The organism is Nitrospirillum iridis, assembly GCF_014205765.1.
Classification (GTDB): Bacteria; Pseudomonadota; Alphaproteobacteria; order Azospirillales; family Azospirillaceae; genus Nitrospirillum; species Nitrospirillum iridis.
On sequence record NZ_JACIIZ010000005.1, the window covers coordinates 227,017 to 341,802 of the forward strand.

Below are 114,786 nucleotides of genomic sequence, written 5' to 3' on the forward strand. Positions count from 1 at the left end.
GCTGCGCCTGGCGTGCATCGGCCTGATCGTGGCCGGCATCGCGGGGCTGAAGCTGGCCGCGGCGTGAAGCCGATCGCGGTCAGATCCACCTTTGGGCGATCTGCCCTAGATCACCCAGGTGACCACCATGGCGGTATCCACCAGCGCCATCGCCGCCATGCAGGCCCACCCCAGGATCCGCAGGCCCGGGGACAGGATGAAGCCGCCCATGATGTCCCGTCGGCTGGCCATGCGCATCATCATGACGATGACGGGCACGGCGACCAGTCCGTTGATGACCGCGCTCCAGAACAAGGCCTTCACCGGGTCGATATCCACCACGTTCATGGCGGCGCCAACGGCCATGGCCAGCAGGATGGCGCCATAAAAGGCCTTGGCCTGCATGGGGGGGCGGGCCAGGCCCACGGGCCAGCGCCGCGCCTCACCCAGGGCATAGGCGGCGGAGCCCGCCAGCACCGGCAGGGCCAGCAGGCCGGTGCCGATGATGCCCAGGGCGAAGACGGCGAAGGCGAAGGTGCCGGCGATGGGCCGCAACGCCTCCGCCGCCTGTGCCGACGTCTGGATGTCGGTGACGCCGTGGGCGTGCAGCGTCGCCGCCGTGGTGATGATGATGAACAGCGCCACGCCATTGGACAGAAGCATGCCGATATAGGTGTCCAGGCGAATGCGCCGCAGTTCCTCCGGCGCCTGGCCCGGCGCCTTTTTCAGGGGCTGGGCGCGGGGGTCGCCCTTCTCCTCCTCCACCTCCTGATCCGCCTGCCAGAAGAACAGGTAGGGACTGATGGTGGTGCCGAAGACGGCCACCACCGCCACCAGATAGTCGGCGTTCAGCGACAGGGGCGGGTGGACGATGGCATGGCCCAGTTCGCCCCAGGGGATGGGAATGGCGAACACCGTCGCCACGTAGGCGAACAGCGACAGCGTCAGCCATTTCAGGATGGAGACATAGCGGCGATAGGGGATGAAGATTTGCAGGGCGGCCGACCCGGCGCCGAACAGCAGAACGTACAGCCACTGCGGGCCACCGATGAGCAGCCCCAGGGCCGCCGCCATGGCCCCCAGGTCCGCGCCGATGTTGACCACATTAGCCGCCACCAGCAGCAGGACGATGGTGTTGATGGTCAGCGGCGGATAGTGGCGCCTCAGGTTGCCGGCGATGCCATGGCCCGTCACCCGGCCGATGATGGCGCTGATCTCCTGGATCGCCGCCATCAGGGGATAGGTCAGGATCAGGGTCCAGGCCAGGCCATAGCCGAATTGCGCCCCCGCCTGGGAATAGGTGGCGATGCCGCTGGGATCATCATCGGAGGCGCCGGTCACCAGGCCGGGCCCCAGGCATTGCCACACCGTACGCGGCTTGCGTTTTGCGGGAGGGGGCGGCGAACCAACGGCAGGGCCCCCGTCGCTGTCCGCCAAGGGGGCACCGCGCGCCGGCGGGATTTCAGACGGGGTTGCGGACGGCGTCGACGCCGTCTCCCAGGTATCCACGGCGACCCTCCCCGCTTCGTCTTTAAAACGGGGATGGGTGCTTATCGGCCCACCCCCGTTTCCCTAAAGACGCCGGAAGGACATCTGGTTCCTGTCGCCCGGGAATTCAGCCCACCCGAAGATCATGCGTCCGGCATGGTCGGCGGGTCGCACTCGTCACACGCCTCCTTCAGCGCCGGTGCCGCGAGGCGCTCCAGGATCTGCTTCAGGGTGGCGAGATCGGTGGCGCATCCCTGGGCCAGCGGATTTTAACTCTTATGACGGAATTGACATAGCGCACGTGACAGGGTGGCGCGCTTTCCGGTAATTTCACTACAAACGAGAGGAAGCCGCGACCGCGCGCGATCCGGGGACCATGCCCCCCGGCCGGGACTTTGGCGGGTTTCATCGGCAACGGTATCGGCGGGTCGGGGGTTACCTCATGCTGGGTCGCATACGCGGAATGATGGACGGTCTACGTCCATCGGAACGCAAGATCGCGGAAATAGTCTTGAAACGGCCGCACGCCGTCGTCACCGCCTCGGTGGCGGAGGTGGCGCGCGACGCGGACGTCAGCCAACCAACGGTGGTGCGCTTCTGCCGCTCCATCGGCTGCAGCGGCTATCAGGATTTCAAGCTGCGCTTGGCGCAGGACCTGGCGACCGGCACCCCCTTCGTCGATGCCGACCTCATGCCCGACGACCCGGTGGCGGAGGTGGCGGCCAAAGTCATTGGCCGGGCCATCAGCGCCTTTTCCCGCATGCGCAACCAGCTGAACACGGAGAATTTGAGCCGGGCCGTGGACCTGCTGGCTGCCGCCCGGCGCATCGAGCTGTACGGCTTCGGCGCCTCGGGCGTGGTGGCGCAGGACGGGCAGAACAAGTTCTTCCGCCTGGGCGTGCCCGTCATCGCCCATACCGACGTGCATGTACAGGCCATGGCGGCCAGCATCCTGGGACCCGATGGCGCCGTCATCGCCATCTCCCACACGGGGCGCACGCGCGAACTGCTGCGCTCGGTCGACCTGGCGCTGGACGGCGGCGCGCCGGTGGTGGCCATCACCTCGGGCGGGTCGCCGCTGGCGGAGCGGGCGACCGTGCCCCTGCTGGTGGACGTGGATGAGGATACCAGCATCTACACCCCGCGCACCTCCCGCCTGTCGCACCTGGCGGTCATCGACGTGCTGCAGGTGGCGGTGGCCCTGCGCCAGGGCACGGCGCTGGGCGAGAACCTGGCCCGGGTGAAGCGCCCCTTGCGCGAACGGCGCCTGACCGAGAAGGTCTAGGCGCCATGGCCCGCCGACTTGCGGTGATGGTGACCTTGGCGGCGGGGATCTCCTGTCTGGCCGCCGCCGTCCCCCGCACGGCCCACGCCGGCATGTGGCTGAGCAGCCCGGATCTGGCCGCCGATGGCACCCTGACCGCCCCCCAGGCCTGGGACCGCGACGGCTGCGGCGGCAAGAACATCTCCCCCGCCCTGCGCTGGGGTGGCGAGGCGCCGACCGCCAAAAGCTTCGCCCTGATCATCATGGACGCCGACGTGAAGAAGGGCTTCCGGCACTGGATGGTGTTCAACATCCCGGCCGGGGTGCATGCCCTGCCAGCCGGCGCCGGGGCGGCGGATGGCAAGGGCCTGCCCAAGGGCGCCGTCCAGGCGATGAACGATTTCGGCCCCAAGGGCTATGGCGGTCCCTGCCCGCCCGCCGGCCAGACCCACCGCTACGTCTTCACCGTCTACGCCCTGAACAAGGACACGCTGGAGCTGAGCCCGGACCAGCCGGCCGGCGCCCTGGAATCGCTGGTCCTGTCCCACGCGCTGGACAAGGGCCGGCTGCTGGCCCGTTCCCCCCGCTTCGACGCCCCGGCCGCTTCACCGGACAAGGTGCCGGAAAAGGCCAGCCAGCCAGAGGCGAAGACAGCGGAGAAGCAGCCCGCGGCGAAGTCGGTGGGAAATAAGCCGGAGGCGAAGCCGATTGGGAAACAGCCCGAGGCGAAGCCGGTGGGGAAACAGCCCGAGGCGAAGCCGGTGCCCGAGGCACGACCGCCCGAGGCCGCCGCTCCCCCACCAGACAAGCCCCCCGACAAGACGCCGGAGTGACCGGGATGCGCATCCTGGGCCTGATCCTGGCCGGCGGCCTGGCCCGGCGCTTCGGCGGCAGCGAGGCCCGAACGGTGGACAAGGCGCTGCTGTCCCTGGCCGGCCGGCCCCTGCTGGCCCATGTGCGCGGGCGCCTGGCGCCACAGGTGGCGGCCCTGGCGCTGAACGCCAATGGCGACCCCGCCCGCTACCGCGACCAGGGCCTGCCCATCCTGGCCGACACGGTGGCAGGCCACCCCGGCCCCCTGGCCGGCGTGCTGGCGGGACTGGAGTTCGCCCGCGCGGAGGGGGGTTATACCCATGTGTTGAGCGCACCCGCCGACTGCCCCTTCCTGCCGCCGGACTTGGCGGCGCGCCTGACGGCGGCGATATCCCCGGATGGGGTCGCCTGCGCCACGTCGGCCGGGCAGCGGCATCCGGTGGTGGCGCTGTGGCCCATTATCCTGGCCGCCCCCCTGCGCCACGCCCTGGCGGAAGAGGAAGTGCGCAAGGTCGGCGCCTTCCTGGCGCGCCAGCCGCTGGCGCAGGTCGACTTTCCGGCCCGGCCGCTGGACCCGTTCTTCAACATCAACACGCCGGACGATCTGGCCATGGCGGAGCGCCAGTTTCCCGGGTCATGCGGGGATATGTCCTAGGGGGCTATTCCGGCGACGGTCGCACGGTGACACGCTTGGCGCCCTGACCCCAGCGCTGAGAGGCCCGCCCCCATGTGCCAGCACGACGGTTGCCCCCCGCATGTCTGCTTCATCATCCCGCCCCACATGATGGAACATGTAGCGACGCACAGCCCGGACCCGACCATGCGTCGGCGGGCCATGCGCAACCTCTATCACCAAGGCCGCATCCGGGGCATGCGCGAGAGCATGAACCAGTTCGCCTTCGCCGGCCTGGCCACCGGCACCAAGCGGCGCACCATCTATGACGCCAAGCATGGCGGCGACCTGCCGGGAACCCTGGTGCGGTCCGAAGGACAGGCGGCGGGCAAGGACGTGGCCGTCAACGAGGCCTACGACTATGCCGGCAAGACCTACGATTTCTATATGCAAGTGCTGAAGCGCAATTCCGTGGACAACAAGGGCATGCGCCTGGACTCAACGGTGCATTACAGCACGGACTATGACAACGCCTTCTGGAACGGCCAGCAGATGGTCTATGGCGATGGCGACGGCCACCTTTTCGACCGCTTCACCAAGTGCCTGGACGTCATCGGCCATGAACTGACCCACGGCGTCACCCAGTTCACCGCCGGGCTGGACTATTCCAGCCAGTCCGGCGCCTTGAACGAATCCTTTTCCGATGTCTTCGGCTCACTGATCAAACAGCAGGCCGCCGGCGACACGGCGGCCAAGGCCGACTGGCTGATCGGCGAGGGCCTGCTGATCCCCAAGGCCGGCACCAACCGCACCGCGCTGCGGTCGCTGAAGGCGCCGGGCACAGCCTATGACGACCCGGATCTGGGCAAGGACCCGCAGCCGGCCACGATGAAGGATTACTACAGCGGGTCGGACGACAACTATGGCGTCCACATCAACTCCGGCATCCCCAACCACGCCTTCTATCTGGCCGCCACCAAGATCGGCGGCAAGGCGTGGGAGGTGGCGGGCGCCATCTGGTATGAGGTGCTGACCACCCGCCTGCAACTGTGGTCGGAATTCAAGGACGCCGCCGCCGCCACGCGTGAGGTGGCCCAAAAGCATGGCGCCGCCGCCGGCACCGCCGTGGATGACGCCTGGAAAGCGGTGGGCCTTTGATCGACCAAACCGCCCCGCCCATCATCGTGGAGTGCCAACGGCAAGGCGGAATCGCCTTCCCCATGCGCCGGCCCAAGATCACGCTGGACGTGGCGGGCCTACCGGCGGAGGAACGCGCGACGCTGCAGCACCTGGTACAGGCCGCCGACATGGCTGGGCAGCCGGCGGACTACCCGGGGCCCGGCTATCCCGACGCCTTGGAAACCCAGCTGACCGTGATCTGGCCCAGCCACAGCGCCACCGTGCGCTTCCGCGACGGCGACGGGCACCCCGCCCCACTGGATGAGCTGGCGGGCTGGGTGCTGCGACATAATCGACCTGAACAGGAGAAGAAATAGCTGAAACGCACGCGATAGGTTGCACCCAACTCCTCGTTAACCATACCCTGCCCACAACCAAGGGAAGCGGGGGGGCTGGGCATGGGACGGTGGAGACGCTTGGGAATTCTGGCGGCCGCTTGGGCCGCGGGTATTTTGCCGGCAATGGCACAGGAGTCAGCATCGCCGGCAAGCGCCAGGACCGCCGTTGAACTGCCATTCGACCGGGCCGATCGCCTCGCCGCTGGCGACTTCGTCGGCGAAATCCATGTCTACGAGGCCGCCGCCGCACAGGAGAAGGAATCCGGCGCCATGAGCCAGAGCCTGGCAACGCAATTTGCCAGGCTGGGTCGGCCCGATTTGGCATGGATCGCCTGGAAGCGACGGGGCCGCAAAGACTGTGAGGAGGCCGCCCGTGGAGCCGCCGCCGATCCGTTGGAGACTCTGTTGGCCCTGGCGCGGGACCGCCGGGTGGTGATGATCAACGAAAACCATATCGCTCCCGCGTCACGCGCCTTCTGGCTGGCGGCCCTGCCCCGCCTGCGCCAAATGGGCTTCACCCATGTGGCCATGGAAGCGCTCTTTATGGACGGGGGCGATTGGAAAGCCAGCGAGGTGCGCGAGCACTGGATCCTTGAAGGGAAGCCCACCATCACCCCCTATCTCAGCGAACCGACTTTCGCCGCCGTCATGCGCAAGGCCATGGCCCTGGGCTTCGATCTCGTTCCTTATGACGATGTCGGCGTCACGAGCGGCGACCCTGATTTGGCGACGGCATCGCGGGAGCGGGTGGAGGCCCTCCGTCTGGCGGAGGTCCTGGCCCGCATGCCGGCGGACGGCAAGCTGTTGGTGCTGGCCGGCTGGGCCCATGTCGACAAAGGCTTGCACCCGACAGTGCCCTGGATGGCGGAGGCGTTCAAGCAACGCACCGGCATCGACCCGCTGACCGTCGATACCACCGCCTGCCTGCGCGCTGACGCCCTGGCCCCCGCCGCCGCCTATCTGAACCCGGACGGCAGTGCCCGCATCACATCGTCACATACCGGCCGCGTCGATCTGCAGGTCCACATGCCCCAGGCGGTGGGCGCCGATCCGGTGGCCGCCGCCGGTATCTCGCGCCATTGGCTGGGCCAGCCCGTGGCCATCCCGGCGGCGCTGCTGCCCAAGGACGGCGACGGGGTGGTGGAGGCGCGCAAGCCGGGGCAACCCGCCGACACCGTGCCCTATGACCGCTTGTTCCTGCGAACGGGCGAGGTACTGCCCCTGTATCTCCCGCCTGGGCGGTATGAGTTGACCCTGCGCGGCGAAGGCGGTGACATCAAGGGCCGCGCCATCGTCACGGTTCGCGAGCCCGGCAAAGAGGCCCGTCCATAGGCCCCATCCTCTCAACATCAAAGGAGAGACTGGTCCCCTCAGAACAGGCCGTGCAGGGGGATGACCGTCAGCGGGTCGCCGGGACGCAGGCCGTCGCGTGCGTCCTCCACCTCCGCCACGGCGTCGGCCTGGACCAGGGAAGAAAGGGCGGCGCTGCCGCCGGCACCCACCTGATGGGCCACGGTCTCCCGTCCCTGCGGCCGTAGCACCACGCGCAGATATTCCCGCTTGCCCGGGGCGCGGGCATGGCTGAAACCGCAGCGCACGGTGATGCGCGGCGGGTCGGTGACACTCTCACCGGCCAGGTGCTGCACCAGGGGACGGCCCAGCACCAGAAAGGCGACGAAGGCCGCGAAGGGATTGCCGGGCAGGCCCAGGAAAGGCGTGGCGCCGCCATGGGCACCCCTGATGTGGCCGTCCCTGAGATACCCGAAAGCCAGCGGCTTGCCCGGCTTCAGCGCCAGGCGCCAGAAGTCGATGCCACCCAGGTCGGCCACCACCGCCTTGACGTGATCCTCCTCCCCGGCGGAAACGCCCCCGCTGCTCAGGATGAGGTCGGCCTTGAGACCGGACAGGGTGGCCCTGAGGGCATCGCGGTTGTCGCCCACGATGCCCGCCCGCACCACGCGGCACCCCAGGCGGCGCAACATCGCGGCCAGCAGGGGGCCATTGGCGTCATGGATGGCGCCGGGGGGAAGGGGCGCGCCGGCGGGCCGTACCTCGTTGCCCGTCGACAGCAAGGCCACCGTCAGGGGGGCACGCACCGCCAGGGTCCGCTCCCCCAAGGCGGCGGCCAGGGCCACCGCCGCCGGCGACAGGCGCCGCCCGGCGGCCAAGGCCACCACGCCCGCCGCGATATCCTCCCCCACCGCCCGGCAATGGCGCCCGGGAGCGAGATCGGCAGGGGCCAGCAGCACGTCGCCATCCAGCGCGGCATCCTCCTGCATCAGCACGGTATCCGCCCCCTCTGGCAGGGGGGCGCCGGTGAAGATGCGGACGGCGGTACCGGGCGCCAGGGGGACCGGCGCGTCGCCCGCCGCCACCCGGCCCGACAGCGGGAGGCGCACAGGCGCCACGGCGCCCACCACGGCGTGATGGTCCAGGGCATAGCCGTCCATGGCGGCCTGGGCGAAGGGGGGCAGGCTGTGCGCCGCCACCACGTCCTGGGCCAGGACGCGGCCATCGGCGGCGTCCAGCGCCACCGCTTCCACCCCCGTGACCGGGCGGACGGCATCCAGCAGGCGCGCGCGCGCCTGGTCAACGCTGAGCAGGGTGTCGGAGGGGTAGCAGTCGTCGGCGCCTGGCATGAACGGGCCCGGGATCAGGAGGCGTGCGGAGGCAGGCCGACATGGCCCAGGATGAAGGTGGCGATGTCGGCCACGGCGCCCAGGGGGAAACGCCGCAGCCCTGCCGGCGGATCCTGCGGCAAAACATCGTCGGCCGCCAGCGCGACGATGGTGGGATCGTCGGGAAACAGCGGCGCCTTGCCATTCTCCGCCCGCCAGATCTCCAGCTTGGGCAGGGGGTCGCGCTTGAAGCCTTCCACCAGAACGAGGTCCACGGGTGACAGCTTGGCCACCAGGTCGGCCAAGGTCGGCTCAGGCGAATCGCGCAGTTCATGCATCAGGGCCCAGCGCCGGCTGGATGCCACCAGCACCTCGCTGGCGCCGGCCACACGGTGGCGATGGCTGTCCTTGCCCGGCTGGTCCACGTCAAAATCGTGGTGGGCATGCTTCAGGGTGGAGACGCGGTAGCCACGCCCCGTCAGTTCCGGGATCAGCTGGACCAGCAAGGTGGTCTTGCCCGAGCCGCTCCACCCGGCGAGGCCGAACAGCTTCATCTGGCGCTCCCTTCCTAAGGCGCGAACCGGCCTGCTACTGCGGCGGCTCGCGCAAGTCACGCACGTAGGCCAGCACCTCGCCATCGCGCTCGATCCGCACGATGTCCTGGCCCGCCGGGACTTCCTTGCAGGCCCACCGGGTGAAGGCAAGGTAGAAATCCACCGGGCCGGTGTTGCGGCGCGTCGGCTTCCACGCCGGCGGCAGGTAGTGGAACACCGTGGTGGGGGGGCCGCAAACGCGGATGCGGTAGGGCTGGGTCAACGCCTGGGGACCTTCCAGCTTCACCATGGTGTCGGTCAGGCGCTTGGCCGCTTCCGACAGTGAACTGCCCCAATAGTCCAGCTCGAACCGGGGGCCGGCACCGTGCACGCCACCGGCGAAGCGGTTGAACCAGATGGTCTCATACGGATGCAGGTGGGCCATGAACCCCACCTGGATGCCGGCGCAGGCCACCAGCAGGGCGGCCATGAAGGGGCGTAACCAATAATTCGCCGGCCAGCGCCGGGGCAGGCGCGTCAGCAGACCGTTGATCCCCAGGCCGGCGGCGGCGGCCAGCGGTGGCATGAGGAACAGCATGTGCCGGATGCCGTCATACAGCACGGCGTCCGTCGCCACCACGGCGGCGGGGGGCAGCAGCACGGCGGTGGTCAGGGCCACCCCGTCCAGGCGCACCCCCACCGGAAAGGGGCGCCGGACCGCCGCCATGCCGGCGAAGGCGGCCGCCGACGCCAGGCCCAGCAGTTCCACCTCCGGCAGCTTCACGCCGAAGCCCACGGGCAGATACCACCAGGGCAGGTCGGTGGTCCGCACCTGCACGCCGGCGAAGGTGAAGATGAAATCCATGGGGAACTTGGAAAATTCGGCCAGCGCTTCCAGGGGGTGGCGCAGCGGGTTGACCTGCGCCCAGGGCCAAGCCGCGATCATGACGACATAGGCGATGGGGGCGGCGATCCACAGCCGGCGTACCAGGCGCCAGAAGGTGGCGCCGGTCTGGCGCGGACCCGCGCCGGCCAGCACGCCCTTGGCGACATGGGCCAGGGCGACCAGCACGATGGGCCCCGCCAGCAGCACGCCCCCGACGCGGATGCCCAGCGCCATGCCGAAGCACAGGCCCAGCATGACCACGCTGCCCCGCGACGGTCCTTGATCGGGGGCGGCATCCAGGCCGCGCGCCACCCGCACCAGCCAGGACAGCGTCCAGGCGGCGGCCACGGCGAAGGGCACGTCCTTGGGGTTGGCGAAGGAATGCCCCCACCAGTCGGGGATCAGCAGCAGGCAGAGCCCGGCGATGAGCCCGGCGCGCGCGCCCGTCTCCGCACCCGCGATGTCGCGGGCGATGCGGCGCACCGCCAGCACGCCCAGCAGACCCGTCAGCCCGCCGACCAGCCGGCGGGTGGCGTAGACATCGAAGGGCAGCAGGTTTTCCGCCAGCGCCTCGACGGTGTCGAACAGGGCGCCGTAAAGATAGAGGTTCTGGAATTCCAGAACGGCGCGGTCCCGGCCCAGCGACGCGTACCATTCCAGCGCCCGCTGCCCATACTCGACATGCAGCGGCTCATCGAAGGTGATGCCGAAATCGGGAAAGGTGACCGCGACGACGATGACCGCCGCCGCCAGCACCAGCCAGAAGGCAACGTCCCACGACGCCGCGCGGTGCCAGAAGGGGCCGTTCCCGCGCGCACCGACCGGCGCCGCGCGGCCACGGGCGGGCGCGAGGGTGTCTGCCTGGGGATCAGGGGTGCGGACGAAGGTCATGGAACTCAGGGATGCCCCCCGCGCCCGCCGCCGGACGACCGGTCGGCCGGTGGCGCGTCATCGAAGCCCACCTTCTCATTCACCAGATACATGGGCCGCCCCTTCACCTCGGTGAAGACGCGGCCGAGATAGTCGCCCAGCACACCCAGGCCGATCAGTTGCAGGCCGCCCAGGAACAGCACCGCCACCATGAGCGAGGCATAGCCCGGCGTGTCGCGACCGAACATGATGGTCTTGGTGATGATGACCACGCCATAAAAGAACGAGGGCACGGACAGGGCGATGCCCAGCCAGGACCAGACGCGCAACGGCACATTGCTGAACGAGGCGACACCATCCAGGCCGAAGCGCAGCAGGCGCCAGAAATTGAAGGTGGAGGCGCCGGCATGGCGCTGCGCCACCTCGAACGGCACGGCCACCTGGCGGAAGCCCACCCAGCTGAACAGCCCCTTCATGAAACGGTTGCGCTCCGGCATCGCGTTCAGGGCATCGACCACGCTGCGGTCCAGCAAGCGGAAATCGCCGGCCCCCCGGGGCAGCGTCACCTCGGACATATTATCCAGCAGGCGGTAGTAGACCTTGGTCAGGAAGCGGCGCATCCACGGGTCGGTCAGGCGGCTGGCGCGCACGCCGTAGACCATCTGCATGCCCTGGCGCCACTGCTCCACGAAAGTGATGATGATTTCCGGCGGGTGCTGCAAGTCGCCGTCCATCAGGATCACGGCGTCGCCACTGGCATGCCGCAGGCCGGCGGACATCGCCGCCTCCTTCCCGAAATTGCGCGACAGGCGCAGCAGTTTCAGCCGGGGCTCGCGCGCCTGGTGGAAAGCAAGGGCGGCGAAGGTGCCGTCGCGGGAGCCGTCGTCGACACAAATGATCTCGAACGGCAGTCCGATGTCTTCCAGCACCGGGATCAGCCGCAGGAACAAGGCGGCGAGGTTCGCCTCCTCATTATGCATGGGAATGACGACCGACAGGCTTTTGCCCGCCGGCGTCGTCGCCTGATGCGCTTGGGATCCGGACGCGGCCGAGAGGGGTGTCAACATGGGAGCGGTATCTGACTCAGGTTCTGACAACGTGATCATGCAGCGGCGTCCGCCTCACGAAACTCTATCGCATCATCCGCGACGATGCGGAAGGTATCCTGGACAAGAAATGACCCGAAACGCCCCCTTGGATTTGTGCCCGGCGCACCGCGCGCCGATTCCCAACCCGCAGAGGGGTCACACGGGGCGGTCACCGCCGTCGTGACAATCATAGGGGAAGAAGGTTAACACCCCGTCACCAATCCGGGGATCATGGGCGCTTGTGCCGGGTACCACCCAGGACCAGGAGGCCTGGGCGACGGAACGCGTTGTCGCATGCCCTCTGGGCAAAAATGTGACGAGGCGCAGAAATCGTTATGAGCGGCATCCTTGTCAGGATGCGGTCAGCTTGGCGTGGCACTGTCCCGTTGTCGCCAGCCGATGGAGACGGCAACAGCCAAATGCGGGAGCCCCAACCCCCCGCCCAAGGCGCCGGCTCCTTGGCTGGTGGCACCGGCGCCCCGCTTTCTAGACCAAGCGGATCCTCCCGCCCTCTCTGCCCCAACCGATGGGGGCGGGAGCGGCGCCGGCGAGTGCCCCGGGCTGGGGTTCTAGACCACCCTTCCCGGCGGATGTTCCCCGTACCTGCGGTGATCGGATGCGGCGTTCCTGACCTGTCCGGTCGCGATAGTGGATCTACCCAAGCCATGACGGTTGCTGCCGTCCTGTCTTGAATTCCTTCCAAGCCTACTGGGTCGGTGGTGTCATGCCACCGACCTTTTCCTTTTTGGGGCGCGCCGCCTTGGGCGGTGGGCTCAGTCCCTTATACGCCCACTTGGGTGAAACCCGTCGCCGGTTCAGCCGTTCGGTTCGGTGAACCCCAGGCGCTGGAAGGTGGCAACCATGTGGGGTGGCAGGGGGGCCGTGGCCGACAGCGGTGGATCGGCTGGTGGCCCCCACGGCAGGGCCACCCAGCGGGCGTGCAGATGCAGCGGCGTCACCGGCGCCGGATCGCGCCCACCCTCCAGCCGCCAGTCACGGCCATAGATGGGATCGCCCAGGATGGGCCAGCCCATGGCCTCGCAATGGACACGCAGCTGGTGCATGCGCCCGGTATGCGGCGTCAGTTCCAACCAGGATAGCGCCTGGCCGTCCGACCCAACGGCGCTGGCCCTGACGCGCCATTCGGTGACGGCCTGCTTACCCCCATCCTCCACCATCATGCGGGAACAGCCGGGCACCTGCCGCTTGACCAGGGGCAGGTCGATGCGCCCCTCATCAGCATCCGGGCGCCCCTTCACCACCGCCCAATAGCGCTTGGCGACCCGTCCCGCCAGGAACAGCTTGCCCAGCCGCGTGGATGCCGCCTCGTTCAGGCCCAGCACCAGACAGCCGGTGGTGTCCTTGTCCAGCCGGTGGGCCAGGCGTGGCGCGGGGGCGTCGTCCGCCACCAGCCAGGGCAGATAGCGTTCCAGATGATCGGTGGACTTGGTGCCGTAATGCACCGGCAGGCCATAGGGCTTGTCGACAACCAGCACATCGCCGTCCTGGAACAGGACACGGGCCCGCATTTCTGCGGGCGTGTAGGCGGGCGGCGCCAGGGGAAGCATGATGGCCATGGGCAGGCGCGGCCCCGGGGGGCACCCTCGACAAGTGGAACGGAAGCGGCGTTCCTATCCCTTTAGCCCCCGCACCGCATGAAAAAAACTTAATCCTGGCTCCATAGGCTGGAAAGTCGGTCCAGACCATGATCATCCTCGTTGCGGCCGACACCGATCGCCCCATGTTAGTTCAGTGGCATTCCGCCACGCCTTTGTGAGCAAAGCAGTCGAGGAAAGACCATGACCCCCAAGGACCGCGAAGATTTGACAGCCCTGCTGGCGCGTGTGTCCCGACTGGACGGCATGCCCCGCGACCCTGAATCGGACCGCCTGGTGGGTGAGGCGCTGACCCGCCAGCCCAGCCTGCCCTACATCATGGCCCAGGCCCTGCTGGCCCAGCAGGAAGCCTTGGTCGACGCCCAGCGCCGACTGGCGGACCTGCAGCAGAGCCCTGGCGCCGGCCGCCCCGCCTCCGGCCCGCCCCCGTTCACCGGCGCGGCCCAGTCGGGCAACCAGCCCTTCAACCAGCCGCCGCCCAGCCAGCCGGCGGGGCCCTGGGGCCAGTCCTCCTACCCCGCGCAGCCTTATCAGTCCCAGCAGCCGTACGGCCAATCCTATGGGGCGCCCCAGCCCGTCTATGGCCAGCCGGCGTACGGCGCGCCGCCGGTCTACGCCCAGCCGCGCAGCTTCATGCGTGGCATGTTCGAGACCATGGCCGGCGTGGCCGGCGGCGTGCTGGCGGCCAACGCGGTCGAATCCCTGTTCCGGGGTAGCGGCATCGGGGGCGGTGGCCCCTGGGGTGGCGGCTACGGCGGTGAACGGGTGGAAGAGACCGTGATCAACAACACCACCGTGAATGAAACCATCGTCAACGAGGGGGGCGACCGCTTCGACCCCGGCCGCCAGGACGGCGGTTACAGCGACAGCGCCTACCGCGACAGCGGCTTTCAGAACGCCGATTATGACACGGACAGTTCCGACAGCGGCTTCGACGACGGTACCATCGATACCTGACCCCTCGGATCCTCGGCGGCCAGCCCCCGATCCGGCCCCGTTTTCGACCTGACACCGCGGCATCCCGCCAGACGACGCGGCCCTAAAAGCAGACAAAAAGATCATCCGTGAAAGCGAGCTTGAGACCATGACCCTCCTGTCCACCATCAAGACCCCTGCCAAGCGCTTTCCCCGCCTCGCCGTGACGGCGCTGGCCATCGGCCTGATGACCGGCACCGCCCTGGTGGCCCCGCCCGCCGCCACCACCGCCCACGCCGCCAGCCCGGCATCCCTGCCCAGCTTCGCCGACCTGGTGGAGAAGGTGGCGCCGGCGGTGGTGACCATCACCGCCGCCCATAAGGTCACCACGCCGCAGGTGCCGCAGGAACTGCAGGAGATGATGCGCCATTTCGGCCTGCCCGATGAGGCGCTGCCGGGTGGCCGGGGCGGCAACGGCCGCCCGCGCATCGAATCGGCCCTGGGCTCCGGCTTCGTCATCGACCCCAGCGGCTATATCGTCACCAACCGCCACGTCATCGAGGGCGCCGACGAGGTGAAGGTCCACTTCCAGGACCAGACCGACGACGTGCCGGCCAAGATCGTGGGCCAGGACGAACGCTCCGACCTGGCGCTGCTGAAGGTCGAGACCAAGAAGCCGCTGCAGGCGCTGGCCTTCGGTGACAGCGACAAGATGCGGCCCGGCGACTGGGTCGTGGCCGTGGGCAACCCCTTCGGCCTGGGCGGCACCGTCACCGCCGGCATCGTCTCCGCCCGCGGCCGTGACATCGACGCCGCCAACCTGAACGACTTCCTGCAGATCGACGCCTCGATCAACAAGGGCAATTCCGGCGGCCCGACCTTCAACGCCAATGGCGAGGTCATCGGCATCAACACCGCCATCTTCTCGCCCACCGGCGGGTCCGTCGGCATCGGCTTCGCCATCCCGTCCAACGTCGCCAAGCCGGTGATCGAGAAGCTGAAGACCACCGGCCACGTGCAGCGCGGCTATCTGGGCGTCACCCTGCAGGCCGTGACCCCGGAAATCGCCGACAGCCTGGGCCTGAAGGAGCCCAAGGGCGCCATCATCAACGCCGTCTCGCCCAAGAGCCCGGCGGAGAAGGGCGGCCTGAAGCAAGGCGACGTGGTGCAGAGCATCAACGGCAAGGCGATCGACAACCAGCGCGACCTGGCCCGCAACGTCGCCGGCATGGACCCGGGCAAGAGTGTCGACCTGGGCGTGCTGCGCGCCGGCAAGCCGATCACCGTCTCCGTCAAGCTGGGTGAGGCGCCCAGCGCCGACAAGGACGGCAACCCGGCCGCCACCTCGCCGGACGGCAAGGGTGACAACACCAGCGTGGCCGGCCTGAAACTGGGCAAGCTGGACGACCGCACCCGCGAGCGTCTGGGCCTGGACGAGGGCACCCAGGGCGTCGTCATCGTCGACCCGGGCAAGGACGATCTGGGCCTGCGCCCCGGCGACATCATCGCCAGCGTGAACAATGAGGCGGTGAAGGCCCCGGCCGACGTCACAAGCCAGGTGGAAAAGGCCAAGAAGGATGGCCGCAAGTCCGTCCTGCTGCTGGTCCGCCGCGGCGACCAGCAGATGTTCCTGCCCCTGCCCGTCACGCCCAAGGGCTGACGCCGGCCCCGGCCCCCGGGCCGGGATTGTGAAAGACCTGACGGGGCCGGGCGGAACCATCACCGCCCGGCCCTTTGTCTGGACGCCTCCCCTTCCCAAGGTACCGCCCCCATGAAGATCCTAGTCATCGAGGACGACGCCCAGGCCGCCGCCTACATGCTGAAAGGCCTGAAGGAGGCGGGGCACGCCGTGGACCACGCGCCGGACGGCACCCAGGGGCTGTACCTGGCGGGGGCGGAGCACTACGACGCCCTGGTGGTGGACCGCATGTTGCCCGGTCGCGACGGCCTGTCGCTGGTCAGCCTGCTGCGCGCCGCCGGCAACGACACCCCCGTCCTGGTGTTGAGCGCCCTGGGCAGCGTGGAGGACAGGGTGACCGGCCTGCGTGCCGGCGGTGACGACTATCTGACCAAGCCCTACGCCTTTTCCGAACTGTTGGCCCGGCTGGAAAGCCTGGGCCGCCGCCGTGCCGCCCCCCAGACCCAGGCCACCAAGCTGGCGGCGGGCGATCTGGAGATGGACCTGCTGGCCCGCACCGTGCGGCGGGCGGGCAAGACCATCGACCTGCTGCCCCGCGAATTCCAGCTGCTGGAATGCCTGATGCGCAACGCCGGCAGCGTGGTGACCCGCACCATGCTGCTGGAACAGGTGTGGGACTATCACTTCGACCCGCAGACCAATGTCATCGACGTGCACATCGCGCGCCTGCGCCAGAAGGTGGACAAGGGCTTCGACCAGCCGCTGATCCAGACCGTGCGGGGGGCCGGATATTGCTTGCGTCCCTGAAGCGCCGCTCCCAGGCCCCTGGCGGCGACGAAGCGGCCCTGGACACGGCCAAGAATGACCCGGCGGCCGACCGCCACCGCCATGCCGATCGCCATTTGGGCCGCCTGCTGCGCACCACCACCTTCCGCTTCGCCCTGATCTATCTGGGGCTGTTCGTCGGCTCCGTCCTGCTGGTGCTGTGGCTGATCTACTGGTCCACCGCCGGGTTCCTGACCGGCCAGGCCGACACCGCCATCCGCGAGGACATGCAGGCCCTGGCCGACCGCTACCGCGCCGGCGGCATGGCGGGCCTGGCCGAGGCGGTGAACGAGCGCGGCATGGGCAACGCCTCCTCCATCTACATCCTCTCCTCCGCCACCGGGTCCACGCTGGCCGGCAATCAGTTCTGGCCCAAGGGGATTAATGACGCCGGCTGGGCCAACCTGCCGGTGAAGGATCCCAGCACGGGACTGGTGCGCCCCGGCGACGTGCGCGCCCTGATCGCGGCACTGCCCGGCGGCTATCGCGTGCTGGTGGGCCGCGATTTGGGCGAGGTGCGGGTGTTGCGCGAACGGCTGGAGCGCGTCATCGGCTGGAGCATGGGCCTGACCCTGGTGCTGGGCCTGATCGGCGGCCTGGCCATGAGCCGCGTCTGGCTGCGCCGCCTGGATGGCGTCACCCGCACGGCGGAGGCCATCCGCGAGGGCATGCTGGTCAGCCGCGTGCCCCTGACCGGCAGCGGCGACGAGTTCGACCAGCTGGCCCATACGCTGAACGCCATGCTGGACCGTATCGAGGCGCTGGTGGCCGGCATCCGCCATGTCAGCCAGGGTATCGCCCACGATCTGCGCACCCCCCTCACCCGCCTGCGCACCCGGCTGGAACTGGCCTTGATGCACGACACGGTGGAAAACCCGCGCGAAGTGCTGGAAGCCGCCATCGAGGAGGTGGACCATCTGCTGGCCACCTTCCGCGCCCTGCTGGCCATCGCCGAGGTGGAATCGGGCGGCAACCTGCCCATCGCCCCGGTGCAGTTGGACCAGCTGGCCCTCAACACCGGCGAGCTGTATGACGCCGTGGCGGAGGACCAGGGCATCAGCTTCACCATGGCGGTGGACGCGACGGGCCCGGCCGCCATGGTCCAGGGCAACCGCCAGCTGCTGGGCCAGGCCCTGGCCAACCTGCTGGACAACGCCCTGAAATACACGCCCGAGGGCGGCCGCGTGAGCCTGACGGTCAGCCCCGTCCCCGCCGCCAACGGCGGGCCGGCCCGCGTGCGGGTGACGGTGGCCGACAACGGCCCCGGCATCCCGGCGGAGGACCGGGAGCGTGTGCGCGAGCGCTTTTTCCGGCTGGAGCGCGACCAGGCCCGCCCCGGCAGCGGCCTGGGCCTCAGCCTGGTGGACGCCGTGGCCCAGCGCCATGGCGGCACCCTGGTGCTGGACGACAATGGGCCGGGACTGAAGGCCCAACTGTTGCTGCCGGCGGGATGACCCACCCTGGCCCGGCCCTATACTTCAGATCTGGCGGAGGGTGGGCCCCATTAGGCTTATGTCAACGCATTGACAGGCAAGTTGGCGGCTGGACCATCGAGGAACCGCCTTGCCATGTTGAACAATCTGAAGATAGGGACGCGGCTCACCATTCTGGTGGGCTGCCTGGTACTGGTCGGCGCCATAGCCGGCGCCATGGGTTTGTGGGGGGCATGGACCACCAATCAGGACCTCAAGAGCGTCTATGAGGACCGCACGGTCGCCTTGGCCGACCTGACCGCCGTCCAGGACAATCTCTATCAGCTGCGTGCCGCCCGCAGCGCGGGAACCACCGCCGCGACCGCCGAGGCGGGCATGGAGGCGGCATGGTCGCATTACATGTCGACATATCTCACGCCGGAGGAGGCTGGGCTGGCCCAAGCGTTTGAGCCCCTGTATACGGCGTACCGCAAGCAGGCGGGCGGAGGGCCCCAGGATCGGGAAGCCTTCAACGCCGTGATGAAAGCCCTGGCGCCCCTGATCACCCTGCAGGTCGACGAGGCGAAACGGATTTACGACGCCTCCATGGCGCGTTTCGGCCGCATGATGGTCCAGACCCTGGGCATCGGGGCCCTGGGCATCGCCGTCGGTGTCCTCCTGGCCGTCATTGTCGTCCGGTCCATCACCGGCGGCATCAACGGCACCATCACCGTCATGGCCCGGCTGTCGGCGGGCGACACCGCCGTGGAGGTCCAGGGACTGGGCCGGCGGGACGAGATCGGCAACCTGGCCCAAGCCGCGGAGGCCTTCAAGCAAAGCACCCTGCGGGTGCGCGCCATGGAAGAGGAGGCCACACAGGAAAAGGCCCGGGCGGAAGCCCAACGCAAGGCGGCCCTGCTCGGCATGGCGGCCCGCTTTGAAGAGTCGGTCAAGGGCGTGGTCGACGCCGTGGCCAGCGCCGCCACGGAGATGCAGGCGGCGGCGCAGGCCATGGCCGCGACCGCCGAGGAAACCAGCCGCCAGTCGCAAACCGTGGCCGGTGCCGCCGACATCGCCGCCGCCAACGTCAACACCGTGGCCAGCGCGACGGAGGAACTGTCGTCGTCGATCAGCGAGATCGGCCGCCAGGTGGCCCGATCCTCATCCGTCGCCTCGGAGGCCGTGGCCACCACGGACGAGACGGTGGGCGCGGTGACCGCCCTGAAAGGCTCCGCCGCCGATATCAGCGACGTGGTCGCCCTGATCAGCCAGATCGCCAGCCAAACCAATCTGCTGGCGCTGAACGCCACCATCGAGGCCGCGCGGGCGGGCGAGGCGGGCAAAGGCTTCGCCGTCGTGGCGGGCGAGGTCAAGGCGCTGGCCAACCAGACGGCGAAGGCGACGGAAGAGGTGGCGCTGCGGGTCAATGAGATCCAGCAGGCGTCAGACGCCGCCAGCCAATCGATGACCACCGTCGCCGGCACCATCGGTGAGATCAACCGCATCGCCGCCGCCATCTCCGCCGCCGTGGAACAACAGAGCGCCGCCGCCGGCGACATCGCCAACAGCGTCTCCCAGGCCGCCGCCGGGACCAGCGAGGTGTCCAGCACCATCGTCAGCGTCACGCAGGCCGCCGGCGAGACGGGAAGCGCCGCGACGCAGGTGCTGGCCGCCGCCAGCAGCCTGTCGTCCGAGTCCGAACATTTGCGCCGGGAGGTGGCGGAGTTCCTGGCGACGGTCCGCGCCGCCTGAGCGCGTTCGCCCCCTTGCGCCGGCACCGCGCCGGGCCTATCGCTTTGGCTATCGTGGCGGGGTGTGCCGCCGGCGCGGGAGGGCGGGACGCCATGGACGACGACGCGAACCGGATCATCGGCCTCTACCAGCGCCACGGCCTGGCCTGGGAGGCCGACCGCCAGGCCGGGCTTCGCCGCCATCCGGAGATGGAACGTCCCTGGCTGGATCGCTTCCTGGCCCTGGCCTCACCCGGCCCGATGCTGGATCTGGGCTGCGGCGGCGGCCAGCCCATGGCGGCCTACCTTGTGGCCCAGGGCCGCGCCGTCACCGGCATCGACACCGCCCCCGCCCTGGTCGCCCTGGCCCAAAGCCGCCTGCCGGACCAGGAGTGGCGGGTGGCCGACATGCGCGGGCTGGATCTCGGCCGGCGGTATGCCGGCATCCTGGCCTGGGACAGCTTCTTCCACCTGGATTTCGCCGACCAGCGGGCGATGTTCCCCGTGTTCCAGCGCCACGCCCTGCCCAGCGCCGCGCTGATATTCACCAGCGGACCGAAGCACGGCGTGGCCATGGGCGGCTACGCCGGCGAGCCGCTGTACCACGCCAGCCTGGACCCGGCCGACTATCGCGCCCTGCTGGACGAGCACGGCTTCGAGGTCATGGACTTCCGCGCGGAGGATCCGGACTGCGGCGGACGCACGGTGTGGCTGGCGCGGGGACGTTAGCCGTAAAGCACAGCGCGGTGACACCGCTTGCCGAAATATACAAATTCTTGTATAAATAAATCCATGAGCGCTTCTGGAACCACTCGGCCCGGCGATCCCAAAGACGTGGAATTTCTGGGGGACTCACTGGAGGCACTGCGGGGCTTCCCCCTGGCCGCCAAAAGAGAAGCCGGCCACCAGATCGATAATATTCAGCACGGGAGATTGCCGGACGACTGGAAGCCCATGAAGACGGTTGGCCCCGGGGTCCAGGAAATCAGGATCAATAATCAATCCGGCATCTATCGTGTGATCTACGTGGCGAAATTCGAGGACGCGGTTTATGTGCTGCACTGCTTCCAGAAAAAATCCCGGAAGACGGATCCTGCGGATATTGGGATAGCGAAGGACCGCTACGGCACCCTTGTCGAGCGGCTGAAACGCCACAAGGCCGACGAAAGGAAAGGCAAACCGAAATGACCGACAAGCGATTCTCCAGTGTCTGGGATGCCCTGGAGGACACACCAGCGGACGCTGAAAACATGAAGCTTCGCTCGAAACTAGCGATGACCTTGAAGGACCACATCACCCGCCAGGGCATGACACAGGCTGAAGCGGCCAAGGCATTTGGCGTGACTCAGCCGCGCATCTCAGATCTGGTGCGGGGCAAGATCGACCTTTTTGGACTCGATGCCCTGGTCAATATGGCCAGCGCCGCCGGCCTTCGTATTGAAATGACCATCCTGGAAGCGGCCTGAGCCCTTGCCGGTTGTTGAGCGAACCGCCCCCATCGCTCACCCCTCCGCATGCGCCTTGGCATATCGCGCGCTGACCGGCACGGCGATCAGGCCGCAGAGCGCCGCGGCCGACAGCCATAGGCCCGGCATGGCGGCAGTGCCGCCGTGCTTCACCAGGTAGGTGCTGATGAACGGGGTGAAGCCGCCGGCTGCGGTGGCCAGGCTGTAGGCCAGCGAGAAGCCCGCCGTGCGCACGGCGGCGGGCACAATCTCCGTCAGATAGACGACCATGGCGCCGTTATAGCTGGCGTAGAGGAAGGACAGCCACAGCTCCACGCCCAGCAAGCGGCCGAAGCTGGGCGCGTCCGCCAGCCAGCTCAGCGCCGGATAGGCCGTGGCCAGCGCCAGCACGGTGCAGACCACCAGGATGGGACGGCGGCCGATGCGGTCGGACAGGGCCCCCGACAGCGGCAGCCACAAGAGGTTGCTGGCGCCCACCGCCAGGGTGACCAACAGGCTGTCCATGTCGCTGAGGTGCAGCGCCTCGCGCCCGAAGGTGGGGGTGTAGGCGGTGATGAAATAGAAGGACACGGTGGTCATCATCACCAGGCCCACGCCCGTCAGCACCACGCCCCGGTTGGCCACCAGCGAGGCCATGATCTCCCCCACCGTGGGCCGGTGCTTGCGCGCCAGGAAAACCTCCGTCTCGGTCAGCGAGCGGCGAATCTGGAACAGGAAGGGGACGATCAGGCAGCCCACCACCAGAGGGATGCGCCAACCCCAGGCCTGCATCGTCTCCGGCGTCAGGGAGAAGGTCAGGGCGACGCCGATCAGGGCGGCCACCATCACCGCCACCTGCTGGCTGGCCGACTGCCAGCTGACATAGAAGCCCTTGCGGCCCGGCGTGGCGATTTCCGACAGGTAGACGGAGACGCCGCCCAGTTCCACCCCCGCCGACAGGCCCTGCACCAGCCGGCCCAGCAGCACCAGCAGAGGCGACAACAGGCCGATGGTGGCGTAGCCCGGCATCAGCGCGATGGTGATGGTGCCGACCGACATGAGGCCCAGGGTCAGCAGCAAGCCATCGCGCCGGCCATGGCGGTCGATATAGGCGCCCAGCGCCAGGGCGCCGATGGGCCGCATGAGGAAGCCGGCGCCAAAGGTGGCGAAGGTCAGGAGCAGGCTGGCCGTGCCGCTGCCCTGCGGGAAATAGGCGCGGCTGATGGCGCCGGCGAAATAGCCGAACACCATGAAGTCATACATTTCCAGGAAATTGCCGCTGGCGACCCGCACCACGGTCATCACCTGGTGCCACCGGCCCCGCCCAACGGACCCCGGCATCCCATGCCCAGTCATCGCACACCACCGATCATTAACCCTTACCCCACCCTGCCATGCCCGGCCCTGGATCGCCAGGGCGCCGACGTCGCGGGCGGACGGAGCTGTCCGTTTTCGGGCACTGTCCGCCCGCGGACAGGGAACTCCATCGCATAGGGCATAAGAAACAATGGGTTAGTCCTGGCGCGCTTATTGCCTATCCTGCGCGCAAAACGCCATCCGCAACACCTGGAAAAGCGGCGGGACAGTAAAGGGGGTTGTTGGTGGGACATTATCTGACGGTGGCCCTGCGGGTCATGGCCCGGCACAAGCTGTACGCGGCGCTGAACGTGCTGGGCCTGGGCATCGGCCTGGCGGCGGCCATCCTGATCCTGTTGTTCGTGCGCCACGAAACATCCTTCGACGCCTTTTTCCCATCGGCCGACCGCATCTACCAGATCGACACCGAAGTCCACGATCTGGGCCAGGCCCCCCGCCGGATCGCGAAAACCGGGCGCGCCATCGGACCCGCCTTCGCCCAGGACCGCCCGGCGGTGGAGGCGATCACGCGCATGACGGGCGAGCGGGTGGCGGTGCGTCAGGGCGACCGGCTGTTCCAGGAGATCGTCAACGTCGTCGACGCCGATTTCCTGGCGGTGTTCCCGCGCGTGGTGCTGGCCGGCGATGCCGGGACGGCGCTGGCCGACCCCGCCGCCATCGTGCTGACGCGGGAAGGGGCGCGCCGCTATTTCGGCGACTGGCCCGCCCTTGGCCAGATCTTGGCGGTGGATGGCCACGCCCTGACGGTCCGCGCCGTGGTCGCCGACCTGCCGGAGAACACCCACTTCCGCCCCTCCCTGATGATGGTGCCCACCAACTCCATCATCCTCCCCACGCCGGAGCCGGAGGGGGACTGGTTCGGCCTGAGTTGGCGCACCTACATCCGCCTGGCCCCAGGGGCTAACGCGGCTGCGGTGGAGCGGGACTTGGCCGCCTGGCACCGCCGCGCAGCGCCCGACGCCCAGACGCCGCAAGGCCCCCTGCGGCTGGCGGAACTGTATGCGCCCCATCTGCGCCCCCTGCGCGCCATCCATACCGACCCCATCGAGGATGACGCCAAGCCGGGCACCGCCGCAGGCACGCTGTCCCTGTTGTCCCTGGTGGCGGTGCTGATCCTGGGGGTCGCCGCCATCAACTTCACCAACCTGGCCACCGCGCGCGCCTCGCTGCGGGCACGGGAGGTGGGGGTGCGCAAGACGGTGGGCGCCAGCCGGGGTCGCCTCATGGTCCAGTTCATGGGGGAGGCGCTGCTGCTGACCCTCATCGGCATGGTCCTGGCCGTCGCCTTGGCCGAGGTCGCCCTGCCCTTCTATTCCCGCCTGGTGGCCACGCCCCTGCGGCTGGATTATGGCGACCCGGCGCTGATGGGGCTGCTGGCCGGCATGGGGTTGCTCACCGGCATCGCCAGCGGCGCCTATCCTGCCTTCGTGCTGTCCGGCGTCGCCCCGATTCCGGCCCTGCGGGGTGCCACCGCCGCCAGCGGCGCCGGGCGGCTGCGCACCCTGCTGGTGGTGTTCCAGTTCGCCGTGTCCATCGGACTGCTGGCCGCCGCCGCCGTGGTGCACAGCCAATACCTTTATGCCCAGCACAAGCCCCTGGGCTTTCAGCGCGACAACATGGTCATGGTCGATATCGACGACACGCTGGGCGCGCCGGGCAAATGGGCCGGCTTCATGGACATGTTGCGGCGCAGCCCCGGCATCGCGGACGTGGCGGCCAGCACCATCTACCTGGGCAGCCCGAACGAGGGCGACGATGAACTGGTGCGCCGGCCCGGGGATGCGGCACCCGTCACCATGCGGGGCGAGGGCGTCAGCTTCGGCTACATCCAGACCATGGGCCTGCGCCTGATCGCCGGGCGGACCTTCGATCCCGACCGGCCCGCCGACAAGGTGCACCGGCCGGAGTGGATGCTGGTCGGCAAGCCACCGCCGCCGGGGGTGACATCGCTGGAGTTGCCGGCGGCGGTGGTGCTGAACCGCTCCGGCGTCCGGCGCCTGGGCTTCGCCAGCCCGGATGCCGCCATCGGGCAGGTGGTGCTGAAGACTGTGGGCTCGGTCGGTTCCGCCCTGACCATCCGGGGCACTGTCATCGGCGTGGTGGAGGATTTCCACTTCCGCTCCATCCACCGGCCGGTGTCGCCCGCCATCTTCCATGTCGGCGATGGCTTTGACGTCCTGATGGTGCGCCTGAAGGCCGGCGAGATGGTGGCGGGTTTGGCCGCCATCGACCGCATCTGGGCGACCCTGGTGCCGGGCCAGCCCATCCGCCGCTGGTTCCTGGCGGACCGTTACCAGCACCTGTATGACCAGGAGCGGAGGACGGGCGGGATCTTCGCCCTGTTCTCAGGCCTGGCCGTCTTCATCGCCTGCCTGGGCCTCTATGGCCTGGTGTCCTTCACCGCCGAACGGCGCACCAAGGAGATCGGCATCCGCAAGATCATGGGCGCCACCCTGCCGCAGCTCCTGCGCCTGCTGCTGTGGCAGTTCTTCAAGCCGGTGGGCCTGGCCTGCCTGATCGCCTGGCCCGTCACCTGGTGGGCCCTGCGGCGATGGCTCGACGGCTACGCCTACCGCATCGCCATCGACCCGCTGTGGTTCCTGGCGGCCGGCGCCCTGTCGCTCGCCCTGGCCTGGGTGACGGTGGCGGGCCAGTTGGCGCGCCTCGCCCGGGAAAGGCCGGTGCGGGCGTTGCGGTCTGAATGAACCGCAACGCCCACGCCGTCTCAATTGGCCGCCGGCGCCTTGACGTCCGGGGCTTTGGCCGCGTCCTCGTCGCGCGCGCGGGGGGCGAACACGGGCCGGCCGACATTGGTGAAGAACACCTTGCCCTGGCTGTTGGCGACGTAGATGCGGTGGGTCTTGGCGAAATCGGCGCCCAGGAACATGCCGATGGCGTTGACCCGGTCCGGGTCGCCGAACAGGGCGAAGTCGCCCACGTTCAGGCGCACGCGGCGCACCGTCTCCTCACCGATGGTGAAGGTGGCGAAGGTGGCGATCCAGGTGGGCACCCGCTTCTTGCCGATGCCGTGGAATTCGCTGCCCGCCGCCACGTCCGCCCCCTCCTCATGCACATTCGCCAGATGGGCGGTGCGCAGCAAGACCGAACTGTGGGTGAAGCCGGTGTCCAGCAGGGCCCAGGTCTCGCGCTCATTCAATGAGACGCGGACCTGGATGTCGCGGTGCCCCAGTGGCAGGGTGGGCCGCAGCGCCGCCTCGGCATAATCCTGCGCCCAGTAGGCGAGCGGCACGCCGTCGCAGCCCTTGGGCTCGAAAAAGCGGACGGCGCCGTTGGCGAAATCCAGTTCGACATCGTATTGGGCGAAGATGTCCTGGCCCAGGATCATCTCCACATCCGGGCCGAAATTGTCGTTCTGCACCACATGCACCAGGGGCGCGTCGGCCCACCAGTCACCGGCCACCAGCTTGTTCAGCTTCACCTGCCCCATGGGCGCGGCGCCGCCGATACCCACCAGCCGGCGCTGACTGCTGACCTCCAGGCCCAGGCGGGCCGCCCCGGCTTGCGAGATGGCGGTGACCTCGGCGCCCGTGTCCAGCAGGGCGCGGATGGGGGTGCCGTTGACACTGGCCACCACGATGGGCTGGTTGCGTTCCAGCGTCACCGGCACCTCCGCCACCTTGTTCAGGTGGCAATTGGCGGCGTCGGCCAGCGCCAGGCCCGGCAGAGCGAGCACGCCGGCCACGGCGAGCGACAAGATCCGCCGGACATGGACGCCCCGGCCCAAACCCTTATCCCGCATCGAAAACCCCCGTCTTTCCGGCCGGCGTCCCGCCGGCCGCGCTTACGCCCCCGGCGCCCCGAACACCGGTTTGGCGACATTGGTGAAGTAGATCTTGTCCTGGCTGTTGGCGATGAAGATGCGATGGGTGCGGATGAAATCCATGCCCAGCACCATGGCCAGGCTGCCGTCGCGCTCCACGCCCAGATTGTAATAGTCGCCCACCGACAGGCGGGCGTTGCGGATGACCTCATCCCCGATGGCCAGGGTGTCGAAGGTGCCGATCCAGGTGGGCACCGGCGTGCGGCCGATGTCACGCCGCTCCGGCCCCGGCTGGGAACCGGGGCTGTCCTCGCGCACGTTGGCGCGGTGGGCCAGACGGGTCAGCACCGTGCTGGTGCGCACGCCGGTGTCCAGCCGCGCCCAGAACTCCTGACCATTCAATTGCACCACCACCCGGCTGACGGAGTAGCTGCCGAAGCCACGCGACCGCAGCGTCGCCTGGGCGTAGGTCTGCGCCCAATAGGCCAGCGGCGTGTCATCGCACTCCGCCGGCCGGAAGAAACGGATGACGTTGTGCGCCATATCCAATTCGATGTCGGACTGCACGAACAGGTCCTGGCCCAGCACCATGTCGACATTGGCGCCAAAATCGCCGGCCTCCACCAACTGCAGGCGATAACCAGTGCCCTGCCAGGGACCGAAGCTGAGCGTGTCGGCCATCATCGTGCCGGCCTTGCGCCAATCCCCCTGCCCCAGGTTCACGCCGCGCGCGTGATGTTCCTGGAAATCCAGCCCCAGCCGGCGCGCCGCCTGCACCGACACCAAATGCCGCGTGCTGCCGGTATCGACCAGGGCCCGCACCGGCTTGCCGTCCAGCAGACCATCGGCGATGGGTAGGCCGTTTTCCAGGTGGATGGGCAGTTCCCCCACCGGGTTCAGCCGGCAATCGCTCGTGTCAGCCAGGGCGGGGGCGCCCAAGACCGGGACAGCGAGCAGGGAGAGCGCGAGAGCCAGGGGGGTGAAGCGGCGCATGGCGACGGTGTCCTTCGTGTCGCGGACGGCCGGCTCAGGGATTGGCGGCCGTCTTTTCGCCCGGGGCGGTCTGGGGCGCAGGTGTCTGGGGCGGGGGCGTCTGGAGCGCAGGGGATTGGGTATCGAAAACAGGCCGGGAGACGTTGGTAAAATAGAGCTTGTCCTGGCTGTTGGCGATGTAGATGCGGTGCGACCTAATGAAGTCCATGCCCAGGATCAGTCCCCACACCTGCCGCCCCACGTCGGAGATGAAGTCCGGGTTGAAGCGGGTGAAGCGCAGCTTCACATTGCTGACGGTTTCGTCACCAATAGTGAAACTATCGAAAGTACCGACGGACAGGGGGTACTTCTCATGATCAGATGGCCCCACCATGCCCAGGGTGGTGACGCCGGGGTTGCCCTCATAAACCCCCGCCTGATGGGCGATGGTGTCGCTAAGCGTGCTGTAGACCGTACCGGTGGACAGGCGAGCCAGAAATTCATGGCCGTTCAGCCGCACGGGGACGCGGTTGCTGAAGCGCCGCCGCTCATTCTGCGCGTACTGCATGGTGGCTTCGGCGTAGGTGTCCGCCCAATAGGCCAGTGGAACGTCGTCACAGCCCTGCGGGTGGAAGAAGCGGATGGTGTCGTGAGCCAAATCCAGCTCCACATCCGCCTGGGAGAAGATATCCTGGCCCAGGCTCAGATCCACATCTTTGCCGAAATGGATGGGAACGACCTCCATGGTCAGGTTTTCCGCCTGCCAGCCACCAATGGACAGGCTTTGCACGGGAGCCGAACCGATTTCGCGCACGCCCCGTCCCGGCGTGATCACGTGGTGGGCCATGGGTAGGGGCGTGACCTCCAGTCCCAGGCGCCTTGCCGCCGCTTCGGACAGGATGGTCTTGTAGCTGCCGGTGCTGACCGCCACGCGAATGGGCTGGCCGTTCAAGGTGCCTTCGACGACCGGACGGCCGCCATCAAGCCGCACCGCCAATTCGGCCACCTTTGTGAGGTGGCAGTCGGACGGCGCGGCGGACACCGCCCCCGCCGTCAGGAACGCGGAAAAAGCGAACGCGGCGAGGCGGATGGGGCGCATGAAGGGACAAACCCCGTCAGTTGAAATTCCCCTCTATATTGCAAATTCGCCTTTGTGCAACAAGCACGCCGCGTCCGGAACACCGTGCGCGACTCCAGCGGAGCGGGCGATTGCGACACCGCGCCGCAGCCCTCAGGCCAGGCTGGCCCACAGATGGGCGGTGGCCAAGCTGCGCCAAGGGGCGTGGGGCCGCATCAGCGTTCCCTGTTCCTCCGCCGTGGGGCGGCGGTCCAGCCCGTGGAAGCGCTGCAGGGCGGCCGCCAGGCCGGCATCGCCCACCGGCACCCGGTCGGGCAGGCCGCAGCCGCGCATCAGCACGTAGTTGGCGGTCCATGGCCCGATGCCGCGCAGGGCCAGCAGCGCCACCTCCGCCGCCGCCTCGCCCGTGGGGTCGGTGTCCAGCCGTTCCAGGGCATCCAAATCCAGCCGGCCGTCCACCGCCGCCTGGGCGGCATCGATCAGGTAGCGGGCTTTGGAGCGGGAGAAACGCCGCTCGGTCAACAGCGCCGGGTCCATGGCCGCCACCGCCGCCGCGTCCGGATGGGCGATCATGCCCGAGGGGTGGCGCCGCCCGGCCAACAGGATCAGCTGGCGGCGCAGATCCGAGGCGAAGGTCAGGTTGATCTGCTGGCCGATGATGGCCCAGGCCAGCGCCTCGAACACCGTGGCGGACAGAGGGGGACGGTAGCCCCGGCGGCTGCCCACCAGGCGCGCCGTCTCCGCATCCGTGTCCGCCCGTGCCTCCAGCCCAGCGGCGGCATCGGCCAGGGCCGGCGTCAGGCCCAGCATGCGCAGGGCCACGCGCTGGGCGTGCGCCAGGATCAGGGGATCGTCGCTGTCCACACCCATGACCAGGACCCCACCGGCGGCCGGGGCCGTCAGGGTCAGGAGATAGGCCCGGCCGTCGATATCCAGCGCCTTGGTCAGGGCCGGCCCGGCCACCCGCTCCGCCGGGGCGTCGCGATCGCGGTACCAGTCGCGCCCATGGTAGCGCCACGCCGCATCCGGGTCGAAACCCGGCGGCAGGTCGAGGCGCAGCTGGCTCACGTTTCCACCAGCACGCCGTCCCGCAGTTCGATCACCCGGTCCATGCGGGCCGCCAGATCAAGGTTATGGGTGGCGACCAGGGCGCCAAAGCCGTCTTTGCGCCCCCCCGGGCCCGTGCCACTGCCCCGAACCAGGTCGGTCAGCAGGGCGAAGACGTCGTCGGCCGTGTGGTGGTCCAGGTTGCCGGTGGGTTCATCCGCGATCAGCAGGCTGGGCCGGTTGGCCAGCGCACGGGCGATGGCCACGCGCTGCTGCTCGCCGCCCGACAGGCGGGCCGGGCGATGGCTGGCACGGGCGGCCAGGCCCACCAGGGACAGCAGTTCCTTGGCCCGCTCCCGCGCCGCCGCCTTGGGAACGCCGGCGATCATCTGCGGCAGGACGATGTTCTCCTCCGCGCTGAATTCCGGCAGCAGGTGGTGGAACTGGTAGACGAAGCCGATGGTCTCCCGCCGCAGGGCCGTCCGCCCAGCATCGTCCAAGGTGGCGGCGTCGCGGCCGGCGATGCGGATCACGCCGCCATCGGCATGTTCCAGCAAACCGGCGATATGCAGCAGGGTGGACTTGCCGGCGCCGCTGGGCCCCACCAGGGCCACGATCTCCCCCCGGCGGACGGCGCAGGCGGCACCGCGCAGCACCTCCAGCACGTTGCCGGCCTGCTGGAAGCGGCGGATGACCCCCGACAGTTCCAGGACGGTTTCGCCCACCACGGGACGGGAGTTGGGGACATCCATCACGGGCAGGTCACTCATAGCGCAGGGCCTCCACCGGATCGAGGCGGGCGGCCCGCCAGGACGGGTAGATGGTGGCGGCGAAGGACAGGAACAGGGCCATGATGCCCACCTGCGTCACCTCCATCCAGTCCAGCTTGGCCGGGATTTGGGTGAAGAAGTAAATCTCGGCGTTGAACAGGTCGCGGCCGATGATGGACTGGATGAACTGGCGGATGGCTTCGATGTTCTTGGTGAACAGCACCCCCAGCACCACGCCGAACACGGTGCCGGTCAGGCCGATGCTGGCGCCCGTCAGGAAGAAGATGCGCAGGATCATGCCCCGGCTGGCCCCCATGGTGCGCAGGATGGCGATGTCGCGCCCCTTGTCCTTGACCAGCATGATCATGCTGGAAATGACATTGAACGCCGCCACCAGGATGATCAGCGACAGGATCAGGAACATGACGTTGCGTTCCACGTCGATGGCGCTGACGAAGGCGGCGCTGCGCTGGCGCCAGTCATAGAGGCGGTATTCCTGGCCCGCCGCCTGGGCGGCCGCCTTCAGATAGGGATCGATGTGGGTGGGGTCCTGGACGAAGACCTCCAGCGAGGTATAGCCGTTGGCGACACCGAAGAAGGTTTGCGCCGCCGCCAGCGGCATGAACACCAGGCCGTTGTCGACATCGTACATGCCGACGTCGAAGATGGCGGCGATGGGGTAAGTCCGGGCGCGGGGGATGGAGCCGAAGGCCGTCTGGTTGAAGCGGGGGCTGACCAGGCGCAGTTGATCACCCACATGCAGGTTCAAGCGGCGGGCCATGCGGCTGCCGATGGCGATGCCGTCGCCCAGGTTGGCCTCGTCACCGGTGGCGCCGGTCGCGGCACCGAACGCCTCGGCCGCCCCCTCGACGATGTGGGTGGAGACGATGGGCCGGCGGCGGAAATCCGCCGGGGTGATGCCATGGACATAGGCCGCGCTGGCGGTGCCGTCCTGGGTGATCAGCGCCTGGCCCTCCACCGTCGGCATGACGGCGGTGACGCCGGGCACCGTCAGCAGGCGCTGGCCCACGGCGTCGTTCTCCGGCAGGGGGCCCAGCAGGGACTGCACCTCGATATGGGCGTACAGCCCCAGCACGCGCCCCAGCAATTCCGTGCGGAAGCCGCTCATCACCGACATGACGATGATAAGGGTGGCCACGCCCAGGCCGATGCCCAGCAGGGAAAAGCCGGCGATGACGGAGATGAACCCCTCCTGCCGGCGCGCCCGGAGGTAGCGCATCGCGACCATGCGTTCGAAGGCGGAAAAGATCATGAGGACCCGGCCGTCAGGGTGGAAAGGTGTGGAGGCAATGCGCGCGATTCTGGGCGGAAAAAAGGCACCCGCCCCCTAGCACGTGCCAAAAGGGCGGGCGTCCCGTTTCTTGGCAGCAGATCAGGCCTTGATCAGCTCGGCCAACGCCTGGTCCACCGGCAGCTCACGCTTCTCGCCGGTGGCGCGGCGCTTCAATTCCACCACGCCCGCCTTCAGGCCGCGCGGGCCCACGGTCAGCTGCCAGGGCAGGCCGATCAGGTCCATGTCGGCGAACTTGGCGCCCGGCCGCTCGTTGCGGTCGTCGTAGAGCGTTTCCACGCCGGCGGCGTTCAGCTTGGCGTACAGCTCATCGCACAGGGTGGCGCAGGCGACATCGTCAGCCTTCAGGTTGATCAGGCCGACCTGGAAGGGGGCCACCGCCTCCGGCCAGATGATGCCGTTCTCGTCATGGCTGGACTCGATGATGGCGCCCATCAGGCGCGACACGCCGATGCCGTAGCTGCCCATCTCCACCGCCACCGGCTCGCCATCCGGGCCGGCGACCACGGCACCCATGGGCTTGGAATATTTGGTGCCGAAATAGAAGATGTGCCCCACCTCGATGCCGCGGGCGGAAACCAGCTGGTCCTCCGGCACCTCGCAGGTGGCGGCGTCGTGCTTCTCATCCGTGGCGGCATAGATGCTGGTGTACTTGGCGAAGAAGTCCTTCAGGTCGCTGCCGGCCTCCGGCGCATTCTGCAGCACGTCCAGTTCCAGCCAGTCCTTGTGGCAGAACACGCCGCTTTCACCCGTCTCCGCCAGGATGATGAACTCATGGCTGAGGTCGCCGCCGATGGGGCCGGTGTCGGCGCGCATGGGAATGGCCTTCAGGCCCATGCGGGCGAAGGTGCGCAGGTAGGCCAGGAACATCTTGCGATAGGACAGCTTGGCCCCTTCGGCGTCCAGGTCGAAGGAGTAATTGTCCTTCATCAAGAACTCGCGGCCGCGCATGATGCCGAAACGGGGGCGGATCTCGTCCCGGAACTTCCACTGGATGTGGTACAGGTTCTTGGGTAGATCCTTGTAGCTGCGCACGAAGGTCTTGAAGATGTCGGTGATCATCTCCTCGTTCGTGGGACCGTACAGCAGCTCGCGGTCATGGCGGTCGGTGATGCGCAGCATCTCCTTGCCGTAGTCGTCATAGCGGCCCGACTGGCGCCACAGCTCCGCCGACTGGATGGTGGGCATCAGCAGTTCCTGGGCGCCGGCGGCGTCCTGCTCCTCCCGCACGATCTGCGAGATCTTGCGCAGGACCTTCCAGCCCAGCGGCAACCAGGCGTAGATGCCGGCGCTGGTCTGCCGGATCATGCCGGCGCGCAACATCAGCCGGTGCGAGGCGATCTGCGCCTCCGCCGGGGTTTCCTTCAAGGTGGGCAGGAAAAACTGGGAGGAGCGCATGTGCGGGAACCCGTCGCCTTAGTGAACTTGAGTGCGGAAAATCGAGCCGCGACTTTAGGCAATGACGGCACCCCTGTCCATGGCGGCGGGAAAGCGTGACGGTGATGGGACGCCATCCCGGCCTCATCCCTGGCGACCCCATGGTTAGCCCTCGGACGGGACTATAAAGACGCTTTCCGCAGGATAGGTGCGCCTAATTACGCTACGCTCTGACGCTTCAGCGGCGCCATTCAAATAACGGCGGCGAAAGTGTTGAATCGCGAAGGTCATTTTCGCAACTTTCCCCTTGCCGCTGGAAAGAATATTTCCGAGAAGGCTTTGGTAGTCTTAAAATTATAGCTGCCCCGCAATATACGCTGGGCGGTGGGGGGTTGACCTCCAAATTTGGCCCATGATCTTTACGGCGCCTTAACCAATCACTGTTATCTCAGCGGGACCGCCCGCCGTGACAAGGACCGCCATCATGCTGGCCAACGCCAAGATCATCACCAAGATAAACCTTGTCATCCTCGTGATGGCGTTGGCGGCCGTCGCCATCGGTGTCGCCGGCTATGTCGGCATGTCCAAGCTGGCGCTCGCCGCCCATCGCCTGGACGTGATGGGCGCCAACCTGCACCAGGCGTCGAAGCTGAACGTGAATGTCGTCTTTATGAACCGGGGCGAATACCGCATCGCTGCCAGCCCCGCGGACGCCGACGAGGTGGCCAAGAATGTGGCGGGCCGCATCGATGAGTTTTCGAAAAACATGACCGCGTTGGAACAGCAGGCGGAAGCGAAGTACCTTCCGAATCTGGCTGAAATCAAGGTGGCGTTCGATGCGTACAAAAAGGAATTTGACGGCACGCTGGCCATGGGCCGCAAGCACGCGGACCTGAAGAATGACGCGGCCCGCCAGGAAATCTTGACCGAGGTGGCGCAGTCGCGCACCGCCTCCACCGCCCTTTCAGCAAAAATCAAAACGCTGCAGGATGCCCTCGACGACGACGGCACCACCGTCGCCCAGGACGCGCAGACCGTCGCCCGCGACCTGACCTGGATGATCCTGATCGTCGCCGTCGTCGGCATCGCCGTCGGCATCGTCGTCGGCATGCTGATCGCCCGTCGCGGCCTGGTGGCCCCCATCGGGCATATCGTCCACAACCTGCAGGACCTGGCCCACGGCCGCCTGGACATCGAGGTCTTCGGCACCGAGCGTGGGGACGAGGTGGGCGATATCGCCAAGACGGCCCTGGTGTTCCGCGACAACGCCCGCGAGACCGAACGCCTGCGCGCCGAACAGGAGAAGGAGCAGGCCGCCCGCGTCGCCCGCGCCGCCGCCTTGGAGACCCTGACCCGCACCTTCGACGTCAAGGCCGGTGACGTCATCGGCGCCGTGGCCTCGGCCGCGACCGAGATGCAGGCCACCGCCAGCTCGCTGTCCGCCTCGGCCGAGCAGACCACCCGCCAGTCCGCCACCGTGGCCGCCGCCGCCGTCGAAGCCTCGGCCAACGTGCAGACCGTGGCCGCCGCCGCCGAGGAACTCAGCTCCTCCATCGGGGAGATCAGTCGCCAGGTGGCCCAGTCGGCCACCGTGGCCGGCGACGCCGTCCGCCAGGCGACGCACACCGGCGCCATCGTCGCCGGGCTGGAGCAGACCACCCAGAAGATCGGCGAGATCGTCGGCCTGATCACCAACATCGCCAGCCAGACCAACCTGCTGGCCCTGAACGCCACCATTGAGGCCGCCCGCGCCGGTGAGGCCGGCAAGGGCTTCGCCGTGGTGGCGAGCGAGGTCAAGAGCCTGGCCAACCAGACCTCGAAGGCCACCGAAGAGATCAGCACCCAGATCGCCTCGGTCCAGGAGGCGACGCGCGAGGCGGTGGCCGCCATCGGCGCCATCTCCGGCACCATCGAAAACATCAACAGCATCGCCACCACCATCGCCTCGGCGGTGGAGGAGCAGGGCGCCGCGACCCAGGAGATCGCCCGCAACGTCCAGCAGGCGGCCGAAGGTGCTGACAGCGTCACCCAGAACATCCAGGGCGTGTCGACCGCCGCGGACGACACCGGCCATTCCGCCCATGACGTCCTGACGGCCGCCACCTCCATGGCCCGCGAGGCCGAGAAGATGCGCGGCCTGGTGGAGAACTTCCTGGCGGAAGCCCGCGCCGCCTGACAGCACACGCGGCATCATCCGGTTGCACAACAACAACCCGGGAAGTTCGCTTCCCGGGTTGTTCCTTCTTATGCACGCGCAAGTGAGAATTTGTGCGCTCGCAAAGCAACCAGACAAAAAACAATCCCGCAACGCGAATTTCTTAAGAGGTAACCTGGAAGAAATTAACAGATAAAATCCAGGAGAGTCAAAATGGCGCCACCATTTCTCGCGCCCAAACAGAGTTCTTCTTTCACGACGGGAGATTTGAGGTTCGACGAGGCAAAGTCATTCTGGCGCAGGAAAATACAATCTCTGCGGCCAGGACTTCACATTGAATTCCCAATACAGACCGATTTCACTGCATCAGCATCATTTACACCGCTCGGGCCAGCATATTTATTTTCAATAAATGTTGGAATACACTCCATATCAAGACAAAAGCGCTTTCTGGGCCATGAGCATATCGATGACTTTTTCCTGCTATACGTGGCAAAGGGCGCAGCGTCCATATCCAGCGAGCGGGCCTCAACAAATATCACGCTGAATTCCGGCCAATGGATCCTGGTGGAGACTGCGGCAGGATATCTGTTGCGCTATGATTCGATAACGCAGGCCAAGATCCTTACGCTACCAAGGGCATGGCTGACCGCCCGGACACCCTTCCCGGAAGAGCTGGCGCTAAAACCCATTTGCGACAGCAACGGCTGGGGGCGGGCCCTTTCCTGTGTCCTGGCGGAGCTTTCACCTGAAGCCGTCCCCCACCTGCCGCTGGCCCCCGGCGACATCGCCGACCAGATCGCCGCACTTCTTGTTCTGGCGGCGGGCCAAGCCCCTCCCCCTTTGAGAACGGGACAGAAGGCGACCATGGACCGCCTGCGCCAAGCCATGCGGGAGCGTCTTCACGACCAGACCCTGACCCCCACCACCTTTGCCGACCAGCAGGGCATTTCAAAGCGCACCCTGCATGCCCTCTTCGCCGCGGCGGGAACGAGCTTCAGCAAGGAACTGATGGCGATGCGTCTGGAATTCGCCCGATCCCTTCTCGGCAATCCCAACTTCCGTAACAAATCGATCGCCGAAATCAGCAACCTGTCCGGATTCACCAATCCTGGTCATTTCGGAAAACGTTTCGTGGACGCGTTCGGACGCCCTCCTTCCGTGTATCGGCATCCTCACGGCGGGCGCGCACGCCCCCATCATCCCCGGCCTTACCCCTGCGGCGTCTGACCGCGACCGATTTCTGACCGCGACCGATTAAGGCCCCTTACACCAGGTGAACGCCCCGGAGCCCGCCGTCACCGACGCCACCGACGCCACCGGCAGCACATCAGAATCCGTTGCCGGTGGTATGGGGCCGACGCTCCGCAAGACTACAACCCCATGTGCAAACATTATTTCTACCAAGCGGAATGTGAATATTGTAAATAATGCGCTGCAATGGACATCTCGCCGGTTTTTCCATTTTAGTCTGCGGCCAGCGGCCTACAGATCACATGAATGCGGACATGTTTCTGGACAGAGCTCTTCAACGATTCGGTCATCAATCCCATCCGGCTTGATCTTTCAGGGACCGATCGCCCCAGGAAACACCATCAGCGCATAAAATCTGGGCTGTCAGCGCAGCCCCCCGCTAATGAGTCCACTTATCGAAAAGTCCACACTATACACAAGTTGCGTTTCCGATCCTGAAGTGTATTTGCACGATATTTAAATAATTATTACGGACGATCATTTATTTATCGCGAATTGACAGCGGCAGTCCCGCCTTTTTTGCGGGAATGCGCTTTAAATCACACAAATCACCGAAGAAAAGAGAGCGCCGTGCTACAGAATTCAAAAATTATCATCAAAATCAGTTTGGTGATTATGGTGATGACGGCTGTCGCCGTCACTATCGCCATCGCCGGCTATGTCGGTATGTCCAAGTTGTCGATCGCGACCCATCGCCTGGACGTGATGGGCACGAACCTGAACCAGGCATCCAAGCTGAACACCAACATCATCCTCATGAACCGGGGCGAATACCGCCTGGCCGCCAATCCGCAGGATTTCGCCGAAGTGGTGAAGAGCCAGGATGGCCGTGTGGCCGAGTTCATTCAGAACGTCAGCCTTCTGGAGCAGCAAGCGGAGGAGAAATACCGTCCAATCCTGGGCGAGATAAAAACCTCCTTCGATGCCTACAAAAAGGAGTTGGACAGCACACTGGCCATGGGCGGCAAGCACGTGGACCTGAAGAATGACGCGGCCCGCCAGGAAATCCTGACCGAGGTGGCACAGTCGCGCGCAGTCGCCACCGCCCTGTCAAACAAGATCAAAACATTGCAGGACGCCTTGGACCAAGATGGCACCGCCCTCGCCAAAGAGGCGCAGACCGTCGCCCGCGAACTGACCTGGATGATCGTGATCGTCGCCGTCGTCGGCATCGCCATCGGCATCGTCGTCGGCATGCTGATCGCCCACCGCGGCCTGGTGACCCCCATTGGCCACATCGTCCGCAACCTGCAGGACCTGGCCCATGGCCGCCTGGACATCGAGGTCTTCGGCAGCGAGCGCGGTGACGAGGTGGGCGATATCGCCAAGACGGCCCTGGTGTTCCGCGACAACGCCCGCGAAACCGAACGCCTGCGCGCCGAACAGGAAAAGGAGCAGGCCGCCCGCGTCGCCCGCGCCGCCGCCTTGGAGACCCTGACCCGCACCTTCGACGTCAAGGCCGGCGACGTCATCGGCGCCGTGGCCTCGGCCGCGACCGAGATGCAGGCCACCGCCAGCTCGCTGTCCGCCTCGGCCGAGCAGACCACCCGCCAGTCCGCCACCGTGGCGGCCGCCGCCGTCGAAGCCTCGGCCAACGTGCAGACCGTGGCCGCCGCCGCCGAGGAACTCAGCTCCTCCATCGGGGAGATCAGTCGCCAGGTGGCCCAGTCGGCCACCGTGGCCGGCGACGCCGTCCGCCAGGCGACGCACACCGGCGCCATCGTCGCCGGGCTGGAGCAGACCACCCAGAAGATCGGCGAGATCGTCGGCCTGATCACCAACATCGCCAGCCAGACCAACCTGCTGGCCCTGAACGCCACCATCGAGGCGGCCCGCGCCGGTGAGGCCGGCAAGGGCTTCGCCGTGGTGGCGAGCGAGGTCAAGAGCCTGGCCAACCAGACCTCGAAAGCCACCGAGGAGATCAGCACCCAGATCGCCTCCGTCCAGGAAGCGACGCGCGAGGCGGTGGCCGCCATCGGCGCCATCTCCGGCACCATCGAAAACATCAACAGCATCGCCACCACCATCGCCTCGGCGGTGGAGGAGCAGGGGGCCGCGACCCAGGAGATCGCCCGCAACGTCCAGCAGGCGGCAGCGGGCGCCGACAGCGTCACCCAGAACATCCAGGGCGTGTCGACCGCCGCGGACGACACCGGCCATTCCGCCCATGACGTCCTGACGGCCGCCACCTCCATGGCCCGCGAGGCCGAGAAGATGCGCGGCCTGGTGGAGAACTTCCTGGCGGAAGCCCGCGCCGCCTGACAGCACACGCGGCATCATCCGGTTGCACAACGACAACCCGGGAGGTTCGCTTCCCGGGTTGTTTCCTTTGGGTGCCTCAGTCGACCTTCAGCATGCCGCCGCTGGCCAGCTTATAAATGCCTTTCAGCGTCGTGCCCGGTCCCGCCGCGGCGGTGATGGTGATCCCGGAAGGGGCGTCGATGCCGTCCACGGCGATGGCGTCCAACAGGGTCACCGTGGAGTCCGCCGTGGCGGTCCAGCGCGCGCCGGCCCCCAGCTTCACACGCGCGGCCAGGATGCGGCCTTTCAGGACGGTGTCCTGCAACTCCAGCACCATGGGCCGGTCCTTGTCCTGGTGCAGGACGTCGCCCGTCACGATCATGTGGGCGAAGCGGGCGACGATGCCGGGGGCCGCCTGACCGTTGACCTTGGTGGCGAAGGGGTCGTCGCTGATTACGGACCGCAGCAGCACGCCGTTCCAGGGCTTCACCGTAGCGCCCTCCAGATCCAGCGCCAGGTTGGCGCTGCGCACCAGAATGGCGTCGCCCCCCGTTTCCAGCGTCCCATCCTTGATGCTCAAGGTTGCCACCTCGGCGGGAGTGCCCATCACATTGTGCACCATGACGCCGTTGCCCTCGGACCTGGCCGTCACGTCCGTCCAGGCCAGCGTCGACACGCCGGCCATGATGGCGTCGAAGGTCTGGGCGGTGATGCTGGTGTGGTTCAGCACCACTTGGCAGCGGCTGTCGGCATAAACGCCATAACCCGGCCCTTGGACCTGGATGATGCTGTGGTCGGCTTCGACATAGACTTTGGCATCGGCGGCGTCGGTCGACAGGGCGCCCCAGCCGTTGGCGATGATGGTGCTGCGGTAGAAATAGCTTTGGCCATTGCCCACGGTCAGCGCGGCGCGCGCCGTGCCACCGATGTGCAGGCCGGCCGGCGGTTCGGCCATGCCGGGGCCAATGCGGGGCTTGTAGTCCGGTGGCAGGATGCCGCCGTTGGCGCGCAAGGTGCTGTCATAGACCTTCAGCACGCCGTGGTCGGCCGCCATGGTCGCCGGGCGGATCAGGCCATCGGTGGTGATGTCGACCTTGCGCAACACCAGCGTGCCGCCACCGTCGATCATGGCGCCGGCGCCCAAGCCCACGAAGTCGTCGCTGCCGTTGCCGCTGAGGGTGATGTGGCTGTCGGCGACGGTGTAGTCCGATCCCCGCACAAAAACGCCGTTGAGATCCGTGGTATCGGACTTCACGGTGATGCCCGTGGCGTTACCGCCATCGGCATCGCCACCGGATACGGCCGCCGGGGTGGAACGGGCCTTCACCACCTGGCCGTCCAGGATATAGAGGGCGGCGGTGTAGCTGGTGTCCGCCGTCTTGGGGAAAGCCGGTGGAGTCGCCGCCTGGGCCTGGGCGCCCGTGGGCGGGAAAGACAAGGTCAGCAGCAGGAGCGCCGCTGCGCACGGTGACAATCGCACGGGCATGGGGGGGCTCACGGGATTGGGACGCCCCCCTTTCACGCGTGGCGGATGCCGAATGGTTGGCGGCGAAAAGGCGCACCGGCAATGTCGCGGGTGCGCCCCATTCACCGGCGGACGCCGGGGCTCAGCCCCGCTTAACCCGGGCGATGTAGTCCCCCATCATGGTCTGCAGCACGTCCAGCGGCACGGCGCCGGAGTTCAGGCCCACCTGATGGAAGTCCTTGATGTCGAACTTGGCGCCCAGCGCGGCCTTGGCCTCGTCACGCAGCCGGTTCCACATCGTGTGCCCAATCTTGTAGCTGCAGGCCTGGCCGGGCCAGGCGCAATAGCGGTCGACCTCACGCGTCATGGCGGTGGGGGCGTCACCCGTCAGGTTGACCATGTAGTCGACGGCCTGCTCGCGGGTCCACCGCTTGTGGTGCATGCCGGTGTCGATGACGCAGCGGCCGGCCCGGAACAGCAGGAACTTCAGGTAGCCGATGCGGCCCAGCGGGTCGGCGTCGTACATGCCCAGCTCATCCGCCAGTTGCTCGGCATACAGCGCCCAGCCCTCGCCATAGCCGGAGAAGAACATGTTGGCGCGGTAGAGGGGGATGCCCGGGGTTTCCTGGGCGAGGCAGCCTTGCAGGTGATGGCCGGGGATCCCCTCATGATAGAGGGTGGAGGGCAGCGACCATTTCGGCCATTCCGCCGTGTCGTGCAGGTTGAAGTAGATGGTGCCCACCCGGTCGCCTTCCAGCGGCGGGGATTCGTAGTAGGCCAAAGGGGCGCCAGCCTCGATGGCCGTCGGCACGCGCTGCACCCGCGCCTTGGCCTTGGGCAGGTCGCGGAACATGCGCGGCAGGCGCGACACCATGTCGTCCAGCTTGACTTGCAGATCGGCCACCAGCTGAGCCTTGCCGGCATCGGTGTTGGGATAGGTGCTCTCCGGCCGGGCGCGCAGGGCCTTGATCCGCTCCGCCACCGTGCCCTGGCTCAGGCCTTGCGCTTTCAGCAGCGTGTCCAGGCGCGCGCCGATCTCCCGCGCCTGGTCCAGCCCGATCTGGTGCACCTCGTCCGGGGATAGGGTGGTGGTGGTGCTGGATTTCAGGCCCTGGGCGTACCAGGCGGCACCGTCCTTGATATGCCAGACGCCGGCGTCGTGCGTGGCCTTGGCCCGGCCCGCCGCCACCGCCGCGATCTGCCGGTCCAGCGCCGGCCCCACCTTGTCGGTGTAGACCTTGGCCGCCTCGGCGCCGTAGGCGTCGCCCAAGCCCTTGGCCGCCGCCCGCTTGGCCAGCGATGACACCAGCCCGGACTGGGCGACGTCAACCCGGAGTGCCCGCAGCTGGGTCAGCGTGGTGTCCAGCATGAAGTCGGCGGCCAGGATGCCCTCTGCGGCGTCGCGCTTGAACTGCGCCGTCTCGGTATCCAGGGCACTGGCGAAAGCCTCAAGGCGCGCCAGATAGGCGTCGGCGTCGGCCTTGCCCTCGACCGGGTGGTGGACATCCAGGAAGTTGGGGATGGACTGGTAAGCGCCCGCCAACTGGCACAGCACATAGGGGGAGCCGCCAGAGCCGAAGGGGAACCTGGTGGCGGTTTCCATCGCGTCGGTCAGGACATAGTCCACACTGTCGTAATTCACGGCGTCGATGCCCGTCAGCGCCTTGCGGTCGATGCCACGCAGCCGGCGCAACTGGTCCGCCGTCGCCGCGTCGTTGGCCTTGCGCCCCGCGTCGCTGCGGTCGTCCAGCTTGCCCCGCAGGCCCGCCAGGGTGCCGGTATCCATGCCGGCCATGGTGGCGCCTTCAGGGCTGCGCCGAAGATCCTCCTGGAAGAACACGTCCAGCAGGTGATTCAGGTCCGCGGCGGCCTTGCCCCCCGCTGGCGTTTGGGCTGACGCGTCGGCGGCGAGGCCGGGACCGGCCGCGGCCAGGGCGACGGAGGCGGCGCTGGCGGCCAGGAAGGCACGGCGATTGAACATGAAGTCCCCATTATCGGTTTGGAGCGTCGAGACTAGCTTTCCCGGCAAGGGGGCAAAAGGACAGGCCTGTAACGGAATGGTTACAGACTGACGGCCGAAGCGATGTGTCCGTCAGTGATACACTTTTTACGATTGTGAAAGGGGTGGTTTGGGCTATTTTTAGGTCGGCGATAGACGGCGATGTGCCCCCGATGCGGGCAAGACCCCAGCCCGGAAATGACCGAACAAGCACGGCCCGCCTGACCGCCCGAACCAGGGGGGTGCCTGCGCCGCCGCCCGTTTCAAGCCTTGGCGCCGACGTCTCAGACCACCCCATACAGGGGGGCACCCCTTCTTTTCATCCGGAGGGATCCATGACCATAGACGCTTTGAAACAAGCGGCCTTGCAGACGGGACCGACGAACCCGTTCGCCGTGAGCTATCTGCAGCTGTGCCAGCTGTCCTACTTGGCCCCGGACACAATCCCCACGGCGGTGGCTCAACTGCCGACCCTGAATGCCGGCGGCAGCTGGCAATGCGGCTGGGGACCGGCGCAGACCAGCGATCAGTCCAATCTGGCCTTCGTCGCCAACTACTTTTACGGCGCGGGGCTGCCGGTGTTCACCGCCGTGGTCGTCCGCGGCACGGACGTGAACATCGACAATGGCTGGGGCATCCTGGAGCAGGTGTGGGAGGATCTGGACGTCACCAGCCAGGTACCCCTGCCCTGGACCGCCCCCGGCAACGCGCTGGTCGCCAAGGGAACACTGGACGGGCTGAGTGCCATCCAAGGCCTGTTATCCGGTGGGCAGACCCTGCTGGACTATGTGGCGGGCTATGTCGGTGATCCACAGAACAACACACCCGTCTTGGTGGTCACCGGCCACAGCCTGGGCGCCTGCCTGACCACGGTGGTGGCGCCATGGCTGAAGGTCACGCTGGGCCAGCGGGGCCTGACCGGTCCCATCGTCCCGGCCACCTTCGCCGGGCCCACGGCCGGCAACAGCGGATTTGCCCAGTATTTCTCGGACTCATTCCCGTATTTTCTTCGGTATTTCAATACACTGGATATCATTCCCCGGGCCTGGGCAGACCTGCCTGGCATCGAAACCATCTACGACGCCTACGGTCTGCAGATCCCGGATCTGGCTGAAATCGCCCTGATCGGGTTTGAAACGCTGATCCAGCAATACGGCGTCAGCTATGCCCAGCCCCCGACCAACAACGCGCCGCTGACGGGCGCTTTCCAGCTCATAGACACCTGGTACCAGGAGGCGGCCTGGCAACATCACACCACCACCTACATGACACTGCTGGGCGGCCAGTCCGTCGTGGTGGCGCCGCCGCGCCCCGCCCTGCGTCCTCAGCACGGCCGGGCGAAGATCCGCGCCCAGCTGGGTGCGGCCAGCACGGTGGTGAGGGGCGGCCGTCTCCTCGATCGGGGGGCCGCTTGATCTGACCCTCTGGACTCCCCGCCCCGGTGGATCATCGGGGTGGGGACGCTCCTCCTCCATGGCGGTGAGGGCCCGCCGATACGGTCCCCCTATTGTCCCGACACCCCCTGTTGCCGGCAGAGGGCGGCCAGTTCCTCCTCCGCCGGGTCGGTCAGGGGCTGGCCATTGAACAGCACCTGATCCCCCTCCACCGTCAGCACGCCCAGATAGGCGTCGGCCCGGGGCCGGGCCACGCCGGCAACCTGGGGCAAGGTGCTGGCCAAGCGGGCCGTCAGGGGAATGTCGATCCGCTGCGGCACTTGCAGGCGGGGGCCCCCCTCCAGATCGGCCGGCACCACCGGATCGCCATTCACGTCGACCCCCGGTTGATAGGCCACGTCGGGCGCCGGCTCATGCCGCACGGCCCATTGGCACGCCGCTGGATCAACCGCGATGGTGGGCCCCTTCCCAGCACTGGGCGGCGGGTTGGCCTTCTGCGCCGTGCCCTGGCCCCAGGCGGCATCCACCGCCGTCAGGACCAGCAGGCCGCTCATGAAAACAGCGATCCGCCGCATCTGGCTTTATCCTTGCGTGACTGGGGCGCCGCGCTGACCATGGGCGGCAGGGCACATGCAAGAATAACCCTGGGGGCTTCCATTGCTTGATCGTTTTTTCGGGCTGACGCCGCACGGCACCACCGTCCGCACCGAGGTTTTGGCGGGCATCACCACCTTCCTGACCATGGCCTACATCATCTTCGTGAATCCCCAGGTGCTGGGCAAGGCGGGCATGGACCCGGGGGCGGTGTTCGTCGCCACCTGCACGGCATCCGCCCTAGGCTGCTTCATCATGGGGCTCTACGCCAACTATCCCATAGCACTGGCCCCGGGCATGGGACTGAACGCCTACTTCGCCTATTCGGTGGTGGGCGGCATGGGCTATCCCTGGCAAGTGGCCCTGGGCGCCGTCTTCCTGTCGGGCGTGGGCTTCACCATCCTGAGCCTGCTGCCGGTGCGCGAGGCCATCGTCAACGCCATCCCGGCCGGCCTGAAGCATGCCATATCCGCCGGCATCGGCCTGTTCCTGGGCCTGATCGCCCTGCAGAACGCCGGCATCGTCGCGGCCCACCCGGCCACCATGGTGACGCTGGGCGCCCTGGGCAAGCCACCGGCCCTGCTGGCTTGCGCCGGCTTCCTGGCGCTGGTGGTGCTGGTGGCGCGGGGCGTCACCGGGGCGGTGGTCATCGCCATCATCGGCACGGCCCTGGCCGGCATGGCGCTGGGCGTCACGCCGCTGATCGGCAGCCCGGTCGCCCTGCCGCCCAATCCGGCACCCACCTTGTTGCAGATGGATGTGGCCGGCGCCTTCAAAATGGGGCTGACCGCCATCATCTTCGCCTTCCTGTTCGTCGACCTGTTCGATACCGCCGGCACATTGGTGGGCGTATCCCACCGCGCGGGGTTGCTGGACGCCCAGGGCCGCCTGCCCCGCCTGAAACGCGCCCTGCTGGCCGACAGCTTGGCCACCACCGCCGGCGCCGCCCTCGGCACCTCCACCGTCACCGCCTATATCGAGAGTGCGGCCGGCACCTTCGCCGGCGGGCGCACCGGCCTGACGGCGGTGGTGGTGGGACTGCTGTTCCTGGCCGCGCTGTTCCTGTCGCCCCTGGCAGCCGCCATTCCCGGCTATGCCACCGCCCCGGCCCTGTTCTACGTCGCCTGTCTGATGGTGCGGGGCCTGGCGGAGATCAACTGGGACGACGTCACCGACTCGGTCCCGGCGGTGATCACGGCCCTGGCCATGCCCTTCACGTTTTCCATCGCCGACGGCATCGCCTTCGGCCTGATCGCCCACTGCGCCATCAAACTGCTGACCGGAAAGGCCCGTGAGCTGGGACTGGCCCTGCCCATTCTGGCAGCACTTTTTATCCTGCGCTTCGCCCTGGCTTAAACGCCAGGGCATTGCTCCGCCTTGGTAATCCAAGGAATTTCATCGAGCAAAATTTATGGTTGGGCACCGCTTTTGACCCGAAAGGCCGCCTTTAAGGCATCGTGCCTTCAAATTGGTCAAAAAATAGATGACGGAATGATTTCGGGTCCCTATACTCCGGCCTCGTAAACCCAAGGGCATAAAAAAGACCGCGCTCGCGAAAGCGCGGCGCGGCCTTGAGTTTAGGGAGGAATCGCCACCAAGCGACTCAATGTTAGAGGGGGATGTACCCTCCAACGCTTGGATAATGCTACGCCGAGTTTTCGAAAGGCAAGTCCTAACGAGGGGCTGGCCTTTCTTTTTGTGCTTTTTCTGTGCTTTTGCCCATAATTCGATCAAATGATCGCGTTGCAGGCACAGTTGTGCACAATTTATAGGCTTGCGTTGCTCGGCGGCGGCCTGCGGAACCCCCGCAGTGCAACAGAATCAGGGGCGAATCACGCTTGGTTTATGCTGCGCCGCCGAAGGATCGCCTGCGCAGGGGTGATTGCCCGCCCCGGGTGTTAGAGCCAAGGGCATAGGACCTGGCCGGGGGGAACGGTACCGGTAGCGCTCCCACCGCGCCGCGCCCGGGCATCAGCCTGGATAATAGGCAGCTGCCAGCGCGCCCGGCAGCAGGGCCAGGGTCAGCACGGCCGCGGCCGTGGGCAACAGGGCGACGCCCCCCTCCCCCCCGCCATCGGCGCTGGCGCCGGTGGCATTCCCCCCCGTTGCCGTCCCTGGCAGCGCCAGGATGAACAAGGGAAACAGCGGCAGGAAGTAGCGGCCCTGGGGGCCATCCACCGCCGGCCAGCCCACATTGGTCCAGGTCAGGTACTGGGCCAGGAAGATGCCCTCGACAGCGGCGCCGGCCGCGACCGCCAGCAGCGCCACCTCCGCCCAGCGCACGTGGCCCCAGGCGGCACAGAGTGCGGCCCGCGCGCCAGAGGCGAGGCGCAGCCGCATGTCGGCCGCGGCGGCCACGGGCAGCACCAGGCTCCACGCCACATAGACGGCCTTGGGGAGGAACAGGTCCAGCCAACCCAACACACCGATGCTTTCGAAAAACAGGCCGGTGAAATGATGGGGAACGAGCAGGGTACGCACCACCAGGGTGACAATGCGCCAAGGGGCGGCCACCAGCACCCGGATCTGCGCCGCGGCGTCCGTGCCGTGGAAAACGGCGGGCCGGGGGCCAGGCCAGATCAGGCCGGCCTCATACGCCGGTCGCGGCACAGCCGTGGCCAGCCCCCTCTGCACCAACAGCACCCAGGCGACGGCCGGCACCAGCGCGAGCCCCGCCACCGCCAGACGGCGCAGCAGCATACGCCGCATGTGCGCCCACCCTGGAGACGCCCGCCACAGGGGAGGCACGGGCAGCAGCAGCATCCCCACCAGCGGCAGAAAGGGCGGCTTCACCATGATGACCACGGCCAGCAGCAAGGCCGCCAGACGATAGGACCGGCACGCCGTGGGATCGGACGCCCCCTCGGCCCGCGTGACCAGCGCCGCCGCCAGCGCCACCGCGGCGATGATCAGGCTATCCTGGTTGAAGGAAGCCGCCAGCGAGAGCGACATCGGCACGGCCAGCATGCAGAACAGCAGCAAGCGCCCCCGGCGGGCCAACACCAAAGCCGCGCCCCCCATGGCAAGGTAGACGGCGACGTTGACCAGGCGCCCGACCAGGATCGCGTCGAACGGGCCCGCGCCCAGCGCCCGCGCAATCGTCAGGCCCGCCCCCGCCGGGGCGTAGAGGGCGGGCATATAGGTGGCGATGGTGCCAAGGCCCACGAACCCGCGACCCTGGGTCCAGCCCAGGCCGCGCGCCCAGTCCAGCCGGCCCGCCGGCACCGGCTGGGTATGGGGCGGCATCAGGCTGGTGACAAGCATGGTGTCCAGATCGGCGTCGACGCCCGCCACGGTGGCGATGGTGCCGTCAGCCTGGGGCTGCGGTCCCCGCCGGCCCACGATCTGCCCGTGCAGCAAACTGTCCGCCCGGGCGACGTGCGCCGGCTCATCCGCCACCTGGCCCGGTGGAACATGGAAAGCGAAGACCAGGCAGGTGGGCAGCGCCACCGCCAGGAACAGCAGGGGCACCGTGAAGCGGCGTAACGCCTTAAACACCATGGGGAGAGTCCGGAAACGGGCGGCCAAGAAGACCGGCGCGGCGCGCCAGCTGGCCCAGACGCAGGGTGACGCCAAGGGTGGCGATGGCGCCCAAGACCAGCACCGCCAGACGCCAGGGCGTGCCGCCATCGCCCCAACCCTGCACCGCCGCTCCTGCGACCTGCCCCGCCACCACATAGCCCAGCAGGGCGGGTAACGAGGCGAGCGTGCCGATGACATAGGCGGGCAAGGTGACGGACGACAAACCCAGCGCGTAGCTGGTGACGGCGAAAGGCATGACCGGCGACAAGCGCAGCAGGCAGACCAGGCGCCAACCATCGCCCGCCACCAGCCCGTCCAAAGCCGCCAGCCGGGGCCGCCCCGGCAGCAGGCGCGCCACCCAGGGCCGGAACAACGACCGGCCAAGGGCGAAGGTCAACAGGGCACCAATCATCAGGCTGAGAGCCGCCAGCGGAAAACCCAGCGCCACGCCATAGGCGGCGCCGGCGGCAAGGCCGATCAGGGCGGCCGGCAGCACGCCGCTGGCGGCAACCAGCACCTGAAGCAACACCATCGTCAGCCAGCCGGTAGCGCCAGCCGCCCGCACCCAGGCCGGCAGGGCCGCCAGCTGTCCGGGCAATCCGGCCAGCATCTCCGGCCGGCGGGCGAGCATGGCCCCGAACACCGCCAACAGCGGCAGGAGTAGGGCCGCCCCCACCACCAGGCGCCGGCGCGCCGCCCCCGACACCGGCATCAGCCGGGTCCACCCGCCGACAGGCGGCCGTGATCGGCTGGGGCGAACAAGGGGCTGGCCACCACGGCCATGCGATGCAGGCGGAACGCCAGCGCCGTGCGCAGAACGCCCAGACCATAGACGACGCTGCGCCGCAGGTTGATGCTGGAGGCCTCGGGGAAATATTTGGTGGGGCACGAAATCTCCCCGATCTTCAGTCCCTGGCCGATGGCCTGCACTAGCATCTGATTATCGAAGACGAAATCGTCGGAACAGCGGAGCAGCGGCAGGCGGGCCAGGGCGTCGCGGCTCCAGGCGCGGTAGCCGGTGTGGTATTCGGACAACTTCTGGCCCACCAGCCAGTTTTCCACGCAGGTCAGGACGCGGTTGGCCACATATTTGTACAGCGGCATGCCACCGGCCAGGGCGCCCTTTCCCAGAATGCGCGACGCCAATACCACATCGTATTCGGTGGAGGCGATCATGGACGCCATGGCGGTCACCAGCTTGGGCGTATATTGGTAGTCGGGGTGCAGCATGATGACGATGTCGGCCCCCCGCGCCAGGGCCGCCTGGTAGCAAGTCTTCTGGTTGCCGCCATAGCCGCGGTTGCGGTCATGCCTCAGGGTGTGGATGCCCAGTTCCCGGGCCAGACGGACGGTGGCGTCGGAACTCGCGTCATCCGTCAGAATGATATCGTCAACGATGTCCTTGGGGATCTCGTCATAGGTCTGCCGCAAGGTCTTTTCCGCATTGTAGGCGGGCAGGACGACGGCGACTTTCTTGTCATGCAGCATGGAGCGGCCAATGGACAGGGTGCGGGAATGATCGACGGCGCCCCAGCCGCCGTGTGACCGCTTACACGGGCGGTCATTCCGAAACTGGCGCGCGCTAAACCACCGGTGGCCAGGACCGGACCAAAGGTCGCATCCTGGACGTCGTGTATGATTTTGATGTAAAATCTCAGCCTGCCTCAGCCATTCGCCATTGAGATTGATCGCCCATGGACACCGCCGCCCCCTTCCGGCCGCTGGACCTGGATGCCGTGCACGCCTTCGTGCTGGTGGCGACCCTGCGCAGCTTCACCCGCGCCGCCGAAGCGCTGGGCACCACGCAATCGGCCATCAGCCTGAAGCTGAAGCGGCTGGAGGACAGGCTGGGTCAGCGCCTGCTGGAACGGACGCCGCGCCAGGTGCGCCTATCATCACAGGGCGCCGCCTTCCTGGACCCCGCCCGCCGCCTGCTCGCCGCCCACGATCAGGCGCTGGCGGGGCTGGAGGCGGCGCCCCACCGCCTGGTCATCGGCATCAGCGACCATGTGGCGGGCCGCGACCTGCCGCAGCTGCTGGCCCGCCTGAGGGGTGGCGACCCGGGCCTGGTGACGGAGGTGCGGATCGCCGCCTCCCGCGACCTGGGCGGCATGCTGGAGCGGGGGGAACTGGACGCCGCCATCCTGCGGCTGGAGCCGCCCCCGGACGGCCGCGTCCCGCCGATCGAAGCGGGAGAGCCGCTGTTCATCGACCCCCTGGCCTGGTTCGCCGCCCCGGGGTGGGAGCCCCCGCCCGGCGGCCCGCTGCCCATCGCCACCCTGTCCGCCCCCTGCGGCGTCCGCGGCCATGCCGTGCGGGCGCTGGATGCCGCCGGCATCGCATGGACGGAGGTGTTCGTGGGCGGAGGGGTGACCGCCGTTGGGGCCGCCGTGCTGGCCGGCCTGGGCGTGGCGGCGTTGGCGCCGCGCGCGGCGCCCCTGGGCGCCCTCGACGTGGGCGAGCGACTGGGCTTGCCGGCGCTGCCCAGCGCCCCCGTCGTGCTGCGGTCAGCCGTCAATGACCGCCGATCCCGCGCCGCCCTGGCCACGCTGGTGGCCGCCTTTCGCGCGATGGGCTGACCTCAGCCGCCGGCGTCAGCCATACACAAACCCATCGGCCACCGCCCTTCGCCAGGGCTGACCCAAGGCGGCCAAGGCATGGTCCACCGGGCAGTCCTCGGCATGGGCCAGCGGCAGATAACCGATGCTCATCAGGAACTCCCCCACGATTTCCCCGCCGGTGAAGCGGAAAGTGCGGCGAAACAGCTTCACCCACTCCGCCTTGGTCAGCGGATGATGGGCGGCGATCCACCCCGCGAAGCCGCCATGGCTGGCGCGCAATGCCTGGATGACCCGGGCGTTGTGGATCGCGGCCTGGATCTTCAGGCGGTTGCGCACGATGCCCGCATCCTGCATCAGGCGTTCCACATCCTCCTCGCCCAGGGCCGCCACCGCATCCACGTCGAAATCTCGAAAAGCGGCGTTGAAGGCCGCGCGCTTGCGCAGGACCACCAGCCAGGACAGACCGGCCTGATTGATTTCGAGCATCAGGCGTTCGAACAGCACCGCCTCGTCCGTCGTTGGAAAGCCGTGTTCCCGCTCATGATAAGGACCGTGGAACGGGTGGCCCGGGGCGACGGCGCAGTATCCCGACATGGCTGATGGTTCCTATGACGTGGGAAGGGGTAGGAGGATGGGGCGGACGGATGCTAGAAGGGGACGTGGTGGGAGGAAAGACCCGACGGGCTTGCCCAGACAAGTCCGTCACCGGGGGCAGATGGCCCCGCCGGTCAATGACCCGGTTCCGCCACCCAGGACCATACCCCGTCAGCCACCCGAGTCCGTACGCCTTCCCATGACCCCGACCCTGTCCGCCGTCGCCCGGCGCCGCCTGCTGCGCAACGTCCTGGCCTTCCTCCTGACCCTCGTCGCCGTCTGCGTCGTGACGGGTCTGGTTTGGGGGACCCTGGCCGTGGTGCTGGCGCTGCGCCTGGTGTTCGGCGTCGGCGCGCTCTGCTCCGGCGCCTGGATGTTCATCCTGCTGGCGCGCCAGATGGCGCGCAACGGCCGACCGCCCCACCCCTTCTTCTACGGCGGCTACGCCATCATATTGGGCTGCCTGGGCGGCGTGACCGTGTTGGGCGCCCTGATGCTGGCGCAAGTGGCCAACCTGGCCCCATAAGCCCAACGCCGAATAGCGGCAAGTCGTCTCAACCGCACGACCTAAGCCGTCTGGCGTAATCAGGCCGGGTTTTTATGAATAATGTCCAACGGATCAGCCCGATTCCGGGGCTGGTCATGACATTATTTCGCCAACAATCCTTGGCTTCATCAATTGCGATGGCTGAAGCCCTGGCGACTGGACGATTCTTCTGTGACGGGAACTTGCCGTCTTGTGCGTAACAACAGGGATCGTCGGCCAGGTCCGGCCCAGTTGAAGCAAGAGGTGATCCCATGAAGCTTGTCATGAAGTCCGCCCGCGCCACCGTCAGCGCCGCCGCCCTGGCGGTGGCCCTGACCGGTGGCCTGTACATCGCCAGCACCTCTCCGGCCGCCGCCCAGATCGGCGTGGATCTATGGGTGCGTGAAGCCCCGCCCCCGCCGCGCCATGAGGTGGTGCCCCCGCCGCCCGAACCCGGCCACATCTGGGTGGGTGGACACTGGGCCTGGCATGACCGCTGGGATTGGGAGGAAGGCCACTATGCGGCCCCGCCGCATCCGCATGCCCACTGGATCCCCGGGCACTGGCGCACCGGCCATGACGGCCGCCACATGTGGGTTGAGGGGCATTGGCGGTAGAGGCCCCGTCAGGCGCCGGCATAATCTGGAAGGGGGCATCGGCGGGTCCGGTGCCCCTTTTTCGTGGGGCCGCCCTACCGGCGGCGAAAGGCCACGGCGTTCACCACCTTGTAGCCCAAGGTGCCGCTGAAACGTTGCGTGGCGCGCTTGGTCGCCTCTTCCGCCGTCTCGGCCCCAACCAGGTAAACGCGTCCCGTGACCCACTCGTCGACATAGTCCGAAGGCGACATGCGGGCGGTGGCGGTTTCGCCGAAATCAGGGTTGGCGATGGTCAATTCCCAGAAATGATGAGCCGTGAGGGTCTGACGATCCAAGAGCACCAGCGGTTGGAGGCGACGTTCCCGCAAGGCCTTGCGCTCCTTGTCCAGGCTCTCCAACTCCTCGCGCAGTTCCTCCAGCGTGGCGCCCACGGTATCCAGGGTGGTGGTGATCTGCTCCAGTTCCCCCGACGTGCCGTCGATCTCCTGACGGAATTGGGCCACCAACGCCTCGCGCTTCGCCAGCTGACGGCTCAATTCCAGGCGGCGCACCGTCAGTTCACGCCACTGGCGGAACAGCAAGGCGGCCAACAGGCCGATCAGCAACAGCAGCAACCAACCCAATTCCATCATGATCCCCGGCGGAAGCTGCTGGGCCGCAGCGGCCCCTTTTCCGGGAAGTACATGTCCAGTTGCCGCCGGGCGGCGGCTTCCGACTCGGCCCAGATGCTCCCCCGGTGATCCACCCCGCGCAGCGGTGGCGGCAGTTCACGCCCCGGATCCACCGAGGGCGACGGCAAGAGGGTGCAGGCGTATTCCTCCTTGTCCTTCGAGGGTTCGCCCATCTGGTGCAGGATGAAGAAGTCCCGCACCCGCATCTCGTTGTTGTCGACTCGCAAATGGGCGATGGCGGCCCGCATCTTCGCGGCATCCGCCCGCTTGGCCCCCAACGCCATGCGTTGCTGTTCCAGGAAGGACAGGACCTGGGTCTTCTCGTTGGAAACGGCCCGCACCTTGTCGGTGGACGACCCCAGCGCCTTGCGCAGGCGCAGCTCGACCGTTTGCCGCCAGAGCCACAGCATAATGGCCGCCAGCAGCAGCAGGACGGAAAAGCCCATCAGGATTTGGATCAGCATTCGCCAGACGACCGTACCGGCCCACCTAACAGCCGATCAGCCGCACCCCGCCCGGCCCGCGGCGTCAAGACGGCGCGTTGCCCGGGGGATCGAACAGCCGATCATAGTCAATGAGGCCAAAATGGAAGACACCCCAAACAAGGGCGAGGATTACCGCTGAAATGATGCTCGTCCATATGAATTTACGCTTCAGGTCATGAAATGCCGGCGCGCCGGGGTCATTGCCTTTTTGTGGGCTGTCATCGCGCCGAACGCCGAACGGCAAAACCGCGAACAGCACCACCCACCACAGCGTGAAATAGATGGCGACAAGCGTGACCAGGCTCATGACGCTCCTTCCCGGCGCGGCCGGCGCCCCACCGGAAGGCAATGGCACCAGACCCATATTGGCGGGCCGCCAAGTGGCCGCCCTTCCTACTTACCCCGTGCCGGCGCCGGCGCCAACGGCCTTCGCGGCAACAGGCAGGCGATACACGTATTAATGGCGGTTTTATTGCACTGTACGCCGAAAGATATTCGCCGTTACCCACCTCACAGCTTGCAATGCCACGCCACCGGCCCGCCAAATAGGGGCACATCCCACTCCCGCAGGAGGTCCGCATGATCGACCCGTGGCATCTCAAAGCACGCGGCGACAGTCAGGCGTCGGCGACACCAGTCCGCGTTTCCATCGCCTTCGTCGTCAAGGTCAGCCTGACGGCCTCCGGCGGCACCGGCGGTGTGCGGCTGGTGTCCACCGCCCCCGGCCGGCGTCGGGTGCTACTAAACCAGGCCAGCAGCAGTGCGCGTGTCTATCCCGGTTTCGGACGCCGCATCCGCACGTTGGTCACCGCGTCCGGCAGTCGCCAGCGGGTCAGCATCCTGCCCACCAACGCCCCCACCACCCTGGGCCTGTCGGAATTCATCGAGTTCCTGGCCTTGCCCGACGGCACTTGGCTGACCCTGGTCAAACCCTAAGTGAGGGATCAGGCCCTGGAGGGGGAGCGGATCGACTTTATCGCGGAACTGCCGCTGCCGGGCCAGGCCATCCGTGACCATATCCGTGCCGCCCTCGCCCGCGGGCTACCGGAGGTGACGCCGGGGACGCTGGCTGGGCGGGCGGCCCTGCTGGTGGCCAACGGCCCCTCCGCCCACCAAGCCCCCCTGGAACCGGGCAGGACCGCGACGGACGGCGGCCCGGTCCTTCGCGTCGCCCTCAACGGCGCGCTGTCGCTGTTCCGCGCCCGGCGGCGGGCACCAGACTATTTCGTCGCCTGCGACCCCCAGCCCCTGGTGGCGGACTTCCTGGCCGACGCGCCGATGGATACGACCTACCTGATCGCCAGCCGCTGCCACCCCCGGGTGTTCGACGCCTTGGAGGGGCGCCGGGTGCTTCTGTGGCACCTGGATGAAGTGGAAGCCGAGACCGAGTTGACGGGGCGCGAACGCATTGGCGCGGGATTGTCGGTGACCAATGCCGCCCTGATGCTGTTCCATCATATGGGTGTGCGGCACCTGGACATTTGGGGCCTTGATTGCAGTGCCGCCGATGACGGCACCCATCATGCCGGCCCAGGCTGCACCGAAGGTCCCTATCAGCCCATCCGGGTGGGGGACAGGTTATTCCAGTCCAAACCCGCCTGGGCGGCGGAGGCGCAACAGTTCCTGCTGCACCTCCACGCCATCGACGCCGAGGTCACGGTGAATGGCGACGGCATGCTAGCCGCCATCCTGGCAGAGTTCGGCCGACGGCAGCGGATGGAGAGCTGAGGGCGCGCGGGCTTACACCCGCACCAGATGAACCTCGGTCACCGGCTTGCGGCCCTGCGCGGCGTGGAAGGTGCGGCGCACGGCCAGGCGCGCGGCCTCGGTCACGGCCACGTCATCGCGGCGCTGGGCGGCGCCCAGCTTGTCCACCGCTTGGGCGATCCCCTTGACCAGGCCTTCGATGAACGGCGCGTCGTCTTCGACATCCAACAGGCCGACGACGCTGAGCTTGGGGTCGGCCAGCAGGTCGACGTCGTCCATCACCAGGGTGACGACGGCGGCACCATTGAAGACCATGCGGTTGCGGGTGCGCAGCAAGGCGCCGCCCAAGGGCACCAGGCGGCGGCCGTCCAGGCACAGCTTGCCCGACGGCACGGTGCCGATGACCGCGGGCTCACCCGGGCCGATGCGGATGACGACGCCATTCTCCGGCACCAGGGCGCGGGGCACCTGGCATTCCAGCGCCAGATCGGCATGGGCCTTCAGGTGGCGCTGTTCGCCATGCACAGGCACGGCCAGGTAGGGGCGCACCCACTGGTACATCTGCGCCAGCTCATCGCGCGCCGGGTGACCGGAGACATGGACGTCGGCGTCGCTGGCCGTCACCACCTCGATACCCCGGCGGATCAGGCCGTTCTGCACCTTGGCGATGGCCTTCTCATTGCCCGGGATCTCACGGGAGGAGAAGACGACGACGTCACCCGGCTCCAGGTCGATCTCGGGGTGGTCGCCATCGGCGATGCGGGCCAGGGCGGCGCGCGGCTCACCCTGGCTGCCGGTGCAGATCAGCACCTGGGCCTCACGCGGCAGGTAGCCCACGTCATGCTCGGAGACGAAGGGCGGCAGATCCTTGAGATAGCCGGTGCCGCGCGCCGCCTCGTTGATGCGGCGCAGGCTACGGCCGACCAGGGCCACCTGCCGGTCATGGGCCGCCGCCGCCTTCGCGATGGAATGCAAGCGGGCCACGTTGGTGGCGAAGCAGGCCACGGCCACGCGCCGACCGGGATAACGGCCGATCAGTTCCTCCAGCCCCACAGCGACCGTGCCTTCAGAACCGGAGGTGCCGGGCACCGTGGCGTTGGTGCTGTCGCAAACCAGGGCGGTGACGCCCTGGTGCCCCAGGGCGATCAACGCCGCCTCGTCCACCGGGACCCCCACGCGGGGGTCGGGGTCCAGCTTCCAGTCACCGGTGTGCAGCACGGTCCCGCCGGGCGTGCGGATGACCAGGGCGTTGGGCTCGGGAATGGAGTGGGTGAGCGAAATCAGCTCGATATCGAAGGGACCGACATGGAAACGGCCGGAGAGCGGCACCTCGATGATCTGCACCAGGCCGCTGAACTCCGTCTCGCGCAGCTTGGCGCGCAGCACGGCGGCGGTGAAGGGGGTGGCGTAGACGGGGCAGCGCAACTCCGTCCACAGATATTGGACGGCCCCCAGATGGTCCTCATGGGCGTGGGTCAGGACCAGGCCCGCCAGGTCTTCCCGCCGTTCGGCGATGAATTCCGGATCCGGCATGACGACATCGACACCGGGCGCCGCGTCATCGCCGAAGCTGACCCCCAGGTCCACCATCAGCCATTTGCCCGCATGATGGTAAAGGTTGAGGTTCATACCGATTTCGCCGGACCCACCCAACGGCAGGAAATACAGGGCGTCGGGGGACAGCAAATCGTCGATCATGGATACCTGGGAAACCGGGGAAAAGAGACGCGGGGGCGAGGGGATGGGGCGTCAGCCCCCTGATTTGGCGTTGCGGCGGTGAATGAGCAAGAGGCCGCGCAGAGTCAGGTCATTGTCGATATGGTCGACCATGCCGGTCTCCTCCGCGAAGATCCGCACCATGCCGCCGGTGCCGATCACCGTGACGGGCGGCGTGCCGGTCGGCGACAGCTCCGCCTTGATGCGGCGCAGCAGGCCCTCGATCATGGCGGTGTAGCCCCAATACATGCCCGACTGCATGGCCCCGACCGTGCCACGGCCAATGACCTGGTCCGGCTTGGCGATGTCAACTTTGGGCAGCTGCGCCGCGACACGGTGCAGCGCGTCCAGCGACAGCGTCGGCCCGGGGGCGATGACGCCGCCGGCAAAGGCGCCGTCGGCATCGACCACATCGAAGGTGGTGCCGGTGCCGATGTCCAGCACCACCAGCGGCGCCTTATATCGTTCCGTTGCCGCAACAGCATTGACCAGGCGATCGGCCCCCGCCTCACGCGGATTGTCGATGCGAATCTCGATGCCCAAATCCACCGCCGGATCGCCGATGCGCATCGGTACGCAACCGAAATGATCCACGCACAGGCGGGTCAGATCGGGCGTCGCCGCCGGCACCACGGAGGATAGGATGGCCGCGTTGACATCCTTGGGCGTCAGGCCCTTCAACGCCATGGCCGAAACCAGCCACACCGCATATTCGTCCGAGGTGCGGCGGCTGTCCGTGGAAATGCGCCAACGGCCCCGGGGTGTCTCACCGTCATAGACGGCGAAGACCACGTTGGTGTTGCCGGCATCGATGGCGAGCAGCATGATTTCTCCTGCCTCTATCGGGGGCCGCTGAGGATGGGGAAGAAAACGTCGCCGGCGCTCACCTTGACCGATCCTTGCGCCGTTTCCACCAGCAGTGCGCCGTCAACGTCCAGATCCACCAGGCGGCCGTCAAAGGACCGGTCGTGCAGCCGCACGGTGACGGCGCCCCCCAAACCCTGCGCCGCGTTCAGCCAAGCGGCGCGCACCGGCGCGAAACCATAATCCTGCCAGCGGCGATACCAGCGGTCGAAGGCGCCGGCATAGGCGGCCATGACCAGATCTGGTTCCACATCCGCCCCCAATGCCAACAGCGAGGTGGCGGGATAGTCCGCGGTATCCGGATGGTGGCGCACATTCATGCCCATCCCCACCGCCACCCAGGCGACAGAGCCATCCAGATCCGCTTCGGATTCCAGCAGAATTCCGGCGATCTTGGCGCCGTCCACCAGAATATCGTTGGGCCATTTCAGCTTGGGCGCGGCCGCGATCAGGCCATCCACCGCCTCCCCCGCCGCGAGCGCGGTGACGAAGGACAGTTCGGCCGCCCGCTGGGGCGTGCCGCCGGGCCGTAACAGCAGGGTGCACGCCAGGTTGCCGGCGTCCGACAGCCAGGACCGGCCGCGCCGGCCCCGCCCCGCCTCTTGACGAACGGCCCGAACCAGCGCGCCTTCCGGCGCACCCGTTCGGGCCATGTCCTTCACGATATCATTGGTGCTGCCGCACCGTTCCAGCACCGTCGGCCGGATCCAGTCCGGCAGACGGTGGGGGAAGGCGCCGCCCAGCGAAGCGCCCGAGGGCGTTCCGGCGGCGGGCGCCCGCTCCCTCAATGGAACAGACTGGCGGCGGCCGCCGCGGCGCTGTTCAGCACCGGGGTGCCGATGACCAGGGCCACCGGGAAGACCACCAGGGCGGTGGCGGTGACGACCCAGGAAAGCCCGGCGCTGGGACGATCCAGCGGTTCCTTGACGTCATCGAACCAGGACACCTTGCAGACCTTCAGGTAGTAGAAGAGGCTGATGCCGCTGGTCAGCGCCATGATGATGGACAGCGGATACAGCCCCGCCTTCCAGGCCGCCATGAACACCAGCAGCTTGCCGAAGAAGCCGGCCGCCGGCGGCACGCCCGCCATGGAGAACATGAAGATGGCCAGGGCCAGGGCCAGCATGGGGTTGGTCTTGGAGAGGCCGGCCAAGTCGGCGATCTCTTCCACGGCCTTCCCCTTCTGGCGCATGGCGATGATGATGGCGAAGGTGCCGACCGTCATGACCAGATAGATCGCCATGTAGATCAGCACGGCCTGGACGCCGTCGGCGGTGCCGGCCGCGACGCCGACCAGGGCATAGCCGATGTTGGCGATGGAACTATAGGCCATCAGGCGCTTGATGTTGGACTGGCGGATGGCCGCCAGCGAGCCCACCAACATGGAGGCGACGGAGCAGAACTCGATCACCTGGCGCCACTGGGGCAACAGCGAACCGAAGGGGCCTTCCAGGACACGGATGAACAGGCAAATGGCCGCCACCTTGGGGGCCACGGCGAAGAATGCCGAGACCGGGGTGGGGGCGCCCTCATAGACGTCCGGCGTCCACATGTGGAAGGGCACGGCCGAGATCTTGAAGGCCAGGCCAGCGGCGACGAACACCAGGCCGACAATCACCCCCAGGGGGGCGGGACCGGCCTGCAGGACCTGGGCGATGGTGATGAAGTTTGTGGTGCCGGCGAAACCGTAGATCAGGCTGATGCCGTACAGCAGCATGCCCGAGGACAGGGCGCCGAGGACGAAATACTTCAGGCCGGCCTCGGTGCTCTTGGCGGAATCGCGGCGGAAGGACGCGATGACGTAGAGCGACAGGCTCTGCAGTTCCAGCCCGACATAGAGCGACAACAGGTCGTTGGCCGACACCATCATCATCATGCCGACGGTGGCGAGCACCATGAGCACCGGAAACTCGAACCGGTCCATATCCTCGCGGGCGATGAAGTTCTGGGCGATGATGAGCGACAGGCCCGTGCCCAGAAGGATCAGCAGCTTGGAGAAGACGGCGAAGCTGTCGGTGATGTACAGGCCGGAGAAGGCCACGTCGTAGCCATCCTGGCGCAGCAGAAGGACGCCGGTGACCACCAGGGCGACCACGGCCAGGCCGCTGACCAGACGGGCGCCGCCGTTGCCGCGGAACACACCCAGCATCAGCAGCAGCATCGCCGCCACGGCCAGGAAGATCTCAGGCAGGGCCGGGATCAGATCGGTGAGGACAGGTTGCATGGATCGTTTCCCGCTGGGTCAGTGGCCGGCGTCGGGGTTGGCGTCCGCCTTGGGCTCGCTCTGCGCGGGCGCCTCAGCAGGCGTTTCAGGAGTGGACGGCTCCGCGGCATGTTCGGTGCCCGGCGTCTCGGTCGTCGCCGGATGCGCCGACATGGTCTCGGCATTGGCCGCCGGGATGAAGGACGAGGCGGGGTTGGCGGTCGGCGGGGTCAGCCCCTCGGCCGCCAGGGCCTCGCGGTGATGCGCCAGGACATGGTCCAGCGACGTGGCGTACACGGCGCTGAAGCTCTTCGGGTAAACACCCATCATGATGACGACGGCGATCAGCGGCGCGAAGTAGATGATCTCCTTCGCGTTCAGATCGGGCATGGCCATCACGTCCGCCTTCTCCAGCTTGCCGTAGAACAGCTTGCGATAGAGCAGCAGCATGTAGGCGGCGCCGAAGACCAAGCCGGTGGAGGCGAACAGGCCCACCCAGGTGTTGGCCTCGTAAGCGCCCAGCATCGACAGGAATTCACCGACGAAACCCGAAGTGCCGGGCAGGCCGACCGAGGCCAGCATGAACAGCATGAACACCACGGCGTACTTGGGCATGTTGTGCGCCATGCCGCCGTAACGGGCGATCTCACGGGTGTGCAGGCGGTTGTAGACCACGCCGATGCAGAGGAAGAGGGCCGCCGACACCACGGTGTGCGACAGCATCTGGAACATGGCGCCGTCCAAGCCCTGGGCGTTGGCGGAGAAGATGCCCATGCTGACGTAACCCATGTGGGCCACGGAGGAATAGGCGATCATCTTCTTCATGTCGGTCTGCGCCAGCGCCACCAGCGAGGTGTAGATGATGGCGACGACCGACATCACGAACACCAGGGTGGTGTAGGTGGCGGAGCCGATGGGCAGCATCTGCAGGTTGGCACGGATCAGGCCGTAGCCGCCCATCTTCAGCATGACGCCGGCCAGCATGACGGAGCCGGCGGTCGGCGCCTCCACGTGGGCGAAGGGCAGCCAGGTGTGGAAGGGCCACATCGGTGTCTTCACCGCGAAGGCGGCGAAGAAGGCCAGCCACAGGATCTTCTGCATGGACGGGTCGAAGGTGTGGTCCAGCATCACCCGCATGTCCATCGTGCCGACCTGCAGATACATGGCGACGATGGCCAGCAGCATCAGGACGGAACCGATGAAGGTGTAGATGAAGAACTTGTAGGCGGCGTAGATGCGGCCAGGACCACCCCACACGCCGATCATCAGGAACATCGGCAGCAGGACACCTTCGAAGAAGATGTAGAACAGGATGAAGTCCAGCGCCGTGAACATGCCGACCAGCATGGTCTCCAGCAGCAGGAGCGACATCATGAACTCCTTCACCCGCTTCTCGACGCTGTCCCAGGAGGCCAGCACGCAGATGGGGGTGAGGAAGGTCGAGGCCAGCACGAACCAGACGGAAATGCCGTCCACGCCGCGCAGGTACTGGATGCCCAGGGCCGGGATCCAGCTGTGCTCCTCCACCAACTGGAAACCAGCGCTGGCGGGGTCGAACTTCATCAGGATGGCTAGAGAAACGAGGAAGGTGATGAGCGACGTCGCGAGGGCGATCACCTTCGCGTTGCGCGCCACGGCCTGTTCTTCGCCGCGCACCAGCAGGATGAGTAGGGCGCCAATCGACGGAAGGAACGTCGTCAGCGACAGGATCGGCCAATCAGCCATCTTATATGCCTCGTCCTGCTCAGGGCTTGAAGTAGAACCAGCCGACCAGCGCGACCACGCCGATCACCATGGCGAATGCGTAATGGTAGACGTAACCCGACTGCAGACGACTGACGCCGCCGGCGATCCCCCGGGTGGTCTTGGCGACGCCATCGGGGCCCAAGCCGTCGATGATGGCGCCGTCGCCGCCCTTCCACAGACCGTACCCAAGGAGTTGGGCCGGCTTGACGAACAGGGCGTTGTAGATCTGATCGAAGAAGTACTTGTTGAAGACCAGCGTGTGCAGCGGCTTCACCACGCGGGTGAAGGTGGCCGGGATGCCGGGCACGAACATGTAGCAGACATAGGCCAAGCCGATGCCGGTCAAACCGACGAGCAGCGGCAGGACACCCACCCACTCCGGCCCCTCATGGGCGGCGTGGATGCTGTCATGGGCATGCAGCACCTGGATGGCGCCACGCCAGAACTCGGCGCGAGCCTCGTGACCGACGAACCACTCGTAGCCGCCGATACCGGCGACCAGGGCACCCAGGGCCAACACCGTCAGCGGACCGGTCATGACCACCGGGCTTTCATGCACGTGGTCCATGACATCCTTGGTGGCGCGCGGCTTGCCGTGGAAGGTCAGGATCAGCAGGCGCCAGGAGTAGAAGGCGGTCATGAAGGCGGCGGCGATGCCCAGCCAGTAGGCGAAGTGGCCCACCGCGGTGCCGGAGCCGTAGGCTGCCTCCAGGATGATGTCCTTGGAGTAGAAGCCGGCGAAGCCATAGACACCGGGGATGCCGACACCGGCCAGGGCCAGGTTGCCGATCCACATCACCGCGTAGGTGAAGGGGATGAGCTTCCAGATGCCGCCCATCTTGCGCATGTCCTGCTCACCCGACATGGCGTGGATGACGGAACCGGCGCCCAGGAACAGCAGGGCCTTGAAGAAGGCGTGGGTCATCAGGTGGAAGATGGCAGCCTGATAGGCCGACACGCCGATGGCGAAGAACATGTAGCCCAGCTGGCTCATCGTCGAATAGGCGATGACGCGCTTGATGTCGAACTGGGTCATGCCGATCGTCGCGGCGACGAAGGCGGTGAGCGCGCCCACCACCGTCACCACGGCCAGGGCCGTGGGGGCGTATTCGAACACCGGGCTCATGCGGGCCAGCATGAAGACGCCGGCGGTGACCATGGTGGCGGCGTGGATGAGGGCCGAGACCGGGGTCGGGCCTTCCATCGCGTCCGGCAGCCAGGTGTGCAGGCCCAGCTGGGCCGACTTGCCCATGGCGCCGACGAACAGCAGCAGGCAGGCGCAGTCCAGCGCCGACACGTTCCAGCCCAGGAAGTTGAAGGTAGCGTGCGCCTGCGAGGCGGCGGCGGCGAAGATGGGCTTGAACTCGACCGTGCCGAAGATGACGAACACGGTGAAGATGCCCAGCGCGAAGCCGAAGTCGCCCACGCGGTTCACCAGAAACGCCTTCATCGAGGCGTCATTGGCGCTCTTCTTCTCGAACCAGAAGTTGATCAGCAGGTAGGAGGCGACACCGACGCCCTCCCAGCCGAAGAACATCTGCAGCAGGTTGTCCGACGTCACCAGCATGAGCATCATGAAGGTGAACAGGCTGAGGTAGGACATGAACCGCGGCTTGTCCGGGTCATGGCTCATGTAGCCGACGGAGTAGATGTGCACCATGGTCGACACGCCGTTGACCACGATCAGCATGACCGCCGTCAGGGTATCGACGCGCAGGGCCCAATCAACGTGGAAGGCGCCGCTGGCCACCCAGTTGGCCAAGGTGACGATCTGGGCGTGACCATTGATGGCCACATCAATGAACAGATGGATGGACAGCCCCAAGGCCACCAGCATGGCGGCGCATGTGACGAACTGCGAGCCCCGGTCCCCAATGCGCCGGCCAAAAAAGCCAGCGATGAAGGACGCCAGAAGCGGCAGGAAGATTGCTGCGATAACGGCCATGGCGCTCAACCTTTCATCAGGTTGATGTCCTCAACCGCGATCGAGCCACGGTTGCGGAAGTAGATGACAAGGATGGCGAGGCCGATCGCGGCCTCAGCCGCCGCCACGGTCAGGATGAACAGGGCGAAGACCTGTCCCACGAGATCGTGCAGGAAGACCGAGAAGGCGACGAGGTTGATGTTGACGGCGAGCAGGATAAGCTCGATCGACATCAGGATGATGATGACGTTGCGGCGGTTCAGGAAAATGCCGAACACGCCCAGGATGAACAGGATGGCCGCCACCGACAGGTAGTGGCCCAGACCGATATCCATCATGTTTTCCATGGCTTAGACGCCCTCCCCGGTCTGGACCTTGACCACGGCCACCACGTCCTCGCGGCGGCGGGCGACCTGGTCGGCGATGACCTGGCGACGGGTGCCCTTGCGCGAGCGCAGAGTCAGCACGATGGCGCCGATCATGGCCACCAGCAGCACCAGGCCGGAGGCCTCGAAGATGTAGGCGTATTGGGTGTAGAGCAGGTCGCCCAACGCCTGGGCGTTGGTGACGCTTTCCGGCGTGGGGGCCGCGCGGACGCTGTCGGCGGGGCCGGCGTAGACCCAGCCGGAGATCACCAACCCCAGTTCCGCCAGGAGCGCCGCCCCGACGGCGAGACCCGCCGGCAGATAGCGCAGGAAGCCCTTGCGCAGTTCCTGGAAGTTGATGTCCAGCATCATGACGACGAACAGGAACAACACCGCCACGGCGCCGACGTAGACGATGACCAGGATCATCGCCACGAATTCCGCCCCGATCAGGACGAACAGGCCGGCCGCGTTGAAGAAGGCCAGGATCAGGAACAGGACGGAGTGCACCGGGTTGCGCGCCGTGACCACCAGCATGCCGGCCAGCACCAGCACGGCGGCGAACAGATAGAAGGCGAGAGCGGGCAATATCATTGGCGGCTCTCCTTCCGGTGCGGGTTGCGGACGTTGGCGATCAAGATTTCTCTCCGGTAACCGGGCCCAGTCTCTGGGTCACTGGCTCTGGGTAGGGGCGTGGGCGGTGCCACGCACGGGCGTCACGGGCTTAGACGTCAAAAGGCTTTGAACAGGCGATCAGCGGTAGGGGGCGTCCGCGGCGATGTTGGCCGCCAGCAGGGGTTCCCACCGGTCGCCGTTCGCCAGCAGCTTTTCCTTGTTGTAGAAAAGCTCCTCACGCGTCTCGGTGGCGTACTCGATGTTCGGCCCCTCGACGATGGCGTCCACCGGGCAAGCCTCCTGGCAGAGACCGCAGTAGATGCACTTGGTCATGTCGATATCGTACCGGGTGGTCCGCCGCGAGCCGTCGTCGCGCGGTTCCGCCTCGATGGTGATGGCCAGGGCCGGGCACACCGCCTCGCACAGCTTGCAGGCGATGCAGCGCTCTTCCCCATTGGGATAGCGGCGCAGCGCATGTTCGCCGCGGAAGCGGGGGCTCACGGGGCTGCGCTCATACGGGTAGTTGAGCGTCACCCGGGACTTGAACATGTAGCTGAGCGTCAGGGCGAACCCCTTCACCAGCTCGGTCATGAACAGGCCGCGCGCCGTGCGGTCGAGCCAGGCCATGTCGTCACCTCATTCCTTGATGCGGGGGGCGGCTCCCCCCGCGGTCACAAGTCAGAACTCGATACGTCCCCGCGCGCGGACGCGCGGGGCGGCATCCTCAGTGCGGCACCTTGTCGAAGTAGACCAGGAAGCCGGCGGTGAGGATCACCCAGATCAGCGAGAACGGCAGGAAGACTTTCCAGCCCAGGCGCATCAGCTGGTCGTAACGGTAGCGGGGCAGCGTGCCGCGCACCCAGATGAACACGAACATCAGCAGGCAGATCTTGATGATCAGGTTCAACGGACCGGGGATGAAGCCCAGCAGGGGGAACGGCTGCCAGCCCCCGAGGAACAGCACGGAGGTCATGCCGCTCATCAGGATCATGTTGATGTATTCGCCCAGGAAGAACAGGGCGAAGGCCATGGCCGAATACTCGGTGTGGAAACCGCCGACCAGTTCGGACTCGCCTTCCGGCAGGTCGAAGGGGGCGCGGTTGGTTTCCGCCAGCGCCGAGATGAAGAACACCACGAACATGGGGAACAGCGGGATGCAGAACCACAGGCCCGACTGCGCCCGGACGATGTCCGACAGGTTCAGGGAACCGACGCACAGCAGCACGCTGATGATGACGAAGCCGATGGAGACTTCGTAGCTGACCATCTGTGCGGCGGAGCGCAAGCCACCGAGGAAGGCGTACTTCGAGTTGGACGCCCAGCCCGACATGATGATGCCGTAGACACCCAGCGAGCTGATGGCGAAGAGGTAAAGCACGCCGACATTGATGTCGGCCAGCACCAGCCCCTCACCGAAGGGGATGACCGCCCAGGCGACCAGCGCCAGGATGAAGGTCAACATGGGCGCGATCAGGAAGACGGCGCGGTTGGCGCCGGCCGGGATGATCGTTTCCTTGGTCAGCAGCTTCAAGCCGTCGGCGAACGGCTGCAGGAGACCGAAGGGACCCACCAGGATGGGGCCCTGGCGCAGCTGGATGGCGGCCAGCACCTTGCGTTCCATGTAGGTCATCATGGCCATCGCGATCAGCAACGGCACCGTGATCACAAGGATCTTCAGGACGATCGCCACCAGGGTGCCGACCGGCGTCCCCAGATGGGCAATGAGGAAATCAGCCATGGGTCCCGGTCCTCTCGGCAACGGCGGGCGACACGAAGGCCTCCGTGCATTCGGCCATGGTGGCCGAGGCGCGGCTGATCGCGTCGGTCATGTAGAAATTCTCAACCGGCAGGGTGAAGGGCGCGGCGGCCACGTCACCGGCGGTGCCGAAGGCCCCCCAGGCGGCCGGCGTCACGCGGTCGATCTGGGCGAACGCCGGGTTGGCATCGGCCAGCCGCTTGCGCAGCTGCTGCAGGGTGTCATAGGGCAGGGGCTTGCCCAGGGCGCCGGACAGGGCGCGGATGATCTTCCAATCCTCGCGCGCCTCGCCCACCGGGAAGGTGGCCTGGCGGGTATGCTGGGCGCGGCCCTCGGTGTTGACGTAGGTCGCGTTCTTCTCGGTGTAGGCGGCACCCGGCAGGATGACGTCGGCGCGATGGGCGCCCCGGTCACCGTGGTGCCCCTGGTAGATCACGAAGGCGCGGCCGAAGTTCTGGGCGTCGATCTCGTCGGCGCCCAGCAGGTAGACCACCTCGACCTCGCCCTTGCGGGCGCCGTCGAGGATACCGGCCAAGTCGCGGCCGCCCGCGGCGGGCAGGAAGCCCAGGTCCAGGGCGCCGACGCGCGAGGCGGCGCGGTGCAGGACGTTGAAGCCGTTCCAATCCTCACGCACCAGGCCGCAGGCCTCGGCCACCGCGCGGGCCGCCGCCCAGACGGCGGCGCCATCCGGCCGGGCGAGCGCGCCGGAGCCCAGGATCAGCAGCGGCTTCTTGGCGGCCTTCAGCGTGGCGGCGTAGGGGTGGCTGCCGTCGGCGATGGCGTTCAGCACCGTGGCGTCGTTGCCCAGATGCTCGATCGGGAAGGTCAGGTCGACGCGCGGGCCCAGCACGGTGACGGTCAGACCGCCCTGCAGGTAGCGCTTGCGGATGCGGGCGTTGACCAGACTGCCTTCCCAGCGCGGGTTGGTGCCGATCAGCAGGACATGGTCCGCCTGCTCGATACCGGCGATGGTGCTGTTGAAGATGTAGCCGGCGCGGCTGGCCGCGTCGATGGCGCTGCCGTCCTGGCGGCTTTCCAGGCTCTTCACCCCCATGCCGCCCAGCAGGTCCTTCAGGGCCAGCAGGCTTTCGGCGTCGGCCAGGTCGCCGGCGATGGCGGCCACCTTCTCCGGCGCGGCACCCTTGAGCTTGGACGCGGTCAGGGCCAAGGCTTCTTCCCACGAGGCGGCGCGCAGCTTGCCGTTCTCGCGGATGTAGGGGCGGTCCAGGCGCTGACGCTTCAGACCGTCATGGGCGTAGCGCGTCTTGTCGCTGATCCATTCCTCGTTCACCGCCTCGTTCAGGCGGGGCAGGATGCGCAGCACTTCGCCGCCGCGGGTGTCGATGCGGATGTTGGAACCGACGGCGTCCAGCACGTCGACCGATTCCGTCTTGCGCAGTTCCCAGGGGCGGGCGGTGTAGGCGTAGGGCTTGGAGGTCAGGGCGCCCACCGGGCAGACGTCCACCAGGTTGCCCGACAGCTCGGAGGAGACGGCGGCCTCGACGTAGGTGCCGATCTCCATATGCTCACCACGGCCGGTGGCGCCCATCACCGACACGCCCGCGATCTCGTCGCTGAAGCGGATACAGCGCGTGCAATGGATGCAGCGCGTCATGATGGTCTTGATCAGCGGGCCGAGGTTCTTGTCCTTGACCGCGCGCTTCTCTTCGCCATAGCGGCCGCGGTCGAAGCCGTAGCCGACCGCCTGGTCCTGCAGGTCGCACTCGCCGCCCTGGTCACAGATGGGGCAGTCCAGCGGGTGGTTGATGAGCAGGAACTCCATCACCCCCTTGCGCGCCTTGTGCACGGTGTCGGTGTCGGTCTTGATCACCATGCCTTCGCCGCAGGGCATGGCGCAGCTGGCGATGGGCTTGGGCGCCTTCTCCATCTCCACCAGGCACATGCGGCAGTTGGCCGGGACCGACAGCTTCTCATGATAGCAGAAGCGCGGAACCTCGATGCCCAGCTGCTCGCAGGCCTGCAGCACGGAGGTGCCAGGCGCCACTTCAAGCTCGATACCGTCGATGGTCAGTTTCGGCATGTCTCAAATCCTTCCGCCGCTTACTCGGCAGCGATGCTCTGACGGTAGGCGGCGATGCGGGCTTCCATCTCCGGCCGGAAGTGCCGGATCAGGCCCTGCACCGGCCAAGCGGCGGCGTCACCCAGGGCGCAGATGGTGCGGCCCTCGATCTGCTTGGTCACGTCGTACAGCATGTCGATCTCGTCCAGGCGGGCCTGGCCGCGGACCATGCGGTCCATGACGCGGGCCAGCCAACCCGTGCCTTCACGGCACGGCGTGCACTGGCCGCAGCTCTCATGCATGTAGAATTTCGACAGGCGGGCGATGGCGCGGACGATGTCGGTGGACTTGTCCATGACGATCACGGCGGCCGTGCCCAGGCCCGAACCGACCTCACGCAGGCTGTCGAAGTCCATCAGCACGGTGTCGCAGACGCTCTTGGGCATCACCGGCACCGACGACCCGCCGGGGATGATGGCCAGCAGGTTGTCCCAACCGCCGCGCACGCCGCCGGCGTGACGCTCGATCAGTTCCTTGAGCGGGATGCCCATCTCCTCTTCCACGTTGCACGGCTTGTTCACGTGGCCGGAGATGCAGAACAGCTTGGTGCCCGCGTTCTTCGGGCGCCCCAGGCCGGCGAACCAGGCGGGGCCGCGCCGCAGGATGGTGGGCACGCCCGCGATGCTTTCCACGTTGTTGACCGTGGTCGGGCGGGAGTAGAGGCCGGCGTTGGCGGGGAACGGCGGCTTGTTGCGCGGCTGCCCCTTCTTGCCCTCGATGGACTCGATCAGCGCGGTCTCTTCACCGCAGATGTAGGCGCCAGCACCCTTGTGCAGGTAGATGTCGTAGTCGTAGCCGCTGCCGCAGGCGTTTTTGCCGATCAGGCCGGAGGCGTAGGCCTCGTCGATGGCGACCTGGACGTTGGACGCCTCGCTGTAGAACTCACCACGGATGTAAATGTAGCAGGCGGTGGCGCCGATGGCGAAACCGGCGATCAGGCAGCCTTCGATCAGCTTGTGCGGATCGTGGCGCAGGATCTCACGGTCCTTGCAGGTGCCAGGCTCGCCCTCGTCGGCGTTGATGACCAGGTAGACCGGGCCCTCCACCTTCTTCGGCATGAAGGACCACTTCAGGCCGGTGGAGAAACCGGCGCCGCCGCGGCCGCGCATGCCGGATTCCTTCATCTGCTCGATGATGGTGTCGCGGCCCCGGGCCAGGATGTCCTTCGTCCCGTCCCAGTCGCCGCGCTTGCGGGCGGCATCCAGGCGGAAGTCCTCATAGCCGTAGAGGTTGGTGTAGATGCGGTCTTCGTCGCGCAACATCGGCCTTACTCCTGCGACGCCGGCTTGACGCCGTTACGCTGCGCCATCTCGATCAGGGTCGTCGGACCGCCGATCGGCGCGGAATTGATGCGGCCGTTCTGCGGGCCGGGCTTGGGCGTTTCGCCCCGGATCAGGGTGTCGAGCAGGGCCTCGGTGGCGGGGCCATCCAGATCCTCGTAATAGACGTCGTTCAGCGCGATCACCGGGGCGTTGACGCAGGCGCCGGCGCATTCCACCTCAACCACGGTGAACTGGCCGTCGGCGGTGGTTTCGCCCGGACCGACGCCCAGCTTGCGCTTGCACGCCGCCAGCACCTCATCCGACCCGCGCAGCCAGCAGGGGGTGGTCGTGCAGACCTGCACGAAGTGCCTGCCCACCGGCTTCAGGTTGTACATGGTGTAGAAGCTGGCGACCTCGTACACGCGGATGGGCGCCATGCCCAGCATGCCGGCGACATAGTCCATGGCGGCGCGGGGCAGCCAGTTGTGGTGCTGGCGCTGGGCCAGATCCAGCAAGGGCATCACGGCGCTCGCCTGGCGGCCTTCCGGATATTTGGCGATGATCCGCTGGGCCAGGGCCAAGTTGTCGGCGGTGAATTCGAAGGTCGCCGGACCGGCAGGGGTCTCGGAAGCGCTCATCGGTCGATCTCTCCGAACACGACGTCGATGGAGCCGATGATCGCGACGGCGTCGGCGAGCATGTGGCCCCGGGACATGAAATCAACACCCTGCAGATGGGCGATGCCCGTCGGCCGGATCTTGCAACGATAAGGACGGTTGGAGCCATCGGACACCAGGTACACGCCGAATTCGCCCTTGGGCGATTCGGTGGCGGTGTAGGTGGCGCCGGCCGGGACGTGATAGCCCTCGGTGTACAGCTTGAAGTGATGGATCAGCGATTCCATCGAGCGCTTCATGTCACCACGGGGCGGCGGGGCGATCTTGCGGTCGTCCACCTTGATGGCGCCCGGGGTCTGCCGCAGCTTGGCGATGGCCTGCTGGACGATGCGGTTGGACTGCCGCATCTCCTCGACGCGCACGAGATACCGGGCGTAGCAATCGCCCGTCCTGCCGATGGCGACGTCGAAGTCGTACTCAGCATAGGTATCGTAGGGCTGGGACTTGCGCAGGTCCCACGGGATGCCGGAGGCGCGCAGCACCGGGCCGGTGAAGCCCCAAGCCAATGCCTCGTCGCCCGAGACGATGCCAATGTCGACCAGGCGCTGCTTGAAGATGCGGTTGGCGGTCAGCAGGCCTTCAACGTCGTCGACGAACTTCTCGAACTTGGCGGAGTAGGCCTCGATATCGTCCAGCAAGCCGGCCGGCAGGTCCTGGTGGACACCGCCGACGCGGAAGTAGTTGGCATGCATGCGGGCGCCCGACACCCGCTCATAGAACTCCATGAGCAGTTCGCGCTCCTCGAAGCCCCACAGCGCCGGGGTCAGCGCGCCCACGTCCATGGCGAACGTGGTGACGTTCAGCAGGTGGTTCAGGATGCGGGTCAGCTCGGCGAACAGCACGCGGATGTGCTGCGCGCGCTTGGGCGGGGTGATGCCCAGCAGCTTTTCCGCGGCCAGGACGAAGCTGTGCTCCTCCGACATCGGCGACACATAGTCCAGCCGGTCGAAGTAGGGCATCGCCTGGATGTAGGTCTTGTACTCGATGAGCTTCTCGGTGCCGCGATGCAGCAGGCCGATGTGCGGGTCCGCCCGCTCCACCACCTCGCCGTCCATCTCCAGAACCAGGCGCAGCACGCCGTGGGCGGCAGGGTGCTGCGGCCCGAAGTTCATCGTGTAGGGTTTGATCTGGCTTTCAACAGGATTGGCCATGGCCGATCTCACTTCTTCACGCTGCCGTCGCGCAGCGTCGCGCCCAGCGGGATCACCGCCTTCTCGTCGCCCGGCAATTGCACATCGGTCATCGCCTCCCAGGGCGACATGAAATCGAAGGCCCGGAAGTCCTGCGTCAGCTTCACCGGCTCATAGACGACGCGCTTCTGCTCGTCGTCGTAGCGAACCTCGACATACCCCGTCAGGGGGAAGTCCTTGCGCAGGGGATGCCCCTCGAAACCATAGTCGGTCAGGATGCGGCGCAGGTCGGGATGACCCGCGAAGAACACGCCGAACATGTCCCAGGTCTCACGCTCGTACCAGCCGGCGGCCGGGAACAGCGGGACGCAGGACGGAACCGGCGTATCCTCATCCGTGGTGAGCGTCACCCGCGCGCGCAGGTTCTTGGTCACCGACAGCAGGATGTAGACCACCTCGAAGCGCTCGGGCTTCGAGGGCCAGTCGACCGCCGTCACGTCGATCAACTGGGTGAAGCGGCAGCCGGCATCGTCGCGCAGCACGGTCAGCGTCTTCAAGAGACCATCGCGGGTGGTGCGGATCACCACCTCGCCATGCTGCACCTCGAAGCCGGTCACGGCGCCCGGCAGGGCCGCCGCGATCTTGGCGCCCAGCGCCTGTAGGGTTTCGTCGTTCATTCCAGACCCCCGAGGCCGCTTAGCGCCGAACCAGGCGATTACCGCCCTTGATCTTCTTCTGCAGCTGCAGCACGCCGTAGACCAGCGCCTCAGCCGTGGGCGGGCACCCCGGCACATAGATGTCCACGGGCACGATGCGGTCGCAGCCACGCACCACGGAATAGCTGTAGTGGTAATAGCCGCCACCATTGGCGCACGACCCCATGGAGATGACCCACCGCGGCTCCGCCATCTGGTCGTAGACCTTGCGCAGGGCCGGGGCCATCTTGTTGCACAGCGTGCCGGCCACGATCATCACGTCCGACTGGCGCGGGCTGGGGCGGGGAATCACGCCGAACCGGTCCAGGTCGAAGCGGCTCATGTAGGCGTGGATCATTTCCACCGCGCAGCAGGCCAGACCGAAGGTCATGGGCCAGAGCGAACCGGTGCGCGCCCAATCCTGCAGGGATTCCAGGCTGGCGACGACAAAGCCCTTGTCCTGCAACTCCGTCGTCACGGCCTTGATGTAGGCGTCCTGGGCGGGGCCCGGCGGCAGGGGCGCGCCCGCACCGGCGGGGGAAACGCCGGCCGGGGAAACGGAAGAGTGGGTTGGCAAAGACGTCACGGGTCTGGCTCCGGTGTGAACGGGCAGCGATGCGAATTAGGCGACGGAAAAAGTCAGGGCCGGCCTGGGATCACTCCCAGTCCAGCGCACCCTTCTTCCATTCGTAGATGAAGCCGATGGTCAGGATGCCCAGGAAGGCCATCATGGACCAGAAGCCGAACAGGCCGATGCGACCCAACGACACGGCCCACGGGAACAGGAACGCCACTTCCAGGTCGAAGATGATGAACAGGATGGCGACCAGGTAGAAGCGCACGTCGAACTTGCTACGGGCGTCGTTGAACGGCTCGAAGCCGCATTCGTACGCCGACAGCTTCTCGCTATCGGGCTTCTGCTTGGCAACCAGCATGGAGCCGAAAACCATGGCGGACGCAATCACCCCGGCGATGGCCAGGAAAATGATGATCGGCAGATACTGGCTCAGCAGCTCAGCGGACATGACCTGACTGGACATGAGTGTGCCCCAAATTTCGTCCCGGTTGGCCCGACGGAGGCTTGCGGAAGGCGCCAGCCGCAACCAAGTGCATGAAGCCCAGGCCCACACATCTGATTATCGGTTTTGGCCCCACCCGGCCTGCCCGCCGGTTCTGGACATGACCTCCGAACCCATGCGGGGGTCCGAACGCCTGCACAAAAGCCCGGCTTGGGGCCGGGCGTGATGGAATATAGGCGGGTGCCGTGCCCAAGGAAAGCAAATTACGCCATGCGTTCCGTGGGGGCCAAGGCGCTGAAAATATGGGGGAAATGGCCCAAACAGGGGTTGTTGAGATCCACTCTCAACTATCGCTCTACCGCAAGTGCGAATACCCGGAAAGCAAGCAGGCCGCGCTGTTGCCAGCGCGGCCTTGCTAAAATCGAACATCCTGTCAACGTTCGATGAAGTGGCGCGAGTGACGGGACTTGAACCCGCGGCCTCCGGCGTGACAGGCCGGCGCTCTAACCAACTGAGCTACACCCGCGTCTTTGCAACGTTGCTTTCAGGCCTTGTTTGCGCCGTTCGTTTTACCGTTCGGTGCGTTTCGTGCCGGTCAGCGTCGCTGCGGTGCGCGGTTTGTAGTCGAACGGCGGGCGGCTTGTCAAACAGGAAAAACGCGACGACGCCGATTTTTTTTCATTTTTAGTAAGTTACTGATTCTAAGCGATTTTTTCCGAGTGACGGAGACTGTCCAAACGGTCAAGCGCCTCAAGGAGCCGAAAAGGGACGCCGCGATGGTCCACCGCATCCGGCCCGCCGAAGCTTGTCACGCTGAGTTCCAGGGCCTGGGCCAGCGGCTCCGCCACCGTAAGGTTGCCCTGTTCGACCGCCAATTCCAGCGCCATGAGAATCCGATCACCGAGACGCCGCTCATCCCTTTCCATGACCCTACGCTCCGGTTCGTTGCCACGGTAGGCCGCCCGGGACGACACCCCAGACAGTGGCCCAGGGTATCACCTTCCCGGTTCCCTCCTGATGGGAAAACGACCTCTGCTCATGGATAGGGGCAGCCATGTGCCCGCCGGCCCGCGGACGCCACCGGAAGTGGTGGCCAAGCCCCTCTGCCGGGGGCCTACCGGACGCGGGCGCGCGCCAGCGAGGCTTCCATCATGTCCAAGCTGTGCATGATGCGCCGCCACGTGTCGTCGCTAACCGCGTGGACGCGGTGCAGGCGCGCCAGCTCGTCGCGCTTGGCCCGTACGGCCACCAGGCGCAGTTCCGCATCGATGGTCTGGCGTCGGCGGCTTTGCGCGCGGGCGTCCCCCGGCATGTCCGGCTCCTCCACCTGTCGGCGGTAGAATTCCATCAGGCGTACGGCCGCCTCCGCATAAAGATCGGAATCGGGCGCGGTGGGAGGCACGGCTTGATGCGCCTGCTCCAGCCGGCGCAGAGCGGCGCGGGCCATGGCGGCCTCCGCCAGCCTCTCCTCCTCCACCGACGCGTCTTCCTCGGGCATGGCCAGGCCACGGAGCAACCAGGGCAGCAGCACACCAGCCAGAGGCAGCGACACCAGGATGACGCCGCAGGCCAGGAAGACGGCCACATCCCGGCCGGGGAAGGGCACGCCGTCGCGCAGCCACTCCGGCAGGGACAACACGCCCGCCAGGGTGACGGCCCCACGCACGCCGGCAACGGCGGTGACGATGATCAAGCGGACGCTGGGGCGATTTTGCCGGGGCCGCCCCAGGCGCCGGGCCAGCGCCCGGGTGATCCAGAGCGACAGCCAGACCCACAGCAGCCGCAAGCCCAGCAACGCGCCAACGATGAAAAGGACATGCAGCCCCAGCCAGCCCAGCCCCACCGGTGTGTCCGCCGGCCCACCATGCGGGGCCCCGGCCTGCACGGCGATGGCCGGCGCCTGCCCGAGGATGCCCGGCAACTGCCAACCCAGCAGGACGAAGATGACGCCATTCAGGGTGAACTGCACCATGTCGGCAACCGCCGTCCCCTGCAGCCGGGTGGCGACCTGTCCCGCCTCCTCCAACGGCAGCAGGTTCAGGGTCATGCCCGCCGCCACGGCCGCGAGGATGCCGGACATGGCCAGATGTTCCGCCGCCAGGTAAGCGGCGAACGGCACCAGCAGCATGGTGAGGATGGTGAGGGCGGCATGATCGCCCCGGGTACGGATGACCCAGTCCTGGACCAGATGCACCGCCGCGACCGTAACCACGCCCACAATCAGGCCCCCCACCGCCGCCCAGAGGAAGGCACCCGTCGCGGCGCCCAGCGAGAAGGTCCCGGTCAGGGCCGCCGTCACGGCGAACTGCAGGCAGACCAGGCCGGAGGCGTCATTGAGCAGCGCCTCCCCCTCCAGGATGTGCCTGAGCCGGGCGGGCATGGGTGCCCGGCCCGTCATGCCGGAAACAGCGACGGCGTCAGTGGGCGACAGCACCGCGGCGAGCGCGAAGGACGTCGCCAGCGGCAGGCCGGGCAGCAGCCAGTGGATGATATGCCCCGCCCCCACCACCGTGAACATCACGAGGCCCACCGCCAGGGTCAGGATGATGCCGCCCAGCCGCCGCAGCTCCACCGACGGGAAGCGCCAGGCATCCAGAAACAGCAACGGCGGGATGAACAGGAGCAGGAACAGTCCCGGATCAAGGGTGATCGGCACCCCCGACGCCCCGCCCAACAGGGCACCCAACGCCACCTGGATTAGCGGCTGGGGCAGCCACGGGACGAAGCGCCCAATGCCACCGGAAACCACCACGGCCACCAGCAGGATCAGAACGGCGGTCATCGTTTCCATGGGCGGGCTGTTCCAGGCAGGATGAAAAAGCCGGTCAGCGACCGGAGCGGCGCCGTCCCGCCACCAAGGCGACCACCAGGATGACCACGCCCAACAGGATGACGAGAATGTTCATCCCCGGTCCCGCCGTCTGATCGTGGCCCATATCCCACAACCGCCCGCCGATCATGACCAAGCCCAGGATCAACAACAAGACGCGGTGCTGTTGGCTGAGACCGCCGGATGGCCGCTCATCCATCACCGATTCCCCTCCCCCGCCGCTGTCGCACCCAAGGCGGCGGCGTCCGGGCTAAGCGCGCGATACGCGCGGGCCAGGGCCACGGCCAGAAGGGCGACACACACGAAATTGACGATGGCCATGGCGGCCGTCCAACCCAGGCTGACCGCCACACCAGGCGGTGACACGCGGCTAACGGTCAGCCAATCGCCCATCACCAGGCGGTTCAGGAAGAAGCACGGCACCTGCAACGCCGCCTGGCTCAGCAACACCGCCCAGGTCAGACGCCAAGCCAGCGGCGCCGACGCCGTCCAATACCGACCGAAGGCCGGCGGCTGGTTCGCCAGTATGGCCATCAGGCCGACGCCCAGGCGCACCGTGACCTGCAGCGTCACTATGCCCACGACGATGGCGGCGGCCAGCAGGACCAGCCATACACCCGGGCCCGCCTGATCCTCCGTCGTCGAATCCAGCACAAGCGCCTTGGCGAACAGCAGCGCCATCAGGGCGATGAGCAGCAAGGAGAAATAGAGGATCTGCCAGCCGGTGGCGTTCCATTCCTTCCGGCCGAAGCCCGGCTGCAGAAAGGTGACACCCTCCTGCCCGGTGCGCACCCAGTGCCCCCATGCGGACAGCGAGCGCATATGCGCCCAGGTCTGGAAAACCACCATGACCAGGAAAATGAAGCCGAACTCGCCCCACTGCGCCTGATCCCCCTCCTGGCTCAGATAGTCGGTGGCACGGAGCTGGAAAAACAGGGCGGACGCCAGACTGAACACCGCCGGCATTCCGAGGAACCGGGCCGTGCGCCCAGGTGCCGCGAACACCTCCCGATAGAGGTCGACCACCTCTTTCCAGACCGACTGGCCGTGCGACGCCATGCCCCCTCCATACCCGGACGCAGCGCTGACGGCTGAACGCCCTCGAATGCGCACGCCTGGTCACATCCCACGTGAAATGAGCCGACGCCGCGCCGCTAAAGATGCCCCGAATTTCCGGACCGGCCCTTACATAGGCGATCCGGCGGGATGATTACAGGTCTGATACCCAGGTCAAAGTGACATTCCGGGGCCAAGTCGCCTTGGGCCGTGACAGAGTCCCCAGCCCCGGAAGACGCCCATGGGGCATCGCCTCCGCGGTTCTCATCCGAACGGTATGGATGGCTGTTCGCCACATATATGGAACTTGGGGATGGTGGGCGGTGAGGGATTTGAACCCCCGACCCGATGCGTGTAAAGCACCTGCTCTACCCCTGAGCTAACCGCCCGACGCGCGTGACCGGCGCCGCCCCGAAGGTCGACAATCCGGGGAAAAAGGCTTTAGCCGGCCATGCCCTGTTTGTGAACCCCTTTTTGCAGCGGGTTTCACCTGCCCCTGGGGACCCACAAACAAAAAGGACGGGAACACCCAACGGCGTCCCGCCTTTTTAGAAAGCGCTTGCTCGTAACCTGACCGGTATGGACCGGCGTCCGCTCGAACCGCCGCGGCCGCCCGAGGGCGGCCACGCTTTAATACCAGTCATCGGGGAACTGGGGCCGCGATCGCGGCGACCGGTCCCCCCAAGACCGGCATGATAAAGCGGCGTGTGCGCCGTTTTTAGTTCAGCGCGTCCTTCAGGCCCTTGCCGGGCTTGAACTTCGGCTGCTTGCTGGCGGCGATGGAGATCGCCTCACCGGTACGCGGGTTGCGGCCCTCGGAAGCGGCGCGCTCGGCAACGGCGAACGTGCCGAAACCAACCAGGCGAACTTCGTCGCCCTTCTTGAGAGCTTCGGTGATGCCGTCGAACACCGCATCGACCGCCTTGTTCGCATCAGCCTTGGACAGCTCCGCACTCGCGGCGACGGCGGCAACGAGATCGTTCTTATTCACTTAAGGCCCCCCTTCTTGAAGCAGGATCTGACTTGGATAGCGTCCCGGTCGCGGGGCGCGCGCCGGGATTGGGATTCGGTTCGGACGTACGGCCCCGGGGTTATCCGCCCCGGGGCCGTCGCGTCAGGCCTTCAATTCACACGATTTCTGTCCGTACTTCAATGCCGAATCACGTCATCCTTGCCGTCTTCCGCGGCTTTCGCGGCGACGGGCTCAACGATCTCCGGCTCCGACCATTCGATCGACACCAGCGGCTGGACCAAAGCGTTGGCCAGAACCTCATCCGCCGTCGTCACCGGGATAATGGTCAGCCCCCGCTTCACATTGTCGGGAATGTCGGCCAGATCCTTCTCATTATCCTTTGGAATCAACACGGTCTTGATGCCGCCGCGAAGTGCGGCCAACAATTTCTCCTTCAGCCCGCCGATGGGCAGAACCCGGCCGCGCAGGGTGATTTCGCCGGTCATGGCGACATCCTTGCGCACCGGAATCCCGGTCAGCACGGACACGATGGAGGTGGTCATGGCCACACCGGCGGACGGACCGTCCTTAGGCGTAGCTCCTTCGGGCACGTGGACATGGATGTCCTTGCGCTCAAAAAGCGTCGGTTTGATGCCGAATTGCGTGGCCCGCGACTTCACAAAGCTCTCGGCGGCCTGCACCGATTCCTTCATGACATCGCCCAATTTGCCCGTGGTGGTGACGCGCCCCTTGCCGCGCAACATCACCGCCTCGATGGTCAGCAACTCTCCGCCCACTTCGGTCCAGGCGAGACCGGTGGTGCAGCCCACCAAATCCTCCTTCTCCGCCTCACCGTAGTGATAGCGCCGGACGCCAGCATACTTGTCGAGATTGCGGCGGGTGACCGCCACCTTCTCGACGCCTTTCATCAGGATCTCCTTGATCGCCTTGCGGGACAGGTTGGCGATCTCACGCTCCAGGCTGCGCACGCCGGCTTCCCGGGTGTAGTAGCGGATGAGATCCCGCAACGCGTCGTCGGAAATGCTGAACTCACCCGCCTTTAGTCCGTGGGCCTTCAGCTCCTTGTCGATCAGGTGGCCGCGGGTGATCTCGATCTTCTCGTCTTCGGTGTAGCCCGCCAGCCGGATCACCTCCATGCGGTCCAGCAGGGGCTGGGGCATGCGCAAGGTGTTGGCCGTGCAGACGAACATCACGTCGGAAAGATCGTAGTCCACCTCAAGGTAATGATCGTTGAAGGTGCCGTTCTGCTCGGGATCCAGGACCTCCAGCAGGGCGGATGACGGGTCGCCGCGCCAGTCGGAGCCCAGCTTGTCGATCTCGTCCAGCAGGAACAGCGGGTTGGACGACTTCGCCTTCTTCATGCCCTGGATGACCTTGCCGGGCATGGAGCCGATGTAGGTACGGCGATGCCCCCGGACCTCGGCCTCATCCCGCACGCCGCCCAGCGACACGCGGACGAAGTTGCGGCCCGTGGCCTTGGCGATGGACTTGCCGAGCGAGGTCTTGCCGACGCCGGGCGGGCCGACGAGGCAGAGGATGGGCCCCTTCACCTTGTCCATGCGCTGCTGCACGGCCAGGTACTCCAGGATACGCTCCTTGACCTTCTCCAGACCGTAGTGATCGGCATCCAGGATGGCTTCCGCCCCCTTGATGTCCTTCTTCACCTTGGTGCGCTTCTTCCACGGAATGGACAGCATCCAGTCCAGGTAGTTGCGCACCACGGTCGCCTCGGCGGACATGGGGCTCATGGTCCGCAGCTTCTTGACCTCGGCCAGCGCCTTTTCCCGGGCCTCCTTGCTGAGGCGGGTCTTGGCGATACGCTCCTCGATCTCGGCGACCTCGTCCTTGCCATCCTCGGATTCGCCGAGTTCCTTCTGGATGGCCTTCATCTGCTCGTTCAGATAGTACTCGCGCTGGGTCTTCTCCATCTGCCGCTTGACGCGGTTGCGGATGCGCTTTTCCACCTGCAGCACGCCGATCTCGCCCTCCATGAAGGCGTAGACCTTCTCCAGCCGCTCACCCACCGTCGCCGCTTCCAGAAGCTGCTGCTTCTCCGGAATCTTCAGCGCCAGGTGTGAAGCGATGGTGTCGGCCAGCTTGCCCGGCTCCTCGATCTGGTTGACCGAAACCAGGACCTCCGGCGGGATCTTCTTGTTCAGCTTGATGTACTGTTCGAACTGCGCCACGGCGGCGCGGGCCAACGCCTCGGCCTCCTGCGCCTCGCCGGTCTTGTCCTCAATCGGGTCGGCGTAGGCCTGGAAGAAGTCCTCGCTGCGTTCGAAGCTGACGATACGCGCGCGCTGTCCACCCTCCACCAGGACCTTGACGGTCCCGTCGGGCAGCTTCAGCAGCTGCAGCACCGTGCCGATGGTGCCCACCGAATAGATGTCGTCGGGCGTGGGGTCATCCTGCGCGGCGTTCTTCTGGGTGACCAGCAGGATCTGCTTGTCATCCTTCATCACGTCTTCCAAGGCCCGCACGGACTTCTCACGCCCCACGAACAGGGGCACGATCATGTGCGGGAACACCACGATATCGCGCAGGGGGAGGACCGGGTAAAGGGTGCCTCGGGTGGCTTCCAACATAGATCAGACCTTCCACTCAGAATCTCAGCGGCCAGCCCGTGATGGGCCTGGCCCGCCATCCACCAGCCGCCCCGTCATGGGCACGGCGTCGGGAGGTCGCCCTGGTAACGTGGCACACCGATCCCCCCCCTTCAAGGGCTTGAACCGGACGATTTCCGCGTTAGTAGGATGGTTCCGGATGAGAAAATCGCGTCTTTGCAACGGACGGGTCGGCCCGCGGGCCGACCGGCACGCCCAAGTCCCTGGATTTCAGGCCAAAAGTGGAAATGGGCAAAAAGAAAACCCGGGAAACCCTCCGCAACGAAGGATTTCCCGGGTCGCAAACTATCCGAACAGGCTATCGCCAATGGGCGAACGCACCAGCCAGAGGGGGGACGGCCCCGTCAGGCGACGGGCGCCGCCTCCGCCTTGCGGTCGGCGTAGATGTACAGCGGCTGGGCCCTGCCCTCGACCACCTCGCCGTTGATGACGATCTCATCCACGCCCTGCAGGCCCGGCAGATCGAACATCGACTCCAGCAGGATGGATTCCATGATGGAGCGCAGGCCACGGGCGCCGGTCTTGCGCTGGATGGCCTTGTTGGCGATGGACTTCAAGGCCTCTTCGGCGAAGGACAGCTTCACGTCCTCCATCTCGAACAGGCGCTGATACTGCTTCACCAGCGCGTTCTTCGGCTTGGTCAGAATCTCGATCAGCGCTTCCTCGTCCAGGTCGTTCAGCGTCGCCACCACGGGCAGACGGCCGACGAATTCCGGAATGAGGCCGAACTTCAGCAGATCCTCAGGCTCCACCTCCCGCAGCACGTCGCCGGTGCGGCGGTCATCGGGGCCCTTCACATCGGCGCCGAAGCCGATGGACGTGCCCTTGCCGCGGGCGGCGATGATCTTTTCCAGGCCGGCGAAGGCGCCGCCGCAGATGAACAGGATGTTGGTCGTGTCCACCTGCAGGAATTCCTGCTGCGGATGCTTGCGCCCGCCCTGCGGCGGCACGGAGGCGACGGTGCCCTCCATGATCTTCAGCAGCGCCTGCTGCACACCCTCGCCCGACACGTCACGGGTGATGGACGGGTTGTCGGACTTGCGGCTGATCTTGTCCACTTCGTCGATGTAGACGATGCCGCGCTGCGCCCGCTCGACGTTGTAGTCGGCGGATTGCAGCAGCTTCAGGATGATGTTCTCCACGTCCTCGCCCACGTAACCGGCTTCGGTCAGCGTGGTGGCGTCGGCCATGGTGAAGGGCACGTCGATGATGCGGGCCAGCGTCTGGGCCAACAGGGTCTTGCCGCAGCCGGTGGGGCCGATCAGCAGGATGTTGGATTTCGCCAGTTCGACGTCGCTGTGCTTGGTGCCGTGGGCCAGCCGCTTGTAGTGGTTGTGCACGGCGACCGAGAGCACCCGCTTGGCGTGGCTCTGCCCGATGACGTAATCGTCCAGGACCGCGCAGATGTCGCGCGGAGTGGGCACGCCGTCACGGGACTTCACCAGCGTCGTCTTGTTCTCTTCGCGGATGATGTCCATGCACAATTCCACGCATTCATCGCAGATGAACACCGTGGGGCCGGCAATGAGCTTCCGCACCTCGTGCTGGCTCTTCCCGCAGAAGGAGCAGTAGAGGGTATTTTTCGAATCGCTGCCGGTCGACTTGGTCATAAAAGCTCCGTACATCACCGGGACAGTCACCCGGAGCCATCACGATGACGGAACCGGGGCCCGATCCTCCCGGGATCGGCCGGCGGACAAGGGGATGAACACCGCTCACCCGCCACTGCCCACCCATTCAACACCACGGAACGCAGGCCTTTCAACCCCCCGTGTGTCTCTTCATGTCCGAACACCCATACCGGGGTATCCCGGTGGGGGCGTTCCGGTGGGAAGTGAACCCACCGGAAGCCGGACGCTCAACCCCAGGCCGTCCCCGATCAGGGCCGCCCTGGAAACGCTTTCGCCTCAGGCCGCCTGGGCGGTGCCGGGACGGGCGGCGATGACATCGTCAATCAGCCCGAACGTCTTGGCCTCGTCGGCGGTCATGAAGTTGTCACGCTCCATCGCCCGTTCGATCGTGTCGATCGGCTGGCCGGTGTGGCGCACGTAGATTTCATTGAGGCGGTGCCGGATCTTGAGGATCTCGCGCGCCTGGATTTCGATGTCCGCCGCCTGGCCCTGGGCGCCGCCGGAGGGCTGGTGGATCATGATGCGGCTGTTGGGCAGCGAGTAGCGCTTGCCCGGCGTCCCGCCAGCCAGCAGCAGCGACCCCATGGAGGCGGCCTGGCCGATGCACAGGGTCGCCACCGGGCAGCGGATGTACTGCATGGTGTCGTAGATCGCCAAGCCCGAGGTGACGATGCCGCCCGGCGAATTGATGTAGAAGGAGATTTCCTTCGTCGGGTTTTCCGCTTCCAGGAACAGAAGCTGGGCGCAAATCAGGCTGGACACCGCGTCGTTCACGCCACCGACGAGGAAGATGATCCGTTCCTTCAACAGGCGCGAATAGATGTCGTAGGCCCGCTCACCCCGGTTGGTCTGTTCGACCACCATGGGGACCAGCGTGTTCATCTGCGGCTCAAAGTCGATCATGCCTGCTCCAGCGCTGCGTCCGACCCGGGGGCCATCCCCGGGCCCGTTGCCGGTCCGGGGGGAGGGGCGATCCCTCCCCCGTTTCCCGTACTATACCGAGGCCCGTCAGAAACCGAAGACGGGAGATGCGACCTCAGGCCGCCTCTTCCTCATCGGGATCCTGCATCAGCTCTTCAGCCGACACGGGCTTCTCCGTCACCTTAACCTGTCCCAGGATGAAGTCGACAACCTTGTCTTCAAAAACCGGGGCCCGCAGGCTTTCCACCGCCTGGGGGTTGTTCTTGAAGAAGTCGAAAACCTCACGCTCCTGGCCCGGGTAGCGCCGCACCTCGGCCAGCACGGCCTGGTTCAGCTCTTCCCTCGCCACCGTTATATTGTTCTTCTGACCGATCTCGGAAAGGACCAATCCCAAACGAACACGACGGATGGCGATATCGCGGTACTCCTTACGGAGTTCCTCCTCGTCCTTGCCAGCGTCCTCACCGGCGTCGCCGGCCTTCAGCTCTTCCTGCAGGCGCTTCCAGATCTGGTCGAATTCGATGTCGACCATGCCCTGCGGCACCTCGAAGCTGTGCAGTTCGGCCAACTGGTCCAGCAGGGCGCGCTTGGCGCGCAGGCGGCTCATGACGGTGTAGTCGCCGCCCAGACGGTCACGGATGACGGTCTTCAGCGCGGCCAGGTCGTCGAAACCCAGGCCCTTGGCGAACTCGTCATCGATGGTGACCTCGACGGCCGCCTTCACTTCCTTCACGTCCACCTCAAACACGGCGTCCTTACCGGCCAGCTCGGCGGCGTGGTAGCCCTCGGGGAAGGTGACGTTGACGGTGCGGTGGTCGCCGGCACGGGTGCCTTCCAGCTGCTCCTCGAAGGTGCCGATGAAGCTGCCCGAGCCCAGTTCCAGCTCATGGCCCTCGCCCTTCATGCCCGGGCGCTTCTCGCCGTCGACGGAACCGTCGAAGTCGATGACGACGATGTCGCCCTTGGCGGCCGGACGGTCCTCGGTCAGCGGGGCGGAGGTCTTGCGGCCGGAGGCGATGCGGCCCACCGCCTCATCGACCTGCGCGTCCGTGATATCGACCACCGGCTTCTCGATGGCGACGCCACTGAGGTCGGCCGGCTCGAACTCCGGCAGGACCTCATAGATCATCTTGAATTCCAGGTCGCTCTCGCCCTCGGCCTCGAACTTCACGATCTCGACCTTGGGCTGCAGGGCGGGACGCAGGCTGTGCTGCTCAACCACCTTGCCGGCGCTGTCGGACATGGCCTTGTCCAGCACTTCGCCCATCACCGACTGCCCATAGCGCTGCTTCAGCACCGACATCGGCACCTTGCCCGGGCGGAAGCCCGGCATGCGCACGGTCTTGCCGATTTCTTTCAGTTGGGCGTCCACGCGGCCGGCCAGATCGGCGGCGGGGATGACGACCGTGTATTCGCGGCGCAGGCCTTCGGTGCTGGTCTCGGTGATGTTCATGGGACTATTCGAACCTGTCTCTATTGATCGGCCCCGGATGCCGGCTGTCCCGGCCCCTGGGTGCCCGGGGCCGGACGGACCACGGGCGGTTGGGTTGATATCTCGTGCTTGGTGCGGGCGAAGGGACTCGAACCCCCACGACTTTCGTCACTGGAACCTAAATCCAGCGCGTCTACCAGTTCCGCCACGCCCGCGGCCAAACCCGGCTTCAGGATCCCTTGGGCGCCCGGTTCCGCCGCCCGTCCCGGCGGCGCCGCGGCGCCAAATGGGGAATAGGCATAGAAACAGCGCCCGGACCCTTCCAGGCGCCGTCCGATCTATAGCACCCGCGCACCCGCGTAAACAGGAATCTAGGCCGAAGCCCCAGGCCGATCAGGGGCCGGGGCGGCGGGGAACCCGGGGGCCGGCCGGGCTGCCATTTTCCCGCCAGCCGGGACCCGCCCGGCAAAGCCTGCTATCGGCGGTGGCGAAGTGCTTGTTATGCTGCGCATCCCGACGACGCAGCCCGAGGCCGACGCCCGCATGAACGCCGCAACGCCCGTTTCCCAACCCATCACGCCCACCCTTCCCCGCCCCGTCCTCACCGCCGACCGGTTGGCGGGCCGCACGGTGGATCTGGAAAGACTGGACCTGGACCGCCACGCGCCCGGCTTGTGGGACGCCATCGGCCGCCATGCCGACCTTTGGGAGCACATCCCCGGCGGGCCGTTCGCGGACGCGGACGTCTTCACCCAGTGGCTGAGGGACCGGATCCCCCGCCCGGGCCAGACCATTTACGCCGTGATGGATAAGACCGACACGGTCCCGACGCCCGCCGGCGTCCTGATCCTGCTCAACGCCAACCCCGACATGGGCACGGTGGAGATGGGCCTGGTCTACGGCGCCCGGCTGAGCCGCCGCGTGACGGGCACGGAAGGCGTCTTCCTGCTGATCGATTACGCCTTGGGCCAGTCGGGCTATCGCCGGCTGGAATGGCGCTGCGGCCCGCCCAACGTCGCTTCCATCAGGGCGGCGACGCGGTACGGCTTCACCCACGAAGGCCTGCTGCGCCAGACCTTGTGGATGAAAGGGCGCAACTGGGACACCAATGTCTTTTCCATTCTGGATGGGGAATGGCCCGCCCGCCGCCAGCGCCTGGCGGCCTGGCTGGCCCCGGAGAACTTCACCGAAGACGGCCACCAGCGCCAGCCGCTGACCGCGTTCGGAGATGTCTGAGAATCAGCCCAGCACCGCCCGGGCGCAGGCGTCCACGATGGCGTCGGCGTCCAGGCCGTGGACACGATAGAGGTCGGGGATATCGGCCGACTGGCCGAAGGTCTCCACCCCCAGCGGCACCACTGGCTGGCCGCGCACGGCGCCCAGCCAGGACAGGCTGGCGGGGTGGCCGTCCATGACGGTCACCAGCCGCGCGCCAGCAGGAAGCGCCGACAGCAGGTGGTGGACGTGCGCGGCGCCCGCCCGCCCGCCGCGCTGCGCCGCCGTCCAACCGGCGTGCAGCCGGTCGGGCGAGGTCACGGCCAGAAGGCCGGCGCCGGGGCAGTCCTCCAGCACCTGGGCATGGGCATCCAGCGCCTCCGGCGCCAGGGCGCCGCAGTAGACGATGGCGAACTCCGCCCCCGGCGCCGGCGGACGCAACCAGTACCCCCCCTGGATGACGGCCTCGCGGTCCAGTCCCTGGGTCCCCCGTGCCGGCTGGTCCATCTGGCGGGTGGTCAGGCGCAGGTAGAGGGAGCCGCCGTCCGGCCGCTGCATGTGATCGAAGCCCCAGGCCATGATGGCCGCCAGTTCGTCCACAAAGGCCGGCTCATAGCTTGAGACGTTGGGCAAGCCCATGCCGATCAGGGGCGTGGCGATGGACTGGTGGGCGCCGCCCTCCGGCGCCAGGGTGACGCCCGAGGGTGTCGCCACCACCATGAAGCGGGCGTCCTGGTAGGCCGCGTAGTTCATGGCATCCAGGCCGCGCTTGATGAAGGGGTCGTAGAGGGTGCCGATGGGCAGCAGCCGGGCGCCGAACAGGTCGTGGCTGAGCCCCAGCGCCGCCAGCATGAGGAACAGGTTGTGCTCGGCGATGCCCAGTTCGATGTGCTGGCCGGTGGGCGCCCCCTGCCAGCGCTGGGCGGAGACCACCTTCTGTTCGCGGAAGATGTCCTGCGTCTCGGCCCGTGCGAACAGGCCGCGGCGATTGACCCAGGGGCCCAGGTTGGTGGAGACGGTGACGTCGGGCGAGGTGGTGACGATGCGGGCCGCCAGTTCGTCGTCGCCCTTGGCGATCTCCCCCAATATCTTGCCGAAACCCTCCTGGGTGGACATGCGGGCGCCCAGATCCACCGCCAGGGCGGGCGGCACCGGTATGGTCGCCGAGGTCAGCCGGCGGCGGCCCCCCTGGGCGAAGGGCACACCAGCCAGGAAGGCCTCAAGCTCCGCCGGGTCCACGTCCAGGCCGGCGAGACGATCCCATTCCTGGCCGTCCACTAGGCCGCAGGCGGCCTTGAAGCTCGCCATCTGCTCCGGGTTCATCAGGCCCGAATGGTTGTCCTTGTGTCCCTGGAAGGGCAGGCCACGCCCCTTGACCGTATAGGCGATGAAACAGGCGGGCCGGTCGTCGGTGGTGCCGTGGAAGGTTTCCAGCAGCGTCGGCAGGTCGTGGCCCGCCAGGTTGGTCATCAGCCCCCCCAGGGCGGCATCGTCGTGGGCGTCCAGGATGTGGCGGATGCCCCGGGTGTCACCCAGGTCGCGGGTCAGCGCCTCACGCCAGGCGGCCCCACCCTTGAAGGTCAGGGCGGAATAGAGCTGGTTGGGGCAAGTGTCGATCCACTGGCGCAGTGCGTCGCCGCCCTCTTGCCCGAAGGCCGCCTGCAGCTTCTTGCCGTACTTCAGAATCTGCACGTTCCAGTCCAGCGAGCGGAACATGCCCTCGATGGGGACCCACAGCCGGTCCGACACCACGCTGTCCAGGCTCTGCCGGTTATAGTCGATGATCCACCAGGTGTTGCGCAGATCGTGCTTCCACCCCTCCAGCATGGCTTCGAAGACGTTGCCCTCGTCCATCTCGGCATCGCCCACCAGGGCCACCATGCGGCCCTCCGGCTGCGGTGACAGCCCCTTCAGGCGGACATAGTCCTGCACCAGCGAGGCGAAGGCGGTGACGGCCACGCCCAGCCCCACGGAGCCGGTGGAGAAATCCACGTCGTCGGTGTCCTTGGTGCGCGAGGGATAGCTCTGCGCCCCGCCCAGCGCGCGGAACCGTTCCAGCTTGTCCCGCGTCTGGCGGCCCAGCATGTACTGGATGGCGTGGAAGACGGGGCTGGCGTGGGGTTTCACCGCCACCCGGTCCTGCGGCCGCAGCACGTCGAAGTACAGCGCCGTCATGATGGTGGCCAGCGAGGCGCTGGAGGCCTGGTGGCCACCCACCTTCAGGCCATCGCGCGAGGGACGAATGTGGTTGGCGTTGTGGATGGTCCACGCCGACAGCCAGAGCACCTTGCGCTCCAGCGCCTCCAGCAGGCGGATCTTGTCGGGATGGACGACCGGAGCGGTCGAGGCGGTGTCAGGCATGCGGCGTTCTTCCCTATGGTGGGGCGCCCGCGAACCCGGGGGGCGGCGCCCGGTCTTGGCCCTGGTTATAGACCTGGCCGGGGCGCCCCTGAAGACCGCGCGTCAAAAATTTTTGGCTTCGGAAAGTTTTGACGCACGGCGGGGCCATGGGGCGCGGCCATGGGGATTGGGCCGGAACGGCCGGTCAGGCGTCCGTCGCGCCAGGCCAGCGCCCTTGGGCCGTCTCCTCCAGGCGCTGCAACACGCCCTCGATCGCGGCGCGCAACACCTCGGGCAGGTAGGGCTTGTGAATCAGGGCGCAGCCGGTGGCCGAGGCCTCCTGGATGCGGGCGGGGTCGGTGTCGCCGGTGACAATGATCCCCGGCAGGTGGCGCCGCACCTCATTGCCCAGGCGCGCCACCAACTGCACGCCATTGAGGGGACCCGGCAGGCGGAAGTCGCTGATCACCAGGCCCGGCAGACGCACGGCGTCACGCACCGCGGCCAGCGCCTCGTCCGAACCGCCGGCGGTGATGACGCGGTAGCCCCAACTTTCGATGATGGCGCCCAGGGCCATACGCTGCAGGGCGTCATCCTCCACCGCCAGGATGGTGCGGGGATCGCTCTCGCGCTGGAGGGGACGCTGGCCATCACGGGGAAAGACCAGCAGGCCGTCACCCCCGGTGGCCGCCGCCGGATCCTCGGCCCGCGCCGCCGCCACGGCCGGCACCAACACGGAGAAGACGGAGCCTCGGCCGGGAACGGAGCGGACGGCGACCGCGCTGCCCAGCAGCCGCGCCATGCGGCGGACGATGCCCAGCCCCAAGCCCAGTCCCTTGGTCCGGTCCCGTTCCGGATTGTCCAGCTGGACGAAGTCCTCGAAGATTGCATCCAGCTGGTTGGCCGGGATGCCCACGCCCGTGTCCCAGATCTGGACCAGCATGGCGTCGCCCCGCCGGCGGGTGGAGACCAGCACCCGCCCACCCCGGCCGGTGTAGCGGATGGCGTTGGTCAGCACGTTGCGCAGGATGCATTTCATCAGGACGGGGTCGGTATCCGCCTCCTCCAGCGCCGCTTGCGGGCCAGCCTTGGTCGCCGGGCGCAGCCGGATATGGACACCGGCCTTTTCCGCGTCGCCCCGGATGGCGCTGACCAGGCCCGCCAGGGCGGCTTCCAACCCGAAGCGCTGGCGTTTCACCGCCACCGTGCCGGCGTCCAGCACCGACACGTCCAACAGGGCCCGCAGCAATTCCTCACCCGCCGACAAGGCCTCGCCCATGCCGGCGATAAGCTTGCGATCGAGCGCGTTGGCCAGGCCGTTGCCCGGAGGCGGGGCCGCGATCGCCGCCACACCGGCCGGAAGCGCGTTGGCGGCGGCCCGGCTGGTGGCGGCCCGTTCCGCCAGCATGGTGTGGTACAGCCGCATCGTCTGCAGCGGCTGGCGCAAATCGTGGCTGATGGCCGCCAGGAAGACGGACTTGGCGCGATTGGCCTTCTCGGCCTCCTCCGCCCGCGCCTGGCTCTCGGCGACCGCCGCCTGGAGGGACTCGTATAGCTGGACGTTGGTCAACGCCACCGCCGTGGAATGCGCCACCGCCTGCAGCAGCGCCACCTCCTCCGCCCGGGGGTGGCGCGACACCGCCCAATAGGCGCCGATGGCGGCCACCGGCTCGTCGGTTCGGACCGGCACCATCACCAGGCTTTTCACGAAGGTGGGACGATAGGCGTCGTGGGGAATGCGGTCATCCTGATAGATGTCGGCGATCACCGCCGGCTGGCGGTTCAGCATGACCCAGCCGGAAATGCAGGTGGACAGGGGAAAGCGCCGGCCTTTCCACAGCGGCGCGATGGCGTCCTCCTCCGCATAGTGGCAGAGGTCCCCCTCGCGCAGGACGAACGTGACGCCATCGGCGCCACTGAGCGCGCGGGCGGCCATGCGCACCACGGCCATGACGCTGGGCACGTCCCGACAGAAGGACAGGGCCTGGACCAGATCGACCAGATCACCGATGGGACCGGTGAAACGGAGGCCGGGCGGCGCGGCCGATGGGGAAGGCGCCGACCGGATCGGGGCGGCCTCCAAAGGCATCGCGTCTTTCCATCCCATGCGGACCGCCCCTGACACAGGCTCCCGGCAACAACGCCTGCGGAGACGCATCCTTACGGCGAAATGCCGAAAGGCCGGGCCACCCTGAGCAGCGGCCCAACAGGACGATATGGCGGATTTTCGGTGCTTTTCCAGGCTGCTGAGGGAACTACCCCCTCTGGTTAGGCCACAACGGCCGGGACGCGCCACCGCCCCGGCCTGGTCAACAGGGCCGGCCGTCAGAAACTGACCTTGCCCCGCACGCCAAAGGTGCGCGGCGGACGGATGTTGGTGTAGGCGATGCCCGGCTTGAACATGTCCTGGTTGCCGCCGGTGAAGATGGCGGCGTTCTCGACATTGTTGACATACCCCGTGACCGACCAGGCGTCCGACGCCGCCGTGTACGTCAGGCTGATGTTGGTGGTGGTATAGGCGTCCTGATACTCGGACGCGATGAAGTCCATGCCCCAATAATAGCCGGAGGAGAATTGGCTATCGATGTTGGCCGCCAGCACCGCGCCATTGGCCAAGTCGAAGTCATGCTCATAGCCCAGCGTGCCCGTCCATTTGGGCGCGCGGATGAGACCCCGGCCCGAGCAGTCGACCATCTGGCCGGACACCCCGGACCGGACGGCGGCGGCGCCGGCCTTGCAGGTGGTAAGGAAGGGCAGGCTGCCACTGTTCAGCCAGGAGAAGAAGCTGAAGCTGTCATAGATACTGTCCAGATATTCCACATCGGCGGAAATCAAGTCGTGCGACGTCAGCTTGTACTTGGTGCTAACATCGAAGCCCTTGATGGTGGCGTCGCCGGCGTTGACAGTGATGCGGCCGGTGCTGCCGACGCCGTTTTCGACGACCGGACCAAACAGGGTCTCCTGGTGGTTCTTGTATTTCCAGTAGAAGGCTTCGAGATTCAGCTGCAGCCGGTCATCCAGGAAGCGGTTCTTGGAGCCGATCTCGAACGCGGTCAGCTTCTCCGGCGCGTAGCGGTCGTAGGGCGCGTCGGACAGGATATAGCCGCCGGACTTGAAGCCGGTGGAGGCGGTGAAATAGACCATCGACTTCTGCGACAGGTCATACTGGAAGCCAGCCTTCCAGTTGAACGCGTAATAGGTCGTCGACCCGATGTGTTCGTACTGCGTCAGGCCCGTCAGCGGATCGTTGCTGTTCAGGGTAAAGGCCGGGAGGTTCACGTTGCCGGGGAAGCCCACATATTCCAACGCGTGCTGCGACTTGTCCTCGATGGTGTAGCGCAAGCCGCCGATGAGGCGGAAATTGTCCGTCACCGGCGCCGTCACGTCGCCGAAGGCGGCATAGCTGCGGGTATGCAGCTCGGGGAAGTTGGCGTAGTCCAGGTTCACCAGCTGATAGACCTGGAAATGATTCTTGTCGTCCTCATCAAAGAAGTAGAGGCCGGCCACCCATTTCAGCCAGCTGTCCTCCTCCGACGACAACCGCGCCTCGACGCTGGAGGTCAGGGTGTGGTCGGTGACGGCGTCGGAGAAGCCGGGAACCCAGGTGAAGTAGTCGTCCATCAGATAGCGGACGGCGGGGATGAACGTCAGGTTGGCGAAGCCCAGGTCGCGTTCGAAATCCAGCGAGGCGCCCATGTTGCGGATATTCTGCCAGCCCGTGTCCCGCACCGGCAGCTGCGGCGCACCATTCTGCGCCAGCTTGAAAGCGTTGGCCGTGGCGCTGGAGGCGCCCATCCACGGGTCGCTGGAATTCAGCACCTTGCCGTTGGCGTCCAGCAGGATGGTGCCGGCGCCCTTACCCCCCACATGGGAATAGTCGAAGCTGGCCAGGACGGAGGTGACATCGTCCGGCTTCGCCAGGATTTGGACCCGGGCCGCTTGCGTCTTGTCATCATCATAGCCATCGGACAGGTAGCCGGAATGTGATGACGCCAGGAAGGAACCGCGCACCGCCACCTTGTCGTTCAGCGGCACATTCAAGGACGCCGTGGCCTTCACCAGCTCGTAGCTGCCGAACTCGATGCCGGCGTCGCCGCTGACCTTGTCGGTGTCGGGCTTCTTGGTGATGACGTTGATGGCGCCGCCACTGGCGTTGCGGCCATAAAGCGTGCCCTGCGGACCCTTTAGCACCTCAACCCGGTCGACATCGAAGAAGAAGCCGTTGAAGCCGGCGGGCTTGGCGATATAGACGCCGTCGACGTTCATGGCGATGGCGGATTCGGCGTACTGGTCGGTGGCGAAGTTACCGACGCCCCGCAGATAGACGTCGGCCACGGCACCGCCATAGGAAATCTGCAAACCGGCCACCTGCTTCTGCAGGTCGGCGACATTGGTGATGCCCTGGCGCTCCAGCGCCTCGGCCGTCACGGCGGCGACGGCGACCGGCGCCTCCTGAAGGGATTCCCGGCGGCGTAGCGCCGTCACGACGATTTCATCAAGGGCGGCGTTGTCCTTCGCTTGAGGGGCATCGGCCTGGGGCGCCGTCTGCTGCCCCGCTGCCGGCAAGGCCATCAGCGCCACGAGGGCCAAGGCTGTAGCTCCCAGCGCCAGCCGGCGCGATGATGGGCCCGCTATCATATTCTTCTTCATGAACTTACTCCCTCCCTGGCATGTTCTTGGTCCCCCCACCGGCCAATGACCGGTTGGGGACTTTTGTTGGAATCTTTCATGCTTTCGCTAAAGCACCTGAAAGATTTGAAAGTTTTTATTCTGTCGTGCGATTCGCGGCTCAATGGCGGCCATTTGAGGCGGCCATTTGAACCGATCGGACTGCGAGGCGGATTAGAGCAGATCGCCCAAAGGGGGAATCGCCTTTGGGCGTGAAGCTGCTCGCGGACAGACTCAGCTATAGCCGGCGGACCCTTTGGGAAGGGTCACCGCCCACGATCACTCCCACAGCCGCGCCATTGCGGGACGCGGGATCGCGGAACGGCTATCGTGGCGTTGATCGCCCCGGGGTGAACCGCTCCAGCGCGGCATGCGATCACTTGTGATCATATCCCGCTCGTAACCTGTTCATGATTGGAGCGGAACGCCCGATCCACCCTTCCTGAGATGACGCGCTTGGCACATCCCATCCTCCCCGGGCCATCCAGCCCTCTTGCTTATAATATTGCCCCCTTGCTGGGAGGCCACCGCCAACTCTCCATCCGCCCGCCGCCCGCCGCCCGCCGAGCGTGCCCCGCTTCCCCGGACACGCGCCTGGGGTTACGGCCTTATTCATAGCGAATACTTTGAGTTTCCAGTCTCATTTCAGGCCTCGCACTAGTCGGCCGGCCACTGTTTTGATGGTTTCACTATCTGGAACAGACCTGCGATGGTCAATCTGGTATTGGCGATATTGACTATCGGCGCGCTGGATAGAGCCGCGGGCTGGATCGGGACCGCCCGCGTCATGATCCATGCGGGGGAATGGCCCGCGGATACACCGGGCCATTTCCGCGAACGGCGAAAGACCCGCGAGGCCGCAGCCGGGCGGGACCTTCTCCAATGCACTGACGCGGCCGCGATGGTCACATCGCCATTTCGACGTCAGTACATAGCATATTGAAATATGTGGGTTGCGAGACCGACGACAGTGAGCCCCCGTCGGCGTCGACGCACCAGACACCCCGTTCAGGGCGATGTCAGCTGGCGACCCGTTCGTTGAACAGGCGCGTGAAACTTTCGGCCGACAGCGTCCGCTGTTCCCGGGCGCAACTGCCTTCGGGTAGGTTGTTGCGCACCATGAAGCGCACATGGGGGATGTGGAAGCAGTCCGTGGTGATGGTCAGCACCTCGGCCGTTTCGGTCACGCTGCCGGAAACAACGCGACGGTATTGCGCCCCAACCTGCAAGGGATCGTCCAGGCGGGACCGTCGAAAAAGAGAGAAGCCCACACTCGCCCCCCTAATAAAGCAGGCCCGCCCCATGGTCGCCCCAGCCCAAGGGCCCATCATGGGTTTCGCGCCAGACGTTCGGGAGAAAGGCCCCGTCGCCTTGCCCCGCCCCGCGTCCGCCATGACCTGCCGGCCAATACACCGCCCCAATACTTGGGAAGAAGGACCACACCGTCACCGACCAGATACCAAGCCAATGGGCGAGGGAACCTTCCAGCGATACTCAGACCATCAGTCACGCCCCTTCCGGGGCAAATGCCGCGAAGCAGTTTAAATCTATATCGACAGTATCCTATTGTTTTAGTGTGGGCAATGCTTTTGGCACAGCAGCCATATGGCGGCTTAAATATTCCTTCCGGGCTATCGGCCACCCATTGGTGCGCCCGGAATGGATGGGCGTAGTCACCCCATCATGCCGCCAAGCGCATTATATACAATTTTATAGGATTTCTATTTGGGTTTCCCTTGCGGAAAAAGCCACGCGGCTTTTTCAGGCTGCCGACAACAGTGCCGCCAGCAAGGCCGGCACCTGTTCCGCCAAATCCTCCGCCACGAGGCCGGGCCCGAAGCGGACGGCGGCCTGGGCATGCAGCCAAGCCGCCGCCATCGCCGCGTGGAAGGCGTCCATGCCGCCGGCAAGCAGGCCCAAACACAAGCCGGCGAGCACGTCACCCGACCCGGCGGTGGCAAGCGTCGGCGGCCCGCCAGCCTCGATCACGGCGCGGCCATCGGGGTGGGCGATGACGGTATCCGGGCCCTTCAACAGGACCACGGCACCCAGGTGACGGGCGGCGGCACGGGTGCGCGCCAGCTTATCCCCCATCAGCACCGGGTGGCCGCTGCCGAACAGGCGCTTGAATTCGCCCTCATGCGGCGTCAGGACGGCGCGCCCGCCAAGATGGGCTTTCAGCGCGTCCGCCTGGCCGGCGAAAGCGGTGAAGATATCGGCGTCGAGCACCAGGCCGAAATCAGCCCCGCGCCCGCCGGCGGCGGCGACCAGGGCGCGCAGCAGCGCCTGCTCCGTCTCCCCGGTGCCGGCGCCGGGCCCCAGGACGGCGGCGGTGACGCTAGGGTCGGCCAGCAGGCCCACCGCCGCCGCCGGGTCGCCCAGGGGCCGGACGATCTGACTGGGGCTGGACAGGCGGTAGACCAGTTCGGCGGCGGGCGGGCTGGCCACGGTCACCAGCCCGGCACCCGCGCGCTGCGCCGCCCGCGCCGCCAGGCGGGCGGCCCCGGTCATCACCGCGCCCCCCAACACCAGGGCGTGACCCCGCCTGTATTTGTGATCATCGATCCGGGGCCGCGGCAGGGCGCCGATGAACAGGGCCGGCGCGTTCTGCCAGAGGTTCGGCGCCACCGCCGGCGCGGACAGCACGGCATCGGGGATGCCGATATCGGCCACCACCGTGGCGCCGCAGGCCAGGCGGCCGGGCAACAGCAGATGCCCGGGCTTCTGGCGGAAGAAGGTCACGGTGACGTCCGCCTGGACCATGACATCCCCCCCGGCGACATCTCCCACGGCGGCGCCCGTGTCGGCGTCCAGGCCGCTGGGCACGTCAACCGCCACCACGGCGGCACCCTGCCGGCGCGCCGCCGCCATGGCCGCCACCAGATCGGCGGCCCCACCGGCCAAGGGCCGCGATAGGCCGACCCCGAATAGCGCGTCCACGATCACCACGGCGCCGGTCAGCACGCCGGGGTCGGCGGCAAGCACCGACTCCCGCCCCCAGATTTCCACCCACCCGGCCGCGGCCAGGGCGGCGTCGCCCACCAGCCGATCGAGGTCGCCCAGCAGGGCCAAGCGCACCGGCCACCCCGCGGCGGCGAGATGCCGCGCCACCACGAAGCCGTCACCACCGTTGTTGCCCGGACCGCACAGCACCGCCACCGGCCCTAGACCGTAGCGCGCCATGACCACGCCGGCCACCGCCCGGCCGGCATTCTCCATCAGGGTGATACCAGGCACGCCGCCGGCGATGGCGGCGGCATCGGCGGCGCGCATGCGCGCCACGGTCAGCAGGGCGACGGCATCAGGCCGGGCATGGGATGCGGGGGCGGACATGGGGACACCCGGGCAGCGGCGACTTATGGTTGATCCCGGCGCCGGAACGACACCGCCGCGCTGGCCGCCCCGGGGACTCCGCGATAGAATGGGCCCGTCCGCAACCACCCGTCGAGGGCTTATGTCAGCCATTTGGGGACCGGAAGTGTTGATGTTGGCCGGCTGCGCCAGCGTCGCGGCCTGGACCGGCCGCCGATTGCATGTGCGCCAAAGGAGACGGGAGGCCGTGTTCCGCCATGACCTGTCCCAGGCAACCGGCCGCTTTCAAAGCCGCCACAACCTGGACGCGGCGGCGGCGGCCGACTGGGAGAGGGAGTTCCGACGATATTTTGGACTGATGGCGCAACCGCCAGGCTGGACGGCTGGTCGACCGTTGGGGGTGCCCAACAGTCTGGTGGATGAGTACTGGCACGAATTGGTGCTGTGCACCGCCCTATACAACACCTACTGCGATGCCGCCGCCGGCCGCTTCATCCACCATGATGTCCGCGCCGGCAGCGCCGAGGCCTATGCCCGCACCTGGATGGCGTATCACGACCGCCATGGCATGCCTCCCGCTTTCGCCTGGCCCACCCCCTGTGCCGATATCATGAAGGCGTTGCGGCGGACGGGAGAGACATCGGCACCCGATGGCGGCGGCACATCCGTCAGCTCCGGCGGCCATGACAGCTGCGGTGCGGGGCATACGACTTGTGGGGGCGGGCACGGCGGGTGTGGGGGCCACGGCGGCTGCGGAAGCGGTGGCTGTGGCGGCCATTGAGCGCGCCATAGCCGGCTGCGCTTATGCGGCATTCCCAGCGTCGAACTGTCGCACCAGCCCCTTGGCGACCACCGCGCGCCAGCGACGGTGCAGCAGCGCCGCCACCCTGTCCAACCCCGCCGCGTCGGATATGGCCGATAGGCGCGCCAACACCGTGGGCCAGCCCAAATAATGATCGGTGATGAAGAGACCGCCGGGTCCATGGCCATGAGCAGGTCGCGCTCGTCGCCATCCACGCCGGTGATGACCAGGGGGTCGCCATCCTCGCGCAGCCGGGTCAGGCCACAGCGTGGCGCGGAACCCGAACAGCAAAAAGGCGCCCGGTGAGGGGCGCCTTTGCTCTCCTTATACTATAAGGAGGAATGGGGCGATGGATGGGACTCGAACCCACGACCGCTCGGACCACAACCGAGAGCTCTACCAGCTGAGCTACCACCGCCGCCGTGAGGCGGGTTTCTGCACCACCTGCCCCCACTCCGTCAAGCATTCTGATAAGATAATCTTCACATGCCCGGGTCGCGTTGCGGGGAAGGCTGCAATCCAGGCAGCGAAGCCCCCGGAAACCCGGCCCCTACGGCGACCCAAGAACAAAAATCAGGCTGTTGTCTATTTTTTGTGCTGCCGTTTGCCCACTAAGCGCGCATACGTTTGGGCCGCTCGGGCAAGAGGGCCGGGCACGCCCCATCCGGCGGGTTGGCATGGGGTGTGCTATCCTCCTGGCCCGGTCTGGTCAGACCATCCAACGGGCACGACCGCTTATCGTCGTTGCGGGAAGCGCCCTGTCGGATCAAGGTATCGGCCGGACAATGAAATGGAAATCGTGGGGGGTTTCCGGCACCCGTCGGCTCACCGGCCTTACCGGTCGACTGTGGCCCCGGCGCCGATCACCCCCTGCCCTTGAAGCGAAGGCGTGGCCGTAAGCGATGAAAAAGATCGAAGCCATCATCAAACCGTTCAAGCTGGACGAGGTGAAGGAAGCGCTGCACGAGGTCGGCATCAAGGGCATCACGGTGACGGAAGCCAAGGGCTTCGGCAGGCAGAAGGGTCACACCGAACTGTACCGGGGCGCCGAGTACGTGGTCGACTTCCTGCCCAAGGTGAAGATCGAGATCGTGATGGACGACCAGTTGGTCGATCGCGCCATTGAAGCCATCCAGCAGGCGGCCCACACCGGCCGTATCGGCGACGGCAAGATTTTCGTGACCCCCGTGGAGGATGTCATTCGCATCCGCACGGGGGAGCGGGGGCCGGACGCCGTCTGAAGGCACGGTCCGTCCGCCACCACCGCCCAACAGACGGATGGTGGTCGTTTGACGGAGTGTCCATGGACAGCGGCCCGGTGTAATCAATGGTCGGCTGTATCATTGATCCGAGTGGGGCTGGCGCCCCGGAACGGGAGTAACCCAGGGGCGCCGGAAACAAATAAGGGGTGGGGTTGCCACGCGTTCCCGCCCGTGTCCGTCAGTAGTGAACCCAATATCTCCCAGAACTTAGGGAACCCATCAAGATGTCCGATGCCATCACCAAGTTTTTCGACCTGGTCAAGGAGCACGACGTTAAGTACGTCGATTTCCGCTTCACCGATCCGCGCGGCAAGCTGCAGCACACCGCCCAGCACATCAGCACCGTGAACGAAGAGATGTTCACCGATGGCGTGATGTTCGACGGGTCGTCGATCGCCGGGTGGAAGGCCATCAACGAGTCGGACATGATCCTGATGCCCGACCCCGCCACCGCCGTCCTGGATCCGTTCGCCGCCCAGCCGCTGCTGACCGTGTTCTGCGACGTGCTGGAGCCCTCCACCGGCCAGCCCTACAAGCGCGACCCGCGCTCCATCGCCAAGGCGGCCGAGAACTACATGGCCAGCGCCGGCATCGGCGACACCGCCTACTTCGGTCCCGAGGCCGAGTTCTTCGTCTTCGACGATGTGAAGTTCGAAGTCTCGATGAACCGCGTCATGTACGAGTTCGACAGCGAGGAAGGCCCCTACACCTCCGGCAAGGCTTATCCGGAAGGCAATCTGGGCCATCGTCCGGCCGTCAAGGGCGGCTACTTCCCGGTGGCCCCGATTGACGCCGGCCAGGACCTGCGCGCCGAGATGGTGACCGTGATGGCCGACATGGGCGTCGAGGTCGAGAAGCACCACCACGAGGTGGCCGCTTCGCAGCACGAACTGGGCATCAAGTTCGGCACCCTGGTCAGCATGGCCGACACCATGCAGATCTTTAAGTACGTGGTGCACAACGTCGCCCACGCCTACGGCAAGACCGCCACGTTCATGCCGAAGCCGGTGTTTGGCGACAACGGTTCGGGCATGCACTGCCACCAGTCCATCTGGAAGGACGGCAAGCCGCTGTTCGCCGGTTCGGGCTACGCCGACCTGTCGGAAACCGCCTTGTACTACATCGGCGGGATCATTAAGCACGCCCGCGCGCTGAACGCCTTCACCAACCCGCTGACCAACAGCTACAAGCGTCTGGTCCCGGGCTACGAGGCGCCGGTGCTGCTGGCCTACTCCTCGCGCAACCGGTCGGCCTCCTGCCGCATTCCGTTCGTGAACAGCCCGAAGGGCAAGCGCGTCGAAGTCCGCTTCCCGGACCCGGGTGCGAACCCCTACCTGGCGTTCGCCGCCATGCTGATGGCCGGCCTGGATGGTATCCAGAACAAGATCCATCCCGGCGAGGCGATGGACAAGAACCTGTACGACCTGCCGCCGGAAGAGCTGAAGGAAGTGCCGACCGTCTGCCGGTCGCTGCGTGAAGCCCTGGAGTCCCTGGCTGCCGACAACGCCTTCCTGAAGAAGGGCGATGTCTTCACCGAGGACTTCATCAACAGCTACATCGACCTGAAGATGGAAGAAGTGCTGGCGTTCGAAACCTCGCCGCATCCCATCGAATACAAGATGTACTACTCCGTCTGATCGGACTCGTTTCCTTCGGGAATCGTTCCATCGGGAAAGGGCCGTCCAGCCGGGCGGCCCTTTTCTTTTGGCCCGCCGCATCCGTCACCATTCCGCGACGCGACGCCGCCTCCCCTTTCGCGCCCTTGCCCCGCCCATACCCTGTACCGGAGGATAGAGGTTTGGCCCCTGTCCACTGCCGCCGGCAGACGATAAGCTTAGGCGATGATTTGCCTTTTGCCGGTCAGGGCCGCCGCGGCCGCGCGAGGCCCGGCGCCTTGACCCGGCCGGCGGGTTGCAAGCGGAAACACGGCGTATGGCACAGTCTTACGGCCCCCGGTCACCCAGCCTGGAAACCGTTGATTTCGGGACGCGGTCCCCCACCGTCGCGATGCCTCGTACCACCGGTGGGCTGTCATTGGGGGTACGCCTGCTGCTGGCCTTCGGGCTGCTGACCTTGGGCCTGGTGCTGGTCGGGCTGCTGGCCATCGACCGCCTCGGCGCCTTGAACGACAAGGCCGCCGTCATCCGTGACAACTGGCTGCCCAGCACCGCCGTTAACGGCCAGATGATCGCCGCCATCAAAAGCAACCGCCTGGCCGAGGCGCGGCTGCTGTTCTCCGCTGACGATGACAGTCTGGCAAGGGATCTGGAGACGCTGAGCCGGCGGAACCAGGAGGTGGAGATCGCGCGGCGCGACTATCAACAATACGTGGTGATGAACACGGAGGATGAGCAGCGCGTCAACGCTTTCGACCAGGCCTGGGCCACCGGCCAACAGTACGAAATCCGCCTGCGCGATCTGGTGAAGGCTCATAACCGGGATGAGGCCATCGCGCTCTACAACGGCCCGCTGCGCGACGCCAACAATCAGGCGACCGACGCCGTCCTGCGCGACCTGGCCTTCAACGTGAACCAGGGCCGGGCGACGGCGCGGGAAGGTGCCGCCATTTTCAGCAGCACCCGCCTGCTGCTGCTGTCCGCCATGCTGGCCGCGCTGGCGGCGGGCGTGGCGTTGGCGATCTTGACCATCCGTACCATAGCCGCCCCCATCCGCGCCATGACCGAGGCCACCGCCGCCTTCGCCCATGGGCACTACGACCACCCGCTGCCGGGGGACGGCCGACGCGACGAGATCGGTGGCCTGGCCGCGGCCCTGGCGGTGCTGCGGGACAAAAGCGCCGAACGCGACCGGCTGATGGCGATGCGCACGGATGAGGCGCAGTCACTTTCAGCGGCCAAGACGGAGGCGGAGACGAACCTGGCGGCGCTGCGGCAGTTGCAGGACCAACTGGTGGAGTCGGAGAAGTTGGCGGCCTTGGGCGCCCTGGTCGCCGGCGTGGCGCACGAGGTCAATTCCCCCCTGGGGGTGGCCGTTAGCGCCAGCAGCACCCTGGCACTGGAGACCAAGCGCTTTCTGGCCGACATCGAGGCGGGGCAGTTGCGGCAAAGCACGGTGGACCGCTTCGCCCGGGTGGCACGCGACAGCACCGACCTGCTGGAGCGGAACCTGGACCGGGCCACCACCCTGGTCCAGCACTTCAAGCAGGTCGCGGTGGACCGCACCAGCTCGCAGCGGCGGACCTTCGACCTGGGTGAGATGGTCGCCGACACGCTGACCACGCTGGGGCCCATGCTGCGCCGCGCACCGTTCCGCATGGAGAGCACCATCCCAGAGGGTATCGAAATGGACAGCTATCCCGGGCCTCTGGGGCAGGTGCTGACCAACCTGATCCAGAACGCGGAACTGCATGCGTTCGATGCGGCGGTGTCCGCGCGGGACCGCCACGCGGCCGGCGGGATGGTGCGCATCGAAGCAAGCCGCAACGCCCGCGAAGTGACCTTGTGCGTTCAGGACAACGGCGCGGGGATGGACGAAGATGTGCGACGGCGTTTGTTCGAGCCGTTTTTCACCACGAAGATGGGTCAGGGCGGATCGGGCCTGGGCATGCATATCGTCTATAACATCGTCACGGGCATCTTGGGCGGGGCAATCGCCGTGGCCTCCTCCCCCGGCCAAGGGACGAGCGTGACGCTGACCCTGCCCCTGGTGGCCCCCAAAACGTCGCCGGCGGTCCGTCCCTTGCCGGAGAGTCCAATCCCCGTCGCTGCAAGAGAACCGGTTGATGGCAAACCCGGCTGAGGCATTGATCCGCATCGAAGATGATCGGGGCGCCATTCGGCACACCGGGCCAGGTTGGCGAATCCTGGTGGTCGATGATGACGAGCAGGTGCACCTGGCCACCCGCCTGGCCTTGGAGGGTATGGACTTCCGTGGCCGGCCGCTGATGCTGGACAGTTGCTACTCCGCATGGGAAGCGTTCGAGTACCTGGCCGACAGCCGGGACGTGGCCGTCATTCTGCTTGACGTGGTCATGGAGGATGAACGCGCGGGCCTGAATCTGGTGCGCCGCATCCGGGAAGAGCTGCATAACGAGCAGGTACGCATCGTGCTGCGTACCGGCCAGCCGGGCTATGCCCCGGAGCTGGAGGTCATCCGCCAGTACGATATCAACGACTACAAGGCCAAGACCGAGCTGACAGTCACCCGCCTGGCTTCCAGCGTGATCACCGCGCTGCGCTCCTATGAACAGATCGTGGCGCTGGACCGGCACCGACGGGGCCTGGAACAGGTTATCAAGGCATCCGCCGACCTGTTCACCGAGCGCAGCCTGAATGAGTTCAGCGCCGGCGTGCTGATCCAGCTGGCGGCGCAGATGGGCATCGAACCGGAGGGCGTGCTATGCGCCCAAGGATCGGTCGATGGCCCCATCATCGTGGCGGCCGCCGGCCGCTTCGCCAACCACATCCGCAAGCCCCTGTCAGCCCTGGGCAACGCCGAAATCGAGGCGGCGTTGCTGGAGGCCTTCTCGCGACGGGAAGGGTTCAAAAGCCAGGGTGGCGACATCCTGTACCTGCAATCGGGCAGCGCCCATCCGGCTGCCATCTACATGTGCACCCCCGCCCCGGTGGACGAGCAAAAACGCGACCTGCTGCGGCTGTTCACCATCAACGTGGCCCTGGGCTTCGAGACCGCCACCCTGTTCGAGCATCTGCGCGCCGTCGCCTTCACCGACCCGCTGACGGCGCTGCCCAACCGCAGCGGCTTCATCACCATCCTCGACCGGCCGCTTCCCGGCCAGGGAATGGTGGTCATCCTGCTGGACCTGGACCAGTTCCATTTCATCAACGCGCGCCTGGGATTCCAGGTGGCCGACGCCCTGTTGCGCGCCGTGGGCCACCGACTGGTGGCCAGCTTCCCGGAGGCCATCGCCATCAGCCGATTCGGCGGCGATCGCTTCGCCCTGGCCTTGCCGACGCTGCCGGCGGCGGAACCGTCGTTGGCGCAGCTGGAAAGCCGGCTGGAAGCGGCCTTCGAAACCGGTTTCGACGTGGCTGGCCGCCACGCCAGCCTGTCGGCCACCAGCGGCTGCAGTTATGCAGCACCTCCCGCCGGCGGCTGGGGCGACTCCCGACCGGCGGGCGACCTGCTGGTACAGCAGGCCTCACTGGCATTGAAGGACGCCAAGCTGCGGTCCCGCGGCCGGCTGGTCCCCTTTAATACGGAACTGGAACGGCGCAACACGGCCAGCCTGGCGTTGCTGGCGGAGTTCCGCACAGCCCTGCGCAACCGTGAGCTGGTACTGCATTATCAGCCCAAGCTGGACCTTTCCACCCGCCGGCCGGTAGGGGTGGAAGCACTGGTCCGCTGGCAATCCCCCAAGCACGGCCTGCTGATGCCGGCCCAGTTCCTGGACCTGGCCGAGGCCAGTGGCCTGATCGTGCCCATGGGGCTGATGGTGCTGGAAATGGCCATACGTCAGCGCCGCGCCTGGCGGGTGGACGGACTGGATATCCCGGTGGCGGTGAACGTCTGCGCCCTGCAGGTGCAACAGGCAGACTTCCTGCAGGGTATCGACCGTGTGCTGGCGGCCCAGGAGGTGACGGCCGAAGGCCTTGAGATGGAGATCACCGAATCCGTCTTCGTCGGCGATGACGAACGCACGTTCGACCATATCCAGGGTTTGCGCGATCGCGGCTTTGGCATCGCGCTGGACGATTTCGGCACGGGCTATTCATCGCTGAGCTATCTGAACCGGCTGCCAGCGACCACGGTGAAGGTGGACCGCCGCTTCGTCCAAGGCATGAACCAGGACGCCAAGTCTGACATGCTGGTGCGCGCCATCATCCAGGTGGCCGCCGTCATCGACGCCCAAGTGGTGGCCGAAGGGGTGGAGACGGAGGATCAGGCGGATCGCCTGCGGGCCTTGGGTGTACCTGTGGCCCAGGGATTCCTCTATAGCCCGGGCGTGCCGGCTGACCGCCTGGCCGCTTGGTGGCTGGAACACGACGTCCCAGCGGCGCGATAGCCAAGTCGCCGGATGGCGACGCCGGCGCATAAGGGTGGTGATCTGGGCTGTAGGTCAAGACCATCGCAGCTTTGTATCAGGTCTTTTTGCGGGGCCGTGTGGGCCCCTTGGCCACCGCCAGCCGCCAGGCGGCCGCCAGGGAGCCGGCCAGCGTCGCCTCGTCAGCGGCGGCCAGACTGACATGGGTGGCGCCGTCCCGGCCCCAGCCGCCGGGCACGGGCTGGAACACCCCAGGTGCGGCCGCCACGCGCATCTCCTGTTCCTCCAACGCCAGTATGACCATGCCCCGACCCAACGCCGGATCCAGCGTGGCGAAGATGCGGTTGCCCACGCGGAAATCCGCCCGGCCCATGTGCGCGCCCTGTTCCGCCCCAGCAAGCGACAGGGCGATGCGGCGGAAATCCTCTGGCGTCATGGCGGCAATTCCCCAATGGGACGGGACGGACGGCAATGCCAGTGTATCATCAAGGGCTTGGGGGATAGCGCGCAACGAAAGGGGAATGCCATGACCTACACCTTGCGCAAGGCGCGGCTTGAGGACAGGCCGGCCTTGCAGGCCCTGATCCAGGCATCGGCCCGCGGTCTCAGCCGCGGCGACTACACGCCCGAGGTGGTGGAGGGCGCACTGGCCGGCGCCTTCGGCGTCGACAGCGACCTGATCCAGGACCAGACCTACTTCGTAGCGGTGGAAGATGACGGCAGCGATGAGGGCCTGTTCGTCGGCTGCGGCGGGTGGGGCCGGCGCATGACCCTGTTCGGCGGCGACGCCCGCCCCGACCGGTCACCACAGATGCTGGACCCGGCCCGCGATCCGGCCCGTATCCGTGCCTTTTTCGTCCACCCGGATCGCGCCCGCCAGGGTATCGGCCGTGCCCTGCTGGCGGCTTGCGAGGCGGAGGCGCGGGCGGCGGGATTCAAGGCACTGGAACTGATGGGCACCCTTCCCGGCGTACCGCTGTACACCGCCATGGGCTTCCAGCCCACCGGCCGGGTGTTCCATCCCCTGCCCAACGGCCAGACCATCGAGTTCGTGCCCATGCGCAAGGAACTCACGGACTTGGAGAACGCCGCCGATTGCCCTAAGGATTAAAGGTCGCGTTCCATCAAGAAAGTGCCGCCCATGTACCGTCCCAGCCATTTCAAGGAAGACCGCCCCTCGGTGCTGCACGCGGCCATGGCGGCCATCGGCCTGGCCAACCTGGTGACCGTGAGCGCGGATGGAATGCCCCAGGCTGGCCCCGTACCTCTGCTGCTGCGGCCTGAGGAAGGGGAATATGGCGCCCTCTACGGTCATTTCGCCAAGGCCAACCCGCAGTGGCGTGAAACGCCGGCGGGCAGTCCGGCGCTCGCCATCTTCATGGGGCCTGACGCCTATGTCACCCCGTCCTGGTACGCCACCAAGCGGGAGTCGGGCAAGGTGGTGCCCACCTGGAACTACGCCACCATACAAGCGCGCGGCCCCATCACGTTCTTCGAGGACGCCGCGGCGCTGCTGGATTTGGTGACCGCCCTGACCAACCGGCATGAAGGGGGGCGCGAAGCGCCCTGGGCAGTCGACGACGCGCCGGCGGATTTCATCCAGGCGCAACTGCGCGGCATCGTCGGATTCCGGTTGGCCATCACCAGCCTGGAAGGCAAATGGAAGATGAGCCAGAACCGGCCGGTGGCCGACCGGGAGGGCACGGCCGATGGCCTGGCGCGGAATGGGGATGATGCCGTGGCTGACCTGGTGCGCAGGGGCGGTGCCCAGACGCTGGGTTAAACCGCACCCTCAAACAGGGCGTCGATTTCCTGCTGGGTGCGCAGGGCGTCAGCGGATAGGCCGGTGGTGCTGGGGATCAGCACGTCCTTCATCGCCGCCGCTGTCGGCTGCGGGGGGGCGATGGCGCCGAACAGCGCGTCGATGGCCGTCTGTGATGGCGCCTGCCGGGCCGGGCCGTGCAGCAGGTGGGCATCGGGCCGGGAATCGTCGTGCTTGTAGGGCAACAGCACCTCACGCGGGGCGTCCACCGGCGGCGTGGCCGGCGCGGTCGCCACTTGCGGCAGGGTGCGCCATAGGCCCATGATCACGCCCACCCGTTCCTCGATATAGCACAGGGTGTTCACCACCTTGGCCGTGCGCTGGCCGCAGATGTCCTGGAAGGAACAGGCCATCATCACGTCCATGCAGGCGCCCTCCAGCGCGGTCAGCAACTGGCCCTCGACGGCACGGCCGGGCCGCAGCCGGCGCAGCGCAGCCGTCATGCGCTCCACCGTCGTCAGGATGCGGTTGGTCGCCTCCTCCGTGGCGGTGACGATGGCGTCCAGCTCGGACGTAGCGGCACTGATACGGTCGGCCTTGGGATCGGACGGCTTGATGGCGGCGATCTCGCGCTTCACCAGGCGGATGGTGTTGGCCATGGCCTCCACCTCCGCCTTCAGGAAGGCGATCTCGGGATTGCCCAGGTGCGACCCGCCCCCGGCCTCTGGCGGCACAGGGCGGGATGCGTTGAGCAATCGTTGAATGGAGACGACCGTACGGCGCAGTTCATCGGTTTCGACCGAACGGGCGCGACGCTGGACCTCATAGAAAAAGTCCCGCCCCTTGGCCGTGGCCAGTAGGGACTCTTCCATCCGCCGATATTCGTCCAGCGTGAGGCCCGAGCCCCGGGTCGTCTGCATGCCCATCACGCCCCCTTGGGATTAATGGCGGCGCCAGGCCGCCGCCGCACATACTGCTGATACCCATGTTCTTCATAAGCATCGCTTTTGCGTCAATATGGGCTTCCTCGGTAGGCGTATGTATTTCAGATGAGTTTTACCTTACGCATTGTGGGTAGTTCCCATCACATTTGTGATAAAAATCAGATCATCTGGACCGGCCCGCCGGTCCGCACAATAAAACGTGGCACCATCAAAGTGGAAGGGCAGCCCCCGGAAATCCAGTGCGAGCCGCCGCGCCAGCCGCATGGCCCCGGGCAGCCGGCGATGCTAAGATCAGCCCGAGCGAGCAAGATGGTTTCAGGAGCGCAGATGCGGCCCCCCGCGTCCCAGGATAACGATCGTACCCCCCCGGGCCGCGCCCGTCGCTGCGCAGCCCGTCGGGTCGGCGTCCTGCTGCTTGCCGGCGCCGTGATGGGCTGGTCCGCGACGACACCAGCCGCGGAGTCGGAAGCGGAGGCCAAGGCGGTGGCCCTGGAGGCCAGTTGCAAGCCGAACAAGGTGGAGGCGGTCCAGCGCCTGGTCGGCAACAACCCCGACATCGTCTACAAGATCACCTGCCAGAATGGAAAGGACCTGGCGGTCTATGTCCGCTGCCAGGGACGGACCTGCTTCCTGGTTCGCTGATGCGCGCCTTGGCCGTAAGCACCGCGATTTTGACTGGCGCCCTGATCTGGGCCACGCCGGCCGGCGCCACTTTCTCCATCATAGCCTGCGACCAAGGCCGCTGCGGGGCAGCCGTCGCAACCAATAACTTGGCGGTGGGCGCCAGCGTGGACTACGTCCAGGCTGGAGTAGGGGCGGTGGTCACGCAGTTCGAAACCAATCCAGCCATGGGCCCCAAGGGCTTGGCCCTGATGGCCTCCGGCCGCAGCCCCGAAGCGGCCTTGCAAACCCTGCTGCGCGAAAATGGCACGTTCGATGGCGAGGGGATGGAGGCGCGCCAGGTGGCCCTGGTCGATGCCCAGGGCCGCACTGCCGCCTTCACCGGCAAGGAAGCCTTGGAGTCGGGCTATGCCGGCGACCGGCAAGGACCGGGATATTCCGTCCAAGGCAACGGCTTGGCCGGCGCCGCCGTGCTGACGGCCATGGAGTCGACCTATCGGTCAGCGTCCGGCCCTTTGGAGGACAGACTGCTTGCGGCACTGGAGGCGGGGCAGGCCGCAGGCGGGCAGACCATCGGCAAGCTGTCCGCCGCCCTGCTGGTACGCGTCCCCGATGGCTTCCCCCAGGATCTGGACTTTCGCGTCGACGCCAGCGCCCAGCCCCTGCCCGACCTGCGGGCGCTGGTGGAACGCCACCACGCGTGGCAGGCGGTCATCCGCGCCGATCAGGCGGCCCATCGGGGCGAGCGCGCGACGGCGCAGGCGGCCCTGGCCGAGGCCACCCGCTTGGCCCACGATTGGGATCGGGTATGGCGGCGTGCCGCCCGGGTGGCGCTGGCCCTGGGCGACGATGCCGCCGCCCGCGACTATTTGGAGCGCATGACGGCGGCCAACCCGGTGTGGGGCCGACAAGAGGCTGCCGATCCCCTGTACCGCGACCTGTTCCGGTAATCCTTTCCGCTGGTCGTACACACCCTGGAGCGTCACCCCCCTCAGCCCCGCCAGCTGAATTTGGGCCGGCGCTTCGCCAGGAAAGCATCGCGGCCTTCCTGAAAATCGACATTGCTCGCCGCCTGTTCCAGGAAAGTGGCGACGCCGGCATCGGTGACGGCGCTCTCCCCGTCCTGGATGGCCTGGATGATGCGCTTGGCCGCCTGGATGGAGAACTGCGACAAACCCGACAGATTGGCTGCGTAATCACGGACCGCCGCCGCCAGGCCCTCATCCTCCACCACCCGGTCGACCAGGCCGATGGCCAAGGCTTCCGCCGCCCCGATCAACCGGCCGCTGAACAGCAAATCCTTGGCCCGGGCGGGGCCGACATGGTCGACCAGACGACGGGTGTCTTCGAAGGGATAGACGAAGCCGAGCTTGGCCGGCGTAACGCCGAACCGGGCGCCGGCGCCAGCGAAGCGCAAGTCGCAATGCAGCGCCAGGCCGCAACCGCCACCCACACAGAGGCCCGACACCTGGGCGATGGTTGGCTTGGGGCACCGCTCCACCGCCAGGTTGCCGGCGCGCACCGCGGCGTTGAACCGCGCGGTCCCCTCCGGGGTGGCGAACAGCCGGGCGAATTCCGCGATGTCGGCGCCGGCGGAAAAAGCCTGACCTCCCGCCCCGGTCAGGACCACCACCTGGACCGCCGTGTCCCCCGCCACGCGCGCCATCAGGCCGGGCAGGGCCAACCACATCTCCAACGATAGCGCGTTGTGCTTGTCCGGCCTGTCCACCGTCACAGTGGCGACGCCATCACTCACCGCCAGGCCAAAGCCCGGAACCTGTTCATCCATCCTGTCCACCAGCTTTCCGTACCCATGCCGAAGCATAGTTGCCATCGGGCCGGGGGCCGGGCAACCATCGCTAAGCCCGCAAGGGGCGGAAATAGCGCAAAACGGACTGAAGTTCCGTGCGAAGGCCCTGATCCTCCCGCAGGCGGGCCTGCAAAGCGTTGTCGCGCTTGGCCAGATAGACGACGTGATCCTTGGGCGGCAGGGAACGGTAGGATGGCTTGGCCGCCAGGGTTCCGTCATCCTGCACCGTCGACAGGAAGAAAGACGAGCGCATGAATTTCGAGAAAAGCTTGTTCGCCCCCTCGGCCGGTTCCCGGGACATGATGGAGCATATATAGAATAAACGGAAATAATAATAATTTGTATAGATGCGCTGAACGATGAAGAATTGTTCACTGGGCGACGAGACTTTTGAAATCAGCTGCTGATCCTTAAATCCCGCATAGAAATAATTGGACGCCTCCCGCGCGTACAGCATGGGTTTTTCCCGCTCCTGACTGATACGCTTGCGATATTCAACAAGGGCGCGCCCCACCAGGGTTTGGATCATCCGCCGCTCCACATCCAGATCGGGGGGCAACCCCATCAGGAATTCCATGGCGGGCAGCAACTGTACGGGGTGGGTGATGGCGCCGCGCTTGGCCCGGCCTTTGCCAAGAAGGGAGGACTGCAGCCCTTCGACCAGGTCATGCGCCTGCCAGCGCAAGCGGGTCATCATCGGAATAGTGGATAGGCCGCTGGCCTGCAGGAACAGGCGCAGCTGATCGCGCCAGGATTTTTGCGGCAAGGTCACGTATTCCAGGTCCGTCAGGCGCAAAGGCGAAGACAAAGCCTCCCCCGCCATCGGCTCCGGCCGATGGTTAAGGCTGCGCCCGAAGACGACCCCCTTGGTCTTGCGCTCCCGCTCCACCAAACTCATGACAGCAGCCCGCCTGCCCGCACCGCCCCGTTCCCATCCTGAGTTAGGCCTGATCCGCTAAGGCCGTATTCCAATCCCGCTTCGTTTGGAAGGTATCATATTCAGTCACATTGATTAACTAGCAGAGACCGCTACTTTCGCGAGCATACAGATAAAATCTGCGGTGGGCACCCTGCCCGTTCGGTCGCACCCCCGATAGCGCAGGGTTCCCTGCCGTTTTGGCGTATCAAGGTCAAGTTCCCATCGCCCGATCGTCCGCCCCCTCAGGCGATGGCGATCGGGGGCCATATTCTTCCCACCCGCAACGGCACAACCATACCAGGCAGAAATCGCAAGGGATGCTTCCGCCCATGCTCCCATCCTCCCCTTCCCAAAAATCCGCATCCGCCGCCAGTGCCGGCGGCTATGCCTATGGCATCACTGGCGTCCAGGCGGCGATTGGTCTAACTACCCAGGTCGGTCGCCTGATTGGGCGCCCCCTTTCCAGTGGCGGCAAAGGCAGTCCCGTGCAGCGTAGCGATGGCCAGAGCCTGGCCACCAGCAGTGACGAATCCCTGGTCGCGCGGGTCGCCGAGGGCGACGCGCAGGCGTTCCGGGTGCTGACCGACCGGCATCTGGACCGGACGGTCACGCTGGCGCGCCGTGTCCTGGGCGGGGCCGCGGACGCCGAGGACGTCGCGCAGGAGGCGTTCATGCGGCTGTGGCAGCATGCGGAACGTTTCCGCCCGGCGGAAGCGCGTTTCTCCACCTGGTTCTATCGCATCACTGTCAACCTGTGTTTGGACCGCAAACGCCGGCCGTCGCATGACGCCCTGGAGAACGTGCCCGAACCGGTGGATCCATCCCTGGACGCTGTCGCCCTGGTGGAACGGTCCGAACTGGGCCGGTTGGTGGCCCGCGCCGTCGACGACCTGCCCGAACGACAGCGTGCCGCTATTTCTTTGTGCTATGATACGGGCTTAAGCAACGCCGAGGCGGCCGCCGCGATGGAGGTCAGCGTCGGTGCGCTGGAAACGCTGCTGGTTCGGGCGCGGCGGGCCTTGCGGGCGACCCTGGCGCCCCTGGCCCCGTCCGATACCCAGGATGGTCGTCGCTCACGGACGGGAGGACCGCGATGATGCAAGAGTTGATGACGGTCGCCGCGTTCGAGGAACTGATCGACCTACATGGCCCTGACCCCGAGTTCTGGCCCGTGGCCGACCGCCCGGGGGCGGCACTTCTGCTGGCCCAGTCTGAGCCTGCGCGGGCGCTGATGGCCCAGGCCAAGTTGGCGGAACACGCGCTGACAGCCATGCCCCTGGATCGTGCCAGCGCCGAACTGCGGCGCGCCATCCTGGCCATTCCGGCCGTCACGGCTGGACAGGGGCGGGCACAGCCGCGGCCAACCCATTCCCTCCCCGGCATCCGGTGGCGTGGGCGGGCATCTGCTGGCCGCGTGCCTGTCCTCGCCGGCTCGGGCGGTCGGACAGCCTGGGCCGGCGGCATTCCCGCGGCCCTCGTCTCCGGCATGGCGGCGGTTGTCGTCGGCATCGTTTTGGGCGTGCACGGCGTTTCCCCCCTGGTGCTGTCCGCCAATGATGCGCGTGCCGCCGCCACCACCGAGTACATGAAGGCCATGACTGAAATCGATACGGAGTTGGGGCAGTGACCGAGGGGCATGCGCATTCCAAGGTGGTGATCGCCCTCCTGGCCATATCCGTCTCCATCAACCTGCTGGTGGCGGGCATGGTCGTGGGGCAGCGCCTGGACGGTTCCCGCCCTTTGACCCGCATAGAGGCCGCTCGCGACCCCAACGCCGGCCGGCCAGGGCCTTACGACCTGTTCGTGAAAAGCGCGCCGGACCCGGTTCTGCCCTTCCTGAAGGAGGCTATCGCCAGCCACCAGGACCTGTCGCAGGTCCAGTTGCAACAGCTGCGTGAAGCCCGGCGGGAAGCCACACGCCAGTTGAAGGCCCTGCCCTTCGACGCCGCGGCCACCAGCGCGGCCTTCGCCCGGGTGCGGGCCTTGTTCGGCGAGATCCAGCGGGGCGTGCATGAGACCGCCATTGGCGCTTACGCCCGTGCGTACGGGCAGACGCCACCGCCAAGCGACCCCCAGCAATAGGCGGCGGACGGAGTCTGTTCGCGCCGCCGCCGCACAAGGCCGCTTGCCCTGGCCCACCGCGCATCGTCTATGATCCCCAGCGAATGTCCTGAGGACGATGGGAAGGATGGCCCCATGGCCGGCGAAGAGATGGATTTGACGACGGCGGACAGCGCCAGCGAGCCGACATACCGCGGGGCGGACCGGCCTTGGCCCCCAGCGGAGGCCGTCGGCCAATGGACGGATGTCTATTTCAAGCGCACGCGCACCATCGTGGAACGCCATGGCGACGTTCCCGTCACCTATGCGGTTTTCATGCGCCGTCCCGTGGTGTTCGCCCCCCGGCTGGCGCTGGACTGGCTGCGGTCGGTGGCCGAAGCCCGGGGATTCGTGCCGGATGTCGAGGTCCGATATCGTGAAGGGCAATGGGTCGGCGCGGGCGAGCCGATGATGTGGATCAGCGGCCCCTTCGCCCAGCTGGCGGAACTGGAAACGCTGTTCCTCATGAAGCTGGGGCCGTGCTGCGTGGCCGCTCATAACGCATTCGTAATGAGTGCTGGCCTGCCCAGGTCCGCCTTCCTCGCTATGGATGCCCGCCACTGCGCCGGCACGGAAATGGCCGATCTGATGGCCTACGCCGCCAGCGTCGGTTCCGAACGGGCGAAGCGCAAGGTTGGCGCCATCGGCTTCATCGGCAACGCGACCGATGCGACCGCCCACTATTTCGGCCAGCCCCAAGGGTTCGGCACCATGCCCCACGCCCTGATCGGTTACGCCGGCTCGACCGTCAAGGCGGCCGAGTTGTACCACGACACCTTTCCCGGCGAAGCCATGACGGTGCTGGTGGACTATTTCGGCCGCGAGGTGAGCGACACCCTGGCCGTGTGCCGCCGATTCCCCGACCTTGCCGCCGCTGGCAAGCTGTCGGTGCGGCTGGACACGCCCGGCGGGCGCTTCGTCGAAGGCCTGGACCCGCCGCAAAGTTACGCCGTGCTGGAACGCCGCGCGCCGGACAGCATTCGGGGTTATCGCGATGAAACGGAGCTGCGCTACCTGATCGGCGCCGGCGTCTCCGCCGCCGGACTGCATTGGGTGCGCGAGAACCTGGACCAGGCCGGTTTCGACAGGGTGCGGATTGTCGCCTCCAGCGGCTTCAGCCCCGCCAAATGCCGCGTCATGGCCGACGCCCAGGCGCCGATCGACGTGGTGGGCACCGGCAGCTTCCTGCCCGAACATTGGGGGGAAACGTACGCCACGGCCGACATCGTCGCCTATAACGGTGTGGCTCGGGTGAAGATGGGCCGTGAATTCCTGCTGAAGCGCTGATCAATGCGAAAAATGCCCCCCGGGCGGCCCCCCCGACGACTCGGGAAAGGCCGCCCCGGGGGCGTTCGGGGTGTAGGACCAACCGGCGCGCTATAGCCGGCTGCGTTTAATCGGAACCACAACCGGCTATAGCTGAGTCTGTCCGCGAGCGGCTTCACGCCCAAAGGCGATTCCGCCTTCGGGCGATCCGCTCTAATTGACGCCCTTCATCTTTTCCAAAGTCCGCAGGCCGCCCAGACCCAACATTCCGAGGAGAACGGTTGTCAACTGATCGTCCAACGTTGGCGGGGGCACGACGGCATGACCGGCGACCAAGCCGGCCAGCCACACCATCAGAGGCATGGCGATATACTGATAGGCCAGCGCCGCCCCACAGACCCAACCGATGAAGGGGCGCCACCCGGCGACGAAGACGCTGTTGCTGGCCGCCTCCGTCCGATTGACCTCCAGTTGGGCCAGCGTCAACTGCTGGACCCGGTCGGCCGCCTCCTTATAGGCCGCCGCCTCCGCCTGCGCCCGTGCCGTCGGGTCCGGAATGAAATCCAGCAGCTTGGTCACGACAGGGCCCAGCACACCGCTGGCCGGCGACAACAGATCCTGCAAGATACCCATGAAGATCACCTTTCTCGACGTGCGTCCCAACGCGGGGGCGGTCGGACTCAACCCACCCGGATGAGGGTGGCGATACGACCCGCCCGGGCGCCCACCTGGCTCGCCCACCGCGATGCCAGCGCCGCGTCCGCCGCCTGGCCGAACCGGCCGGCCTGGAGATGCCCCAGGGTGGTATGGAAGGTCTGGAGTGTGGGCACACCCATGTTGAACGCCATGTTGGCCACGGCGCGCTGGCGTGCCTCTGACAGCGCGCGCCACCAGGGCAGCGCGCGGTCCAAATCGTCCCGCACGCGTTCAATATCATTGCTTAGAAGGAGGTCGACCTCCGACGTCGACAGACCGACATCGCTGAGATTACGTCCAACGCCGATGGTCAATTTTCCCACCGTGTCCGCGTAGGGCTTCAGGCGAACGCCCTCATCGCGCCGCAGGTCGGCCGCCAGCGCATTCACATCGAGTATCATATGTGCATTCCACCGTGATGGTTTGTGATGAAAGGCCGCCGCCGTCGGCGATCACGCCATTTCCTGGGCGAACTGGCTGACCGCCAAGCGGTGCAAATCGTCGATCCGTTCGTGCGCCCGCGTCAGATTCTGGCTTTGACGATCCACCTTGGCGCCCAGAGCCTCAATCTGGCTGGCCAGAGTGGTCAACTGCACGACGACAGCCTTCATATCGCCGAGGGCAGCGACAAAGGCCTGCCGTCCTTGCTTGTCGTTGGCGATATCGCGTTCCGCCCGGTCCAGGCGGCTGGTGAGCACGGCCACACGTTCCGCAAGCCCTTCATCTTCACCCTCCTCCAACCGCCGGCGCCGGGAACTGAGGTGCGCGAGCGCCGACACGGCGATGGCCAAGGTCGAACCCAAAGTGGCGATAATCGCCAACGGGGTTTCACCCATACCGATTTCCATCCAGCCCC

General features: G+C 66.8%; 103 protein-coding genes and 4 tRNA genes (1 of these 107 only partly in view). 40 read left to right on the top strand and 67 right to left on the bottom strand.

Translation table 11 applies throughout. The features are described from left to right. Positions 1–67 carry the 3' portion of a quaternary ammonium compound efflux SMR transporter SugE gene (gene sugE, locus FHS74_RS10630; protein ID WP_184800198.1) on the top strand. 251 nt of this gene lie to the left of the window's left edge, so 67 of the gene's 318 nt are visible here — the last part of the coding sequence; the start codon falls outside the window, past its left edge; it ends in the stop codon at positions 65–67. A gap of 38 nt (positions 68–105) precedes the next feature. Here sugE and FHS74_RS10635 read toward each other — a convergent pair whose 3' ends face one another. Then, on the bottom strand, positions 106–1,320 hold the full coding sequence (locus FHS74_RS10635) for an NRAMP family divalent metal transporter (RefSeq protein ID WP_343066902.1): 1,215 nt from the start codon (positions 1,318–1,320) through the stop codon (positions 106–108). Between the two features lie 589 nt (positions 1,321–1,909). On the opposite strand from FHS74_RS10635, the gene hexR reads away from it, so the two are divergent. The 6 genes from hexR (at position 1,910) to FHS74_RS10665 (ending at position 7,006) form a co-directional block, all read left to right on the top strand. Then, the gene (gene hexR / locus FHS74_RS10640; protein ID WP_184800200.1) at positions 1,910–2,752 is read left to right on the top strand and encodes a transcriptional regulator HexR; all 843 of its coding nucleotides are present in this window, start codon (positions 1,910–1,912) and stop codon (positions 2,750–2,752) included. Between the two features lie 5 nt (positions 2,753–2,757). Next, positions 2,758–3,564 carry a YbhB/YbcL family Raf kinase inhibitor-like protein gene (locus FHS74_RS10645; protein ID WP_246463047.1) on the top strand — a complete coding sequence of 269 codons (807 nt, stop codon included), beginning with the start codon at positions 2,758–2,760 and terminating at the stop codon, positions 3,562–3,564. 5 nt (positions 3,565–3,569) lie between these two features. Continuing rightward, on the top strand, positions 3,570–4,199 hold the full coding sequence (mobA, locus tag FHS74_RS10650; RefSeq protein ID WP_184800202.1) for a molybdenum cofactor guanylyltransferase MobA: 630 nt from the start codon (positions 3,570–3,572) through the stop codon (positions 4,197–4,199). A 72-nt stretch (positions 4,200–4,271) separates the two neighbouring features. Then, a complete protein-coding gene (locus tag FHS74_RS10655; RefSeq protein WP_211106220.1) occupies positions 4,272–5,315 on the top strand; it encodes a M4 family metallopeptidase in 1,044 nt (347 codons plus the stop codon). Next, complete coding sequence (locus tag FHS74_RS10660; RefSeq protein ID WP_184800204.1) at positions 5,312–5,653, top strand: protealysin inhibitor emfourin; 342 nt, start codon at positions 5,312–5,314, stop codon at positions 5,651–5,653. Before FHS74_RS10655 ends, FHS74_RS10660 begins: the two co-directional genes overlap by 4 nt. Positions 5,654–5,797: 144 nt before the next feature. Continuing rightward, positions 5,798–7,006, top strand: coding sequence for a hypothetical protein (locus FHS74_RS10665; protein WP_184800206.1), 1,209 nt, complete (start codon positions 5,798–5,800; stop codon positions 7,004–7,006). A gap of 38 nt (positions 7,007–7,044) precedes the next feature. Here FHS74_RS10665 and FHS74_RS10670 read toward each other — a convergent pair whose 3' ends face one another. The 5 genes from FHS74_RS10670 to FHS74_RS10690 all read right to left on the bottom strand — a co-directional run bounded on the left by FHS74_RS10670 (position 7,045) and on the right by FHS74_RS10690 (position 13,246). Further along, the gene (locus FHS74_RS10670; protein ID WP_184800208.1) at positions 7,045–8,313 is read right to left on the bottom strand and encodes a molybdopterin molybdotransferase MoeA; all 1,269 of its coding nucleotides are present in this window, start codon (positions 8,311–8,313) and stop codon (positions 7,045–7,047) included. 14 nt (positions 8,314–8,327) lie between these two features. Continuing rightward, the gene (gene mobB, locus FHS74_RS10675) at positions 8,328–8,846 is read right to left on the bottom strand and encodes a molybdopterin-guanine dinucleotide biosynthesis protein B (protein WP_184800210.1); all 519 of its coding nucleotides are present in this window, start codon (positions 8,844–8,846) and stop codon (positions 8,328–8,330) included. Positions 8,847–8,880: 34 nt separating this feature from the next. After that, the gene (locus tag FHS74_RS10680; protein WP_184800212.1) at positions 8,881–10,602 is read right to left on the bottom strand and encodes a hypothetical protein; all 1,722 of its coding nucleotides are present in this window, start codon (positions 10,600–10,602) and stop codon (positions 8,881–8,883) included. A 5-nt stretch (positions 10,603–10,607) separates the two neighbouring features. Continuing rightward, the gene (locus FHS74_RS10685; protein ID WP_246463048.1) at positions 10,608–11,648 is read right to left on the bottom strand and encodes a glycosyltransferase family 2 protein; all 1,041 of its coding nucleotides are present in this window, start codon (positions 11,646–11,648) and stop codon (positions 10,608–10,610) included. Between the two features lie 836 nt (positions 11,649–12,484). Further along, on the bottom strand, positions 12,485–13,246 hold the full coding sequence (locus FHS74_RS10690) for an RluA family pseudouridine synthase (protein WP_246463049.1): 762 nt from the start codon (positions 13,244–13,246) through the stop codon (positions 12,485–12,487). Between the two features lie 222 nt (positions 13,247–13,468). On the opposite strand from FHS74_RS10690, the gene FHS74_RS10695 reads away from it, so the two are divergent. The 8 genes from FHS74_RS10695 (at position 13,469) to FHS74_RS10730 (ending at position 21,272) form a co-directional block, all read left to right on the top strand. Then, positions 13,469–14,242 (top strand): DUF2076 domain-containing protein, encoded by a 774-nt coding sequence (locus FHS74_RS10695; protein WP_184800216.1) that lies wholly within the window; start codon positions 13,469–13,471, stop codon positions 14,240–14,242. A gap of 127 nt (positions 14,243–14,369) precedes the next feature. Further along, positions 14,370–15,860, top strand: coding sequence for a DegQ family serine endoprotease (locus FHS74_RS10700; protein ID WP_184800217.1), 1,491 nt, complete (start codon positions 14,370–14,372; stop codon positions 15,858–15,860). A gap of 111 nt (positions 15,861–15,971) precedes the next feature. Next, on the top strand, positions 15,972–16,646 hold the full coding sequence (locus FHS74_RS10705; protein ID WP_184800219.1) for a response regulator transcription factor: 675 nt from the start codon (positions 15,972–15,974) through the stop codon (positions 16,644–16,646). After that, complete coding sequence (locus tag FHS74_RS10710) at positions 16,631–18,118, top strand: sensor histidine kinase (protein ID WP_246463050.1); 1,488 nt, start codon at positions 16,631–16,633, stop codon at positions 18,116–18,118. The genes FHS74_RS10705 and FHS74_RS10710 overlap by 16 nt, the downstream gene beginning before the upstream one ends. Before the next feature lie 114 nt (positions 18,119–18,232). After that, complete coding sequence (locus tag FHS74_RS10715; protein ID WP_184800221.1) at positions 18,233–19,828, top strand: HAMP domain-containing methyl-accepting chemotaxis protein; 1,596 nt, start codon at positions 18,233–18,235, stop codon at positions 19,826–19,828. A gap of 92 nt (positions 19,829–19,920) precedes the next feature. Then, positions 19,921–20,535 (top strand): class I SAM-dependent methyltransferase, encoded by a 615-nt coding sequence (locus FHS74_RS10720; RefSeq protein WP_184800223.1) that lies wholly within the window; start codon positions 19,921–19,923, stop codon positions 20,533–20,535. 63 nt (positions 20,536–20,598) lie between these two features. After that, positions 20,599–20,994 (top strand): type II toxin-antitoxin system RelE/ParE family toxin, encoded by a 396-nt coding sequence (locus tag FHS74_RS10725; protein ID WP_184800225.1) that lies wholly within the window; start codon positions 20,599–20,601, stop codon positions 20,992–20,994. Next, positions 20,991–21,272 (top strand): helix-turn-helix domain-containing protein, encoded by a 282-nt coding sequence (locus FHS74_RS10730; RefSeq protein ID WP_184800227.1) that lies wholly within the window; start codon positions 20,991–20,993, stop codon positions 21,270–21,272. The genes FHS74_RS10725 and FHS74_RS10730 overlap by 4 nt, the downstream gene beginning before the upstream one ends. A gap of 36 nt (positions 21,273–21,308) precedes the next feature. On the opposite strand, the gene tcuC is transcribed toward FHS74_RS10730, so the two are convergent. Continuing rightward, the gene (tcuC, locus tag FHS74_RS10735; protein WP_281384635.1) at positions 21,309–22,553 is read right to left on the bottom strand and encodes an MFS transporter; all 1,245 of its coding nucleotides are present in this window, start codon (positions 22,551–22,553) and stop codon (positions 21,309–21,311) included. A gap of 299 nt (positions 22,554–22,852) precedes the next feature. Between tcuC and FHS74_RS10740 the strand changes: the two genes are divergently transcribed. Then, entirely contained in the window at positions 22,853–25,333 is a 2,481-nt protein-coding gene (locus tag FHS74_RS10740) for an FtsX-like permease family protein (RefSeq protein ID WP_184800231.1), read from the top strand. A 20-nt stretch (positions 25,334–25,353) separates the two neighbouring features. Here FHS74_RS10740 and FHS74_RS10745 read toward each other — a convergent pair whose 3' ends face one another. The 7 genes from FHS74_RS10745 to proS all read right to left on the bottom strand — a co-directional run bounded on the left by FHS74_RS10745 (position 25,354) and on the right by proS (position 32,986). Next, complete coding sequence (locus tag FHS74_RS10745; protein WP_184800233.1) at positions 25,354–26,388, bottom strand: aspartyl protease family protein; 1,035 nt, start codon at positions 26,386–26,388, stop codon at positions 25,354–25,356. A gap of 42 nt (positions 26,389–26,430) precedes the next feature. Next, a complete protein-coding gene (locus FHS74_RS10750; protein WP_184800235.1) occupies positions 26,431–27,402 on the bottom strand; it encodes a retropepsin-like aspartic protease in 972 nt (323 codons plus the stop codon). 34 nt (positions 27,403–27,436) lie between these two features. Continuing rightward, complete coding sequence (locus FHS74_RS10755; protein WP_184800237.1) at positions 27,437–28,480, bottom strand: retropepsin-like aspartic protease; 1,044 nt, start codon at positions 28,478–28,480, stop codon at positions 27,437–27,439. Positions 28,481–28,612: 132 nt separating this feature from the next. Beyond that, positions 28,613–29,527, bottom strand: a complete 915-nt coding sequence (locus FHS74_RS10760; RefSeq protein WP_184800239.1) for a DNA glycosylase family protein — start codon at positions 29,525–29,527, stop codon at positions 28,613–28,615. Then, positions 29,524–30,276, bottom strand: a complete 753-nt coding sequence (locus FHS74_RS10765; RefSeq protein ID WP_246463051.1) for an ABC transporter ATP-binding protein — start codon at positions 30,274–30,276, stop codon at positions 29,524–29,526. The genes FHS74_RS10760 and FHS74_RS10765 overlap by 4 nt, the downstream gene beginning before the upstream one ends. Beyond that, a complete protein-coding gene (locus FHS74_RS10770) occupies positions 30,269–31,549 on the bottom strand; it encodes a lipoprotein-releasing ABC transporter permease subunit (protein WP_184800241.1) in 1,281 nt (426 codons plus the stop codon). Before FHS74_RS10770 ends, FHS74_RS10765 begins: the two co-directional genes overlap by 8 nt. Positions 31,550–31,669: 120 nt before the next feature. Then, positions 31,670–32,986: a proline--tRNA ligase gene (gene proS, locus FHS74_RS10775; protein ID WP_184800243.1), complete on the bottom strand. Its 1,317-nt coding sequence runs from the start codon at positions 32,984–32,986 to the stop codon at positions 31,670–31,672. 445 nt (positions 32,987–33,431) lie between these two features. On the opposite strand from proS, the gene FHS74_RS30955 reads away from it, so the two are divergent. From FHS74_RS30955 to FHS74_RS30960, 3 genes are all read left to right on the top strand, one after another. Further along, positions 33,432–35,141: a methyl-accepting chemotaxis protein gene (locus tag FHS74_RS30955; protein WP_184800245.1), complete on the top strand. Its 1,710-nt coding sequence runs from the start codon at positions 33,432–33,434 to the stop codon at positions 35,139–35,141. A gap of 192 nt (positions 35,142–35,333) precedes the next feature. Then, on the top strand, positions 35,334–36,350 hold the full coding sequence (locus FHS74_RS10785) for a helix-turn-helix domain-containing protein (RefSeq protein ID WP_184800247.1): 1,017 nt from the start codon (positions 35,334–35,336) through the stop codon (positions 36,348–36,350). A 645-nt stretch (positions 36,351–36,995) separates the two neighbouring features. Further along, the gene (locus FHS74_RS30960) at positions 36,996–38,636 is read left to right on the top strand and encodes a methyl-accepting chemotaxis protein (RefSeq protein ID WP_184800249.1); all 1,641 of its coding nucleotides are present in this window, start codon (positions 36,996–36,998) and stop codon (positions 38,634–38,636) included. A gap of 76 nt (positions 38,637–38,712) precedes the next feature. On the opposite strand, the gene FHS74_RS10795 is transcribed toward FHS74_RS30960, so the two are convergent. Next, positions 38,713–40,101, bottom strand: coding sequence for a hypothetical protein (locus tag FHS74_RS10795; RefSeq protein ID WP_184800251.1), 1,389 nt, complete (start codon positions 40,099–40,101; stop codon positions 38,713–38,715). 121 nt (positions 40,102–40,222) lie between these two features. Next, on the bottom strand, positions 40,223–42,061 hold the full coding sequence (locus FHS74_RS10800) for a DUF885 domain-containing protein (protein WP_184800254.1): 1,839 nt from the start codon (positions 42,059–42,061) through the stop codon (positions 40,223–40,225). Positions 42,062–42,414: 353 nt separating this feature from the next. Here FHS74_RS10800 and FHS74_RS10805 point away from each other — a divergent pair, with 353 nt between their 5' ends. After that, a complete protein-coding gene (locus FHS74_RS10805) occupies positions 42,415–43,494 on the top strand; it encodes a lipase family protein (RefSeq protein WP_184800256.1) in 1,080 nt (359 codons plus the stop codon). A gap of 89 nt (positions 43,495–43,583) precedes the next feature. On the opposite strand, the gene FHS74_RS10810 is transcribed toward FHS74_RS10805, so the two are convergent. Continuing rightward, positions 43,584–44,048, bottom strand: a complete 465-nt coding sequence (locus tag FHS74_RS10810; RefSeq protein WP_184800258.1) for a hypothetical protein — start codon at positions 44,046–44,048, stop codon at positions 43,584–43,586. 82 nt (positions 44,049–44,130) lie between these two features. Here FHS74_RS10810 and FHS74_RS10815 point away from each other — a divergent pair, with 82 nt between their 5' ends. After that, positions 44,131–45,423, top strand: coding sequence for an NCS2 family permease (locus FHS74_RS10815; protein WP_184800260.1), 1,293 nt, complete (start codon positions 44,131–44,133; stop codon positions 45,421–45,423). Between the two features lie 615 nt (positions 45,424–46,038). Here FHS74_RS10815 and FHS74_RS10820 read toward each other — a convergent pair. From FHS74_RS10820 to FHS74_RS10830, 3 genes are read right to left on the bottom strand one after another with little or no spacing between them, the layout of a single operon-like run. Beyond that, positions 46,039–47,568: a DUF2142 domain-containing protein gene (locus tag FHS74_RS10820; protein WP_184800262.1), complete on the bottom strand. Its 1,530-nt coding sequence runs from the start codon at positions 47,566–47,568 to the stop codon at positions 46,039–46,041. After that, positions 47,558–48,301 carry a TVP38/TMEM64 family protein gene (locus FHS74_RS10825; RefSeq protein ID WP_184800264.1) on the bottom strand — a complete coding sequence of 248 codons (744 nt, stop codon included), beginning with the start codon at positions 48,299–48,301 and terminating at the stop codon, positions 47,558–47,560. The genes FHS74_RS10820 and FHS74_RS10825 overlap by 11 nt, the downstream gene beginning before the upstream one ends. Continuing rightward, positions 48,301–49,077, bottom strand: a complete 777-nt coding sequence (locus FHS74_RS10830; RefSeq protein ID WP_184800266.1) for a glycosyltransferase family 2 protein — start codon at positions 49,075–49,077, stop codon at positions 48,301–48,303. The genes FHS74_RS10825 and FHS74_RS10830 overlap by 1 nt, the downstream gene beginning before the upstream one ends. A 206-nt stretch (positions 49,078–49,283) precedes the next feature. Between FHS74_RS10830 and FHS74_RS10835 the strand changes: the two genes are divergently transcribed. Next, positions 49,284–50,168: a LysR family transcriptional regulator gene (locus tag FHS74_RS10835; protein WP_184800268.1), complete on the top strand. Its 885-nt coding sequence runs from the start codon at positions 49,284–49,286 to the stop codon at positions 50,166–50,168. A gap of 15 nt (positions 50,169–50,183) precedes the next feature. Here the strand turns inward: FHS74_RS10835 and FHS74_RS10840 are convergent, their stop codons facing one another. Next, complete coding sequence (locus tag FHS74_RS10840; protein WP_184800270.1) at positions 50,184–50,744, bottom strand: DNA-3-methyladenine glycosylase I; 561 nt, start codon at positions 50,742–50,744, stop codon at positions 50,184–50,186. 199 nt (positions 50,745–50,943) lie between these two features. Between FHS74_RS10840 and FHS74_RS10845 the strand changes: the two genes are divergently transcribed. Next, complete coding sequence (locus FHS74_RS10845) at positions 50,944–51,270, top strand: hypothetical protein (protein ID WP_184800272.1); 327 nt, start codon at positions 50,944–50,946, stop codon at positions 51,268–51,270. Between the two features lie 272 nt (positions 51,271–51,542). Beyond that, positions 51,543–51,887, top strand: coding sequence for a YXWGXW repeat-containing protein (locus tag FHS74_RS10850; RefSeq protein WP_211106240.1), 345 nt, complete (start codon positions 51,543–51,545; stop codon positions 51,885–51,887). Between the two features lie 74 nt (positions 51,888–51,961). On the opposite strand, the gene FHS74_RS10855 is transcribed toward FHS74_RS10850, so the two are convergent. From FHS74_RS10855 to FHS74_RS10865, 3 genes are all read right to left on the bottom strand, one after another. Next, the gene (locus FHS74_RS10855) at positions 51,962–52,498 is read right to left on the bottom strand and encodes a hypothetical protein (protein ID WP_211106221.1); all 537 of its coding nucleotides are present in this window, start codon (positions 52,496–52,498) and stop codon (positions 51,962–51,964) included. Then, positions 52,495–53,001 carry a hypothetical protein gene (locus FHS74_RS10860; RefSeq protein WP_184800276.1) on the bottom strand — a complete coding sequence of 169 codons (507 nt, stop codon included), beginning with the start codon at positions 52,999–53,001 and terminating at the stop codon, positions 52,495–52,497. Before FHS74_RS10860 ends, FHS74_RS10855 begins: the two co-directional genes overlap by 4 nt. A 64-nt stretch (positions 53,002–53,065) precedes the next feature. Then, positions 53,066–53,329, bottom strand: coding sequence for a DUF1467 family protein (locus FHS74_RS10865; protein WP_184800278.1), 264 nt, complete (start codon positions 53,327–53,329; stop codon positions 53,066–53,068). A gap of 272 nt (positions 53,330–53,601) precedes the next feature. On the opposite strand from FHS74_RS10865, the gene FHS74_RS10870 reads away from it, so the two are divergent. After that, positions 53,602–53,958, top strand: a complete 357-nt coding sequence (locus tag FHS74_RS10870; protein ID WP_184800279.1) for a hypothetical protein — start codon at positions 53,602–53,604, stop codon at positions 53,956–53,958. Further along, a complete protein-coding gene (locus FHS74_RS10875) occupies positions 53,959–54,750 on the top strand; it encodes a 6-hydroxymethylpterin diphosphokinase MptE-like protein (RefSeq protein ID WP_184800281.1) in 792 nt (263 codons plus the stop codon). Between the two features lie 12 nt (positions 54,751–54,762). On the opposite strand, the gene FHS74_RS10880 is transcribed toward FHS74_RS10875, so the two are convergent. From FHS74_RS10880 to FHS74_RS11020, 29 genes are all read right to left on the bottom strand, one after another. Next, positions 54,763–56,427: a ribonuclease J gene (locus FHS74_RS10880; protein WP_184800283.1), complete on the bottom strand. Its 1,665-nt coding sequence runs from the start codon at positions 56,425–56,427 to the stop codon at positions 54,763–54,765. A 51-nt stretch (positions 56,428–56,478) separates the two neighbouring features. Next, positions 56,479–57,270: a type III pantothenate kinase gene (locus FHS74_RS10885; protein WP_184800286.1), complete on the bottom strand. Its 792-nt coding sequence runs from the start codon at positions 57,268–57,270 to the stop codon at positions 56,479–56,481. A gap of 14 nt (positions 57,271–57,284) precedes the next feature. Continuing rightward, positions 57,285–58,097, bottom strand: coding sequence for a biotin--[acetyl-CoA-carboxylase] ligase (locus FHS74_RS10890; protein WP_246463052.1), 813 nt, complete (start codon positions 58,095–58,097; stop codon positions 57,285–57,287). Continuing rightward, complete coding sequence (nuoN, locus tag FHS74_RS10895) at positions 58,094–59,533, bottom strand: NADH-quinone oxidoreductase subunit NuoN (RefSeq protein WP_184800288.1); 1,440 nt, start codon at positions 59,531–59,533, stop codon at positions 58,094–58,096. The genes FHS74_RS10890 and nuoN overlap by 4 nt, the downstream gene beginning before the upstream one ends. Positions 59,534–59,551: 18 nt before the next feature. Continuing rightward, positions 59,552–61,237: an NADH-quinone oxidoreductase subunit M gene (locus tag FHS74_RS10900; protein WP_184800289.1), complete on the bottom strand. Its 1,686-nt coding sequence runs from the start codon at positions 61,235–61,237 to the stop codon at positions 59,552–59,554. A 19-nt stretch (positions 61,238–61,256) separates the two neighbouring features. Next, a complete protein-coding gene (gene nuoL, locus FHS74_RS10905; RefSeq protein ID WP_184800291.1) occupies positions 61,257–63,203 on the bottom strand; it encodes an NADH-quinone oxidoreductase subunit L in 1,947 nt (648 codons plus the stop codon). Between the two features lie 5 nt (positions 63,204–63,208). Further along, on the bottom strand, positions 63,209–63,517 hold the full coding sequence (gene nuoK / locus FHS74_RS10910; RefSeq protein ID WP_040846291.1) for an NADH-quinone oxidoreductase subunit NuoK: 309 nt from the start codon (positions 63,515–63,517) through the stop codon (positions 63,209–63,211). Between the two features lie 15 nt (positions 63,518–63,532). Next, positions 63,533–64,141, bottom strand: a complete 609-nt coding sequence (locus FHS74_RS10915; protein WP_184800293.1) for an NADH-quinone oxidoreductase subunit J — start codon at positions 64,139–64,141, stop codon at positions 63,533–63,535. 159 nt (positions 64,142–64,300) lie between these two features. Beyond that, positions 64,301–64,789: an NADH-quinone oxidoreductase subunit NuoI gene (gene nuoI / locus FHS74_RS10920; protein ID WP_184800295.1), complete on the bottom strand. Its 489-nt coding sequence runs from the start codon at positions 64,787–64,789 to the stop codon at positions 64,301–64,303. Positions 64,790–64,886: 97 nt separating this feature from the next. Further along, positions 64,887–65,900, bottom strand: coding sequence for an NADH-quinone oxidoreductase subunit NuoH (gene nuoH, locus FHS74_RS10925; RefSeq protein WP_184800297.1), 1,014 nt, complete (start codon positions 65,898–65,900; stop codon positions 64,887–64,889). Next, positions 65,893–67,959 carry an NADH-quinone oxidoreductase subunit NuoG gene (nuoG, locus tag FHS74_RS10930; RefSeq protein WP_184800299.1) on the bottom strand — a complete coding sequence of 689 codons (2,067 nt, stop codon included), beginning with the start codon at positions 67,957–67,959 and terminating at the stop codon, positions 65,893–65,895. The genes nuoH and nuoG overlap by 8 nt, the downstream gene beginning before the upstream one ends. A 20-nt stretch (positions 67,960–67,979) precedes the next feature. Then, positions 67,980–69,260: an NADH-quinone oxidoreductase subunit NuoF gene (gene nuoF, locus FHS74_RS10935; RefSeq protein ID WP_184800301.1), complete on the bottom strand. Its 1,281-nt coding sequence runs from the start codon at positions 69,258–69,260 to the stop codon at positions 67,980–67,982. Positions 69,261–69,265: 5 nt separating this feature from the next. Beyond that, positions 69,266–69,898, bottom strand: coding sequence for an NADH-quinone oxidoreductase subunit NuoE (gene nuoE, locus FHS74_RS10940; protein WP_184800303.1), 633 nt, complete (start codon positions 69,896–69,898; stop codon positions 69,266–69,268). After that, the gene (locus FHS74_RS10945) at positions 69,895–71,088 is read right to left on the bottom strand and encodes an NADH-quinone oxidoreductase subunit D (protein ID WP_184800304.1); all 1,194 of its coding nucleotides are present in this window, start codon (positions 71,086–71,088) and stop codon (positions 69,895–69,897) included. The genes nuoE and FHS74_RS10945 overlap by 4 nt, the downstream gene beginning before the upstream one ends. Before the next feature lie 8 nt (positions 71,089–71,096). Beyond that, positions 71,097–71,744, bottom strand: coding sequence for an NADH-quinone oxidoreductase subunit C (locus FHS74_RS10950; protein ID WP_184800305.1), 648 nt, complete (start codon positions 71,742–71,744; stop codon positions 71,097–71,099). A 19-nt stretch (positions 71,745–71,763) separates the two neighbouring features. Further along, positions 71,764–72,339, bottom strand: coding sequence for a NuoB/complex I 20 kDa subunit family protein (locus FHS74_RS10955; protein WP_184800574.1), 576 nt, complete (start codon positions 72,337–72,339; stop codon positions 71,764–71,766). Positions 72,340–72,418: 79 nt separating this feature from the next. After that, the gene (locus FHS74_RS10960; protein WP_184800576.1) at positions 72,419–72,787 is read right to left on the bottom strand and encodes an NADH-quinone oxidoreductase subunit A; all 369 of its coding nucleotides are present in this window, start codon (positions 72,785–72,787) and stop codon (positions 72,419–72,421) included. 443 nt (positions 72,788–73,230) lie between these two features. After that, a tRNA-Asp gene (locus FHS74_RS10965) sits at positions 73,231–73,307 on the bottom strand. Positions 73,308–73,482: 175 nt separating this feature from the next. Next, the gene (locus FHS74_RS10970; RefSeq protein ID WP_184800306.1) at positions 73,483–73,707 is read right to left on the bottom strand and encodes a hypothetical protein; all 225 of its coding nucleotides are present in this window, start codon (positions 73,705–73,707) and stop codon (positions 73,483–73,485) included. Between the two features lie 188 nt (positions 73,708–73,895). Next, a complete protein-coding gene (locus FHS74_RS10975) occupies positions 73,896–75,572 on the bottom strand; it encodes a Na+/H+ antiporter (RefSeq protein WP_184800307.1) in 1,677 nt (558 codons plus the stop codon). 34 nt (positions 75,573–75,606) lie between these two features. Then, entirely contained in the window at positions 75,607–75,810 is a 204-nt protein-coding gene (locus FHS74_RS10980) for a hypothetical protein (RefSeq protein ID WP_184800308.1), read from the bottom strand. Then, positions 75,810–76,670, bottom strand: coding sequence for a hypothetical protein (locus FHS74_RS10985; protein ID WP_184800309.1), 861 nt, complete (start codon positions 76,668–76,670; stop codon positions 75,810–75,812). The genes FHS74_RS10980 and FHS74_RS10985 overlap by 1 nt, the downstream gene beginning before the upstream one ends. A gap of 311 nt (positions 76,671–76,981) precedes the next feature. After that, positions 76,982–77,056: transfer RNA gene (locus FHS74_RS10990), tRNA-Val, on the bottom strand. A 329-nt stretch (positions 77,057–77,385) separates the two neighbouring features. Further along, complete coding sequence (locus tag FHS74_RS10995) at positions 77,386–77,658, bottom strand: HU family DNA-binding protein (protein ID WP_044564076.1); 273 nt, start codon at positions 77,656–77,658, stop codon at positions 77,386–77,388. A 158-nt stretch (positions 77,659–77,816) separates the two neighbouring features. Continuing rightward, positions 77,817–80,225, bottom strand: coding sequence for an endopeptidase La (lon, locus tag FHS74_RS11000; protein ID WP_184800311.1), 2,409 nt, complete (start codon positions 80,223–80,225; stop codon positions 77,817–77,819). 383 nt (positions 80,226–80,608) lie between these two features. After that, positions 80,609–81,874 carry an ATP-dependent Clp protease ATP-binding subunit ClpX gene (clpX, locus tag FHS74_RS11005; RefSeq protein WP_184800313.1) on the bottom strand — a complete coding sequence of 422 codons (1,266 nt, stop codon included), beginning with the start codon at positions 81,872–81,874 and terminating at the stop codon, positions 80,609–80,611. A gap of 297 nt (positions 81,875–82,171) precedes the next feature. Continuing rightward, complete coding sequence (clpP, locus tag FHS74_RS11010) at positions 82,172–82,798, bottom strand: ATP-dependent Clp endopeptidase proteolytic subunit ClpP (protein ID WP_184800315.1); 627 nt, start codon at positions 82,796–82,798, stop codon at positions 82,172–82,174. Positions 82,799–82,931: 133 nt separating this feature from the next. Next, positions 82,932–84,269, bottom strand: coding sequence for a trigger factor (gene tig, locus FHS74_RS11015; RefSeq protein WP_184800317.1), 1,338 nt, complete (start codon positions 84,267–84,269; stop codon positions 82,932–82,934). 109 nt (positions 84,270–84,378) lie between these two features. Further along, positions 84,379–84,463: transfer RNA gene (locus tag FHS74_RS11020), tRNA-Leu, on the bottom strand. A 286-nt stretch (positions 84,464–84,749) separates the two neighbouring features. Between FHS74_RS11020 and FHS74_RS11025 the strand changes: the two genes are divergently transcribed. Next, positions 84,750–85,484 carry a GNAT family N-acetyltransferase gene (locus FHS74_RS11025; RefSeq protein WP_184800319.1) on the top strand — a complete coding sequence of 245 codons (735 nt, stop codon included), beginning with the start codon at positions 84,750–84,752 and terminating at the stop codon, positions 85,482–85,484. A gap of 3 nt (positions 85,485–85,487) precedes the next feature. Here the strand turns inward: FHS74_RS11025 and FHS74_RS11030 are convergent, their stop codons facing one another. From FHS74_RS11030 to FHS74_RS11050, 5 genes are all read right to left on the bottom strand, one after another. Further along, on the bottom strand, positions 85,488–87,824 hold the full coding sequence (locus FHS74_RS11030; RefSeq protein WP_184800321.1) for a transketolase: 2,337 nt from the start codon (positions 87,822–87,824) through the stop codon (positions 85,488–85,490). Positions 87,825–88,008: 184 nt separating this feature from the next. Further along, positions 88,009–89,892, bottom strand: a complete 1,884-nt coding sequence (locus tag FHS74_RS11035) for a hybrid sensor histidine kinase/response regulator (RefSeq protein WP_184800322.1) — start codon at positions 89,890–89,892, stop codon at positions 88,009–88,011. Between the two features lie 236 nt (positions 89,893–90,128). Then, positions 90,129–92,453, bottom strand: a complete 2,325-nt coding sequence (locus FHS74_RS11040; RefSeq protein WP_184800324.1) for a TonB-dependent receptor — start codon at positions 92,451–92,453, stop codon at positions 90,129–90,131. 1,037 nt (positions 92,454–93,490) lie between these two features. Continuing rightward, positions 93,491–93,742 carry a hypothetical protein gene (locus FHS74_RS11045; RefSeq protein ID WP_184800326.1) on the bottom strand — a complete coding sequence of 84 codons (252 nt, stop codon included), beginning with the start codon at positions 93,740–93,742 and terminating at the stop codon, positions 93,491–93,493. A 490-nt stretch (positions 93,743–94,232) separates the two neighbouring features. Continuing rightward, complete coding sequence (locus tag FHS74_RS11050) at positions 94,233–95,804, bottom strand: NAD(P)H-hydrate dehydratase (protein ID WP_184800328.1); 1,572 nt, start codon at positions 95,802–95,804, stop codon at positions 94,233–94,235. A 151-nt stretch (positions 95,805–95,955) separates the two neighbouring features. Here FHS74_RS11050 and FHS74_RS11055 point away from each other — a divergent pair, with 151 nt between their 5' ends. Continuing rightward, entirely contained in the window at positions 95,956–96,564 is a 609-nt protein-coding gene (locus tag FHS74_RS11055) for a glycine-rich domain-containing protein (RefSeq protein ID WP_184800330.1), read from the top strand. Between the two features lie 21 nt (positions 96,565–96,585). Here FHS74_RS11055 and FHS74_RS30965 read toward each other — a convergent pair whose 3' ends face one another. Together FHS74_RS30965 and FHS74_RS11065 are read right to left on the bottom strand one after the other, a co-directional pair. After that, positions 96,586–96,717: a hypothetical protein gene (locus FHS74_RS30965; RefSeq protein WP_281384636.1), complete on the bottom strand. Its 132-nt coding sequence runs from the start codon at positions 96,715–96,717 to the stop codon at positions 96,586–96,588. A 210-nt stretch (positions 96,718–96,927) separates the two neighbouring features. Continuing rightward, positions 96,928–97,003, bottom strand: a tRNA-His gene (locus FHS74_RS11065). Positions 97,004–97,487: 484 nt separating this feature from the next. On the opposite strand from FHS74_RS11065, the gene FHS74_RS11070 reads away from it, so the two are divergent. The 4 genes from FHS74_RS11070 (at position 97,488) to FHS74_RS11085 (ending at position 103,833) form a co-directional block, all read left to right on the top strand. Next, positions 97,488–97,826 carry a P-II family nitrogen regulator gene (locus FHS74_RS11070; protein ID WP_004274165.1) on the top strand — a complete coding sequence of 113 codons (339 nt, stop codon included), beginning with the start codon at positions 97,488–97,490 and terminating at the stop codon, positions 97,824–97,826. 245 nt (positions 97,827–98,071) lie between these two features. Beyond that, the gene (gene glnA / locus FHS74_RS11075) at positions 98,072–99,484 is read left to right on the top strand and encodes a type I glutamate--ammonia ligase (RefSeq protein WP_184800332.1); all 1,413 of its coding nucleotides are present in this window, start codon (positions 98,072–98,074) and stop codon (positions 99,482–99,484) included. 295 nt (positions 99,485–99,779) lie between these two features. Then, positions 99,780–101,606, top strand: coding sequence for a sensor histidine kinase (locus tag FHS74_RS11080; RefSeq protein ID WP_184800334.1), 1,827 nt, complete (start codon positions 99,780–99,782; stop codon positions 101,604–101,606). After that, entirely contained in the window at positions 101,590–103,833 is a 2,244-nt protein-coding gene (locus FHS74_RS11085) for an EAL domain-containing response regulator (RefSeq protein WP_184800336.1), read from the top strand. The genes FHS74_RS11080 and FHS74_RS11085 overlap by 17 nt, the downstream gene beginning before the upstream one ends. 76 nt (positions 103,834–103,909) lie before the next feature. Here FHS74_RS11085 and FHS74_RS11090 read toward each other — a convergent pair whose 3' ends face one another. Beyond that, positions 103,910–104,248, bottom strand: a complete 339-nt coding sequence (locus FHS74_RS11090; RefSeq protein WP_184800338.1) for an MmcQ/YjbR family DNA-binding protein — start codon at positions 104,246–104,248, stop codon at positions 103,910–103,912. Positions 104,249–104,338: 90 nt separating this feature from the next. On the opposite strand from FHS74_RS11090, the gene FHS74_RS11095 reads away from it, so the two are divergent. Together FHS74_RS11095 and FHS74_RS11100 are read left to right on the top strand one after the other, a co-directional pair. After that, positions 104,339–104,923, top strand: coding sequence for a GNAT family N-acetyltransferase (locus tag FHS74_RS11095; protein ID WP_184800340.1), 585 nt, complete (start codon positions 104,339–104,341; stop codon positions 104,921–104,923). A gap of 30 nt (positions 104,924–104,953) precedes the next feature. Then, positions 104,954–105,595, top strand: coding sequence for an FMN-binding negative transcriptional regulator (locus FHS74_RS11100; RefSeq protein WP_184800341.1), 642 nt, complete (start codon positions 104,954–104,956; stop codon positions 105,593–105,595). On the opposite strand, the gene FHS74_RS11105 is transcribed toward FHS74_RS11100, so the two are convergent. Beyond that, entirely contained in the window at positions 105,592–106,494 is a 903-nt protein-coding gene (locus tag FHS74_RS11105) for a hypothetical protein (protein WP_184800343.1), read from the bottom strand. The genes FHS74_RS11100 and FHS74_RS11105 overlap by 4 nt on opposite strands. Before the next feature lie 351 nt (positions 106,495–106,845). Here FHS74_RS11105 and FHS74_RS11110 point away from each other — a divergent pair, with 351 nt between their 5' ends. After that, positions 106,846–107,160, top strand: coding sequence for a hypothetical protein (locus tag FHS74_RS11110; protein ID WP_184800344.1), 315 nt, complete (start codon positions 106,846–106,848; stop codon positions 107,158–107,160). A gap of 8 nt (positions 107,161–107,168) precedes the next feature. Beyond that, entirely contained in the window at positions 107,169–108,089 is a 921-nt protein-coding gene (locus tag FHS74_RS30970) for a DUF1028 domain-containing protein (protein ID WP_211106222.1), read from the top strand. A gap of 41 nt (positions 108,090–108,130) precedes the next feature. Here FHS74_RS30970 and FHS74_RS11120 read toward each other — a convergent pair whose 3' ends face one another. Together FHS74_RS11120 and FHS74_RS11125 are read right to left on the bottom strand one after the other, a co-directional pair. Further along, complete coding sequence (locus FHS74_RS11120; protein WP_184800348.1) at positions 108,131–108,928, bottom strand: enoyl-CoA hydratase-related protein; 798 nt, start codon at positions 108,926–108,928, stop codon at positions 108,131–108,133. A gap of 70 nt (positions 108,929–108,998) precedes the next feature. Next, positions 108,999–109,838, bottom strand: a complete 840-nt coding sequence (locus FHS74_RS11125) for a hypothetical protein (RefSeq protein ID WP_184800350.1) — start codon at positions 109,836–109,838, stop codon at positions 108,999–109,001. Between the two features lie 359 nt (positions 109,839–110,197). On the opposite strand from FHS74_RS11125, the gene FHS74_RS11130 reads away from it, so the two are divergent. From FHS74_RS11130 to FHS74_RS11145, 4 genes are all read left to right on the top strand, one after another. Then, a complete protein-coding gene (locus tag FHS74_RS11130; RefSeq protein ID WP_184800352.1) occupies positions 110,198–110,965 on the top strand; it encodes an RNA polymerase sigma factor in 768 nt (255 codons plus the stop codon). Continuing rightward, entirely contained in the window at positions 110,962–111,495 is a 534-nt protein-coding gene (locus FHS74_RS11135) for a hypothetical protein (RefSeq protein ID WP_184800354.1), read from the top strand. The genes FHS74_RS11130 and FHS74_RS11135 overlap by 4 nt, the downstream gene beginning before the upstream one ends. After that, entirely contained in the window at positions 111,492–111,950 is a 459-nt protein-coding gene (locus FHS74_RS11140; RefSeq protein WP_184800356.1) for a periplasmic heavy metal sensor, read from the top strand. Before FHS74_RS11135 ends, FHS74_RS11140 begins: the two co-directional genes overlap by 4 nt. Positions 111,951–112,079: 129 nt before the next feature. Then, on the top strand, positions 112,080–113,255 hold the full coding sequence (locus FHS74_RS11145) for a beta/alpha barrel domain-containing protein (RefSeq protein WP_184800579.1): 1,176 nt from the start codon (positions 112,080–112,082) through the stop codon (positions 113,253–113,255). A 192-nt stretch (positions 113,256–113,447) separates the two neighbouring features. Here the strand turns inward: FHS74_RS11145 and FHS74_RS11150 are convergent, their stop codons facing one another. From FHS74_RS11150 to FHS74_RS11160, 3 genes are read right to left on the bottom strand one after another with little or no spacing between them, the layout of a single operon-like run. Then, positions 113,448–113,867 (bottom strand): 3TM-type holin, encoded by a 420-nt coding sequence (locus tag FHS74_RS11150; RefSeq protein ID WP_184800358.1) that lies wholly within the window; start codon positions 113,865–113,867, stop codon positions 113,448–113,450. A gap of 47 nt (positions 113,868–113,914) precedes the next feature. After that, the gene (locus tag FHS74_RS11155) at positions 113,915–114,331 is read right to left on the bottom strand and encodes a glycoside hydrolase family protein (RefSeq protein ID WP_184800360.1); all 417 of its coding nucleotides are present in this window, start codon (positions 114,329–114,331) and stop codon (positions 113,915–113,917) included. 51 nt (positions 114,332–114,382) lie between these two features. Further along, positions 114,383–114,778 carry a hypothetical protein gene (locus tag FHS74_RS11160; protein ID WP_184800362.1) on the bottom strand — a complete coding sequence of 132 codons (396 nt, stop codon included), beginning with the start codon at positions 114,776–114,778 and terminating at the stop codon, positions 114,383–114,385. Positions 114,779–114,786 lie beyond the last annotated feature (8 nt).

Bases quoted from the DNA above. Each gene is read 5' to 3' on its own strand.
- hexR (WP_184800200.1), top strand. From the start codon at position 1,910: ATGCTGGGTCGCATACGCGGAATGATGGACGGTCTACGTCCATCGGAA.
- FHS74_RS10645 (WP_246463047.1), top strand. From the start codon at position 2,758: ATGGCCCGCCGACTTGCGGTGATGGTGACCTTGGCGGCGGGGATCTCC.
- mobA (WP_184800202.1), top strand. From the start codon at position 3,570: ATGCGCATCCTGGGCCTGATCCTGGCCGGCGGCCTGGCCCGGCGCTTC.
- FHS74_RS10655 (WP_211106220.1), top strand. From the start codon at position 4,272: ATGTGCCAGCACGACGGTTGCCCCCCGCATGTCTGCTTCATCATCCCG.
- FHS74_RS10665 (WP_184800206.1), top strand. From the start codon at position 5,798: ATGGCACAGGAGTCAGCATCGCCGGCAAGCGCCAGGACCGCCGTTGAA.
- FHS74_RS10670 (WP_184800208.1), bottom strand. From the start codon at position 8,313: ATGCCAGGCGCCGACGACTGCTACCCCTCCGACACCCTGCTCAGCGTT.
- mobB (WP_184800210.1), bottom strand. From the start codon at position 8,846: ATGAAGCTGTTCGGCCTCGCCGGGTGGAGCGGCTCGGGCAAGACCACC.
- FHS74_RS10680 (WP_184800212.1), bottom strand. From the start codon at position 10,602: ATGACCTTCGTCCGCACCCCTGATCCCCAGGCAGACACCCTCGCGCCC.
- FHS74_RS10685 (WP_246463048.1), bottom strand. From the start codon at position 11,648: ATGTTGACACCCCTCTCGGCCGCGTCCGGATCCCAAGCGCATCAGGCG.
- FHS74_RS10690 (WP_246463049.1), bottom strand. From the start codon at position 13,246: ATGGCCATCATGCTTCCCCTGGCGCCGCCCGCCTACACGCCCGCAGAA.
- FHS74_RS10695 (WP_184800216.1), top strand. From the start codon at position 13,469: ATGACCCCCAAGGACCGCGAAGATTTGACAGCCCTGCTGGCGCGTGTG.
- FHS74_RS10700 (WP_184800217.1), top strand. From the start codon at position 14,370: ATGACCCTCCTGTCCACCATCAAGACCCCTGCCAAGCGCTTTCCCCGC.
- FHS74_RS10705 (WP_184800219.1), top strand. From the start codon at position 15,972: ATGAAGATCCTAGTCATCGAGGACGACGCCCAGGCCGCCGCCTACATG.
- FHS74_RS10715 (WP_184800221.1), top strand. From the start codon at position 18,233: ATGTTGAACAATCTGAAGATAGGGACGCGGCTCACCATTCTGGTGGGC.
- FHS74_RS10720 (WP_184800223.1), top strand. From the start codon at position 19,921: ATGGACGACGACGCGAACCGGATCATCGGCCTCTACCAGCGCCACGGC.
- FHS74_RS10725 (WP_184800225.1), top strand. From the start codon at position 20,599: ATGAGCGCTTCTGGAACCACTCGGCCCGGCGATCCCAAAGACGTGGAA.
- FHS74_RS10730 (WP_184800227.1), top strand. From the start codon at position 20,991: ATGACCGACAAGCGATTCTCCAGTGTCTGGGATGCCCTGGAGGACACA.
- tcuC (WP_281384635.1), bottom strand. From the start codon at position 22,553: ATGACCGTGGTGCGGGTCGCCAGCGGCAATTTCCTGGAAATGTATGAC.
- FHS74_RS10745 (WP_184800233.1), bottom strand. From the start codon at position 26,388: ATGCGGGATAAGGGTTTGGGCCGGGGCGTCCATGTCCGGCGGATCTTG.
- FHS74_RS10750 (WP_184800235.1), bottom strand. From the start codon at position 27,402: ATGCGCCGCTTCACCCCCCTGGCTCTCGCGCTCTCCCTGCTCGCTGTC.
- FHS74_RS10755 (WP_184800237.1), bottom strand. From the start codon at position 28,480: ATGCGCCCCATCCGCCTCGCCGCGTTCGCTTTTTCCGCGTTCCTGACG.
- FHS74_RS10765 (WP_246463051.1), bottom strand. From the start codon at position 30,276: ATGAGTGACCTGCCCGTGATGGATGTCCCCAACTCCCGTCCCGTGGTG.
- FHS74_RS10770 (WP_184800241.1), bottom strand. From the start codon at position 31,549: ATGATCTTTTCCGCCTTCGAACGCATGGTCGCGATGCGCTACCTCCGG.
- proS (WP_184800243.1), bottom strand. From the start codon at position 32,986: ATGCGCTCCTCCCAGTTTTTCCTGCCCACCTTGAAGGAAACCCCGGCG.
- FHS74_RS10785 (WP_184800247.1), top strand. From the start codon at position 35,334: ATGGCGCCACCATTTCTCGCGCCCAAACAGAGTTCTTCTTTCACGACG.
- FHS74_RS30960 (WP_184800249.1), top strand. From the start codon at position 36,996: ATGACGGCTGTCGCCGTCACTATCGCCATCGCCGGCTATGTCGGTATG.
- FHS74_RS10795 (WP_184800251.1), bottom strand. From the start codon at position 40,101: ATGCCCGTGCGATTGTCACCGTGCGCAGCGGCGCTCCTGCTGCTGACC.
- FHS74_RS10800 (WP_184800254.1), bottom strand. From the start codon at position 42,061: ATGTTCAATCGCCGTGCCTTCCTGGCCGCCAGCGCCGCCTCCGTCGCC.
- FHS74_RS10805 (WP_184800256.1), top strand. From the start codon at position 42,415: ATGACCATAGACGCTTTGAAACAAGCGGCCTTGCAGACGGGACCGACG.
- FHS74_RS10810 (WP_184800258.1), bottom strand. From the start codon at position 44,048: ATGCGGCGGATCGCTGTTTTCATGAGCGGCCTGCTGGTCCTGACGGCG.
- FHS74_RS10820 (WP_184800262.1), bottom strand. From the start codon at position 47,568: ATGGTGTTTAAGGCGTTACGCCGCTTCACGGTGCCCCTGCTGTTCCTG.
- FHS74_RS10825 (WP_184800264.1), bottom strand. From the start codon at position 48,301: ATGCCGGTGTCGGGGGCGGCGCGCCGGCGCCTGGTGGTGGGGGCGGCC.
- FHS74_RS10830 (WP_184800266.1), bottom strand. From the start codon at position 49,077: ATGCTGCATGACAAGAAAGTCGCCGTCGTCCTGCCCGCCTACAATGCG.
- FHS74_RS10835 (WP_184800268.1), top strand. From the start codon at position 49,284: ATGGACACCGCCGCCCCCTTCCGGCCGCTGGACCTGGATGCCGTGCAC.
- FHS74_RS10840 (WP_184800270.1), bottom strand. From the start codon at position 50,744: ATGTCGGGATACTGCGCCGTCGCCCCGGGCCACCCGTTCCACGGTCCT.
- FHS74_RS10845 (WP_184800272.1), top strand. From the start codon at position 50,944: ATGACCCCGACCCTGTCCGCCGTCGCCCGGCGCCGCCTGCTGCGCAAC.
- FHS74_RS10850 (WP_211106240.1), top strand. From the start codon at position 51,543: ATGAAGCTTGTCATGAAGTCCGCCCGCGCCACCGTCAGCGCCGCCGCC.
- FHS74_RS10855 (WP_211106221.1), bottom strand. From the start codon at position 52,498: ATGATGGAATTGGGTTGGTTGCTGCTGTTGCTGATCGGCCTGTTGGCC.
- FHS74_RS10860 (WP_184800276.1), bottom strand. From the start codon at position 53,001: ATGCTGATCCAAATCCTGATGGGCTTTTCCGTCCTGCTGCTGCTGGCG.
- FHS74_RS10865 (WP_184800278.1), bottom strand. From the start codon at position 53,329: ATGAGCCTGGTCACGCTTGTCGCCATCTATTTCACGCTGTGGTGGGTG.
- FHS74_RS10870 (WP_184800279.1), top strand. From the start codon at position 53,602: ATGATCGACCCGTGGCATCTCAAAGCACGCGGCGACAGTCAGGCGTCG.
- FHS74_RS10880 (WP_184800283.1), bottom strand. From the start codon at position 56,427: ATGATCGACGATTTGCTGTCCCCCGACGCCCTGTATTTCCTGCCGTTG.
- FHS74_RS10885 (WP_184800286.1), bottom strand. From the start codon at position 57,270: ATGCTGCTCGCCATCGATGCCGGCAACACCAACGTGGTCTTCGCCGTC.
- nuoN (WP_184800288.1), bottom strand. From the start codon at position 59,533: ATGCAACCTGTCCTCACCGATCTGATCCCGGCCCTGCCTGAGATCTTC.
- FHS74_RS10900 (WP_184800289.1), bottom strand. From the start codon at position 61,237: ATGGCTGATTGGCCGATCCTGTCGCTGACGACGTTCCTTCCGTCGATT.
- nuoL (WP_184800291.1), bottom strand. From the start codon at position 63,203: ATGGCCGTTATCGCAGCAATCTTCCTGCCGCTTCTGGCGTCCTTCATC.
- nuoK (WP_040846291.1), bottom strand. From the start codon at position 63,517: ATGGATATCGGTCTGGGCCACTACCTGTCGGTGGCGGCCATCCTGTTC.
- FHS74_RS10915 (WP_184800293.1), bottom strand. From the start codon at position 64,141: ATGATATTGCCCGCTCTCGCCTTCTATCTGTTCGCCGCCGTGCTGGTG.
- nuoI (WP_184800295.1), bottom strand. From the start codon at position 64,789: ATGGCCTGGCTCGACCGCACGGCGCGCGGCCTGTTCATGACCGAGCTG.
- nuoH (WP_184800297.1), bottom strand. From the start codon at position 65,900: ATGGCTGATTTCCTCATTGCCCATCTGGGGACGCCGGTCGGCACCCTG.
- nuoG (WP_184800299.1), bottom strand. From the start codon at position 67,959: ATGCCGAAACTGACCATCGACGGTATCGAGCTTGAAGTGGCGCCTGGC.
- nuoF (WP_184800301.1), bottom strand. From the start codon at position 69,260: ATGTTGCGCGACGAAGACCGCATCTACACCAACCTCTACGGCTATGAG.
- nuoE (WP_184800303.1), bottom strand. From the start codon at position 69,898: ATGAGCGCTTCCGAGACCCCTGCCGGTCCGGCGACCTTCGAATTCACC.
- FHS74_RS10945 (WP_184800304.1), bottom strand. From the start codon at position 71,088: ATGGCCAATCCTGTTGAAAGCCAGATCAAACCCTACACGATGAACTTC.
- FHS74_RS10950 (WP_184800305.1), bottom strand. From the start codon at position 71,744: ATGAACGACGAAACCCTACAGGCGCTGGGCGCCAAGATCGCGGCGGCC.
- FHS74_RS10960 (WP_184800576.1), bottom strand. From the start codon at position 72,787: ATGTCCGCTGAGCTGCTGAGCCAGTATCTGCCGATCATCATTTTCCTG.
- FHS74_RS10970 (WP_184800306.1), bottom strand. From the start codon at position 73,707: ATGGAAAGGGATGAGCGGCGTCTCGGTGATCGGATTCTCATGGCGCTG.
- FHS74_RS10975 (WP_184800307.1), bottom strand. From the start codon at position 75,572: ATGGAAACGATGACCGCCGTTCTGATCCTGCTGGTGGCCGTGGTGGTT.
- FHS74_RS10980 (WP_184800308.1), bottom strand. From the start codon at position 75,810: ATGGATGAGCGGCCATCCGGCGGTCTCAGCCAACAGCACCGCGTCTTG.
- FHS74_RS10985 (WP_184800309.1), bottom strand. From the start codon at position 76,670: ATGGCGTCGCACGGCCAGTCGGTCTGGAAAGAGGTGGTCGACCTCTAT.
- lon (WP_184800311.1), bottom strand. From the start codon at position 80,225: ATGTTGGAAGCCACCCGAGGCACCCTTTACCCGGTCCTCCCCCTGCGC.
- clpX (WP_184800313.1), bottom strand. From the start codon at position 81,874: ATGACCAAGTCGACCGGCAGCGATTCGAAAAATACCCTCTACTGCTCC.
- clpP (WP_184800315.1), bottom strand. From the start codon at position 82,798: ATGATCGACTTTGAGCCGCAGATGAACACGCTGGTCCCCATGGTGGTC.
- tig (WP_184800317.1), bottom strand. From the start codon at position 84,269: ATGAACATCACCGAGACCAGCACCGAAGGCCTGCGCCGCGAATACACG.
- FHS74_RS11025 (WP_184800319.1), top strand. From the start codon at position 84,750: ATGCTGCGCATCCCGACGACGCAGCCCGAGGCCGACGCCCGCATGAAC.
- FHS74_RS11030 (WP_184800321.1), bottom strand. From the start codon at position 87,824: ATGCCTGACACCGCCTCGACCGCTCCGGTCGTCCATCCCGACAAGATC.
- FHS74_RS11035 (WP_184800322.1), bottom strand. From the start codon at position 89,892: ATGCCTTTGGAGGCCGCCCCGATCCGGTCGGCGCCTTCCCCATCGGCC.
- FHS74_RS11040 (WP_184800324.1), bottom strand. From the start codon at position 92,453: ATGAAGAAGAATATGATAGCGGGCCCATCATCGCGCCGGCTGGCGCTG.
- FHS74_RS11050 (WP_184800328.1), bottom strand. From the start codon at position 95,804: ATGTCCGCCCCCGCATCCCATGCCCGGCCTGATGCCGTCGCCCTGCTG.
- FHS74_RS11055 (WP_184800330.1), top strand. From the start codon at position 95,956: ATGTTGGCCGGCTGCGCCAGCGTCGCGGCCTGGACCGGCCGCCGATTG.
- FHS74_RS11070 (WP_004274165.1), top strand. From the start codon at position 97,488: ATGAAAAAGATCGAAGCCATCATCAAACCGTTCAAGCTGGACGAGGTG.
- glnA (WP_184800332.1), top strand. From the start codon at position 98,072: ATGTCCGATGCCATCACCAAGTTTTTCGACCTGGTCAAGGAGCACGAC.
- FHS74_RS11080 (WP_184800334.1), top strand. From the start codon at position 99,780: ATGGCACAGTCTTACGGCCCCCGGTCACCCAGCCTGGAAACCGTTGAT.
- FHS74_RS11085 (WP_184800336.1), top strand. From the start codon at position 101,590: ATGGCAAACCCGGCTGAGGCATTGATCCGCATCGAAGATGATCGGGGC.
- FHS74_RS11090 (WP_184800338.1), bottom strand. From the start codon at position 104,248: ATGACGCCAGAGGATTTCCGCCGCATCGCCCTGTCGCTTGCTGGGGCG.
- FHS74_RS11095 (WP_184800340.1), top strand. From the start codon at position 104,339: ATGACCTACACCTTGCGCAAGGCGCGGCTTGAGGACAGGCCGGCCTTG.
- FHS74_RS11100 (WP_184800341.1), top strand. From the start codon at position 104,954: ATGTACCGTCCCAGCCATTTCAAGGAAGACCGCCCCTCGGTGCTGCAC.
- FHS74_RS11105 (WP_184800343.1), bottom strand. From the start codon at position 106,494: ATGCAGACGACCCGGGGCTCGGGCCTCACGCTGGACGAATATCGGCGG.
- FHS74_RS11110 (WP_184800344.1), top strand. From the start codon at position 106,846: ATGCGGCCCCCCGCGTCCCAGGATAACGATCGTACCCCCCCGGGCCGC.
- FHS74_RS11120 (WP_184800348.1), bottom strand. From the start codon at position 108,928: ATGGATGAACAGGTTCCGGGCTTTGGCCTGGCGGTGAGTGATGGCGTC.
- FHS74_RS11130 (WP_184800352.1), top strand. From the start codon at position 110,198: ATGCTCCCATCCTCCCCTTCCCAAAAATCCGCATCCGCCGCCAGTGCC.
- FHS74_RS11135 (WP_184800354.1), top strand. From the start codon at position 110,962: ATGATGCAAGAGTTGATGACGGTCGCCGCGTTCGAGGAACTGATCGAC.
- FHS74_RS11145 (WP_184800579.1), top strand. From the start codon at position 112,080: ATGGATTTGACGACGGCGGACAGCGCCAGCGAGCCGACATACCGCGGG.
- FHS74_RS11150 (WP_184800358.1), bottom strand. From the start codon at position 113,867: ATGGGTATCTTGCAGGATCTGTTGTCGCCGGCCAGCGGTGTGCTGGGC.
- FHS74_RS11155 (WP_184800360.1), bottom strand. From the start codon at position 114,331: ATGATACTCGATGTGAATGCGCTGGCGGCCGACCTGCGGCGCGATGAG.
- FHS74_RS11160 (WP_184800362.1), bottom strand. From the start codon at position 114,778: ATGGAAATCGGTATGGGTGAAACCCCGTTGGCGATTATCGCCACTTTG.